The organism is Micromonospora sp. NRRL B-16802, assembly GCF_001279555.1.
GTDB lineage: Bacteria > Actinomycetota > Actinomycetes > Mycobacteriales > Micromonosporaceae > Micromonospora > Micromonospora profundi.
In genome coordinates this window covers 113344-228135 of sequence record NZ_LGEB01000001.1, presented here as the reverse complement: position 1 = coordinate 228135, position 114792 = coordinate 113344, and the positions used below count along the sequence as shown (strand labels likewise).

Annotated in this window: 105 protein-coding genes and 2 pseudogenes (1 of these 107 only partly in view); 38 read left to right on the top strand and 69 right to left on the bottom strand. The window is 70.9% G+C overall.

Translation table 11 applies throughout. The annotated features are described in order from the left end of the window. From rsmG to ADK66_RS01065, 4 genes are all read left to right on the top strand, one after another. Window positions 1-606 carry the 3' portion of a 16S rRNA (guanine(527)-N(7))-methyltransferase RsmG gene (rsmG, locus tag ADK66_RS01080; RefSeq protein ID WP_053651688.1) on the top strand. 303 nt of this gene lie to the left of the window's left edge, so only the last 606 of its 909 coding nucleotides appear in the window; its start codon lies off the left edge, out of view; its stop codon occupies window positions 604-606. 470 nt (window positions 607-1076) lie between these two features. Then, entirely contained in the window at window positions 1077-2165 is a 1089-nt protein-coding gene (locus ADK66_RS32610) for a ParA family protein (RefSeq protein ID WP_280846146.1), read from the top strand. Window positions 2166-2192: 27 nt separating this feature from the next. Beyond that, window positions 2193-3221, top strand: a complete 1029-nt coding sequence (locus ADK66_RS01070; protein WP_053651683.1) for a ParB/RepB/Spo0J family partition protein — start codon at window positions 2193-2195, stop codon at window positions 3219-3221. A 1577-nt stretch (window positions 3222-4798) separates the two neighbouring features. Continuing rightward, window positions 4799-5797 (top strand): hypothetical protein, encoded by a 999-nt coding sequence (locus ADK66_RS01065; protein ID WP_231639859.1) that lies wholly within the window; start codon window positions 4799-4801, stop codon window positions 5795-5797. A gap of 479 nt (window positions 5798-6276) precedes the next feature. Here the strand turns inward: ADK66_RS01065 and ADK66_RS01060 are convergent, their stop codons facing one another. Continuing rightward, window positions 6277-7278: a D-alanine--D-alanine ligase gene (locus ADK66_RS01060; protein ID WP_053651681.1), complete on the bottom strand. Its 1002-nt coding sequence runs from the start codon at window positions 7276-7278 to the stop codon at window positions 6277-6279. A gap of 7 nt (window positions 7279-7285) precedes the next feature. Continuing rightward, entirely contained in the window at window positions 7286-8599 is a 1314-nt protein-coding gene (locus ADK66_RS01055; RefSeq protein ID WP_053651679.1) for a PLP-dependent aminotransferase family protein, read from the bottom strand. 296 nt (window positions 8600-8895) lie between these two features. Between ADK66_RS01055 and ADK66_RS01050 the strand changes: the two genes are divergently transcribed. Beyond that, the gene (locus tag ADK66_RS01050) at window positions 8896-9564 is read left to right on the top strand and encodes a hypothetical protein (RefSeq protein ID WP_053651677.1); all 669 of its coding nucleotides are present in this window, start codon (window positions 8896-8898) and stop codon (window positions 9562-9564) included. Window positions 9565-9621: 57 nt separating this feature from the next. On the opposite strand, the gene ADK66_RS01045 is transcribed toward ADK66_RS01050, so the two are convergent. The 7 genes from ADK66_RS01045 to murJ all read right to left on the bottom strand — a co-directional run bounded on the left by ADK66_RS01045 (window position 9622) and on the right by murJ (window position 17991). Then, window positions 9622-10782 (bottom strand): N-acetylmuramoyl-L-alanine amidase, encoded by a 1161-nt coding sequence (locus ADK66_RS01045; protein WP_053651675.1) that lies wholly within the window; start codon window positions 10780-10782, stop codon window positions 9622-9624. Window positions 10783-10943: 161 nt separating this feature from the next. After that, complete coding sequence (gene trxA, locus ADK66_RS01040) at window positions 10944-11267, bottom strand: thioredoxin (RefSeq protein ID WP_053651673.1); 324 nt, start codon at window positions 11265-11267, stop codon at window positions 10944-10946. 30 nt (window positions 11268-11297) lie between these two features. Continuing rightward, the gene (gene trxB, locus ADK66_RS01035) at window positions 11298-12248 is read right to left on the bottom strand and encodes a thioredoxin-disulfide reductase (protein WP_053651670.1); all 951 of its coding nucleotides are present in this window, start codon (window positions 12246-12248) and stop codon (window positions 11298-11300) included. A gap of 182 nt (window positions 12249-12430) precedes the next feature. Further along, window positions 12431-13435: a hypothetical protein gene (locus tag ADK66_RS01030; protein WP_053651668.1), complete on the bottom strand. Its 1005-nt coding sequence runs from the start codon at window positions 13433-13435 to the stop codon at window positions 12431-12433. Then, window positions 13432-14139, bottom strand: coding sequence for an RNA polymerase sigma factor SigM (gene sigM / locus ADK66_RS01025; protein WP_053652328.1), 708 nt, complete (start codon window positions 14137-14139; stop codon window positions 13432-13434). Before sigM ends, ADK66_RS01030 begins: the two co-directional genes overlap by 4 nt. Before the next feature lie 43 nt (window positions 14140-14182). Further along, window positions 14183-15787 carry a protein kinase family protein gene (locus tag ADK66_RS01020; protein ID WP_053651666.1) on the bottom strand — a complete coding sequence of 535 codons (1605 nt, stop codon included), beginning with the start codon at window positions 15785-15787 and terminating at the stop codon, window positions 14183-14185. A 446-nt stretch (window positions 15788-16233) separates the two neighbouring features. Further along, window positions 16234-17991 (bottom strand): murein biosynthesis integral membrane protein MurJ, encoded by a 1758-nt coding sequence (gene murJ, locus ADK66_RS01015; protein ID WP_053651664.1) that lies wholly within the window; start codon window positions 17989-17991, stop codon window positions 16234-16236. Between the two features lie 126 nt (window positions 17992-18117). Here murJ and ADK66_RS01010 point away from each other — a divergent pair, with 126 nt between their 5' ends. After that, window positions 18118-19578: a CCA tRNA nucleotidyltransferase gene (locus tag ADK66_RS01010; RefSeq protein ID WP_053651662.1), complete on the top strand. Its 1461-nt coding sequence runs from the start codon at window positions 18118-18120 to the stop codon at window positions 19576-19578. Window positions 19579-19716: 138 nt separating this feature from the next. Here the strand turns inward: ADK66_RS01010 and ADK66_RS01005 are convergent, their stop codons facing one another. Together ADK66_RS01005 and ADK66_RS01000 are read right to left on the bottom strand one after the other, a co-directional pair. Beyond that, on the bottom strand, window positions 19717-21252 hold the full coding sequence (locus tag ADK66_RS01005) for a flotillin family protein (protein ID WP_053651659.1): 1536 nt from the start codon (window positions 21250-21252) through the stop codon (window positions 19717-19719). Window positions 21253-21278: 26 nt separating this feature from the next. Continuing rightward, window positions 21279-21821 carry a hypothetical protein gene (locus ADK66_RS01000; RefSeq protein WP_053651657.1) on the bottom strand — a complete coding sequence of 181 codons (543 nt, stop codon included), beginning with the start codon at window positions 21819-21821 and terminating at the stop codon, window positions 21279-21281. A 141-nt stretch (window positions 21822-21962) separates the two neighbouring features. Between ADK66_RS01000 and ADK66_RS00995 the strand changes: the two genes are divergently transcribed. Beyond that, on the top strand, window positions 21963-22448 hold the full coding sequence (locus ADK66_RS00995) for a methylated-DNA--[protein]-cysteine S-methyltransferase (protein ID WP_053651655.1): 486 nt from the start codon (window positions 21963-21965) through the stop codon (window positions 22446-22448). Window positions 22449-22561: 113 nt separating this feature from the next. Here the strand turns inward: ADK66_RS00995 and ADK66_RS00990 are convergent, their stop codons facing one another. Then, window positions 22562-23641: an inositol-3-phosphate synthase gene (locus ADK66_RS00990; protein ID WP_053651653.1), complete on the bottom strand. Its 1080-nt coding sequence runs from the start codon at window positions 23639-23641 to the stop codon at window positions 22562-22564. Window positions 23642-23664: 23 nt separating this feature from the next. Further along, window positions 23665-24303, bottom strand: a complete 639-nt coding sequence (locus ADK66_RS00985; RefSeq protein ID WP_053651651.1) for a PadR family transcriptional regulator — start codon at window positions 24301-24303, stop codon at window positions 23665-23667. 173 nt (window positions 24304-24476) lie between these two features. On the opposite strand from ADK66_RS00985, the gene ADK66_RS00980 reads away from it, so the two are divergent. From ADK66_RS00980 to ADK66_RS00970, 3 genes are all read left to right on the top strand, one after another. After that, the gene (locus ADK66_RS00980; protein ID WP_053651649.1) at window positions 24477-24920 is read left to right on the top strand and encodes a DUF5318 domain-containing protein; all 444 of its coding nucleotides are present in this window, start codon (window positions 24477-24479) and stop codon (window positions 24918-24920) included. A 197-nt stretch (window positions 24921-25117) separates the two neighbouring features. Then, window positions 25118-27958, top strand: coding sequence for a transglycosylase domain-containing protein (locus ADK66_RS00975; protein WP_053651647.1), 2841 nt, complete (start codon window positions 25118-25120; stop codon window positions 27956-27958). A 128-nt stretch (window positions 27959-28086) separates the two neighbouring features. Then, complete coding sequence (locus ADK66_RS00970; protein WP_053651645.1) at window positions 28087-29595, top strand: glycosyltransferase family 87 protein; 1509 nt, start codon at window positions 28087-28089, stop codon at window positions 29593-29595. A gap of 27 nt (window positions 29596-29622) precedes the next feature. Here ADK66_RS00970 and ADK66_RS00965 read toward each other — a convergent pair whose 3' ends face one another. Together ADK66_RS00965 and ADK66_RS00960 are read right to left on the bottom strand one after the other, a co-directional pair. Next, window positions 29623-32118, bottom strand: coding sequence for a hypothetical protein (locus tag ADK66_RS00965; protein ID WP_053651644.1), 2496 nt, complete (start codon window positions 32116-32118; stop codon window positions 29623-29625). Beyond that, window positions 32115-32906 (bottom strand): deoxyribonuclease IV, encoded by a 792-nt coding sequence (locus tag ADK66_RS00960; protein WP_053651642.1) that lies wholly within the window; start codon window positions 32904-32906, stop codon window positions 32115-32117. The genes ADK66_RS00965 and ADK66_RS00960 overlap by 4 nt, the downstream gene beginning before the upstream one ends. A 624-nt stretch (window positions 32907-33530) precedes the next feature. On the opposite strand from ADK66_RS00960, the gene rpsF reads away from it, so the two are divergent. The 4 genes from rpsF (at window position 33531) to rplI (ending at window position 35177) form a co-directional block, all read left to right on the top strand. Beyond that, a complete protein-coding gene (rpsF, locus tag ADK66_RS00955) occupies window positions 33531-33821 on the top strand; it encodes a 30S ribosomal protein S6 (RefSeq protein ID WP_007073791.1) in 291 nt (96 codons plus the stop codon). An 80-nt stretch (window positions 33822-33901) separates the two neighbouring features. Continuing rightward, window positions 33902-34435 (top strand): single-stranded DNA-binding protein, encoded by a 534-nt coding sequence (locus ADK66_RS00950; protein WP_197281387.1) that lies wholly within the window; start codon window positions 33902-33904, stop codon window positions 34433-34435. Then, on the top strand, window positions 34435-34716 hold the full coding sequence (rpsR, locus tag ADK66_RS00945) for a 30S ribosomal protein S18 (RefSeq protein ID WP_051723758.1): 282 nt from the start codon (window positions 34435-34437) through the stop codon (window positions 34714-34716). Before ADK66_RS00950 ends, rpsR begins: the two co-directional genes overlap by 1 nt. 14 nt (window positions 34717-34730) lie before the next feature. After that, on the top strand, window positions 34731-35177 hold the full coding sequence (gene rplI / locus ADK66_RS00940) for a 50S ribosomal protein L9 (protein ID WP_053651640.1): 447 nt from the start codon (window positions 34731-34733) through the stop codon (window positions 35175-35177). Window positions 35178-35357: 180 nt separating this feature from the next. Here the strand turns inward: rplI and ADK66_RS30405 are convergent, their stop codons facing one another. Beyond that, the gene (locus ADK66_RS30405) at window positions 35358-36923 is read right to left on the bottom strand and encodes a hypothetical protein (RefSeq protein WP_082377105.1); all 1566 of its coding nucleotides are present in this window, start codon (window positions 36921-36923) and stop codon (window positions 35358-35360) included. 398 nt (window positions 36924-37321) lie between these two features. Between ADK66_RS30405 and dnaB the strand changes: the two genes are divergently transcribed. Further along, complete coding sequence (dnaB, locus tag ADK66_RS00930) at window positions 37322-38725, top strand: replicative DNA helicase (protein WP_053651638.1); 1404 nt, start codon at window positions 37322-37324, stop codon at window positions 38723-38725. 12 nt (window positions 38726-38737) lie between these two features. On the opposite strand, the gene ADK66_RS00925 is transcribed toward dnaB, so the two are convergent. The 5 genes from ADK66_RS00925 to ADK66_RS00905 form a co-directional block, all read right to left on the bottom strand. Next, complete coding sequence (locus ADK66_RS00925) at window positions 38738-39415, bottom strand: maleylpyruvate isomerase N-terminal domain-containing protein (protein WP_053651636.1); 678 nt, start codon at window positions 39413-39415, stop codon at window positions 38738-38740. A gap of 102 nt (window positions 39416-39517) precedes the next feature. Continuing rightward, window positions 39518-39892: a zf-TFIIB domain-containing protein gene (locus ADK66_RS00920; protein WP_053651634.1), complete on the bottom strand. Its 375-nt coding sequence runs from the start codon at window positions 39890-39892 to the stop codon at window positions 39518-39520. A 22-nt stretch (window positions 39893-39914) separates the two neighbouring features. Beyond that, window positions 39915-40547 (bottom strand): phosphoribosyltransferase, encoded by a 633-nt coding sequence (locus ADK66_RS00915; protein ID WP_053651631.1) that lies wholly within the window; start codon window positions 40545-40547, stop codon window positions 39915-39917. A 41-nt stretch (window positions 40548-40588) separates the two neighbouring features. Next, window positions 40589-41917: a glycosyltransferase family 87 protein gene (locus tag ADK66_RS00910; RefSeq protein WP_053651629.1), complete on the bottom strand. Its 1329-nt coding sequence runs from the start codon at window positions 41915-41917 to the stop codon at window positions 40589-40591. Between the two features lie 80 nt (window positions 41918-41997). After that, on the bottom strand, window positions 41998-44523 hold the full coding sequence (locus ADK66_RS00905) for a bifunctional diguanylate cyclase/phosphodiesterase (RefSeq protein WP_053651627.1): 2526 nt from the start codon (window positions 44521-44523) through the stop codon (window positions 41998-42000). A 635-nt stretch (window positions 44524-45158) separates the two neighbouring features. Between ADK66_RS00905 and ADK66_RS00900 the strand changes: the two genes are divergently transcribed. The 6 genes from ADK66_RS00900 (at window position 45159) to ADK66_RS00875 (ending at window position 51195) form a co-directional block, all read left to right on the top strand. Next, entirely contained in the window at window positions 45159-46847 is a 1689-nt protein-coding gene (locus ADK66_RS00900; RefSeq protein ID WP_053651625.1) for an AfsR/SARP family transcriptional regulator, read from the top strand. Next, entirely contained in the window at window positions 46763-48232 is a 1470-nt protein-coding gene (locus ADK66_RS00895) for a tetratricopeptide repeat protein (RefSeq protein WP_053651623.1), read from the top strand. The genes ADK66_RS00900 and ADK66_RS00895 overlap by 85 nt, the downstream gene beginning before the upstream one ends. Before the next feature lie 261 nt (window positions 48233-48493). Then, window positions 48494-48985 carry a cyclic pyranopterin monophosphate synthase MoaC gene (gene moaC / locus ADK66_RS00890; RefSeq protein WP_053651621.1) on the top strand — a complete coding sequence of 164 codons (492 nt, stop codon included), beginning with the start codon at window positions 48494-48496 and terminating at the stop codon, window positions 48983-48985. Beyond that, on the top strand, window positions 48982-49452 hold the full coding sequence (locus ADK66_RS00885) for a molybdenum cofactor biosynthesis protein B (RefSeq protein ID WP_053652325.1): 471 nt from the start codon (window positions 48982-48984) through the stop codon (window positions 49450-49452). Before moaC ends, ADK66_RS00885 begins: the two co-directional genes overlap by 4 nt. 61 nt (window positions 49453-49513) lie before the next feature. Further along, complete coding sequence (locus ADK66_RS00880; protein ID WP_053651619.1) at window positions 49514-50770, top strand: molybdopterin molybdotransferase MoeA; 1257 nt, start codon at window positions 49514-49516, stop codon at window positions 50768-50770. Further along, window positions 50767-51195 carry a molybdenum cofactor biosynthesis protein MoaE gene (locus tag ADK66_RS00875; RefSeq protein WP_053652324.1) on the top strand — a complete coding sequence of 143 codons (429 nt, stop codon included), beginning with the start codon at window positions 50767-50769 and terminating at the stop codon, window positions 51193-51195. The genes ADK66_RS00880 and ADK66_RS00875 overlap by 4 nt, the downstream gene beginning before the upstream one ends. A gap of 4 nt (window positions 51196-51199) precedes the next feature. Here the strand turns inward: ADK66_RS00875 and ADK66_RS00870 are convergent, their stop codons facing one another. Together ADK66_RS00870 and ADK66_RS00865 are read right to left on the bottom strand one after the other, a co-directional pair. Next, window positions 51200-52645 carry a glycosyltransferase 87 family protein gene (locus ADK66_RS00870; RefSeq protein WP_053651617.1) on the bottom strand — a complete coding sequence of 482 codons (1446 nt, stop codon included), beginning with the start codon at window positions 52643-52645 and terminating at the stop codon, window positions 51200-51202. A 215-nt stretch (window positions 52646-52860) separates the two neighbouring features. After that, the gene (locus ADK66_RS00865; RefSeq protein WP_053651615.1) at window positions 52861-53409 is read right to left on the bottom strand and encodes a DoxX family protein; all 549 of its coding nucleotides are present in this window, start codon (window positions 53407-53409) and stop codon (window positions 52861-52863) included. A 135-nt stretch (window positions 53410-53544) separates the two neighbouring features. Between ADK66_RS00865 and ADK66_RS00860 the strand changes: the two genes are divergently transcribed. Next, window positions 53545-54093 carry a GNAT family N-acetyltransferase gene (locus ADK66_RS00860; RefSeq protein ID WP_053651613.1) on the top strand — a complete coding sequence of 183 codons (549 nt, stop codon included), beginning with the start codon at window positions 53545-53547 and terminating at the stop codon, window positions 54091-54093. A 22-nt stretch (window positions 54094-54115) separates the two neighbouring features. On the opposite strand, the gene ADK66_RS00855 is transcribed toward ADK66_RS00860, so the two are convergent. The 3 genes and pseudogenes from ADK66_RS00855 to ADK66_RS32085 form a co-directional block, all read right to left on the bottom strand. After that, window positions 54116-55357: an ATP-binding protein gene (locus ADK66_RS00855; protein ID WP_053651611.1), complete on the bottom strand. Its 1242-nt coding sequence runs from the start codon at window positions 55355-55357 to the stop codon at window positions 54116-54118. 152 nt (window positions 55358-55509) lie between these two features. Next, window positions 55510-55932 (bottom strand): hypothetical protein, encoded by a 423-nt coding sequence (locus ADK66_RS32645; protein ID WP_053652323.1) that lies wholly within the window; start codon window positions 55930-55932, stop codon window positions 55510-55512. 424 nt (window positions 55933-56356) lie between these two features. After that, window positions 56357-56821, bottom strand: a pseudogene (locus tag ADK66_RS32085) (flagellar basal body protein FliL); the annotation flags it as partial. Between the two features lie 464 nt (window positions 56822-57285). On the opposite strand from ADK66_RS32085, the gene ADK66_RS00840 reads away from it, so the two are divergent. Together ADK66_RS00840 and ADK66_RS00835 are read left to right on the top strand one after the other, a co-directional pair. Next, window positions 57286-58284 carry an EamA family transporter gene (locus tag ADK66_RS00840; RefSeq protein WP_197281386.1) on the top strand — a complete coding sequence of 333 codons (999 nt, stop codon included), beginning with the start codon at window positions 57286-57288 and terminating at the stop codon, window positions 58282-58284. A 10-nt stretch (window positions 58285-58294) separates the two neighbouring features. Further along, window positions 58295-58924, top strand: coding sequence for a prepilin peptidase (locus tag ADK66_RS00835; RefSeq protein ID WP_053651609.1), 630 nt, complete (start codon window positions 58295-58297; stop codon window positions 58922-58924). Window positions 58925-58991: 67 nt separating this feature from the next. Here ADK66_RS00835 and ADK66_RS00830 read toward each other — a convergent pair whose 3' ends face one another. The 5 genes from ADK66_RS00830 to ADK66_RS00810 all read right to left on the bottom strand — a co-directional run bounded on the left by ADK66_RS00830 (window position 58992) and on the right by ADK66_RS00810 (window position 65691). Continuing rightward, window positions 58992-62189, bottom strand: coding sequence for a UvrD-helicase domain-containing protein (locus ADK66_RS00830; protein WP_053652321.1), 3198 nt, complete (start codon window positions 62187-62189; stop codon window positions 58992-58994). 61 nt (window positions 62190-62250) lie between these two features. Then, a complete protein-coding gene (locus tag ADK66_RS00825) occupies window positions 62251-63495 on the bottom strand; it encodes a metallophosphoesterase (protein ID WP_053651607.1) in 1245 nt (414 codons plus the stop codon). Between the two features lie 13 nt (window positions 63496-63508). Then, the gene (locus tag ADK66_RS00820; RefSeq protein ID WP_053651605.1) at window positions 63509-63763 is read right to left on the bottom strand and encodes a MoaD/ThiS family protein; all 255 of its coding nucleotides are present in this window, start codon (window positions 63761-63763) and stop codon (window positions 63509-63511) included. A gap of 3 nt (window positions 63764-63766) precedes the next feature. Next, window positions 63767-64780: a GTP 3',8-cyclase MoaA gene (gene moaA, locus ADK66_RS00815; RefSeq protein WP_053651603.1), complete on the bottom strand. Its 1014-nt coding sequence runs from the start codon at window positions 64778-64780 to the stop codon at window positions 63767-63769. Next, window positions 64777-65691, bottom strand: a complete 915-nt coding sequence (locus ADK66_RS00810; protein ID WP_053652320.1) for a fructosamine kinase family protein — start codon at window positions 65689-65691, stop codon at window positions 64777-64779. The genes moaA and ADK66_RS00810 overlap by 4 nt, the downstream gene beginning before the upstream one ends. Window positions 65692-65853: 162 nt before the next feature. Between ADK66_RS00810 and ADK66_RS00805 the strand changes: the two genes are divergently transcribed. From ADK66_RS00805 to ADK66_RS00785, 5 genes are all read left to right on the top strand, one after another. Then, window positions 65854-66900, top strand: a complete 1047-nt coding sequence (locus tag ADK66_RS00805) for a DUF4192 domain-containing protein (protein WP_053651601.1) — start codon at window positions 65854-65856, stop codon at window positions 66898-66900. 90 nt (window positions 66901-66990) lie between these two features. Continuing rightward, window positions 66991-67944 (top strand): ABC transporter ATP-binding protein, encoded by a 954-nt coding sequence (locus ADK66_RS00800; RefSeq protein ID WP_231639856.1) that lies wholly within the window; start codon window positions 66991-66993, stop codon window positions 67942-67944. Window positions 67945-67955: 11 nt separating this feature from the next. Further along, entirely contained in the window at window positions 67956-68753 is a 798-nt protein-coding gene (locus ADK66_RS00795) for an ABC transporter permease (protein WP_053651600.1), read from the top strand. Then, on the top strand, window positions 68750-69331 hold the full coding sequence (locus ADK66_RS00790) for a TetR/AcrR family transcriptional regulator (protein ID WP_053651598.1): 582 nt from the start codon (window positions 68750-68752) through the stop codon (window positions 69329-69331). Before ADK66_RS00795 ends, ADK66_RS00790 begins: the two co-directional genes overlap by 4 nt. Window positions 69332-69414: 83 nt before the next feature. Beyond that, the gene (locus ADK66_RS00785; RefSeq protein WP_053652318.1) at window positions 69415-70128 is read left to right on the top strand and encodes a GAP family protein; all 714 of its coding nucleotides are present in this window, start codon (window positions 69415-69417) and stop codon (window positions 70126-70128) included. On the opposite strand, the gene fdhD is transcribed toward ADK66_RS00785, so the two are convergent. Further along, a complete protein-coding gene (fdhD, locus tag ADK66_RS00780) occupies window positions 70118-70972 on the bottom strand; it encodes a formate dehydrogenase accessory sulfurtransferase FdhD (RefSeq protein ID WP_053651596.1) in 855 nt (284 codons plus the stop codon). The two genes, ADK66_RS00785 and fdhD, sit on opposite strands and share 11 nt — an antisense overlap. A gap of 155 nt (window positions 70973-71127) precedes the next feature. Between fdhD and ADK66_RS00775 the strand changes: the two genes are divergently transcribed. From ADK66_RS00775 to ADK66_RS00765, 3 genes are all read left to right on the top strand, one after another. Then, window positions 71128-71790, top strand: a complete 663-nt coding sequence (locus tag ADK66_RS00775; RefSeq protein ID WP_082377099.1) for a molybdenum cofactor guanylyltransferase — start codon at window positions 71128-71130, stop codon at window positions 71788-71790. Then, window positions 71787-72080: a DUF6457 domain-containing protein gene (locus ADK66_RS00770; protein WP_053652316.1), complete on the top strand. Its 294-nt coding sequence runs from the start codon at window positions 71787-71789 to the stop codon at window positions 72078-72080. Before ADK66_RS00775 ends, ADK66_RS00770 begins: the two co-directional genes overlap by 4 nt. An 81-nt stretch (window positions 72081-72161) precedes the next feature. Then, complete coding sequence (locus ADK66_RS00765) at window positions 72162-73268, top strand: hypothetical protein (RefSeq protein WP_053651594.1); 1107 nt, start codon at window positions 72162-72164, stop codon at window positions 73266-73268. Between the two features lie 5 nt (window positions 73269-73273). Here ADK66_RS00765 and ADK66_RS00760 read toward each other — a convergent pair whose 3' ends face one another. Next, complete coding sequence (locus ADK66_RS00760; protein WP_053651592.1) at window positions 73274-74230, bottom strand: zinc-binding dehydrogenase; 957 nt, start codon at window positions 74228-74230, stop codon at window positions 73274-73276. 79 nt (window positions 74231-74309) lie between these two features. Beyond that, window positions 74310-74768 (bottom strand): Lrp/AsnC family transcriptional regulator, encoded by a 459-nt coding sequence (locus ADK66_RS00755; protein WP_053651590.1) that lies wholly within the window; start codon window positions 74766-74768, stop codon window positions 74310-74312. A 59-nt stretch (window positions 74769-74827) separates the two neighbouring features. Between ADK66_RS00755 and ddaH the strand changes: the two genes are divergently transcribed. After that, on the top strand, window positions 74828-75661 hold the full coding sequence (gene ddaH, locus ADK66_RS00750) for a dimethylargininase (RefSeq protein WP_334550341.1): 834 nt from the start codon (window positions 74828-74830) through the stop codon (window positions 75659-75661). A gap of 75 nt (window positions 75662-75736) precedes the next feature. On the opposite strand, the gene ADK66_RS00745 is transcribed toward ddaH, so the two are convergent. Continuing rightward, window positions 75737-76924 (bottom strand): ABC transporter substrate-binding protein, encoded by a 1188-nt coding sequence (locus ADK66_RS00745; RefSeq protein ID WP_053651587.1) that lies wholly within the window; start codon window positions 76922-76924, stop codon window positions 75737-75739. 79 nt (window positions 76925-77003) lie between these two features. Beyond that, window positions 77004-77801 (bottom strand): S9 family peptidase, encoded by a 798-nt coding sequence (locus tag ADK66_RS00740; RefSeq protein WP_053651585.1) that lies wholly within the window; start codon window positions 77799-77801, stop codon window positions 77004-77006. Between the two features lie 92 nt (window positions 77802-77893). On the opposite strand from ADK66_RS00740, the gene ADK66_RS00735 reads away from it, so the two are divergent. After that, window positions 77894-78496, top strand: a complete 603-nt coding sequence (locus tag ADK66_RS00735) for a bacterial proteasome activator family protein (protein WP_053651583.1) — start codon at window positions 77894-77896, stop codon at window positions 78494-78496. 7 nt (window positions 78497-78503) lie between these two features. On the opposite strand, the gene ADK66_RS00730 is transcribed toward ADK66_RS00735, so the two are convergent. From ADK66_RS00730 to ADK66_RS00720, 3 genes are all read right to left on the bottom strand, one after another. Next, entirely contained in the window at window positions 78504-79316 is an 813-nt protein-coding gene (locus ADK66_RS00730; RefSeq protein ID WP_053651581.1) for an HAD family hydrolase, read from the bottom strand. Beyond that, window positions 79316-80137, bottom strand: coding sequence for an HAD family hydrolase (locus tag ADK66_RS00725; protein ID WP_053651580.1), 822 nt, complete (start codon window positions 80135-80137; stop codon window positions 79316-79318). The genes ADK66_RS00730 and ADK66_RS00725 overlap by 1 nt, the downstream gene beginning before the upstream one ends. A gap of 212 nt (window positions 80138-80349) precedes the next feature. Next, window positions 80350-81096: a hypothetical protein gene (locus tag ADK66_RS00720; RefSeq protein WP_053651577.1), complete on the bottom strand. Its 747-nt coding sequence runs from the start codon at window positions 81094-81096 to the stop codon at window positions 80350-80352. Window positions 81097-81268: 172 nt separating this feature from the next. Here ADK66_RS00720 and ADK66_RS00715 point away from each other — a divergent pair, with 172 nt between their 5' ends. The 3 genes from ADK66_RS00715 to ADK66_RS00705 all read left to right on the top strand — a co-directional run bounded on the left by ADK66_RS00715 (window position 81269) and on the right by ADK66_RS00705 (window position 83047). Next, the gene (locus tag ADK66_RS00715; RefSeq protein ID WP_053651575.1) at window positions 81269-81700 is read left to right on the top strand and encodes an OsmC family protein; all 432 of its coding nucleotides are present in this window, start codon (window positions 81269-81271) and stop codon (window positions 81698-81700) included. A 168-nt stretch (window positions 81701-81868) separates the two neighbouring features. Further along, window positions 81869-82216: a metallopeptidase family protein gene (locus ADK66_RS00710; protein WP_197281399.1), complete on the top strand. Its 348-nt coding sequence runs from the start codon at window positions 81869-81871 to the stop codon at window positions 82214-82216. Between the two features lie 108 nt (window positions 82217-82324). Then, window positions 82325-83047 carry an AIM24 family protein gene (locus ADK66_RS00705; protein WP_053651572.1) on the top strand — a complete coding sequence of 241 codons (723 nt, stop codon included), beginning with the start codon at window positions 82325-82327 and terminating at the stop codon, window positions 83045-83047. Window positions 83048-83123: 76 nt separating this feature from the next. Here the strand turns inward: ADK66_RS00705 and pheA are convergent, their stop codons facing one another. The 5 genes from pheA to ADK66_RS00680 form a co-directional block, all read right to left on the bottom strand. Beyond that, entirely contained in the window at window positions 83124-84080 is a 957-nt protein-coding gene (pheA, locus tag ADK66_RS00700; protein ID WP_053652314.1) for a prephenate dehydratase, read from the bottom strand. Between the two features lie 10 nt (window positions 84081-84090). Beyond that, entirely contained in the window at window positions 84091-84675 is a 585-nt protein-coding gene (locus ADK66_RS00695; RefSeq protein WP_312877400.1) for a hypothetical protein, read from the bottom strand. 79 nt (window positions 84676-84754) lie between these two features. Next, window positions 84755-85144 (bottom strand): ACT domain-containing protein, encoded by a 390-nt coding sequence (locus ADK66_RS00690; RefSeq protein WP_053651571.1) that lies wholly within the window; start codon window positions 85142-85144, stop codon window positions 84755-84757. Between the two features lie 74 nt (window positions 85145-85218). Further along, window positions 85219-85677: a hypothetical protein gene (locus ADK66_RS00685; protein ID WP_053651568.1), complete on the bottom strand. Its 459-nt coding sequence runs from the start codon at window positions 85675-85677 to the stop codon at window positions 85219-85221. A gap of 164 nt (window positions 85678-85841) precedes the next feature. Then, window positions 85842-86582, bottom strand: a complete 741-nt coding sequence (locus tag ADK66_RS00680; protein WP_053651566.1) for a hypothetical protein — start codon at window positions 86580-86582, stop codon at window positions 85842-85844. A 163-nt stretch (window positions 86583-86745) separates the two neighbouring features. On the opposite strand from ADK66_RS00680, the gene ADK66_RS00675 reads away from it, so the two are divergent. Beyond that, the gene (locus ADK66_RS00675; RefSeq protein WP_053651564.1) at window positions 86746-87975 is read left to right on the top strand and encodes an arginine deiminase; all 1230 of its coding nucleotides are present in this window, start codon (window positions 86746-86748) and stop codon (window positions 87973-87975) included. 26 nt (window positions 87976-88001) lie between these two features. Here ADK66_RS00675 and ADK66_RS00670 read toward each other — a convergent pair whose 3' ends face one another. The 25 genes and pseudogenes from ADK66_RS00670 to ADK66_RS00550 form a co-directional block, all read right to left on the bottom strand. Further along, complete coding sequence (locus tag ADK66_RS00670) at window positions 88002-88889, bottom strand: DUF5926 family protein (RefSeq protein ID WP_053651563.1); 888 nt, start codon at window positions 88887-88889, stop codon at window positions 88002-88004. A gap of 61 nt (window positions 88890-88950) precedes the next feature. Then, window positions 88951-89367, bottom strand: coding sequence for an ATP-binding protein (locus ADK66_RS00665; RefSeq protein WP_231639875.1), 417 nt, complete (start codon window positions 89365-89367; stop codon window positions 88951-88953). 61 nt (window positions 89368-89428) lie between these two features. Next, window positions 89429-90880, bottom strand: coding sequence for a PAS domain-containing sensor histidine kinase (locus tag ADK66_RS00660; protein WP_053651561.1), 1452 nt, complete (start codon window positions 90878-90880; stop codon window positions 89429-89431). A 52-nt stretch (window positions 90881-90932) separates the two neighbouring features. Beyond that, window positions 90933-91721: a glycerophosphodiester phosphodiesterase family protein gene (locus tag ADK66_RS00655; protein ID WP_053651559.1), complete on the bottom strand. Its 789-nt coding sequence runs from the start codon at window positions 91719-91721 to the stop codon at window positions 90933-90935. Between the two features lie 10 nt (window positions 91722-91731). After that, window positions 91732-92067 carry a rhodanese-like domain-containing protein gene (locus ADK66_RS00650; RefSeq protein ID WP_053652311.1) on the bottom strand — a complete coding sequence of 112 codons (336 nt, stop codon included), beginning with the start codon at window positions 92065-92067 and terminating at the stop codon, window positions 91732-91734. 58 nt (window positions 92068-92125) lie between these two features. Next, a complete protein-coding gene (locus ADK66_RS00645) occupies window positions 92126-93088 on the bottom strand; it encodes an LCP family protein (protein ID WP_082377149.1) in 963 nt (320 codons plus the stop codon). A gap of 168 nt (window positions 93089-93256) precedes the next feature. After that, on the bottom strand, window positions 93257-94510 hold the full coding sequence (locus ADK66_RS00640) for an LCP family protein (RefSeq protein ID WP_053651557.1): 1254 nt from the start codon (window positions 94508-94510) through the stop codon (window positions 93257-93259). Window positions 94511-94762: 252 nt separating this feature from the next. Then, window positions 94763-95986 carry an LCP family protein gene (locus ADK66_RS00635; RefSeq protein WP_053651555.1) on the bottom strand — a complete coding sequence of 408 codons (1224 nt, stop codon included), beginning with the start codon at window positions 95984-95986 and terminating at the stop codon, window positions 94763-94765. 76 nt (window positions 95987-96062) lie between these two features. After that, a complete protein-coding gene (locus ADK66_RS00630; RefSeq protein WP_053651553.1) occupies window positions 96063-97040 on the bottom strand; it encodes an NAD-dependent epimerase/dehydratase family protein in 978 nt (325 codons plus the stop codon). 93 nt (window positions 97041-97133) lie between these two features. Beyond that, entirely contained in the window at window positions 97134-98825 is a 1692-nt protein-coding gene (locus tag ADK66_RS00625; RefSeq protein WP_053651551.1) for a cation acetate symporter, read from the bottom strand. Then, the gene (locus ADK66_RS00620; RefSeq protein ID WP_053651549.1) at window positions 98803-99168 is read right to left on the bottom strand and encodes a DUF485 domain-containing protein; all 366 of its coding nucleotides are present in this window, start codon (window positions 99166-99168) and stop codon (window positions 98803-98805) included. Before ADK66_RS00620 ends, ADK66_RS00625 begins: the two co-directional genes overlap by 23 nt. 272 nt (window positions 99169-99440) lie before the next feature. Further along, window positions 99441-99992, bottom strand: a pseudogene (locus ADK66_RS00615) (flavin reductase family protein); the annotation flags it as partial. Between the two features lie 154 nt (window positions 99993-100146). Next, window positions 100147-100638 (bottom strand): SRPBCC family protein, encoded by a 492-nt coding sequence (locus tag ADK66_RS00610; RefSeq protein ID WP_053652309.1) that lies wholly within the window; start codon window positions 100636-100638, stop codon window positions 100147-100149. Window positions 100639-100855: 217 nt separating this feature from the next. Further along, on the bottom strand, window positions 100856-102559 hold the full coding sequence (locus ADK66_RS00605) for a hypothetical protein (protein ID WP_053651545.1): 1704 nt from the start codon (window positions 102557-102559) through the stop codon (window positions 100856-100858). Beyond that, window positions 102544-103308, bottom strand: a complete 765-nt coding sequence (locus ADK66_RS00600) for an ABC transporter ATP-binding protein (protein WP_053651543.1) — start codon at window positions 103306-103308, stop codon at window positions 102544-102546. The genes ADK66_RS00605 and ADK66_RS00600 overlap by 16 nt, the downstream gene beginning before the upstream one ends. An 89-nt stretch (window positions 103309-103397) precedes the next feature. Continuing rightward, entirely contained in the window at window positions 103398-105038 is a 1641-nt protein-coding gene (locus tag ADK66_RS00595) for a cation acetate symporter (protein ID WP_053651541.1), read from the bottom strand. Further along, window positions 105039-105452, bottom strand: a complete 414-nt coding sequence (locus ADK66_RS00590; protein ID WP_231639855.1) for a hypothetical protein — start codon at window positions 105450-105452, stop codon at window positions 105039-105041. Window positions 105453-105497: 45 nt separating this feature from the next. Beyond that, the gene (locus tag ADK66_RS00585) at window positions 105498-107465 is read right to left on the bottom strand and encodes a DUF4173 domain-containing protein (protein WP_053651540.1); all 1968 of its coding nucleotides are present in this window, start codon (window positions 107463-107465) and stop codon (window positions 105498-105500) included. Further along, entirely contained in the window at window positions 107462-108541 is a 1080-nt protein-coding gene (locus tag ADK66_RS00580; protein ID WP_197281397.1) for a cell wall metabolism sensor histidine kinase WalK, read from the bottom strand. The genes ADK66_RS00585 and ADK66_RS00580 overlap by 4 nt, the downstream gene beginning before the upstream one ends. After that, window positions 108541-109218 (bottom strand): response regulator transcription factor, encoded by a 678-nt coding sequence (locus ADK66_RS00575; protein ID WP_053651538.1) that lies wholly within the window; start codon window positions 109216-109218, stop codon window positions 108541-108543. Before ADK66_RS00575 ends, ADK66_RS00580 begins: the two co-directional genes overlap by 1 nt. Window positions 109219-109339: 121 nt before the next feature. Further along, window positions 109340-110002, bottom strand: a complete 663-nt coding sequence (locus ADK66_RS00570) for a DUF5701 family protein (RefSeq protein ID WP_053651536.1) — start codon at window positions 110000-110002, stop codon at window positions 109340-109342. A gap of 67 nt (window positions 110003-110069) precedes the next feature. Continuing rightward, window positions 110070-110828: a LytTR family DNA-binding domain-containing protein gene (locus ADK66_RS00565; protein ID WP_053651534.1), complete on the bottom strand. Its 759-nt coding sequence runs from the start codon at window positions 110826-110828 to the stop codon at window positions 110070-110072. Continuing rightward, a complete protein-coding gene (locus ADK66_RS00560; RefSeq protein ID WP_053651532.1) occupies window positions 110825-112051 on the bottom strand; it encodes a sensor histidine kinase in 1227 nt (408 codons plus the stop codon). The genes ADK66_RS00565 and ADK66_RS00560 overlap by 4 nt, the downstream gene beginning before the upstream one ends. 38 nt (window positions 112052-112089) lie before the next feature. Beyond that, a complete protein-coding gene (locus tag ADK66_RS00555) occupies window positions 112090-113661 on the bottom strand; it encodes a sugar transferase (protein ID WP_053652306.1) in 1572 nt (523 codons plus the stop codon). Between the two features lie 265 nt (window positions 113662-113926). Next, complete coding sequence (locus tag ADK66_RS00550; protein WP_053651531.1) at window positions 113927-114787, bottom strand: Fpg/Nei family DNA glycosylase; 861 nt, start codon at window positions 114785-114787, stop codon at window positions 113927-113929. Window positions 114788-114792: the final 5 nt, after the last annotated feature.

Below are 114792 nucleotides of genomic sequence, written 5' to 3'. Positions count from 1 at the left end.
CTGATCGGCCCTCGGGAGGCACCTCGGATCTGGGACCGCCACCTGCTCAACTGTGCGGCGGTCGCGGAACTGATCCCGGCCAACGCGACGGTGCTCGACGTCGGCTCCGGCGCGGGCCTGCCCGGGATGGTCCTGGCCATCGCACGCCCCGACCTGACCGTCACCTTGATCGAACCGCTCGCCCGACGGACGTCGTTCCTGATCGAGGCCGTCGAACAACTCGGCCTGACCAGGTCGGTGCGGGTGTTCCGGGGACGGGCCGACGAGGCCGCCAGCGGATCGGCCGATCGGTACCCGATCAGCGGAGACGTGGTGACCGCCCGCGCTGTCGCACCTCTGGACCGGCTGGCGACCTGGTGCCTCCCCCTGGCGGTACGCGGTGGACGGCTGCTCGCACTCAAGGGATCGTCCGCCGCGGCGGAGGTCGAGGAGCACGCCGGCGTCGTGGCGCGGCTCGGTGGCGGCGAGGCGGCAGTGCGCCTGTGCGGGGTCGAGGTGATCGACCCGCCGGCCACAGTCGTGGAGATCGTCCGTGAACGCGTTGTCGGCCAACCTCGTCCGGCCGCCAGCAAGCGCGCCCGTGCAGGACGCGCACGCCGCCGCTGATCGTTGCGCCATCGGGCGTCCGGTCAGTGGGTTGCCTCGTTGTACCCGTACGGATGGAACGAGGGAATGAGAACCCGACGTGGACCGGCCGCGCCCGTCCGCCGTAGGCTGACCGCGCGTCGATAGTGTGGAGCGGCCGACGGACGTCGCGGACTCCGACCGCTCCCAAGGGGCCGTACGCCCCGGGGTGCGAGCGCGGGTGCGGGCCAAGTTGACCGAGGCGCGGACCGACCATCCGAAGCGGGCAGGGATGACAGGTGCATGACGACGGCAGGTACGACGATCCACGCGTGACCGGGTCAACCAGCGACCCTGTTTCACGTGAAACCGACTACCCGAGCTGGTCGCCCGGTGCGCCCGGGGCGTCCCCTCCTGCGGAGGGCGGAGATCCGCCGGTGTCGCGGGACGAACCGGCGGGCCAGCCGGCCCCGGTCGAGCCTCCGACGGCTGGTCGTCGGACACCGGAGGGGTTGACCCGACCGGTCAACGCACCCGAGGTGCGGCCGACGTCAGGTCGGCGGAACACGGCTGCGGCGGTGCGCTTCGAGCCTGCGGTGCCGCATCAGCCCACCGCTGCGGCACCCCGGGATGCCGTGGTCGTCCCCGAGGTGCCGACCGAGTCGCCGACGGCGGCCACGTCCGATCCCACGTACGTTTCACGTGAAACCCCGACGCGCGAAGAGGATGACCCACCCTTGGCTATGGAGGCGATGCGCGCCGTGCAGATCCTGAATCCCAGTGGCGAGGTGACAATGCCTCGGCCGGACCGGACCCGGGTCATGTGCGTCGCCAACCAGAAGGGCGGCGTGGGCAAGACCACGACCACTGTCAACCTGGCGGTGGCTCTCGCCCTGCACGGCAACCGGGTGCTCGTGGTCGACCTCGACCCGCAGGGCAATGCCTCGACGGGCCTCAACGTTCCGCACCACACCGGCGTTCCCGACGTCTACGACTGCCTCATCAACAGCGTGCCGCTGTCCGAGGTGGCGCAGGCGGTCGAGGGGATCCCGAACCTCTGGTGCGTACCGGCCACCATCGACCTCGCCGGCGCGGAGATCGAGCTGGTGTCGGTGGTGGCGCGGGAGTCGCGCCTCGACCGGGCCATCACCGCCTACCCGGGCCAGTTCGACTACGTCTTCATCGACTGCCCGCCCTCGCTCGGACTGCTCACTGTCAACGCCCTGGTCGCCGCGCAGGAGGTGTTGATCCCGATCCAGTGCGAGTACTACGCCCTGGAGGGGCTCAACCAGCTGATCAACAACATCAACCTGGTACGCCAACACCTCAACCCGAAGCTCGACGTCTCCACCATCCTGCTGACCATGTACGACCGGCGTACCCGGCTGGCGGACGCGGTGGAGCAGGACGTGCGGAACCACTTCGGCGACAAGGTTCTCCAGGCCGTCATTCCCCGCAACGTCCGGGTCTCCGAGGCGCCCAGCTACGGCCAGTCGGTGATGACCTACGATCCCGGTTCGCGGGGCGCGACAAGTTACTTCGAGGCAGCCCAGGAGATCGCCGAGCGGGGCGTCAAGGAGCCGGTGGGCCGGAATGCGTAGTGCGGACAAGTTGCTGGGAGGCTTGGCATGAAGAACCGTCCTCGGGGCGGTCTGGGACGGGGCCTTGGGGCGCTCATCCCGACCGGGCCGGTGCCAGGTGCCGCTGGCACCGTGACGGCCGAGCCGGAGAACGGGCATGTGGACGTCGACGTGGACGACGGTGCGGCGACCTCGGCCGTACCGGCTGCGCCTGTCAGCGTGCCGGCCCACCAGCCGGAGTCCACTCTCAGTCCGGTGCCGGGCGCCCGGTTCGCCGAAATCCCGGTCGACGCGATCCTGCCGAACCCGAAGCAGCCCCGCCAGGTCTTCGACGAGGAGGCGCTTGAGGAGCTGAAGACCTCGATCCAGGAGGTCGGCTTCCTTCAGCCCATCGTCGTCCGGCAGCTCGACGACGAGAAGTACGAGCTGGTGATGGGTGAGCGGCGTTGGCGTGCCGCCCAGGCGGTCGGGCGGGACAGCATCCCGGCCATCGTCCGGGACACCCGCGACGACGCCATGCTCCGCGACGCGCTGCTGGAGAACATCCACCGGGCCAACCTGAACCCGCTCGAAGAGGCCGCCGCCTACCAGCAGCTGCTTGAGGAGTTCGGGGCCACCCACGAGGAGCTGGCTCGCCGGATCGGCCGCAGCCGCCCACAGATCTCAAACACCATCCGCCTGTTGAACCTGCCGGCGCAGGTGCAGCGCCGGGTGGCGGCGGGTATCCTCTCCGCCGGCCACGCCCGCGCACTCCTGAGCCTCGACGACCCGGAGGCCCAGGAGCAGTTGGCGCTGCGAATCGTGGCCGAAGGACTGTCGGTGCGAGCCACCGAAGAGGTCGTCGCGCTGGCGCTGAACGACGGGCCCGCGAAGACGCAGGCGGCGAAGCGCCGAGCGAAGCCGCACGCACCCGCCCTGTCGGACCTGGCCGACCGGTTGTCCGACCGCTTCGACACCCGGGTGAAGGTCGACATCGGCCGGAGCAAGGGCAAGATCACGATCGAGTTCGCCACGGTGGACGACCTGGAGCGGATCGTCGGGATCATCGGAGTGCAGCAGGAAGGTTCCGGCGACTGATCGCGCTTCCCCTGCGGCCGCGCTTCCCCCGGGTAGCGCGGCCGTCCTGCGTCTGGGCCCGTTTCACGTGAAACAGACGCGTGGCCCTGCGCGTCGGTTGGGGGCGTAGCATCGCTCGGCTGCTCGGCTGCTCGGCTGCTCGGCTGCTCGGCTGCTCGGCTGCTCGGCCCCTTCCGCGTCACCTTGGTCGCTGTGGTTGCCGCCTCGGCTGCGCCGTCCTAGCTTTGGGCACCGCCCCGACTCAGCGCGCTCTGCCATGGCGTCCAGCGTCGTGTCGCTCTTCCCGGGCCGCCCCGGCTCTGCGTGCCCGGCCCCCGCCCCGCCGCCCAGCCCCGGCTTTGCGTGCCCGGCCCCGCCCGCCACCCGCGCCGCCCGGCCCCGCCCGCCACCCGCCTCGCCCCGCGCGCCCGCGCTGCCTCACCGGGTCGCCCTGCGCGTTGCGTCACCGGAGGGCGCGCCCCGGGACAGCCCTGGGCCGCCTCACGCCGCCTCGCGCGTCCTGGCGGTCCTGCCGCAAGGACGCGCGAGGCGGAACGGGGGCGCCCGCCCGCATGAAGCTCAGAACGGAGTTGACCTCTGCGGCTCTAAGGGCGCTCAGCGACACGTGCCGTACCCGAGGTGCTCGGAGAGGGCGGGGAGCCGGCAGCGGCCCGCTGAGAGGGCGCGCGAGGCGTCCGCTCGCCGTCTCAGGATCTACGTATGGCCGGAGGGGCCATAGCGCGGGCGTTTCACGTGAAACGGCGCCACCTCGACCGATGATCGACTCGCGTTCACGGAAATCGAGGTGTCTCATCGCCGGTGACACCCCGATTTCATGGAACCCGAGTCGATCAAGCGCGATGCCCGCCGACTACCCCGACTACCCCGACTACCCCGACCACCGCCGGCCCACGTCGGCGGTCTGCCTGACGAAGGGCACGCCATACCGCTGAGAGCCGTCGTCGAGAGCTTCGGCCGCACAGACGGGCATGGGCCCGCGCCAGCCCACAGCCCCAGTGGAAGCCACGCACCTCCGAGAGCCACGCACCTGCGAGAGCCACGCACCTGCGAGAGCCACGCACCTGCGAGAGCCACGCACCTGCGAGAGCCACGCACCTAGCCGATCCCCGGCCAGAAGCCACCGCCGCGATAGAGGCCACCGTTGCCGGAAGGCCCTCCGCCGCCGCCGCAAGGAGCCCTCAAACCTGTGGACGGCGCCACGGCCGGTCCGCCGCTTTAACGGCAGAGCCGAACCTGACTCGGCGCCCCTCAAGCGACCTGGCGTGACCGTCGTCCGCGACTCCATCGAAACGTCGTCTGAGCCGGCTCACCGCAGCCCGACCGCAACGACCGAGCGGTGGAAAAGTTATCCACACCCTTTGTCCACAGGCACCCCCCGTTTCACGTGAAACACCGCGTGGACGCGGGTGTCGGCCTGTGGATGACGGCCTGTGTTCGCCGTCTCGGCAGCCTGTGGATATCGCTTTGGCGGGGTGTTGGCGTCGGGTCGGCCGATCGACGCGAGGCACTGATCTGGACGGCCCGGACCGATCAAACAAGTAGGGACATGGGTGCCAGACTCGGTTAGGGTCAGCTTCGTGCACGACACCCCTCCCTCAGTCCCGGACTTCACCCAGTGGCCTTCGTTCCCCTTCGAAGGTGATCTCCGTGTGAAGCAGCTCGACGAACCGGTCCCGGTCGAACCGCCACGCAAGGGCGAGGGCCTCCGGGAATGCACCGCCTGCAACGCTCCCGACGACGCGTACATCTGGGTGGGAGAGCGGTGGCGGGTACGCGCCATGGATCGCCCCACCGGTCTGCCCATGGTGCTCATCCTGGAGTCGCGGACCCACCTCGATCTGGGCGATCTACCGAATCTGCTCGCCGCCGAACTCGGGGTGATGACAGTTCGCCTGGAACGTGCAATCCGGTCGCTGGACGGGGTGGCGCGGGTGCACGTCAACCGTTGGGGCGACGGCTCCGCTCACCTGCACATGTGGTTCTTGGCCCGCCCGTACGGCCGGCTGCAGTTGCGGGGAACCTTCCTGTCGCTGTGGGACTCGATCCTGCCGCCGATCTCCGAGGATCAGTGGCGGGAAAATCTGGCGCTCGTCGCCGCCTGGCTCGCTGAGTTCGGCGGTCGGCCGCTGGCGGAGCCGCCCCGAATCCAGTGGCAGGCACCATCGAGCCTGCTGGCCCAGTCCGAAGCCGCGCACGCCGCTGCGGCCCAAGAGGAGGCCGTCTCGGTGATCGAGGCGGCAGAGGAGATCCCGGAGCCGGCAAACGAGGAAAGCCCCGCCGCCGACCTCGCGGACGGCGATGGGGACGACGGGGTGCCCTCCGTCACCGATCCGGCCGCGACCGACATCGACCCGCCATCCGCGCCCACTGTCGCCGCCGGCCACCTAGCCCGGGAGCAAGCAACCGGGTCAGCCGAGCGAGCGGTCAGCCCGGCCGGCTCAGCCGAGCGAGCAGCCGGCCCAGCCGTGCACGCGCTCCGCCCGACCGAGCGAGCAGTCGGCCCAGCGGCCGAACAGAACGCCGAGCAAGACCCCGAGGCAGCACCCGGCCCCGGAGCCACGCCCCCGACCGCTTGAGTCACGCCCGCGACTGCACAAGCCACGCCCGCAGCCGCACGGGGCCACGCCCGCAGCCGCACGGGGCCACGCCCGCAGCCGCACGGGCCGCGCCTGCGGCTGCGCCAGACGCGATGGACGCCGCCGCCCCAACCAGCACACCCCACTCGGCGTGCAATCCGCCCACTGATCGTCGGCCTGCCGAGCCACGCCCACGACTGCATGAACCACGCCCACGACCGCGCCAGACGCGACGGACGATGTCGCCGCACCGACGAGCACACCCGAGCCGACCGACCATCCGCCCACTGCCGACCTGTCAGCCGGGCGGCGGCACCACACCCGTCCACCTCACGCGCAGATCGGCAGCTCGTCGTCCGCGGCCACCCGCTCCGGTCCGGGTGGCCGGGGTACGTAGCCGCACTCCTTGGCGACAATCGCCTCCACGAAGCTCAGCGCTGCCCACCCCGGCCCGGGTCCGCCACGTGCCGTGTAACGGGTCAGGATGCGCGCTGGGCAGCGGTGCGGCTGACAAGCGAGCCGAGGAGCCGACCGAAGTCCAGACCGGCGGCCTGGACGGCGAGCGGCAGCAGTGACGTCTCGGTCATGCCGGGCGAGACGTTGACCTCCAGCACGTGTGGCTGACCGGCGGCGTCCACGATCACGTCGACCCGGGACAGGTCCCGGAGGCCGAGCGCGGTGTGCGCGGCGAGGGCCACGTCGGCCACTGCGGCGGCCACCTCCGGCTCCAGCCGGGCCGGGGCGTGCCAGGTGGTCCGGCCGGCGGTGTAACGAGCGGCGTAGTCGTAGACACCGTTACGCGGCACGATCTCGACCGGCGGCAGCGCCTGCGGCCCGTCACCCAGATCGACAACGGAGACCGCCACGTCCTTGCCGGCCACGTACCGCTCGACGAGCGCCGTCGAGTGGTACGCGAAGCAACCGACCATCGCGGCCGGGAGTGACGCGGCGTCCCGGACCACAGCGGCGCCCAGACCCGACCCGCCCTGCGCCGGCTTGACCATCAGGGGCAGACCCAACCGGTCGACGATGCGGTCCAGGACGGCGACCGCACCCAGTTCGGAGAAGCGGTCGTGTGGCAGTGCCACCCAGTCCGGGGTGGGGATGCCCGCTTCGCGGAGCACTGCTTTGGCGGACGGCTTGTCCCAGGCGAGCCGCGAGGCGCGGGCGTCGCAGCCGACGTACGGGATGCCGCACAGGTCGAGGACTCCCCGCAGGGAGCCGTCTTCGCCACTCGCCCCGTGCAGAGCGATCACGACGGCGTCCGGTGGGTCGGCGGCGAGGGCGGGCAGGAGCGCCACGTCGGCGTCCCGCAGCTCTGCCTCGACCCCGACGGCACGCAGGGCGTCGATCACCCGGCGACCGGAGCGCAGCGAAACGTCACGTTCGTAGGAGAGGCCGCCGGCGAGTACGAGCACCCGCAGGTCGGCCGCGACAGCGGAGTTGGTCACGGCGAGGCGCTCGACAGCGGTCGTACCCATTGCGGCATCATGCCAAGTCGGGCCCCGGCACGTCGGAGCCGGGCCGGCCACGACGGCCTCCGGTGCCGCTGACCGCGCCGAAGACGCGACGCGTCGCGATCTCCTGCTCCATGACGCCGGCGAGCCGGCGGACGCCCTCACGGATGCGCTCCGGCGGCGGGAAGCTGAAGTTGAGCCGCATGGCGTCGGTGCCCGTCCCGTCGGCGTAGAAGCCGGTGCCGGGCACGTAGGCGACCCGCGCGGCGATAGCGCGCGGCATCATGGCCTTCGAGTCGAGCCCGTCGGGCAGGCTGGTCCAGACGAAGAGGCCGCCGGCCGGCGTCGTCCAGCTCGTGCCCTCGGGCATCAGGTCGGCCAGCGCGTCCAGCAGGGCGTCCCGGCGCTCCCGGTAGACCTCGCGGTAGACCTTCAGCTGCTCCCGCCACGGCATCGTGCTCAGGTAGGTGGCGACGGCGGCCTGGGCGTAGCCGCTGGGGCAGAGGATCTGCGCCTCACTGGCGATGACCAGCTTGTCGCGGACCGCGTGGGGCGCCAGGATCCAGCCGACCCGCAGCCCGGGGGCGAAGGTCTTGGAGAACGTGCTGAGGTAGAAGACGCCGTCGCGGCGGCGGGCACGCAGAGGCGCGGGCGCCTCACCCTCGAAACCCAGTTGGCCGTACGGGTCGTCCTCGACGACGAGCAGGCCGGCCCGTTCGCAGATGTCGAGGACGCGTTCCCGGCGCTCCTCGCTGAGCGTCACGCCAGTCGGGTTCTGGTAGGTGGGGATGGTGTAGAGGAACTTCACACGCCTGCCGGCGCGGGCCAGGTCGGCGATGGCTGTCTCCAGGGCCTCGGGGATCAGCCCGTCGGCGTCCATCGGCACGTGCGCCACCTGCGCCTGCGCGGCCTGAAAGACCCCGAGCGCGCCAACGTACGTGGGACCTTCGGCGAGCACCACGTCACCGGGGTCGAGGAAGAGTCGGGCCACCAGGTCGAGAGCCTGCTGCCCGCCCACAGTGACGACCACGTCCTCGGGTGAGGCGCCACACGCGGCGTCGATCCCGGAGAGGGACATCACTTCGCAGATCCGCTCGCGCAGTTCGAGGGTGCCCTGGCCGATGCCGTACTGGAGGGTGGTCACACCATGCTCGGAGCCCAGCCGGCCCAGCATCTCGCCCACGGCGTCGAGTGGCAGCGCGGCGATGTAGGGAGCGCCACCGGCGAGTGAGACGACCTCCGGCCGACTGGCCACCGCGAAGAGTGCTCGGATCTCCGAGGCGGTCATGCCGCGTACACGCCGGGCGTACCGGTCGGTGTAGTCGTCGAGCGTCGTGCCGGTCATGACCTCACCTCGATCGCTGCTCGGTGGCTCCCGCCCCGGGTACCCCGCCCACTCGTGACCATGAGGGCTGGAGGCACCGATTGTCGATCGTAGCCCGCCTGAGCCTGCATGTCGGCCTGCAGTGACGGACCGACCACATCCCGGACGCCCGCCGCCGTCCCCCCGGGGCGGTGGGTATCTGCGCGTCCCCTCCCGTACGGTCGATCAGCGGCGTACGATCGCTCGTCGGGGGCAGGAAGGCGGCGCTGTCGTTCCGTGCCGGTCTCACCACCGAGCCTATTGTGGGGATGCGCCATATGTCGCGACGTCTGGTCAGCCTGACCCTCGACACGCTGGAAGATCTTCCTCGTCCCTGCCGGCAGTGCGTCTACTGGGAGCTGGATCCGGTCTCCGCCGACCGGGCCTGCGCCGCCGGTGACCCCGGTCTGGAGAAGGAGGCGTGGGTCTCCCAGACGTTGCTGGAGTGGGGTTCCTGCGGCAAGCTCGCGTACGTCGACGGCATGCCGGCGGGTTTCGTGATGTACGCGCCGCCCGCCTACGTGCCCCGCTCGATGGCCTTTCCGACCTCTCCGGTCTCGGCCGACGCGGCGCTGCTGATGACCGCCAACGTGGTCGCCTCGTTCTCCGGCGGCGGGTTGGGCCGGATGCTGGTGCAGGGTGTCGCGCGGGATCTGACCAAGCGGGGGATCAAGGCGATCGAGGCGTTCGGCGATGCCAAGTTCGGTGACGCGGACGACCCGGCCGGTGGCTGCGTCGCGCCGGCCGATTTTTTCCTGTCGGTCGGTTTCAAGACCGTACGTCCGCATCCCCGCTTCCCCCGCCTGCGGCTTGAGCTGCGCACCGCGCTGAGCTGGAAGTCCGACGTCGAGTACGCGCTGGAGAAGCTCCTCGGCTCGATGAGCCCGGAAACCCTGCTGCGTCCGGTTCGACCGGCACCGGCCACCCGGTCCACCAGCAGCAACTGACGGTCGGGCGGCGGCCGTTCGCCACGGGCGGGGTCAGTCGACCCACGGGCGGGAGGGTCAGTCGACGACGGTGCCGGCGGTGACCACCGCCCGCAGTTCGCTGACGTCGATCGAGCCGGTCGGTACGTCCCGTTCGATCGGGAAGTACATGCGCTGCACCGCGGCCACGATCGCCTCGACCACCCGGTCCCGGAAACGGGGGTCGATGAGCCGGGCTCGGTCGGTTGGCGAGGTGAGGTAGCCGACCTCCACCCGTACCGCCGGCATGCGCGTGAGCCGCAGCAGGTCCCACGTCTTGGCGTGGGTGCGGCAGTCCCGCAGCCCGGTCCGGGCGACGATCTCCCGCTGCACCAGCCCGGCCAGCCGCTCGCCTGTCGACGAGGTGACCCCGTTGTCGGTGCCGTAGTGGTAGGTCGCCACCCCTTCCGCCTCCGGGTTGGCGTGCCCGTCCAGGTGCAGCGACACGAACACATCGGCGCCGAGCGAGTTGGCGAGCATCGCCCGCTCGGTGTCCGGCAGGCACTTGTCCGGCGCGGGACCTCGGGTGAGCTGCACCCGTACACCGGAGGCGGCGAGCCGTCCCTCCAGCCGGCTCGCCAGGTCGTGGACCAGATCCGCCTCCGTCCAGCGCAGCGGGCCGTCCGGCACCACCATGCCTGGGTCGGTGCCTCCGTGCCCGGGGTCGATGACCACCGTCTTGCCGACGAGCGCCGGCCCGGACTGGCGGATCGCGTCGGACTCGCGGAGCCACTGCGGGCGCCCACCGACGACCTTGCGGCCGATCCGGCGCAGGGCGTCCATCGTGTGCGGGCCGCAGGAGCCGTCGGGGGTGAGCCCGACCTCCCGCTGGAACTGCGCCACGGCGCGGGAGGTCCGGATGCCGTAGATGGCGTCGGCGCGGCCGACGTCGTACCCCATCTCCAGTAGTCGTTCCTGGAGCGAGCGGACGTCCTCGCCGGTGAGCGGGTCGGGCACCGCGTGGTAGAGGGTGCGGGCGCCGAGCCGCCACCGTGCGGCCTCCAGGGCGCCCCAGGTCTCCGTGCCGACGCGGCCGTCCACGCTGAGCCCACGGGACTGCTGGAACGCCCGCACCGCGCGTTCGGCGTCGACGTCGAACTCGTCGGTCTGCGGACCGGCGGCGAGCAGGTCGAGACCATGCAGGATGGTACGGATCTCCGTGACCGCTGGTCCCCGGTCACCGGGTCGGATCGGACGCACGCTCGACCCCCTCTGCAGGAAGCTGGCTGGCCGGGCGGCCCAGGCTTGAGGTTATGCGTTCCGGGGCGGCCAGGTGGCTAGGGCCGGAAAAACGCGGGCCGCGAAGACAGCGAACCCCGTACCCAACGATCGGGTACGGGGTTCGGTGGCTTTTCTGCTGGTCAGAGGGCCGACTCGATGAGCCGAACCAACTCGCCCTTCGGCTTGGCGCCAGCGATCGACTGGACGGGCTGACCGTTCTTGAAGACGGTGAGCGTCGGCACCGACATGACCCGGTAGGCGCGTGCCGTCTCCGGGTTCTCGTCGATGTTGAGCTTGACGATGCTGACCCGGTCGCCCATCTCGCCGGCGATTTCCTCGAGCAGCGGCGACACCTTGCGGCACGGACCGCACCACTCGGCCCAGAAGTCCACCAGAACCGGCTTGTCTGCCTGCAACACGTCAGCGACGAAGCTCTTGTCGGTGACCGCCTTGGTATTTCCCACTATGCCCTCCTCCGGGATGTATTTCCTGTTTCAGCTGAGCGTCGCGATGAACCGCTCGGCGTCAAGCGCGGCGGCACAGCCGGTGCCGGCCGCGGTGATCGCCTGACGGTAGGTGTGGTCGACCAGGTCGCCTGCGGCGAAGACGCCGGGCACGCTCGTCCGGGTGCTTGGCGCCTGGACCTTCACGTACCCCTCGTCGTCCATCTCGACCTGGCCCCGGAAGAGCTCACTGCGGGGGTCGTGGCCGATGGCCACGAAGACGCCGGTGACGTCCAGCACCTTGGACTCGCCGGTGTGCACGTTGCGGACCCGTACGCCGGTGACCTTGCCGTCGGCGCCCAGGATCTCCTCGACGGTGCTGTTCCACTCGACCTTGATCTTCTCGTTGCCCAGCGCCCGGTCCGCCATGATCTTGCTGGCCCGGAACGAGTCTCGCCGGTGGATGATCGTGACCGAGTCGGCGAAGCGGGTGAGGAAGCTTGCCTCCTCCATCGCCGAGTCACCACCGCCGACGACAACGATGTGCTGGTTGCGGAAGAAGAACCCGTCACAGGTGGCACACGAGGAGACGCCGTGGCCCAGGTATTCCTGCTCGCCCGGCACGCCCAGCGGACGCCAGGCCGAGCCGGTGGAGAGGATTACCGCGCGGGCCTGGTAGGCGGTCTCGCCGACCCAGACGGTGCTCACCGCGCCGGCGCCGGCGTCGCCGGTGTCCACCAGCTCGACGCGCGTCACGTCGTCGGTGAGGAACTCGGCGCCGAAGCGCTCGGCCTGCTTACGCATGTTGTCCATCAGCTCGGGGCCGAGGATGCCGTCGGCGAACCCGGGGAAGTTCTCCACCTCGGTGGTGGTCATCAGCGCGCCGCCGGACTGCACGCCCTCGATGATCAGCGGCTTCAGGTTGGCGCGGGCCGCGTAGACCGCCGCCGTGTAACCGGCCGGGCCGGAGCCGATGATGATCAGGTTGCGGACCTCGTCCACTGCCGTCTCCCGAGTTGTGTGTGTTCGGCGTCGGCGCGCGCACCGATGCTGATCCAAGTGCCGGCGGGTGGTGCGTGCCGGCAACTGACTTCCAGAACGTCATCGTACGAAGTGGGGATTCCCGAGCCGGGCATCCGGTGGGTCAGGTCACGTGGACGGTTATCGCACCGATGACCGCGGATTCACCCTACCCGCGCTGAATACCTGCCGTCCGAGCCGGACCCGGGGACGCCGCACTCCGGGCCGCTCACCCAGGCCCAGCGGGCACCGGCCGCGTCGGTGAACCGGATGACCAGTGCCTGCTCGCCCTGGAACCTGGCGTAGTCGAGCACGTCGACCACCAGCGGCGCGGACCCGTGCTCGGCCGCCACGTCCGCCAGGCAGGCCGTCAGCGCGGCCTCGTCGGTGAGCCGGGTCAACTGGTCCGTGCCGTCCGGAGCGGGCCGGCGGCCCCCCTCGGCGTCCACACCGGGCTGCTCGCCGGGACCTCCGCTGGGCTCCTTGAACGGACGGGCGGTCACGGCGCTGCCCGTGGACTGCCCGAGGGTCTGCGGGGTGTAGTCGGTGCCGCTGCGCAGCGGCGGCCCGGTGGTGCGCGCCGCCCCGGCCCCCGCCGCTGCTTCGGGCGCGCTGGCCGGGCGGTCCATGGCGCTGGTGTCGGCGGTGTCAGCGCCGTTCCCCGTCAGTTGGGTGAGCCCCAGTCCGACCGCGACGACGGCGACTGCCGCGACGGCCACCGGAGCGGCACCTCGGACCCACCGTCGCTGCCGTCGCTGTCGACGCCCCGGACCGGTGGGAGTGCTTCGCCCCGGCTCGGCCGGCGCGGAGCCGGCGGGCCGGCGACCGCCCTGCGCAGGCAGAAGCACCGGCGTCGCGGAGCCGGCAGCGGGCTCCGGCGTGCTCGTGGAGTGCTCGCTGTCGTCCGGCAGGGGACCTGCCGCCGCCAGCGCCTCGGTGAGTCGGTCGGCGACGGCTGGCGGCATCTCCGGGGCTGGCTCGGCCCACCGCGCCAGGTCCGCGTGGACCTGTGTGATCGCGGGCGCCAGCAGCGCGTACGCCTGCGCCCAGGCCGGGTCGGCGGCCACCAGGCGGGCGACCTCCGCCTCCTGCGGAGTGCCGTCCAACGCCCCGCCGAGGTAGTCGGCGAGCAGGTCGTTGTCGACCTCCCTGAACCCCTCGGTCGTCACGAGTCCTCCTGGTTGGCGTCCCGCCGGTACCGGCCCGACCCCGATCCGACGCCCTCGGACGGGCGTGGGTTCCCCGCCGTGACGCCGGGCACGTCCGTGTTCAGGTCGGCCGAAGTCCGGGGGACCGTCGACGCCGCCGGTCGGAGATGCCCGAGCAGCACCGCCAGGCGCGCCCGACCGCGAGCGCACCGGCTCTTCACAGTCCCCTCCGCGACACCGAGGATGCGGGCGACCTCCGCCACGGGGTAGCCCTGCACGTCGACGAGCACCAGAGCGGCCCGCTGCTCGACGGGCAGCGCGGCGAGCGCCTCACGGACGACAAGCGCGGTGTCGTGGTCGTGTGCCGGTGCGGCCGGTTCGACGCCGCCGATGCCCGACCCGTCCACGGACCTGATGCCGTCGGGCAGAGGCACTGTGAGGTGCGCCTGTCTGCGGCGGATCCGATCCAGGCACGCGTTCACGACGATCCGGTGCAGCCAGGTCGTGACGGCGGAGTCGCCACGGAAACGCGCGGCGGCACGGTGGGCCGACAGCAGTGCGTCCTGAAGGGCGTCTGCGGCCTCCTCGCGGTCACCGATCGTCCGCAGAGCCACCGCCCAGAGCCGGTCGCGGTGCCTGTGGAAGAGTTCGGCGAAGGCGTCCCGGTCGCCGGCGACATGGGCGCGCAGCAGCTCAAGGTCCGTCGCCGCGTCGCGCCCGTCCATCACCACCGCCGGCGGAGGCGCTGCCGGGCTCGTGCCGCCCGGCTCACGAACCCTGGACCGTAATCTCCTGCACCCCGAGTCGGAAACCGTCCTCGTCGCCGCTGGGCGGCAACTCGGTGAACCAGAGCAGCAGGTAGCGGTACTTCTCGTCGGCGTTGAAGCCGTTGAACGTCATCGTGGTGCCGTCGTGCTCCTTCAACACACCGATCTCGGTCTTGTAGTTCGCCACCATCTGCTTGTCACCGTTGGAGCTGGAGGGGTAGCCGGCGGTGCCGGCGAGCAGTTGCGCGGTGGCACCACGACCGGAGAGCACGGCCTGCACCGACTTCACAGTGTGCGGCGAGCCCAGATCCAGCCAGACACCCATGCCGGTCTTCAGGTTGCCGTACGTGGCGTTCGGGTAGCGGTCGGTCTCCCAACCCTTGTCGTTGTCGCCGTCGATGATCTTGTCAGCGCCGCCGAGCTCGTCCCGCTTGGTGCTGTCCGGGTCGACGATCCGGATGCCCTGCACCTTCAGGTTGCGGACCGTGGCGGCGGCCGGGGTGGCGTCACCTGCCGGAGCGCTGGCGGAGGGCGTGGCACCGGCGGTGTTCTGCGGATCCTCGTCCTTGTCGCCGAGCGCACTGATGCCGATGAGCAGACCCACCAGGGCGACAGCCAGCAGGCCAGCGATGCCGATGGCGACCTTGCGCCCACCCGCCGCGGCCAGCGGGGACGGCTCCTCCCCGGTGTCGGCGGCGAACCGCAACGGCCCGCTGGTGTCGAGGTAGTGCTCGTCCTCGGGTACGTCCAGGCGGGCCAGCTCGGCGGCGAGCACATCGGACGACGGCGGGGCGATCTCGGCGTCGAGCAGATCCATTGTCAGGTCGTCCAGGTACGCGGGCACTCCGGCCCGGACCTGGCGGGGGGCCGCGATCGTGCCGGCGGCGTCCCGGACGGCGTCGGAGATGGCGGCCCGGCCATGGCCTGCGGTAGCGCCGCGCAGCGGTGCCTCGGAGTGCGGCCAGTGACCGGTCAGCGCGAAGTAGAGGACGCCGCCGACCGCCCGGATGTCGCTCTCCTGGCTGTCGTCGCCGTCGGTGCGCGCGTCTGCCAGGACCACACGTCCCTCGTCGCTGATCATGACGGTGCCGGGGTGCACGTTTCCGTGGACCATCCCGGTGGCGTGCACGGCGGCGAGCGCGCTGGCGACGGCGTTGCCGATGGCTGTGGCGCGGGCCGGGTCCAGAGGGCCCTCGGCGGCGAGGTCACGCAGCGATTGCCCGTCGACCCACTCCCGGACCACGTACGCCCGGTCGGCCTCGTCGATGGCGTCGTACACGCCGACAAGGTTGGGGTGGATGACCCGGCTGGCCGCGACGGCGGCCTGGAGCATCTCGGTGGCGGAGTCACCACCCGGGTAGCGGAGCACCACCGCGACGGGACGGCGCAGGATGACGTCGACCCCGCGCCAGACCAGCCGACCCGCGCTGTCGTTGTTGATGTGCTCGACCAGTTCGTACCGCTCGGCGAGGATCTCACCGGCCGTGGGAGCACCGAAGGTCATGACCGGCGGAGCGCTCTCGTCCGCCTCCTGACCTTCGCCGACCTGGGTCACCCGTCCTCCCTCGGTGATCGTGTCGATCGATGGACCCGCACTGCTGGGCATGTGGCTTCCCGCTCTGCCGTCGAAGGAACCGGCCGACCGGTGTCGACGCCCAGCGTCGGCGCCGCCGCACCCGTCGAGAGCGACCTTACCCGGGTTGCCCGTCTCTCCGACATGTCATCTTCCCGCCGTACCCAGCGGGGTGCCGGGAGTCGGAGAAGTAGTCCGGTTACGACCGTTGTCAGCCACGTTGCTGGCACATGTACTAACCCAATCTACGGCTTCACCGCAAGCGATCGACGGTGGGGCCAGGCCCGGTCGGCGCGTCCCGCAGGGGATCGGGTTCCCCCCGATCGGGCGGCCACGCTCATCCGTACGGTTGGTTATCCACAGGCCGATCTGGTTGCTGGCCGGCGAATCGCGGAGTTATCCACAGGTGCATCCCCAGGCTGGTGATCCGCAGTCACCGTCGGTATGTCTACCAACTTGTTGTGATCGCCGGCTGACCATCAGCGACCGAGGCGGCGGCGGACCATGCCCACCACCTCGGTGATCTCCCCGATCCGCAGCACCATTGCCAGCCCGAGGTACGTCCCGCCGATCACCGCACCGCCGACCACGAGCTGGACGATCGCCTCCAGGCGCGTCGGCGTGTCATCACCGGGCAGCAGCTTGACCACCAGCAGACCGACAAGTGCCGAACCGAGTGCCGCGACCGCGACCCGGCCGCCGGTCCGCATGATCTCGCCGAGACCGATCCGACCGACGCGCGGCCGGAGCAGCCACGCGGAGCCGATAGCGGCAGCCAGATAGGAGATCGCGTTACCGATCATCATGCCGGCCCCGGCGAAGCTCGCCGAGAAGGCCACGAAGAGCACGATCTGCACCCCGATCCGGAGCGCCACGACCGGAATGTTGATCAGAGCCGGGGTCCGGGTGTCGGGCAGCGCGTAGAACGCGAAGGTGAAGAGCTGGCTCACAGCGAACGGGACCAGCGCCAACGCCGCGGCGAGCAGCACGATCGAGGTGGCGGTGGCGTTGTCCTCGTTGAACGCGCCGAACCGGAACAGGGTGAACGCGATCGGCGTGGCCAGAACGGCGTAGCAGACCGCGATCGGAGCGAGCACCGCGGTGACCGTGCGGGTGCCCCGGGAGAGGTCGGCGGCGAGGTCGGCGTACCTGCCGTCGGCGGCGGCCGCGCTCATCCGGGGCATCAGCGCGGTGATGATCGAGACGGCGATGATGCCGTGGGCGGTCATCAGCAGGAGGAAGACGTTGTTGTAGATCAGCGGACCGGCCGCGTTCTCCTTGCCGGCCCGGTTCAGCAGGTTGAACAGCACGATCAGGCCGACCTGGCTCACCGCGACGTAGCAGATCATCCACGCACCGAGCCGGCCCAGCTCGCGCAGCCCGAGCGCGCGGAAGTCGAAGCGCAGCTTCCAGCGGAAGCCGACCTTGCGCAGCGCCGGCAGCAGGCCCGCCGCCTGGATGGCGACGCCGAGCAGGGTGCCGCCGCCGATCAGCAGCACCCGCCCGGTGGTCATGTCCCCCGGCCGGACGATCTCCGCACCGAACACGGCGATGTAGAGGCCGGCGGTGCCGATCACCACCAGGTTGTTGAGGATCGGCGCCCACATCGGGGCGGCGAAGTGCCCCCGGGTATTGAGCACCGCGCTGATCAGCGCGCTCAGCCCCGAGAAGAAGATCATCGGCAGCATGAGGCGGGCCAGCGCTGTGACCAGCTGCGAATAGTCGCCTGTCGACTCGCCACTGCCGTAGAGCCAGGTCAGCGGCGAAGCCAACGCGACAGCGAGCACGGCGGCCACGCCGAGGGCGAGCACCGCGAGGGTCAACAGCCTCTGCGCGTACGCCTGGCCGCCGTCGGCGTCGGACTTGCGGCGGCGGACCAGCACCGGAATCAGCACGCTCGTGAGCACGCCGCCGAGCAGGAACTCGTAGACCATCCCGGGCAGGATCTGCGCGGTCGTGTACGCGTCGCCGACCAGCGCGCCACCGAGCGCCGCCGCGATGACGAGGTTGCGCAGGAAGCCCGTACCCCGGCTGACCAGGCTGCCGACGGCCATCACCGCGCTGTTTGTCGCGGCGCTCGCCTCGGCCACCTGCTCCTGCGGCGGCGCCGTCGACTCCATGGCCGGCTGGTTCAGCGGCTCGGCGGAGATGAAGGTGGCGCCGTCTTGCGGGCGCCCACCGGCTCCGGGCCCGCCGTCGCGCGCGGCGTTCGCGCTGCGGTAGAGCCCGCCGCTCATCTCCAGCCTCCCAGGGGTACGTCGAGCCGGGCACCGACCCGCACGCCACAGACCTTAGTCAACCCCCGCCCATTACCCGCGCCCGGCGGATCGGATCGCACGCCGGCCCGATAGTCTGGCGATCCCATGTCCGAAGCCTCCGCTCCTCACACCGCTGACCGCCGCGAACTCACCGCCGCGCAGCGCAACGCCGTCGCCGAACTGCTGCGGGTCTCCCCGGTGGCCGACGAGTTGGGCCGCCGGTTCGTCCGCGCCGGTCATGAGCTGCACCTGGTGGGCGGTTCGGTGCGGGACGCCCTGCTCGGGCGGCTGGGCGACGACCTGGACTTCTGCACCGACGCGCACCCCGACGAGACGTTGGGGATCATCAAGGGCTGGGCCGAGTCGATCTGGGAGACCGGCCGGGAGTTCGGCACCATCGGTGCCCAACGCGGCGGCCTCCGGCTGGAGATCACCACCTTCCGCGCCGAGTCGTACGACCAGGTCAGCCGCAACCCGGTGGTGGTCTACGGCACGAGCCTCGACGAGGATCTGCGGCGGCGGGACTTCACGATCAACGCGATGGCTGTCAGCCTGCCGGAGCACCGGTTCACCGACCCGCACGGTGGGCTGGGCGATCTCGCGGCCAAGGTGATCCGTACTCCCAGCACCCCGCGCGAGTCGTTCGGCGACGATCCGCTGCGGATGCTGCGGGCAGCCCGGTTCGCCGCCCAGCTGGGCTTCGCCGTGCACCCGGACGTGTACGTGGCGATGACCGAGATGGCCGCCGACCTGGACCGGATCACCGCCGAGCGGATCCGTGACGAGTTCACCAAGCTGCTCTGCGGCGCCGACCCGATCGCCGGCCTGCGGCTGCTTGTCGACACCGGGCTCGCCGAGCGGTTCCTGCCGGAGCTGACCGGTCTGAAGCTGGAGATCGACGAGCACGCCCAACACAAGGACGTCTACGAGCACACGCTGACGGTCGTCGAGAACGCGGTCTCGTTCGAGGAGGAGGGCTGCGACTTCATCCTGCGGATGGCCGCCCTCATGCACGACGTGGGCAAGCCGGCGACCAAGGCGGTCGGGTCCGACGGCCGGGTCAGCTTCCACCATCACGAGGTGGTGGGCGCCCGGCTGACAAAGGCCCGGATGAAGGCGATGCGCTACCCCAAGGAGATCACCGCGAAGGTGACCGCGCTTGTCGCGCTGCACCTGCGCTTCTACGGGTACGGGCGCGGCGAGTGGACCGACTCGGCGGTGCGCCGCTACGTAGCCGACGCCGGTGACCTGCTGCCCCGGCTGCACAAGCTGACCCGCTCGGACTGCACCACCCGCAACCGCCGCAAGGCTGCCCAGCTCGCCGCCGACTACGACGCGCTGGAGGACCGGATCGGCCGGATCGCTGCCGAGGAGGACCTGGCCCGGGTCCGCCCCGACCTCGACGGCAACGCGATCATGGAGTTGCTCGGCGTACCGCCGGGGCCGGTGGTCGGTCGGGCCTGGAAGCACCTCAAGGAACAGCGCCTGGAACACGGCCCGCTGGACCGCGACGCCGCCGAGGCGGAGTTGCTGCGCTGGGCCCGCGCCGAAGGCCTGATCGACTAGCCGGCTCTCTCCGCCCTACCGCGCGGCAAGATCTTGGAGGGAAAGCGCCCCACCGGGGGTAGTTTTCTTCCAAGATCTCTCAGGTACACAGGCGGGCGCCACCCCCGAACCGGGAGCGGCGCCCGTCGGCGTACGTCGTCAGCGGGTCTCGACGGCCGTCCCGTCCACGGCCGTGGTGCCCTTGCCGGCCGAGGCGCCGTTGCCGGCGGCGGCGGACGCCGAGCCGAGCCGGGCCAGCAGGCCGGGCAGGTCGATGCCGGTCAGGTCGCTGCCGAGCTGGAGCCCCTGTGCCACGTTGCCGGCCACCGACTTCGTCAGCGAGGACGCGCCGTCAGTGGAGATGACCGTCATCTTGTCGATAGCACCGATCGGGGCGCTGGCCGCCTCGACCACCTGCGGCAGCACCTTGACAAGCAGGTCCAGCACCGCCGCCTCGCCGTACGCCGCGAACGCCTCGGCCTTGCGGGCCATCGCGTCGGCCTCGGCCTGGCCCCGGGCCAGGATCGCCGCGGCCTCGGCCGTGCCCTCCCGCTCGACCGCCTCGGCGATCGCGGACCGCCGCCGCTGCTCGGCCTCACCTTCCTTGGCGCCCTCGATCGCGTTGGCCTCGGCCAGCGCGGCCCGTCGGGCCCGCTCGCCCTCACCGGTGAGGCGGGCCTGCTCGGCGGAGGCCTGCGCGGCGGCGATGACCGCCTGCCGCTGCGCGTCCGCGCTCAGCACCGCCGCAGCGCGGGAAGCCTCGGCCTCCTGCTCCACCTTGTACCGGGCGGCGTCGGCCGGCTTGCGCACCTCGGTGTCCAGTTGGCGCTGCTTGAGTTCGGCGTTGCGCTCGGCGACCTTCTGCTGCTCGGACAGGATCGCCTGGTCCCGTTCCGCCTGGGCCAGCGGTCCGGCCGCGGCCGACTTCGCCTTCGCCGCGTCGATCTCCGCCTGGATGCCTGCCTGCTTCAGAGCCAGGTTCCGGTTCGCCTCGGCGATGGCCTCCTCGGCGAGCAGCCGCTCCTGCTCGGCCTGCTGCCGGGCCCGGGCCTCGGCGATCGCCGCGTCCTTGAGCACCCGGGCCGCCTCGGGCCGACCCAGGTCCTGGAGGTACGAGCCCTCGGCGAGGATGTCCTGAAGCTGGAAGGTGTCCAGCACCAGACCCTGGTTGGTCATCGAGTGCTCGGCTTCCTCGGCCACCGCGTTGGCGAACGCCGCCCGGTCCCGGATGACCTCCTCGACGGTGAGCCGGCCGACGATCGACCGCAGCGCGCCGGCCAGCACCTCCCGGGTGAAGTTGTCGATCTCGTCCTGCTGGTGCAGGAACCGCTGCGCCGCCGCCCGGATCGCGTCCTCGGTCCCGCCGACCTTGACGATCGCCACGCCGTTCAGGTCGGCGCGGATGCCCTGCTTGCTCACCGCGCCCCGGATGCCGACGTCGATCCGCCGGCTGGACAGGTCGAGCGACTGGAGCTTCTGCACCACCGGCAGCACGAACACCGAGGCACCCAGCACGACCTTCTGCCCGGAGTTGTCGGTGGACCGGCCACCGTCGGCGGTCTGGGTGGTGCGGCCCTTACGGCCAGTGACGATGAACGCTTCGTTCGGCCCGGCCACCTTGATCCGGGAGAGGACGAAGAACACCAGGACGAGCACGAGAAGAACGGCGCCGCCTACGGCGATCAGCAAGGGCATGAAGGGATCCTGTCTTCGAGGAGGAGTCAGTAGGTCTCGACGTGCACGCTGGTCTCGCTGAGCGCCTGCACGACGAAGACCTGGGCGCCGATCGGGATCGGCTGGTCGGCGCGGGCGTTGAGCTTGACCGGCTGGCCGGCGACGCGTACGCGGACCTCGCCGTACCCGTCGACCGGCACCGGGGTCACCACCAGGCCGAGCGCGCCGACCAGGTCGTTGCGGGTGGGGGTGGGGTCGGTGCGCATGTTGCGCGCCGCTCGACTCAGCCGGGACGCCAACCACGCGGTGGGCACGGCGGCGACCAGACCGGCGGCCGCCGCGCCAGCGATCATTCCTGGTGTACGCGCACCGAGCAGTTCGTTGGCGATGGCCCCGCCGAACCCGAACGCGCCCGCGAAGCCCGCCACCGCCTCGGTCGAGGCCGGTCCATCCACGTGGGCGTGCCCGAAATGCAACAGTTCGGTGCCGAGCAGGGCGAGCACCAGCACCCCGACACCTGCCGCGCCGATGAGGAGAAAGATGAGCGTCCCGGTGGCCACGACCTGCACAGTATCGACGTCCCGCAACATTTCGATGATCCAGTGGACGCGAAGTTGATCTGGCCACGCGAGCCACTGCCGCTGCGGCGATCCGGGCGGCGCAGGAGTGGCGTTCGGCCCGACGCTGGTAGCCGGGCCAACGGGGAAGTCCGCGACAGGGACAATGGGTGGATGCGCTGGACCGTGCTCGATTCACCGATCGGCGAGTTCTCCGTGGCCACTGACGGCACGAGCGTGTGCGGCACGCACTTCGGTCGTGTCGACGCTGCGGCCGACGAGCCCGCCGACGCGGTGTCCCGGCAGGCTGTCGCCGAGTTGCGGGCGTACTTCGCCGGTGAACTGACAGCATTCACCGTTCCGGTGTCGATTCCGCGCGGCTCGGAGTTCGAGCGGGCGGTGTGGCGGGAGATGACCCGCATTCCGTACGGCGAGACGTCGACGTACGGCGAGGTGGCGAGCGTGGTGGGCGATCCCGGTGCGGCACGGGCGGTGGGGGTGGCCTGTAACCGCAACCCGGTCCCGGTGATCGTGCCGTGTCACCGGATCGTCGGCGCCGGCGGCAAGCTGGTCGGGTTCGGTGGAGGTCTGCCCCGCAAGGTCAAGCTGCTGGAGTTGGAGGCCGGGGTCGCGCTGCGACACACCTGGGCCGTTGGTTGACGCTCACCGAGCAGGTGCTGAGGCTTTCGCCGTACCTGGAGATGTCGAGCTGAACGCGACGAGGGCCGGGTCCATGCGGACCCGGCCCTCGACCGTGCTGGTGTTTCAGCGGGTCAGCGCTCGACCTCGCCGGCGATGAACTCCTCGACGGCCTGGTGGGCGTCGTGGTCGGCGTACTGCACCGGCGGGGACTTCATGAAGTACGACGAGGCCGACAGGATCGGGCCGCCGATCTTCCGGTCCAGGCCGATCTTCGCGGCGCGGACGGCGTCGATGATGACACCGGCCGAGTTCGGGGAGTCCCACACCTCGAGCTTGAGCTCGGCGTTCAGCGGGGTGTCACCGAAGGAGCGACCCTCCAGGCGGATGTACGCCCACTTGCGGTCGTCCAGCCACGGCACGTGGTCCGACGGGCCGATGTGCACGTCGCTCTTGCTCATCTCGTGCGGGATCTGCGAGGTGACCGACTGGGTCTTCGAGATCTTCTTCGAGACCAGCCGCTTGCGCTCCAGCATGTTCATGAAGTCCATGTTGCCGCCGAAGTTGAGCTGGTACGTGCGCAGCAGCTCGACACCGCGGTCCTCGAAGAGCTTCGCGAGCGCGCGGTGCACGATGGTGGCGCCGACCTGGCTCTTGATGTCGTCACCGACGATCGGGAGGCCGGCGTCGGTGAACTTCTGCGCCCACTCCGGGTCCGAGGCGATGAAGACGGGCAGGGCGTTGACGAACGCGCAACCGGCGTCGATCGCCGCCTGGGCGTAGAACTTGGCGGCCTGCTCGGAGCCGACCGGCAGGTAGCAGACGACGACGTCGACCTGCGCGTCACGCAACGCCTGAGTCACGTCGACGGCGGTGGCGTCGGACTCCTCGACGATCTCGCGGTAGTACTGGCCCAGACCGTCGAAGGTCGGACCGCGCTGCACGGACACGCCGGTGGGCGGCACGTCGCAGAGCTTGATGGTGTTGTTCTCGCTGGCGACGATCGCCTCCGCGAGGTCCATGCCCACCTTCTTGGCGTCGACGTCGAACGCCGCGACAAACTCAACGTCAGAGACGTGGTAGTCGCCGAAGGTGACGTGCATGAGACCCGGGACGCGGTCGTTCGGGTCGGCGTTGCGGTAGTACTCGACGCCCTGAACCAGGGACGAGGCGCAGTTACCCACACCGACGATGGCGACGCGGACGGAGCCCATAGCGTCTGCCTCCTTCTTCTCTGTCACGGCCGCTCTTTCCTGGTATCTCCAGGCGGAGGCGGGCTGTTGTCTTCTCGTCGGCCACCGGCCGTCCCCGCTTGCGGGACCGTCGGGGCTCGGCCGGAGCGCTCGTTGGCGATGAGCTCCTCCAGCCAGCGGACCTCACGCTCACAGGCGTCAAGGCCGTGGCGCTGCAGTTCCAAGGTGTAAGCGTCGAGGCGCTCGGCCGCCCGGCCCAGCACGTCGCGAAGCCCTTCGCGACGTTCCTCGATCTTGCGGCGGCGACCCTCCAGAATGCGGAGTCGGGTCGCCTGGTCGGTCCGGGCGAAGAACGCGAAGTGCACCCCGAAGCCCGTGTCGTCGTACGTCTCGGGCCCCGCCTGTGCGATCAGCTGGGCGAAGCGTTCCTTGCCCTCCGCGGTGATTTTGTAGACCACCCGACCTCGTCGGCTGGTCAGCGCGGGAACCTCCTCGGCGGTGACGGGTGTCTCAGCGGCTTCGGTGATCCACCCCGCCGCCTGGAGCCTGCGTAGCGTGGGATAGAGCGAGCCGTAGCTGATCGCCGCGCGGATCGCCCCGAGCTTGGCGGTCAACTCCTTGCGCAGCTCATAGCCGTGCATCGGAGACTCCTGAAGCAGGCCGAGGATGGCGAGGTCGAGCATGGGCCACCCTCTCTTACCCCTGGCGCCGAGCGGTAACCGCCGCGATGTATCGGACCGATACATCGCACGTTAGCGGGTCATCGAAGCCAGGGCAAACCCTCGTTCCGGGATCCTGCCGTCACGGATCGTGACGATGGTCGCCTGGTCCGGCCGGACCGCGTACCCTTCTCCGCATGCGTACGCAGCGCCAGGTCGTCGACTACTCGCTTCAGAAGCGAGCAGTGCTGCGTGAGCTTCTGGCCGGCCGGGTCGGCACGTACGACGTGTGCGACGCCTCGCCGTACCTGAAGAACGCTGCCCGGTTCCACGGGGAGCCGACCGACCTGCGCTGCCCGATCTGTCGCAGCGAGAATCTGACCCTGGTCCACTACATTTACGGTGACGAACTCAAGCAGTCCGCCGGGCAGGCCCGGACGCTCACCGAGCTGCCCGTGTTGGCGATGACACTGCGTGAGTTCCAGGTCTTCGTGGTGGAGGTGTGCCTCGGCTGTGACTGGAACCACCTCGTCGAGCAGTACCTGCTCGGCCGGGGCGGTCTCAGCGGCGACGGCGCTGACGAGCAGGACGTGGCCAGCGCCGAGGGCGCAGGTCGACGGAGGCGAGAGGCGCAACGGTGATCTCAGGTGGTTGGACCGGCCCCGGGGCCGTGGACGTGACCCGGGACGGCCAACCGCTCGTTGGTCCGATTGGCCCTATTGATACAGCAATGGACCCAGCGAACCGGCACCCCCGTGCCGGTGCCCCGGGTGAAGCAACTCACGGCAACCCGGTGGCGGCGCAGCAGCGCCCCACCGCGACCGGCAGGGTGTGAGGAATGAACTCGTACGGCGATCCCAGTTCTGCGCGCGGGCGGGCCGAGTACCCCGGCCCGGACGGTGACCCCGGACCGGGCGCGGACGACTCGTACCGTCGACCCGGCGGTGACTCCCGCGCGGGCGGCTGGTCCGCCCCGGAGCCAGCGGCACCCCCCGGCAGGGCCTCGGTGACACCGCGGGCCGCCGGTGGTCGTGCCTCGGTGGGCGGCTCGGCCTCCGTGCCGCCGCGCGGCGTCGCCGCCGGATCCGCCTCGATGGGTCCGGCCACGCCGGGCCGCAGCGGCCGGGCCTCCGTGCCGGTGTCCCCGGCCCCTGGTGTGGCCGCCGGTCGTGCCGGCGCCGGCCGGGCCTCGGTGCCGGTGTCCCCGGGCGCGCCTTCGGGCCGTGCCGTCGTCGGCGCCGCCTCCGTCGGCGCGGCTTCGGCAGGCCGGGCCAGGGTCGGTACGGCGTCGGTAGGTGGCCGCGCCGCGGTCGCCCGGGCGAGTGTCTCCCCGGTCTCCGGTGGCCCGGGTGGGCCAGCTGGCCCCGGCGGACCGAACGGCCCGGGTCGCGGTGGTCGTGGCGGTCGCGGTTCGGGCGACCCGAGCGGGGCAGCCCGCGCCAAGAAGCGCAAGCGGATGAACCTACTGATCGCCGGGTTCGCCGTCTTCATCATGCTCGCGGGCATCGGCGTGGTCGGCTTCACCTACTACTCGACGAACGTGGTCATGCCCAACGAGATGCCGTTGCCGCTGTCCACCACCGTCTACGCCAAGGACGGCAAGACCCAGCTGGCCAAGCTGGGCAGCGAGAACCGCACCTTCGTCACCATCGACCAGATCCCGGAGCACGTGCAGCACGCGGTCGCCGCAGCCGAGGACCGGAACTTCTACCGGCACTCCGGCGTCGACTACAAGGGCATCGTCCGGGCTGCGTGGAACAACGTCTCCAACGGTGACAAGCAGGGTGCCTCGACGATCACCCAGCAGTACGCCCGCAACGCGTTCGAGAACCTCAAGGACGACACGTACGGCCGGAAGGTGAAGGAGGCAATCCTCGCCTCCAAGCTCAACGACGCGTACAGCAAGCCCGAGATCATGCAGCACTACCTGAACGTGATCTATTTCGGGCGAGGTGCGTACGGCATCGAGGCTGCGGCGCAGACCTACTTCGGCAAGTCGGCCATCAAGCTCACCCCCGCTGAGGGCGCGGTCCTGGCCGCCTTGATCAAGCAACCGGTGGCCACTACCACCCACAAGGGCTACGACCCGGCGGTCAACCCGACGGACGCCAAGACCCGGTGGGACTACGTGATCGGTGGCATGAAGAAGGAGGGCTGGCTGGACCCCGCCACCCAGCTCGAATACCCGAAGGCGCTGCCGCCGAAGAAGGACGGCGTCGGCTTCGGCGTCAAGAGCCCTCGGGGCAACGTCATCAACTACGTCCGCCAGGAGATGGACCAGATGGGTCTCTGCTCCGACAGCGGCGCGGAGGGCAAAGCCAGCTGCGTGGACGCCCTGCGGGACGGCGGCTACCGGATCACCACCACCATCGACCCGAAGTTGCAGTCGGCCGCCGAGAACGTCGCCATGCAGTCGAAGAAGGGCTCCGAGCTCAACGACCAGCCCAAGAACCTCATGGCGGCTGTTGTCTCGATCGACCCGAAGAAGGGCCGCGTGCTCGCCTACTACGGTGGCGACAGCGGCGCGGACTTCGACTACGCCGGCAAGAACACCGACAAGAACGGTGATCTGACCGGCGGTCACCAGCCGGGTTCTTCGATGAAGGTCTACACACTGGCTGCCGCCATCGAGGCCGGCATCTCGGTCAAGTCGCACTGGGACCCCACGCCGTACAAGCCCGAGGGCTCCGCGGTTGCGATCGGCAACGCCGGCCGTACCAACCTCAAGTGCGGCAAGTGGTGCACGCTCGAAGAGTCGACGGTCCAGTCGTACAACGTGCCCTTCTACTGGGTCACCGACAAGATCGGTGCCGGGAAGGTCGTCGACATGGCCCGGAAGGCCGGCGTGACCACCATGTGGGGCGTCGACCCGCCGCAGGCCTTCGACCTGTCGAAGAAGGGGCCGAACCCGTTCGACAACTACACGGGTTTCGGCAAGTACCCGATCACGGTGTTCGACCACGCCAACGCCATGGCCACGTTCGCCAACGACGGCAAGTACATCAAGGCGCACTTCATCATCAAGGTGGAGCAGCAGGACAAGGACACCGGCAAGTGGAAGGTGGTCGGCAGCGAGCGCATCAAGCCGGAGCAGCGGATCGACAAGAAGATCACCGATGAGGTCACCGGTGTCCTGAAGCAGATCCCCGGCCCGAACGGGCTCTCGCTCGAGGGCGGCCGCGCGGCCGCCGCCAAGACCGGCACCTGGGAGTACGACCGGAAGGACAACGCCCACGCGTGGACGGTCGGCTACACCCCGCAGATCGCCACAGCGGTCTGGGTAGGCAGCCGTGACCCGAGGAAGCCCCAGATCCGCCTCACCGGCGGCAAGCCCATCGGCGGTTCGACACTGCCTGGTCCGATCTGGGAGAAGTACATGAACACCGCGCTCAAGGGGCAGGACGAGGTCTCCCTGCCCAGCGTCACTGGCGAGGGCGACGTTGACGCAGGCAACGGCAAGGAGCCGGTGGCTCCGCCGCCGACCCCCGGTCTGCCTGGCGGACCGGGTGGACCCGGCGGGCCTGGCGGCGGGCAGCCCTGTGACCCGTTGACCAACCCGTTCTGCCCGCGTACCGACGGCAACGCCGGCGGCGACACTCCCGGTGGGCCCGGTCGGCCCGGCAATGGCGGCAACGGCGGCGGCCTGTTACCCAGCCTGCCACCTTCCACCCGGGACTGACCCACCCCGCACGCGACGCCGCCGCCGGCCGGACGACATGTCCGACCGGCGGCGGCGTTTGGCGTACCCGGACATCTCCCGCATTGGGGCAGGACGCGCACCCCCGTCGTACGGCAGGATGCCTTTTCATGAGCACCCAGTCGACGCCCGGCATCGACGACGCCGGAACCACCGACCACCCGTCCCGGTCCGATGGGTTCGTCCGCGGCCTCTCCGGCGCCATCGGCGGGCCGCTCGGCGACCACGCGACGGCACTGGACCAGCCGGCCGGCTCCGAGCGTCGGTTCTGGACCGCCGCCCGGATCGTGCTGGCGCTGGTCTGCCTCACGCTGGCGCTGCACTGGGTGCAGAAGTCGCCCTGCCAGGACGGCGCCTGGCAGAACAACGTCCAGTACAACCGGTTCTGCTACACCGATGTGCTCGCCCTCTACTACGCCGAAGGGCTCAACGAGGGCAAGGTGCCCTACCGCGACCATCCCGTCGAGTACCCGGTGCTGACCGGCTACTTCATGGGTGCCCTCGGACTGCCGGTGCATGCGATCGGCGACGGCGACCCGACCATCAACCAGGCCCAGTGGTTCTACAACCTCAACGCCCTCGTGCTTGGCGCGCTCGCGGTCGCCACCGTGGCGGTGATCCTCGCGCTGCGTCGCAGACGACCGTGGGACGCCGCGCTGTTCGCGATCGCCCCGGCGCTGCTGCTCACCGCCACCGTCAACTGGGACCTGCTCGCCATCGGGCTGGCCGCGTTCGGGCTGCTGGCCTGGGCACGGCGACAACCGGCGGTGGGCGGCGTGCTGCTCGGCCTCGCCGGCGCGGCCAAACTCTGGCCGCTGTTCCTGCTGGGCCCGATCCTCATCCTGGCGCTGCGGGCCAATCGGCTCCGCGCCGCGCTCACTGCCATCGGTACAGCGGTCGTAGCTGTGGTGCTTGTGAACCTGCAACCCGCACGGGCGTACCCGGAGAACTGGGGCCGCTTCTTCGAACTGAACACCACCCGGCCGATCGACTGGGGCACGCTCTGGTACATCGGGCGCTACCTCGACGGCAAGATCGGCACCGATCCCGGCCGGCTCGGTCCGTTCGAATGGCTGAACGCCAACATCCCAACCCTCAACATCGTTTCGTACGCCCTGTTCGGGCTGGCCTGCCTCGGCGTGGCGGTGCTGGCGCTACGGGCACCACGCCGGCCCCGGCTCGCCCAGCTCGCGTTCCTTGTGGTCGCCGCGTTCCTCATCTTCAGCAAGGTCTGGTCCCAGCAGTTCGTGCTCTGGATGCTGCCGCTGATAGTGCTGGCCCGGCCGAAGTGGGGCGCCTTCCTGGCCTGGCAAATCGCCGAGGTCTGCTACTTCGTCGCCTTCTACGGTGAGCTGCTCGGCGCGGCGACCAGCCGCCCGGTCTTCCCCGAAGGGGTGTTCGTGCTGGCCGCGTCGCTGCGGCTGGGCACCGTGGTGGTGCTCTGCGTGCTGGTCATCCGGGAGATCCTGCACCCCGAGCAGGACGCGGTACGGGCCACCTATGACGACGACCCGGACGGCGGCGTGCTCGACGGCGCGCCGGACGCACCCTGGCTGGACCGCTGGCGCCGCCGGGAGGGCAATCCCGCGCCGGAGCCCGAGCCGGCAGTCACCACCTGAGCCGGGCCCCGGGCGTCGAGAGAGGGTTCAGAGCCGGTACACCACAGCGTCACCGACGTCCTGCCGGCTGATGCCGAGCGATTCGACAGGCGCGTCGATGGTGATCTCCCATGGCGTACCGACGACCTGGCTGCGGAGCAGCACCACAGTGCGCACGCCCAACGTCCGCAGGTAGTCGACGCTTGTCTGGTCCGGGAACGACTGGCTCACCCGGCGGACGTCGTCGAGCTGGCGCGGGGTGAAGCCGCTGCCGCCGTTGACCACATCGGGGAACCCCCTCGTCGACCAGAGCATCACGTGCTGGTCCTGGTTCTGGCTGCTGGGCAGCACCAGCAACGGGCCCTCCGCTGCGCGCATCGCTGTCGGTTGGGTCGGCACCACCTGGTGCGGCGTGGCGTTCAGGCCCTCGGCGATGACAAGCAGCAGCGGCAGCAGGGTGGCCAGCCGCAACCACGGCCCGGGCCAGGACGGGATCCGCTGCGCGGCCAGCTCACGGACACGATCGGTGAGAGCGGTGACCGCGCCCGCCGCGAGCAACGCGAGCAGCAACGTCGTCCAGAGCATCAACCGCCCCGGTGTACGCAGGGCGTTCCAGCCCGGCGCGTGCTCGAACAGCAGCCCATAGGTGAAACTGCCGCCGAAGAAGCGGGTGCCCATCGCGAAGGCCATCGTCACCAGCACCCCGGCGAGCAGCAGCAGCCGGTGCCGCAGCCGCCACACCGAGAAGAGCAGCCCGCCGGCGGCCAGCGCGTACAGCACGAACCCCGGCAACAGCGTCATCTCCGGGTGCCACGGCAGAGCGCCGCGGGCGCCCTCGTGCAAGCCACCCCAGATCCGCGACTCGGCGGGCGCCGTCACGAACCCGGACACCGGCGGCGAATACATGCGGATGTCGTCGATAGACCGTTCGGCGTACGGGTGCAGCTCGGTCACCTTGAAGTACGGGTACGCCATCAGCAGACCGACACCGGCGAAGAACGCGCCACCGACCAGGTCGGCGACGAACAGCCGGCGACCGAACGGCAGCGCCCGACCCGTCCGGAGCCGCCGCACGACGAACAGGACCGCGGTGACCACGACCCCGCCGGCCAGGATGTACGCGAACGGCAGGCCGATACCGAAGCCGAGGCTGATCTGCCAGGCAGCCACCAGCCACCCGGCGTAGACCCAGCCGTCGTGCCGCCGCTCGGGCCGGTAGCCGTACCGCAGCGACCAGCCGTGCCCGCGCGCCAGCATGGCAAGGGCCAGGGGAATGCCGCCATTGGACAGCACGTGCAGGTGCCCGGCCTGGGCCAGCAGCCACGGCGCGTACGTGTAGGCGACCCCGGCCACGGCCGAGCCGATGCGACCCGCGCCCAACTGCCGGGCCAGCGCGTACGCCCCGAGCGTGGCGAGCGCGTGCGCCAGCACGAACATGATGTTGTAGCGCAGCACCGCGTCCTCGGGCCCGCTGCCGAGCATCCCCGCCGGTGCGTAACCGAGCAGCGTGTCGGAGAACGCGAAGCTCCACAGCTCGGGGAAGAAGGTGTTGGACTGCCACAGCCGCGCCGGTTCGGTCAGCAGGATGTGCCCGGACCAGGCCATCTGCCAGGCCTGGAGGCTCGGGTCCCAGTAGTCCTGCGGGAGCGTGTAGCGCGGGTAACGCATCGTCGGCCAGGTCATCAGCACGGCCAGCGCCACGGCGGCCAGGCTCGCCAGGGTCCACTCGTGGACCACGAACCGGCCGACCGCCCGGCCGGCCCGGGTCAACCGGCTGGGCGCCGGCTCCGGCGCGGAGGCGAACGCGTTCCACCGCTCGGCCTCCACGGGCTTCGTCTTGCCGTCGGCCGCGTCCTTCTCGCCGACATCGGCGACCGTTTCGCCCGCAGCCTTCTCGTCGGCGCTCTTCTCGGTGGCATCGGTCTTGGTCTTGGTCCGGGTCGCGGCGCTGTCGCCCGCGTCCGTTCCGCTTTCGACCTTGGTGGTGTCGGCGTTGGCCGTGTCGGCGTTGGCTGTGTCGGTCTTGGTCGTGCCGGTCTTGGCCTTGTCCGCGTCCGTCACGCTTCCGGCGACGACCGTGCCGGCCGCGGCCTTGCCTGCGTCCGTTCCGCTACCGGCCTTGGCCGTGCCGACATCGGCCTTGCCTGCGGCGTCGGCGGTCCCGGCTTTCCGCCTCCAGGCTTTCCACCACCCGGCCTTTCGGCTACCGGTCGAGGTCGCTTTCTCGGCGGCGTCCTTGTCCGTGCTTCCTCCGGCCGCGCCATTCGTGGCGCCGTTGCTCGCCGCGCTGATGTTCGCGGTGTCGTCCGTGCTCGTGCTCGTGTTGTCTCCCGCCGAGCCGTCCGTGCCGGTGGCGCCGGTGGTCGCCTCTGCGGCGCTGGCTTTGACGCTGCCAGTGCTTGCCTTGGCGGCGCTGGTACTCGTTTCGGCGGTGCCGGACTGGGCGTTGGCCTTGGCGGTGCCGGGCGGGTTGGTCGGTCGGAGCGGGGCGTCCCCGCCGACGGAGGGCCGGACGTTGCCCGTCCCGTGCTGTCCGGTCGTCATGCTCCCGGGTGCTCCGTCCCGAGCTGCTGACGGAGGAACTCGATGTCCGCTGCCTGGCCGGCCACGCCGCCCGGGGTTTCGACGATCACCGGCGCACCGGCGGCCCGGATCACCGCCACGACCAACTCCGGGTCGATCGTCCCGCCGTCCAGGTTGTCGTGCCTGTCCTGGCCGGAGTTGAACCCGCCCTTGGAGTTGTTGGCGTGCACCAGATCGATCCGCCCGGTGATCGCCTTGACCCGGTCGACCAGCCCGAGCAGTTCCTCACCACCGGCGTACGCATGGCAGGTGTCCAGGCAGAAGCCGACCTCGTGGTCGCCGATGGCGTCCCAGAGTCGGGCCAGCGCGTCCAGCCGGCGCGCGCACGCGTTGTCGCCGCCCGCGGTGTTCTCGATCAGAACCGGCACGCCGAATCCGCCGGAGTCGGCCGCGTACGCGAAGGTCTTGCGCCAGTTGTCGAAGCCGACCGCCAGGTCGTCTCCGGCGTTGACGTGCCCACCGTGGACGATCAGGCCCTTGGCGCCGATCGTGGCGGCGGCGGTCGCGTGCCCGAGCAGCAGCTTGCGGCTGGGGATCCGGATGCGGTTGTTGAGGGTGGCCACGTTGATGACGTACGGCGCGTGCACGTAGAGGTCGACCTCGGCGGCGCGCAGCTGCTCGGCGTCCTCCCGCGGCTTGGGGGCTTTCCACCCCTGCGGGTCGGCGAGGAAGAACTGCACGGTGTCGGCGGATCGGGCAGATGCCTCCGCCAGCGGGTCGGTCGAGTCGACGTGGGCTCCGATACGCATGGGAGCGAGCCTACGTCGCCCCTCCGACGGGTGCGGTAACGACCGGTGCGGTGTCGTCACCGGCCGGACCGACGATCGTTGATGAATTGAACCGGCGACAAGCGTCCGACACCGCTGGTGGCGTGAGCGCCCCGGACGGCAACGGCGGTCGTCGGCTCGACAGCGAGGGCACCCCGTCTCGCGGCCCGGCGGGACGGGGGCGCACCCCTCCGACGCACAAGACGTCCACCGATGAAGATTCTCGGAAAATTGCGCCTTTTCCCCCAACAAGGGACGAGGGCCGTTGTATCGTCAGGTAACAACACGATAAAGCTCCGCGGGGCGTCTTCGATCCAACCTCATCGGTGTGGTCGTTCCTCCCCAGGTCCCACCCAAGGAATGCGGACGGGACGCCCCGCGGCCTCGTTGACGGGGGCTCGTCACCGACCAGTGCTGGTCGGACGGCGGCCCCCGTCAACGCGTGCCGACGGCTGCCCCGCCCGCCCCGGGCATGATCGTCCGGACCGGCTATCCTGGTCAGGTTGTCCGCGTCCGGCCGGGACCCCCCGGCGCGTGCGGCAACGACGCACGACCTCCTGCCACGGAAGGACCGTGGCCGCTTAGCCCACAGGAGGTGAGAACGTCTTGCGTCATTACGAGATCATGGTGATCCTCGATCCCAGCCTCGAGGAACGCACCGTTGCCCCGTCTCTCGACACGTACCTGAACGTGATCCGGACCGCGGGTGGCTCGGTTGAGAAGACGGACGTGTGGGGCCGCAGGCGCCTCGCGTACGAGATCAACAAAAAGGCAGAGGGCATCTACGCCGTCGTCGACCTGCAGGCCACGCCTGCCGCTGTCGCCGAGCTGGACCGTCAGCTGCGACTCAACGAGTCCGTGCTGCGCACCAAGGTCATCCGACCGGAAATGCGCTAAGCCTTCAAACCCCGGTTCGTCCGGATCAGCCTCCGCGACTCTGTCGGAGGGCTCTGAGAGCCTGTACGACGAGACGCTGAGTGCGCGAGGAGATGGTCATGGCAGGAGACACCACCATCACGGTCATCGGCAATCTGACCGATGACCCCGAGTTGCGGTTCACCCCCTCCGGGGCCGCGGTCGCCAAGTTCCGAGTCGCTTCGACGCCCCGCTTCATGGACAAGGCGTCGGGCGAGTGGAAGGACGGCGAGCCGCTGTTCCTCGCTTGCACCGTCTGGCGGCAGGCCGCCGAGCACGTCGCCGAGTCGCTGCAGCGCGGCGCCCGGGTGATCGTGTCGGGTCGGCTGCGTCAGCGGTCCTACGAGACCCGCGAGGGTGAGAAGCGCACTGTCATCGAGCTTGAGGTCGACGAGATCGGCCCGTCGCTGCGCTACGCCACGGCAAAGGTGCAGAAGATGTCCCGCTCCGGCGGCGGTGGCGGCGGCTTCGGTGGCGGTGGTGGTGGCAACCAGGGCGGCGGCGGAGGCAACTTCGACGACCCCTGGGCTTCGGCCGCTCCTTCTCCCGCGCGTGCCGGTTCGGGCGCCAATTTTGACGAGGAGCCACCGTTCTAATGGCGCCTAGCGCTCGCGATCGCAAACCAGGAGCACGTGCAACGGCCAAGGCTGCGGCACTGCGCAAGCCGAAGAAGAAGGTGAACCCGCTCGACAAGGACGGGATCGCCTACATCGATTACAAGGACACCGCGCTGCTGCGCAAGTTCATCTCCGACCGCGGCAAGATCCGCGCTCGTCGGGTGACCGGCGTGACCTCGCAGCAGCAGCGTCAGATCGCCCGTGCGGTCAAGAACGCCCGTGAGATGGCGCTCCTGCCGTACACGGCCACCACCCGCTGAGAGGAGGCACCGATATGAAGATCATCCTGACTCAGGAAGTGTCCGGCCTCGGTGCCCCGGGCGACATCGTCGAGGTCAAGGACGGCTTCGGCCGTAACTACCTGCTGCCGCAGGGCTTCGCGATCGCCTGGACCAAGGGCGCGGAAAAGCAGGTCACGGTCATCAAGCGGGCCCGTTCGGCCCGCGAGATCCGCGACCTCGACCACGCGAACGAGGTCAAGGGTCAGCTCGAGGGTCTCAAGGTCAACCTGAAGGCCCGCGCCGGCGACGGCGGGCGGCTCTTCGGCTCGGTCACCTCGGCCGAGATCGTCGACGCCGTCAAGGGCGCCGGCGGTCCGGTCCTCGACCGGCGTCGGCTGGAGGTTCCCGGTCACATCAAGTCGACCGGCACCTACCCGGTGAAGATCAAGCTGCACCCCGATGTGACCGCGTCGTTCAACCTGAACGTCGTTCAGGGCTGACGGCCAGCAACACCACCACGAGGGCCCGCACCGAGCGATCGGTGCGGGCCCTCGTGTGTGTTCATGCGGTGCTGCGACGCGGCACGGCGGTGACGCGGTCCAGCGGTGCAGCACAGTGCTGCGACGCGCGACGTGACGGTGCCGCGATGCGGTGGTGAGGCGCGGCCGTGGGCGGTGCCGTCAGCCGATCGGCTGACCGGTCACCGCACTGATCATCACGGTGGAGAGGCCACCGCCGACAACCGCGGCGGCGAGCGCGATTGTGGCCGACCGCCACGTCGTGCCGACCCGCCGCAGCAGCGCCGCCACCACCAGACTGCTCAGCAACGCCAGCCCGAAGCGCGGCGAGGCGGCGAGCAGCGACTCCAACGCCCGCGACCGGGCCGAGTCACACCCGCCCCCGCTGATGTCCGTGACACAGCCCGCCGGCGCCTGGGCGTCCAACGTCAACAACCAGACGAAGATCAATACCGCAGGCACCAGGTAACAGGCCGCGGTGTAGAGCAGCGGTCGGAAGGACCCACCGGGATCCGGGTCGAGCAGGTCGTCCTCCAGGCGCCGCGCCCAGCCGCCCGTCGCCACCGACTCAGCCCGTCGACGTACCGACGCCGTACCGACCGGCGACTGGCTCGCCCGGCGTCGCGGCACACCCTGAGGGGGTACGGGCGCGCTGCGCGGTCGCGGAGCGGTGTAACCCACGACCGGTGAGCGGGGCGCCGACGTCGACGTGTCCATCCAGCGTGGGTCGTCCCCGGACAACCGTGTGCCGGACCAGAACCCACTGTCACGACTCGGCCATCCCTCTGCCGAGGAGCGGTCGGAGCGAGGCGCCAGCGTCCGGTCCCACTGGTCGTCCTCGACCGCCGACCGCTCCCACTGGCCGGTCTGGTCCGACCGCTCCCAGCCACCGATGCTCTCCGCCTGCGACCACTGCTCGCTCAGGTCCGTGCCGTCAGCACCAGTCGGCGGCCACGCGTGCACGCCCGAGGCGTCCCACGGGTCCACCGCGGGGGCGTACGTCGGGTCGGGCTCCACCGCCCGCTCCGAGCCGCGTTCCCATGGATCGACCGCCGGCCGCGTCCACGAATCCTCCGCTGCCCGCCTGCTGCGCCGGGTGGGCCGGCTCACCTCCGGGCGGGACGTCGGCTCCGACGGGGCGTCATCCAGGTCGCCACCGGACCAGATCACCTGGGGGCGGCCGGCGGGCGCACGCCGGGGGCGACGGTCCGGAACCGCGCCGGAAACCGGGTCTTCCTCCGCCGAGTTGGCACGCCGTCGGCCCGCGTACCCCTGCTCCTGTGGACGGTCGAGCGTCCACTCCCGGGTGTGGTCCGAGTCGGGAGCCGCACCGATCGCGGGCTGCTCCCGCCAGGTGGTTTCGCCGGCCCACCGTCGGGTGGCGGTCGGCTCAGGGCTTCGCCAGCCGGCACCGGAACCCGGCTGCTCGGGGCGTTGCCAGCCTGCCCCCGAGCCCGGCCGCTCGACCTCGGCGTCGTCGTCGGGGGCGGCATGCCGGCCACCGCCGTCGGCGTGTCGAACACCCGATTCCAGCGCCCACCGGGGCAGGTACGCGTCGACCGGCTCGTCCTGCCCCCGCTCCAGGGCGCGACGCCGACTGGAGGTGCGATAGCGCGCATCCTCGTCGTACGGGTCGACCGGGGAGAGGGGCATGGGATCACCCCACGAGGCGGTCGGCTGGCGCTCGCGCGGGCTGCCCTCCCCGCGCTCCCAGTCCCGGTAACTCACGGCCGGAGTGTGACCCTTCTGAACCGAAAGCGTAATCCGCTGTCCAGGTGTAGCCGTTCGCTGGAGATAGTACGGGACGATCGTGGCGAATACCCGACCGAAATATTCCCCTCCACAGGCTGGGGACTACGTATCAGCAGCTCAGGGGGTTGCAGCCAGGAATTCCCCAACGGTTATCCACAGGCTGTGCACACGCTGCGCACATGCTCGTCCACCGGCGTCCACAGGTTGTCCCGAGGCTTGTCCACCGGCCTTGTTGAGTCGCTGACCTCGGGGTCCGTATGGTTGGCCCTCGACCGCCGGCGCGATGGCCCCCGATCGACCGGCCCGGTCGGAGGAGAAATGTCGTACCCCGGCGATAGAGCTGGGACCGGATCCGACGCAGTGGAGGGGGACCCGTGTCGGTCACCGACGACATGCGGGCGGAGTCGCGCTCCGGCGGCGGCCAGCCGCCCGCGCAGCGGGACGGCCAGTTCGACAAGACCCCACCCCAGGATGTCGCCGCCGAGCAGTGCGTGCTCGGCGGCATGCTGCTGTCCAAGGACGCGATCGCCGACGTCGTCGAGATCCTCAAGACCAACGACTTCTACCGGCCGGTCCACGCCACGATCTTCGACACCATCCTCGACATCTACGGTCGGGGCGAGCCGGCCGACCCGATCACCGTGGCCGCCGCCCTTACCGACTCGGGCGACCTGGCCCGCATCGGCGGGGCTCCCTACCTGCACACCCTCATCGCCAGCGTGCCCACCGCCGCGAATGCCTCCTACTACGCGCGGATCGTCAGTGAGCGGGCGGTGCTGCGCCGGCTGGTCGAGGCCGGCACCAAGATCGTGCAGCTGGGCTACGGCACCGCGAACGGCGGCAGTCGAGACGTCGACGACATCGTGGACCTCGCCCAGCAGGCCGTCTACGACGTCACCGAACGGCGGGTCAGCGAGGACTTCGCGATCCTGGCCGACATGTTGCAGCCGACCCTGGACGAGATCGAGGCGGTGGGCGCGCAGGGCGGGATGATGACCGGCGTGCCGACCGGCTTCACGGACCTGGACCGGCTGCTCAACGGCCTCCACGCAGGGCAGCTGATCATCGTGGCGGGCCGGCCTGGTTTGGGCAAATCAACCGCAAGTATGGACTTTGCCCGAAATGCTGCTATTCGTGCCAACCAGGCGGCCGCCATCTTCTCGCTCGAAATGAGCAAGGTCGAGATCGTCATGCGGCTGCTCTCGGCCGAGGCGCGGGTGCCGTTGCACGTGCTGCGCAGCGGGCAGCTCTCCGACGACGACTGGACCAAGCTGGCCCGGTGCATGGGCGAGATCAGCGAAGCTCCGCTCTTCGTCGACGACACCCCGAGCATGAACCTCATGGAGATCCGGGCCAAGGCCCGCCGGCTCAAGCAGCGACACGACCTGAAGATGATCGTGGTCGACTATCTCCAGCTGATGACCTCACCGAAGCGCACCGAGAGTCGTCAGCAGGAGGTCGCCGACCTCTCCCGTGGCCTCAAGCTCCTAGCCAAGGAGGTCGAGTGCCCGGTCATCGCTGTCAGTCAGCTCAACCGTGGACCCGAACAGCGCACCGACAAGCGGCCCCAATTGTCAGATTTGCGGGAATCTGGCTCGATCGAGCAGGATGCCGACGTTGTCATACTTCTGCACCGCGACGATTACTACGACAAGGAGTCGCCGCGCGCGGGCGAGGCGGATTTCATTGTTGCCAAGCATCGGAATGGCCCGACCGACACGGTGACAGTGGCGGCGCAGTTGCACCTGTCCCGGTTCGTGGACATGGCAATCGGATGACAGGTCCGACTGTCAACCGAGCAGCGGAAACCAACCTGCCGACTCGCCCAGCTCCAGCCGGTCCCGGTCGGTGAGCGGAAGCCGCCCGGTCGCCTTCAGCAGGAAATCGTGATCGTCCCAGGCGGTCGGGCGGACCGTGTCGTCGCTGAGCAGGCCGTCCATGGTGGCCACGGCGACGCGTACGGCCAGTGGACCGGGCGGCGGGGCGTCGGGCAGGTCGGGTGTCAGGTCGAGGTGGTGGACGACTGCCTCGGTGGTGAGGGTGGCGAGGAAATCCGGCACGCGCAGCACGTGGCCCTGGGTGCTCACGTACCCCTCGGGGTCTGCTGACGCGCCGGCGCGGACGGCCGCCGGTGCGGTCTCGGCCCAGAGCCTGACGATTCCGGTAGGACGGTCGAACGCGGCAGCTGATCGTCGGACCCACCAGGCGTGCTGGGCCGCGTCAGCACCGTCGGCGGGAAAGTCACGCCAGTAGCTCACGTCGTCGCTGTCGGCGGGGCCGGAGGCGGGGCTGGCCAGTGTGACCAGGGCCCGCTGGGCGTCACCGAGGACGTGCAGCAGCAGGTCCGCGACGAGCCAACCCCGGCAGCGGGTGGGCCGTTGCAGGCCCGCGTCGTCCAGGCCGTCGACCACGGCGGTGATGCCGTCGTACGCCTGGGCCAGCGCCTCGGCCTGCGGAATCGCGGTCATGCGATGCAGCCTCGCACGTGCCGCACCACCCGCCAACCATCGACGGGGTCAGGTGCCCGGGCCGACGCGTGGATCGGCCCGGGCAGGAGGTGTCGGTCGGGCTCAGCCGAACATCTCGTCGAGGAAGCCCTTGCGCTTCTTGCGCTTGTAGTGCCCGTGGTAGCCGTGGTGCTGCTGACCGTAGACCGGCGCCTGCGGGTAGCCGGGCGGGGGCGGCGGCGGAGGCACGGAGCCGTACCCGGGCTGGTGCTGCGCTGGGGCGTGCGGCGGTGGGTAGCCGCCGGGCTGCTGGGCGGGAGGCGGCGGCGGTGGGCCACCGGCCTGCTGGCGGCTCCAGTTGGCCTCCGCCTCGAACAGCTTCTCCAACTCGCCGCGGTCGAGGAAGATGCCCCGGCACTCCCCGCACTGGTCGATGACGACACCGCTGCGCTCGTACTGACGCATTTCTCCGCGACACTTGGGACAGGTGAGGCTCATCGCCACACGGTACCCGGTGCAGCTATGCGGTTGCTGTGAGCGCCTCGGTGACCTCGTCGTCGGAAACCTCGTGGAAGTCGTCGTAGTAGACGCTCACCGCTCCGAACTCCGGCGGGCGCTGGGCGCAGATGACCTGGTCGGCTTCGGCGGCCAGCAACTCGTACGCCTCCTGCGCGCCGACCGGAACGGCGACCACTACCCGGCGGGCGCCGAGCCGGCGGACGACCTCGACGGCGGCCCGCGCGGTCGCGCCGGTGGCCAGCCCGTCGTCGACGATCACGGCGGTCCGGTCGGTGAGGTCCAACGGTGGGCGGTTGCCCCGGTAGAGCCGTTCCCGACGTTCCAACTCGGCCAGTTCGCGGTGGTTGACCTCGGCGATGTCGTCGCTGCTGAGCCGGCTCGCCACCACGTCGTTGAGCACCTGCACGCCACCCGGGCCGACCGCGCCGAAGGCGACCTCCCGTGCCCAGGGCATGCCGAGCTTGCGAACGACGAGTACGTCAAGGGGCGCGCCGAGCCGCTCGGCGACGACCCGGGCCACCGGCACGCCGCCCCGGACCAAGCCGAGGACGACGACGTCCGGGTCGCCGACGAGTGCGGTAAGGCGGTCGGCGAGCACCCGGCCCGCGTCGTCGCGGTCGCGGTACGTGGTCATGCCTTCAGGTCTACGCCCTGCGGCGTCGTTCCGCCCGCCAGTTACACCGATGTGGCCCGACCGGAAACGCGCTCAGGTGCCGGTGCGGTCGGTTCGGTGGTTGCCGGGCGGTGCAGTGCGGGTGCCCAGGTGAGCAGGGCCAGCGGGTACAGGAGGTAGCCGAACCGGGTGGACGGCATCAGGACGATCGCGGCGAGCAACCCGTACCCGCAGATCAGCGCGGTGGCGACGGCAGTGCGGGGCGGGCGGCGGACGAGCCGGACGGCGATTGCCACACCGGCCACGACGAGCAGTGCGGAGGCGACAAACCTGCCAGCGGGCAGTGCGGAGGCGATCAGGTAGCCGGGGAACGGGGACTGGGCAGGGCTGGTGACCAGGCCGTGGCCGAGGGGGAAGCGCAGCACGTTCTCGATGAGCGCGTCGCGGTCTACCAGCAGGGCCGGGAGCAGGGCGGCGACGGGCAGTCCGACAGCGCCTGCGGCGACCCGGCCGCCGGCACGCCGGGTCAGGCCCCAGATGATCAGGACGAGGGCGATCGGCCAGGCGAACAGCTTCAGTGCGCCGGCAAGGCCGACAGCGATTCCGGCCCGGCCGGGCCGGTCGGCGGCGGCGAACGCGAGGGCAAGGAGGCAGAGTGCGAGTACGGGGAGGTCGTCGCCGCCGGTGGCGAGGGTGAGTGCGCAGATCGGCAGGACGGTGGCGGCCTGTACGCCCCGCAGCAGCGCGGCGCCCCGCGGGTGATCTCCGGCGGTGGGCGTCGGGGTGCGCAGGGCGTTCACGGCCAGGGCGAGTGCCAGCGCGGTGCCGACCGCGAACCACACCCGGGAGTCGGTCCAGGGGCTGTCCAGCAGCGCCCGGGGCAGGCCGAAGATCGCCATGCCCGGCTGGTACGGGGTGTAGCCGAGGAGTTGCTCGCCCGGCGGCAGGGCGGCGATCGCGTCGCGCCCCAGGTACGGGGTGCCGTGGTCGAGCAGCCGGATGCCTGCCTGTTCCACGACCAGCACCTCTTCCTGCGCCCGGTCGGTGCGTCCGGTGGCCCGCTCGAAGCTCTGCCAGATGACGGGCAGCAGTGCGGTGCTGGCCCAGGTGAGTCCGGTGACCGCCCAGCGGGCCGGCAGGCCGACCAGCCGGGATGTCGGGATGCGTCGACGCAGGAGGAGTTGGGCGACCACCGCAAGGGCCGCGACCAGGTATCCCACGGCGGCGACCGCACCCCAGGCCCGATGCGGCAGCAGGGTCGAGGTGACCGCTGTGATCGCTGCGAAGAGGGCCGAAGCGGCGTACAGGCCGAGGTCGAGGGCGAGCCCGCCAGCGGCGTTGTCGAGCGTTCGCCAGCGACGGTGGCGGGCGGTCGGGGCTTCGGCGATCACGGGCGTCAGTCTGGCAGACCTCGCTGCTCACCCGGTTGTCCGCGTCGCCGCGGGATCGTCCGGCGGGTGGTGCGCGACCGTCAGGCCGGCAGGTGGGGAAGCTGGTCAGGGCGGGATCGGCCGCCCGGACGGCGGGACTGCGTCAGCCGGATCACCGCGCCGGTGTCGTGCAGCGGCGGTGCCAGAGCGCCGGGCCGGCCACCCGAACCCCGCTGCAAGGTGGCGAGCAGCGTGCCGGCGGGCATCGGCCGGGCGAACAGATGGCCCTGGCCGGCGACGCAACCGAGCTCCCAGAGGGCGCGTCGCTGCGGCTCGCTCTCCACACCTTCGGCGACCACGTCCAGGTTGAGGCTCCGGCCCAGGTCGACGGTGGAGCGGATGACGGCAGCTGCCTCCGCCGAACTTTCCATCGTCGTCACGAAACTGCGGTCGATCTTCAACTCGTGCACCGGGATGCGGGAGAGCAGGGAGAGCGAGGAGTAGCCGGTGCCGAAGTCGTCAAGCGCAAGCCGGACGCCCTCGTCGCGTAGCCGGCTCAACACCCGGTCCACCACGTCGAGCTGACTGAGCGTCAACGTCTCGGTCAACTCCAGCACCAGCCGGTCCGGTGGCAGGTCGTGGGTGCGCAGGCGGGCCAGCACCGAGCCCGGGAAGCGCGCGTCCAGCAGGCTGCGCGGAGACACGTTCACCGCGACCGGTATGTCGAAGCCGGCGTCACGCCAGTTGGTCGCGGCGATCAGCGCCTGGTCGAGGATCGCCTCGGCGAAGGCCGGCAGCAGGCCGGAGCGCTCCACCGCCTCCAGGAAACGCAGCGGATCGATCAGCCCGTGCGTGGGGTGGTGCCAGCGGGCCAACGCCTCCGCGCTCGTCACCTCGCCGGTGCCCAGGTCGACGATGGGTTGGAAGTTGACGATGAACTCGTGGTCCGCGACGGCCCGTGGCAGTTCGCCGCCGAGGGTGAGACGGCCCAGGTCGGCGGTGTCCCGGGTCGGGGCGTACGTGGAGATGCGCTGCCCGGCCCGCTTGGCCTGGTACATCGCCACGTCTGCGCGGCGCAGCAACTCGGCCATGCCGCCGCTGGCCGGGGCGACGGATATCCCGCCGCTGGCCTCGACGCTGATCCGCATGCCGTCCAGCCCGAACGGCTCGTGCAACGCCGCGAGCAGCGTTTCCGCCCGGTGCGCGGCGATCGCGGGGGCCGGCAGCCCACGCAGGAGTACGGCGAACTCGTCGCCGCCGAGACGCGCCACCAGGTCACTGCCCTGGGCGGCGTTGCGCAGCCGGTCCGCGACCTGCACCAGCACCTGGTCCCCGGCGGCGTGACCGAGCGTGTCGTTGACCTCCTTGAAGTGGTTGAGGTCGATCAACACCAGCGCGGTCACGCCGTCGGCGTGCCGGGTGCTCAACTGTTCGGTGCCTTGATCGAGCAGGTGCCGACGGTTGGCCAGGCCGGTCAGCGCGTCGTGCGCGGCCGCGTACGCGTGTTCGTCGGCCACCCGGGCCAGTTCGGCGTACGCCTGGGCGTTTCGGACGGCTGTGCAGAGGGCGGACGCGAAGGTACGCAGCGTGTACCGCTCCCGCTCGGAGAGCTGCACCGGGCCCCGGAAACGCAGCCGCAGCATGCCGACGTCCACGGAACGGTCATGACCTTCCAGCGGCGCGGGGACGACGGTGCCGTCCACTTCGGTGGGCGTACCGGTCGCGGCGTCGAAGGTGATGCCGCCGGTGCCGCCCCGGACGGTACGAGCGCCCTCGCGCAGCTCGATCTCGACCTCGTCGGCGGAGAACAACTCGGCCGCCTGGGTAACTGCGGTGGTGAGGACCTTGTCGAGGTCGACGACGTTGAGGGCGTCGGTGGTGCGGGCGAGGCGCTGCCACGCCTGCTGCTCGGTGCGGCCCCGGATGCGCGCGGAGTAGGCCAGGTGCAAGCTCAGGACCAGAGGTGGGACGGCAAGCAGTAGACGAGGGTCTATGCGCAGGACGAGCAGCGTACAGGCCGCGACAATGAAACGCACGGCGAAGCCGCCGAGCCGGAGGTCGAGATTGCTCCGAAACTGCTTCGCGACCTTGGTCCCGGAAGCCAGCGCGATGACCGGGATGGCGAGCAGATCGTCCAGTAGAGCGGCGACCATGTAGGCGAGGGCCAACGGCACGATGAGGGACGCGGTGCCCGCGGGGGGCCAGGTCCACGTCGTCATTGCCAGTGCCGTGCCGGCACCCCAGGCCACGATCACGTTCTTTCCGATGCCGAAGGCCAGCTTCATCGGCGCGAGGCGAATCGAAGCGAGAGCAATCCCGACCGCAGTGCAGAGCACCACGACCGAAGTCGGAGCAATGGCTGCGCCGACGATGATCGCCGTATCGTTCCAACTGATCGACTGGGTCGTCGACCGGATCCGCACCCGGGCCTTGACCAGGGTGCCCAGCGCGATCACGAGGGTGATCATGACGAGCTTCGCCGCGTCGTTCACCGTCGCAGGCTTTGCTGAACTCAGTGCGGCTGGTAGCGATGTGACGACGATGGTTCCGGCCACAACGACGATGAGACCGACGAGCAGCAACAGCCGCCGATCGGTCTCGATCTCTCGTCGCTGAGGAAGGGTCACGCCCGCTCCCGAAGGACTGCTTCCACCGTGTTCGCAGCCTACCCCTCGGGCCTCAGAAGTCCCGGGCCGAGTTTTCAGTTCCAGTCGGTGCCACGCATCGGGATGCCCCTCTCTTCAGCCGTGCCGTTGGATGACCTACCCCCAGGGGGTCTTCCTACGAAAGGCAGCTTAAGAGGAGTAAGGGCAGCTTAGAAGTAATAAATGTCGGTATGCGCAACATTAGCCAAGCTGAGGCTCATTTATCACGTTCTGTCCATCGCCGCTAAACGGAGTGCGGTCGGTCTGTCGGTGCTGGATCCGGGGCCGGGCGACAACAGCGGACGCTATCCGTTCAAGTTATGGACGTGTTATTCCCCTGAGTCTGGGGGAGTTACGGCAGATCCCTCATCCGAAGTTTGGCTGAGCGTAAGGGCGGGTTGGGCAAAGTTGGCACAGTCGGGGCGTCCTGCTGGGACAGGCGATGCAACTTGCTGCTGACATGCTGCCGTAATGGGTAGGCAATCGGCGTCTCCTCGGTAGATCCTGAGGTCGACGACCCGTGGCTCCGCGCGCGAGTGGCGAGGCGTCCAAGGCGCAAGTCGTCAACTTCGTTGCGTGATTGACTGAATACCGGCGATGGCTGGAGCGGGGACGGGGTGGAGATTCAGGTTCTGGGCGGCCTTTCGGTGCAAGTCCCTACCCGCACGTTGCGCCTTGGTACGCCGAAACAGCAAGCGATCTTCGCGATGCTCGCAGTTCAGCCGGGCCAGCTGGTGACAGTGTCCGAGCTCGTCGATGAGTTATGGAACGATTGCCCACCGCGATCAGCGGTCGCGAATGTTCTCAGCTATGCCGCGAATCTGCGCCGGGCTTTCGAGGCCTGCCCGTCGGGCCGAGGGATCATCGTGCGGCAGCGGAACGGCTATCGGCTCGACGTACCGCCGGAGCTGATAGACATCTTTTGCTTCGAGGCGGAGCGAAGCGCTGGTCGGGAAGCCCTGACCGCCGGCCACCTGGACGAGGCTCGGGTGCTGCTAGGTAGCGCCGTGACGCGGTGGCAGGGCCCGATGCTGGCAGGCATCCCGCTCGGGCCGGTCCTGACCGCCCGAACAGTGGCTGCCGAGGAAGAGCGCCTGTTGGCCACGGAACTCCTGGCGGATGTCCAACTCCGCTCCGGCCGGGATGACCTGGCGATTCCGCTGTTGCGGGAGGTGGTGGCCCGCCATCCGCTCCGCGAACCGGCCTACGCCCTCCTGATGCGGGCGCTGCATGAGAGCGGCGATCATGCTGGAGCGCTCGTCGCGTACGACGAGATCCGGACACGGCTGAGCGCGGAGCTGGGGGTGGTCCCAGGGGCCGATATCGAAGAACTGCACCGCAGGATCGCCACCCCAGTCCCGACGCCGGTCGTGGTCGCCCAACCAGAACGCTCCGAGTCGATAGTGCGCGACGGGGAGAGTGCAGCGGTATCTGAACAGACGCGCCAGCTCAAGCCGGTGGATCATCTGCCCCGGGCGGTCGCCGACTTCGTCGGGCGGGAAGACGTGCTGGCGCGGTTGCTGGCGGAGACGCGGCGCGTCGAGGAACGAGTGCCCGCCGTGCACATCATCGACGGGATGGCTGGCAGCGGGAAGACGACCCTCGCCGTCCACCTGGCCCGTCGGTTGTCCGCCCGGTATCCGGATGCCGTGCTGTTCATCGACCTGTGCGGGCATGGCGAGAAGAATCAGGTGGAGCCAGCGAGCGCCCTGGTCACCCTGCTTCGTCAACTTGAGGTGCCGGCCGAGCAGGTTCCGGTCGAGTTCGAGGCCAAGGTGGAGTTGTGGCGACGAGAACTGGCTCGCCGGAGGTCTGTGATCGTCCTCGACAACGCCGCGAGCAGCGAGCAGATCCTGCCACTCCTGCCGACCGAGCCGACCGCCGTTGTGCTTGTGACGTCACGGCGGCGACTCTCCCACCCGGACGTCGCCCCTTCGCAGACGCTGCCGGTCATGAACCCCGAAGAGAGCGTCGACCTCCTTGCGCTGACTGTTGGCCGGGCTCGGGTCAGCGCCGAGCCGGAGGCGGCTGCCGAGGTGGTCCGGCGATGCGGTCACCTTCCCCTGGCGATCCGACTCGCCGGCGCGAGGCTGGCCCACCGGCGCGCAACTGGCGGTTGGCGGATCTCGCCGAGCAGATGGCCGCTGGCGGGCCTGCGCTGCACCATCTGGCGCAGGAGGAGAGCGCTGTCGCCAAAGCCTTCGCCGCCTCGTACGAACCTTTGCCGGAGGCGACCAGGCGAGTCTTCCGGTTCTTCGGTCTGTACCCCGGTAAGCGGCTCAGCCCGTCGGCCGTCGCCGCCCTGACCGGCCTGACGGTGACGGAAGCCCGCGCGGCGCTCGACGAGCTCGTCGATCGGAACCTGGCGGAGGACCTGGACTCCGCGCGGTACGGGCTGCACGACCTCATGCGCCAGTACTCCATCGAGCTGTGCGTTCGCACCGACTCCCCGAGCGACCGGAGCCTCGGGCTTGGCCGGCTGTTCGACTTCATGCTGGAGGCGGCCCTCAGGGTCGCCGATCTACTGGAGCCCGGTGTCGTCAGATCCCAGGTCATCCACCTCTGGTCCGGCCGTTCTGAACTGTTCGAGGCGCTCGGAGAGCCGCACGCTGAATGGTTGGAGTCCGAGCGGGCGGAGCTGCTGACGATGGTGTTGGCAGCACATGAGGCAGGCTTCTATCGGCACTCCTGGCAACTGGCCCGCGCCCTCTGGCGGTTCTGCTACATCCGCGGATATTTCGAAGACATCATCCTGACCCACCGTGATGCGCTGGAGGCGGCGGAGGCGGCGGGAGACACCGATGCGATGGCGTTGATGAACAACTACCTGGCCTCCGCCTATGTCCGAACCGGTGACAACCGCAAGGCGCTGGACCACCTCACCCGTTCCGTCGCCCTCTCCCGCGACTCCCGGGACGTGTTGAGGACGGCGCGCTACCGCGCCAACCTTGCCGCTGTCTACTGGTGGAGCGGCCAGCTCAACGAGTCTGTGACGCTGGGCTTCGAGTGCATGCGTGACAAGGCCTATGGCGAAGTAGGCGGGCCGATATTGCTGCCGAACCTTGGGTTGGCGCTCTCGGCGTTGGGACGCCATAAGGAGGCGTTGCGGCTACACCGTCTCCACCTGGCGTGGGCGCGAACGCACTCCGACGATTTCCATGTGCTCAACGCTCTCAGCCACATCGGCGGCGTGCGAGCCCGCATGGGCGATCTTCCCCAGGCGATCCGGATCCTCCTAGCCTCGTTGGCCCTGCGTGAGCGAACCGGCCATCGGTATGCCGAGGCTGAGGTGCGCAACGACCTCGGAATCGCCTATCGCGGTCTTGGCCGACTGGTCGAGGCCCAGCAGGAACACGAGGTCGCCCGGAAGCTGTCGATCGCCTCAGGGGAACGGCACGTCGAGGCGGCGGCGTTGAACGACCTCGGGCGCACCCTGCGGGCGCAGGGGCGGGAGGTCGAGGCGGCCGAGATGCACGAGGCGGCCCTGCGGTTGGCGACCCGGATCGCGCATCCGTACGAGCAGGGCCGGGCTCTGGCCGGGCTGGCCGAACATTTCGCCGGCATCGACCCGGCCGAGGCCCGGCGGCACTGGGAGCGCGCGCTGGCGATCTTCCGGCGGATGGGTGTACCGGAGCGCTTCGACGCCGAGCGCCGCCTTGCCGAGACGGAAACCACCGAAGTAGAGCACTGACCTGCGCGGACAGCGCTTATCGATTTCTTATCGCCGGACCCGCTAGCTTTGCGCCGTGACGACGCACGGGGGAGGTTCTGCCTCTGGGCAGAACCAGGTCGTCGACACGACACCTGCTGCCAGGTTTCCCCAGTGACCTCGGTGGCGGGTTGGTGGGAAGGGGCGGCGGTCCCGCGAGCGCGCTGATGCACCCGGCGACGTGACCGGGCTGCCGCTCCTTCCGAGCACCTTCACGTCGTACCTCACCGATAGGCTCACGCCGTGACCGAACCCGCGCAGCTCAGCCACGTCGATCGCGCCGGCGCGGCCCGCATGGTCGACGTCTCCGCCAAACCGGTGACCGGCCGGTTGGCCGTCGCGGCGGGCCGCCTGCGGACGACGCCCGAGGTCATCGACCTGCTGCACCGTGACGGGTTGCCCAAGGGCGACGCGCTGGCGGTCGGGCGGCTGGCCGGGATCATGGGCGCCAAGCGCACTCCGGAGCTGATCCCGCTCTGCCATCCGATCGCCCTGCACGGTGTCACCGTCGACCTGCGGCTGACCGCCGACACGGTGGAGATCACCGCCACCGCCCGTACGGCGGACCGGACGGGCGTCGAGATGGAGGCGCTCACCGCGGTGGCCGTCGCTGGTCTCGCCCTTGTCGACATGGTCAAGGCTGTCGATCCGGCGGCCTCGGTGGAGGCGGTCCGGGTGCTGCGCAAGGAGGGCGGCAAGACCGGCGAGTGGGTCCGACCGGAGGACCGGCCGTGATCCGGGCGCGGGTGATCGTCGCATCCAACCGGGCGGCGGCCGGCGTGTACGCCGACACCAGTGGCCCGCTGCTCGTCGCCGGCCTGCGCGAGTTGGGCTGTCAGGTCGACGACCCGTTGGTGGTGCCCGACGGTGAGCCGGTCGGCAGGGCTCTGGAGGATGCTCTCGACGACGGCGTCGACGTGGTGCTGACCAGCGGCGGCACCGGCGTCACCCCGTCGGATCGCACGCCGGACGTGACCCGCGGCCTGCTGGATTACGAGATCCCCGGCATCGCCGAGGCCATCCGCGCGCACAGCCGTGACCGCGTCCCCACCTCGGTGTTGTCCCGTGGGCTGGCGGGGGTGGCGGGCCGGATGCTGGTGGTCAACCTGCCGGGCTCGACAGGTGGCGCCCGCGACGGGCTGGCCGTGCTCGGGCCGATCCTCGGGCACACAGTCGACCAACTTCGCGGCGGCGACCATTGACCGGGCGGGCGGGGTGCGGGCACCGAGGGTGTGGTGCCGTCCGCCCCGCTAGGCTCGACCGGTGAGCACGGAAACCGCACCAACCGCGGACCGGGTCGTCGCGCCCCCGCCGGCCGGGTGGGAGGAGGCGCGGTCCCGGGTGTACGCGGTCGGTCTGTCCGCAGCGCTCCCCGCCGTCGCCCGGCCACTTGTCGACACCGACGGTCTGACCCTGGCCGAGCCGTTGACCACCCGCACCGACCTGCCGGCCTTTCCCACCTCCAGCGTGGACGGCTGGGCCGTGCGGGGCGATGGGCCGTGGCGCGTCGTCGGCAGGGTGCTGGCCGGCAACACTCCCGCCCCGCTCGCTGACGACGGCACGACAGTCGAGATCGCGACCGGGGCCATGGTGCCCGAGGGCGCCACGGCCGTGCTGCGCGTCGAGGAGTCCACGGTCACGGATGGCCTGGTCAGCGGCACTCCCCGGCAGACACCGGAGTGGCGGCAGCCGGGCGAGGAGGCGTACGCCGATGAGGAACTTCTGCCGGTCGGCACGCCTGTCGACCCGGCGGTGATCGGCCTGGCCGCCTCCTGCGGACACGACACGCTGCGGGTCCGGCGGGCGCCGCGGGCCGCGCTGCTGGTCTTCGGCGACGAGTTGCTCACCGCGGGCCCGCCCTCGGCGGGTCGGGTGCGCGACGCCCTGGGGCCGGCGGTCCCGGCCTGGCTGCGACGGTACGGCTGCCAGGTCCGCCCATCCGACGTGGTGGGGCCCGTGGCCGACACGTTGCCCGCGCACGTGGCGGCGTTGCGATCGGCGCTGGCAAACGCCGACCTGGTCTGCACGACCGGCGGCACGATGCACGGCCCGGTCGACCACCTGCACCCGGCCCTGGAGGCGCTGGGCGCCGACTACGTGGTCAACACCGTGGCGGTCCGGCCGGGATTCCCGATGCTGCTGGCCCGGCTCGCCGGCCACGACGGTCGGGTCCGGTTCGTCGCCGGTCTGCCCGGCAACCCCCAGTCGGCGATCGTCGCGTTGGTGTCGCTCGTCGCCCCGCTGCTCGCCGGGCTCCAGGGCCGCTCGATGCCGGTGTTGCCGCAGGCCACATTGGCCGAGGCGGTGCCCGGCCGGGGCAATCACACACATCTTGCGCTGGTCCGGTTGGACCGGGCCGCCGGCACCGCCCATCCGGTGCGGCACGTCGGTTCGGCGATGCTGCGTGGGCTCGCCGGCGCCGACGGGTTCGCTGTCATCCGGCCCGACACCAGCGGCGAGCCGGGCGACCGGGTGCCGATCGTGCCGCTGCCGCTACTGCCTGGGGAGTGGGCGTCATGACCACGCCGGTGATCACGTTCGGTGAGGTCACCGACCAGCCGCTCGACCTCGCCGCGCACGAGGTTGCGGTCGCCGACCGGCGGGCCGGGGCGGTCGTCTCCTTCCAGGGCGTGGTCCGCGATCACGACCACGGACGCCCGGTGGTGAGCCTGGAATACGAGGGGCACCCGAGCGCCGCCCAGGTGTTGCGCGACGTGGCCGCCGAGATCGCCGCCGACCCCGACGTGTACGCGGTGGCGGTCTCGCACCGGGTCGGCCCGCTGGCGATCGGTGACGTGGCGTTGGTCGCCGCGGTGAGCACCGCGCACCGCGCGGCCGCCTTCGCGGCCTGCGCCCGGCTCGTCGACGAGGCCAAGGCCCGGTTGCCGATCTGGAAGCGTCAGGTCTTCGCCGACGGCACCGAGGAATGGGTCAACTGCCCCTGACGGTTCAGCGGCGACCGTTGACGAGCGCGGCGCGGTTGAGGCGTTCCCCGTAGAACGCCGGCTCGGCGCCCGGCCGCCACGGCAGCGCGGCGACAAGCACGATCAGCGCGAGAGCCAACGAGTTCTCCATGAGCGCACCGAACAGGCCGTCCTGGTAGTGCGACTCCTCCGGCAGTTGGTGCTCGTACGGCCAGATCGGGGAGACCAGGAAGAGCAGGTACAGCCCGACCGCGGCGACGCCGTGCCGCAGCCCGGTCAGGGTGGGGTACCAGATCGGTGGGCGGAGGCTGTTGAGACCGGTCAGCCCGCCGAACGCCGGACCCTGGCTGCTGCGCTGCGCCACGCTCCGACTCGCCTCCCGGCGACGGACCGCCGCGTCGGCCAGCACGATGATCGCCGGGATCACCCAGACCAGGTGGTGCGTCCAGGAGATCGGGCTGATCACATTCGCGGTGAGGCCGACCAGAGTGAACGCGGTCAACTCGTCACCGTCGGCGCGGGAACTGGCCGCCCGTGACAGGCCGAGCGCCAGGATCAGCACCGAGAAGGCGAACCAGAGCAGCCCCGGAGTCTCGATCGAGTCGTACAACCGGGCCAGCAGGCCGGCGAGCGACTGGTTGGGCGTCATGTCGGCCGCGCCGACCCGTTCGGTCTGCCACAACACGCTGCCGAAGTACGCCCGCGACTCGTCGCCGACGATGCCGAAGCTCGCCACTGTGACGCCGATGGTGGTGCCGATCGCGGTGGCCGCCACCCGCCACTGACGGGTGATCAGCAGGTAGGCGATGAACAGCGCCGGAGTGAGCTTGACGGCGGTGGCCAGGCCGATGCCGGCACCGGCCCAGGCGCCGCTGTAGATGAAGCGCAGCAGGGGGCCGTCGGTCGTGTCGTAGTGGGTGCCCCGGCGTGAGCGCCACCGAAGCCCGATCAGGTCGGCCATGATCAGGGCGAACAGCAGGATGTTGACCTGGCCGTAGCCGAGGGTTTCCCGGCCCGGCTCGATGGCGACCGCGAGTGGCACCGCCACCGCCACTGTGAACCAGAGGGGCCAGCCCAGCCGGTCCACTATGGGTCGGAGCAGCCCGGCCAGGATCAGCGCCAACGCGGCGATGCTGGCGAGCGCGTTGACCATGCCGGCGCCGGCGATCGGAAGCTGCGCCATCGGCAGCATGACGAGCCCGGCGAACGGTGGGTAGGTGAAGCCGAGCGTGGTGCCGGGCGCGATGAACTCGTAGAGCTCGTGACCGCTCGCCCACCACACCACCGCGCCGTGGTAGATCTTCATGTCGAAGAAGTTGTACGGTCGCCCGAACTCGCCGATGGCAAGCCATGCGGCATAGGCGACGGCGGCCACGATGGCACCCCGTACGACGTTCCTGCGATCGATCCCACGCATCACGCGTTGAACTGGGGCGAGGCGGTCCGCCCGTCTACCGACAATCGTCGGCATGGCGTGGCCACCCCCGTACCAAGGTCGTCCTACCCGTCCAGGTCCTGCACGGAGCCTAGAACGGCGCCTCACGTCAGTGCCTCCCGCGTTATGCGACCGTGTCCGATCCCACACATGTTTTTGACATTTCCACCGCGTTAACGCCAAGCGGGTGGTTCAGGTAATTCGCGGCCTTAGCGGGGGTGGGAGGCAGCGGAGAGGGAGATCGACGCAGGTCAGCCGGGCAGGCGTCGGGCGGTCGCGGCGGACCGGACGGCGATCCGGGCCTCCCGCTTGGCCGTACGGACGGCACGCTGCACGGAACGTCGAGAGTGACCGATGCGGTGGCCGGTGCGCCACCGTAGACCCGGCTTGCCCTCGGTGTCGGCCGCGGCGAGCAGTAGACCGCCGAGGAGACCGAGGTTCTTCAGGAAGTGAACCTTGTTCGTGTCACGCAAGGCTGGTTCGTCGTCCTGGTTCCAGAAAGGATGCCCGGCGACGGTCGTCGGCACGAGTGTGCCGGCGAGGACCAGCGCGGCGGGCCGGGTGAGTCGTCCGGTGGCGAGCATCAGCCCGGCGCCGAGCTGCACCGCCGCGTTGATGCGGATCAGTTGCTCGGTCTCGGTGGGGAAGTTGGGGTGCACCTTCTTCAGCAGCGGCGTCGCCCGCTCGGTCACCGGCGCGGCCTTCTGGGCGAGCCGTTCCGGGGCACGGAGGTTGCGGTATCCGCTGACGACGAAGATGCCGCTCAACATGGCACGGGAGAGGGAGCGTACGGGCGTCATGGATCAGTCATACCCCGTCGCGGCGTTCGTTACCCTGCCAACCGCCGGATCCGGATCGGTGGACGTGCACGCCGCGCCACGCCGATTCGAGCGACAGTCGCTGATGGACCGGCCTCGACGGGTAACGTCGCGCGGGTGACGACGCTGCGCCTCCGACCCGAGGGTCCGGCCGACACCGGGTCGGTGCGTCGGGTGCTGGCAGGCGCGTTCGCCCGACCGGACGTGTCGACACCGCCGGAGGTCGTCCTGGTCGACGAGCTGCGGGGCACCGAGGCGTGGCTGCCGGAGCTCGCCATGGTCGTCGAGCACGGCGGTGAGGTCGTCGGGTACGCGCTGCTGACCCGCGTACGGGTGCGCCCCGACCGGGGCGGCGACGCTCCCGCCCTGGCACTGGGGCCGGTGGGCGTCGCACCCCACCGCCAGCGGGTGGGGCATGGCACGGCGGTGGTGCAGGCCGCGCTGGACGCGGCCACCGAGTTGGGTGAGCAGACGGTAGTGGTGCTCGGCGCCCCGGCCTTCTACCGGCGGTTCGGCTTCGGGCCGGCCGTCGACCTGGGCCTGACAAGCCCGTGGTCCGGGCTCGGCGAACCGTGGCAGGCGTTGGTCCTGCCGCCGTCGACAAGCGGCGAGGCACCGCCGCCGCGAGGTGAGGTGCTCTTTCCCGCGCCCTGGTCCAAGGTCTGACGCCGCAGACGACCGTGCGCTGTCAGGCCGGCTGGGTACGCAGGTACCGGCCGAAGTGCGGGACGGTGAAGGCCACCGTGCCGCGCTCCCCGGAGTAGATGAGCCCCTTCTTGATCAGCGCGTCCCGGGCCGGTGAGAGGCTGGCCGGCTTGCGGCCGAGCGCTCGGGCGATCTCCGCTGTGGGCACTGCGGCGTCCATGTCGTCGCGCGTGACACCACTGGACTCGCCGTCCACGAGGGACAGCGTGGCCATCGCCCGCATGTACTCGCGTTCGGCCGGGGTGGCCCGCTCGAACCGGGAGCCGAAGAAGCCGACTGCCAGTTCGGCCTCCGCTTCCGGGGCGGCGACCCGCACGTCGGCGGCGGTGATCGGGGAGCGCGGCGCGTGATCCCAGGTCGCCTTCCCGTACGCCTGCACGAAGTAGGGGTATCCGCCGGACTTCTCGTAGAGCAGATCGAGCGCCTTCTGCTCGTACTCCACTTCCTCACGTTCGGCCGGCGCGCAGAGCGCCTGGTCGGCGGCGATCCGGTCGAGGCGGTCGATGCGCTGGTAGCGGAAGAGCCGCTCGGAGTACGACTTCGCGGCGCTGAGTACGGCCGGCAGGTGCGGAAGGCCGGCGCCAACGACGATCAGTGGCGCGCCGATCTGGGACAGCTCATGGCAGGCGGCGCAGAGCGCCGACACGTCCTCCGGCCCGAGGTCCTGCATTTCGTCGATGAAGATGGCGATGCCGGTGCCCACGTCGCTGGCCACGGCGGCGGCGTCGCTGAGTAGCTCGACCAGGTCGATCTCGATGTCGCCCGAGTCGGCGCGGCCGCTGGCGGCGGGAACGTCGATTCCGGGCTGCCACCGGTCGCGCAGCTTCGGGGACGCCCCAGCGCGCCCAGCCGGTGCGGACCGCTGGGCGAACGCCTTGAGGACGCCGAGGAAGGCGTCGATCCGGTCGGGCGCGCGGTGCCGGGGCGCGAGTTCGCGGACCGCCATGTGCAGCGCGGCGGCGACGGGGCGGCGCAGTGACTGGTCCGGACGTGCCTCGATCTTGCCGCTGCCCCAGAGGTGGTTGATCGCCTGCGACCGCAGGGTGTTGAGCAGGACGGTCTTGCCGACTCCGCGAAGCCCCGTGAGCATCAGGCTGCGCTCGGGGCGGCCCCGGGCGATGCGCTCCAGCACGATGTCGAAGACGTCGAGCTCCCGCCCCCGTCCGGCTAGTTCGGGCGGGCGCTGACCTGCGCCCGGGGCGTAGGGGTTGCGGACCGGATCCACGCATCGCAGAGTATCGGCCCATCTAGCTGCCAGGCTAGAAATGGATAGACGGAGCTACCGGCGTGTCGGCTGTCGCCAGCAAGTCGGGGCCGTCGACAAGAAACTAGGGCTGTCTAGCGTCCACGCTAGACAGCCCTAGTTTTGTCAATCGCCTAGCGCTTCTTCAGGCAGAGCACGTAGTCGAACAGGTCGACAGTGTTGTCGTGCACGTAGTTCGCAGTGGCCTGCGGCGCCAGCGTCTTGCACCGGTCCCCGTCAGTCGTCGCCGGAATCCGCAGCAGCACCTGGTAGGTGCCCGGCCCACACGGCACCTTGCGCAGATCCGCGTCGGCCTCGGTGCCGTCGTTGACCACGCAGTCACCCCTGGCGAACTCCTCCCTGTCCGGCGACGGCTCGGCTGGCGACGGCTCGGCCGGGCTCGGAGCGTCGCTGGGCAGCGCAGGCGGAACGACAGAAACGCTCGCCGACGGCATTGGCCTGGCCTCCTCACCTTCGTCGGTGACCTTCCAGACCGCCCAGCCGGCCAGACCCAGACAGGGGCAGAGCACGAGCAGCACCGCAAGCGCCACGATCAGAGCGACCTTCCGGCCGGTCCTGTTCGTCGGCGGGGCCGGCGGCATCCCGTACCCACCAGGCGCCGACGGCCCCCACGGCGCGTCTCCCGGGCCCGGCCCGGCGGGCGGGAACGGACCCGCCTGGCCCGGAGGAGGACCGGCCGGTGGGAACTGGCCCGGAGGCGGGAAGTGCCCCGGCGTCGGGCCGGCGGGCGGGAACGGGCCGGGCGGCGGCTGGCCGGCACCGGAACTCGGCGTCGGAGGACCCGCGTCCGAGGTGGGCGCAGGGCCCCACGCGGCGGGCGGCGGCTCCGCACCGGGCGGGGGATCCCACCTGGGTACGGTCGGTGGCTCGCCGCCGGACGGCGGGCCCCACTGCTGTCGGGTCGGGTCCTCGTCGGGCGGTGGGCCGTAGGTCGTCATGTCATCCCCCGGAATGGTGGGTTCAGCGCTGCTTGAGGCAGAGGACGAAGTCGAGGGTGTCCAACTCGCTGTCGAAGAAGTACCAGTTGGTGTAGCCCTCGACCTTGGCGCACTTGGCCTCGGCGTCGCGCTCACCGCTTGTCGCGCCATCGATGCGGCGCAGCACCTCGTACGACTTCGGCGCGCAGTCGCTGATCAGCAGCTTCGGTTTGCCGCCCGCCGGACCCTCGTTGCGTACGCACTGGCCGACCTTGGCGAATCGCGGGTCGGCGGACGACTCCGGTGCCGCGGCGCTCGGCGTTGGATCGGTCGGCGCGGGCACGTCCGCGTCGGGCTCCCCGGCGGCGGCCGAAGCGGTCGGGGTGGCAACAGTGGCCGGGTCGTCCGATCCGCGCAGGAACCAGTAGGCGCCACCGCCCGCCACGAGCAGCAGCACGACGCCCAGAACCGCGATCAGCGGCCCCCGGCCACGCCTACCGGGTGCGGGCGAGGGAACTCCGCCGTACGGATCACCGGCGGGCTGGTACGGCTCCCCGCCGTACGCCGGGCTCGCCTCGGCGGGCCGGTACGCGCCGCCGTAGGGCGTGCCCGACTCGTAGGGCGCCGGGTTGCCGCCTCCGTACGCCGTCCCGCCGTCCTCGCCGCCGTAGGGAGACCGGGGACCGCCGCCGTAGGGCACCCCTGGACCGCCGCCGTAGGGGCCGTCGCCGTACGAACTGTCGCCGTAGGACCTCGGCGGTCCCTGCGGCACTGGTGGGTAGGACTCGGCCGCAGGTGGGTAGGGCTGCCGAGCCCGCTGTTCGGGCGTGTCGTCGGGTCGCTGCCCACGCCACGGGCCCCCGACGCCGCCACCCGGTGGTCCGTAGTTCGTCATTCCGCCCTCCAGGCTGGTGAGAGGCCGGCCACCAATGGACGACGCCGACTTCGAAGTCACCGTAGCGTGGTCCACCGATGACCTCATCCCCACCGAGTGCCGCACCAGGCCGCCGCGCCGACGCCGCACCGGCAATGATCTGGACCGCGTTGATCGTGGTCTACCTGCTCTGGGGCTCGACCTACCTGGCCATCCGGGTCACCGTGGAGACGCTTCCTCCGCTGCTCTCGGCCGCCGGGCGATTTGCCGCCGCCGCTCTGGTGCTGGCGGTGGTGCTGCGGCTGCGCCGAGGGCCCGGGGCCCTGCGGGTGGACCGGCGGCAACTCGGCTCCGCCGCGCTTATCGGAGTCCTCCTGCTCACCGGCGGCAACGGCCTGGTGGTGCTAGCCGAATCCGGGCCGCCCGGGGTGGCGGTGCCCTCCGGGATCGCCGCGCTGCTTGTGGCGACAGTGCCACTGCTCGTCGTGCTGCTGCGATCCGCGACCGGGGACCGGCCACCGCTCTGGACGTTCGCCGGGGTCACGGTGGGCTTCGCAGGTCTGGTCCTGCTGGTGCTGCCCAGCGGCGGCGGGGGCGCGGTGCCTCTGGTCGGGGCGCTGACAGTGGTGGCTGCGGCCACCGCCTGGTCGATCGGGTCGTTCCTGTCGGGACGGATCCGGATGCCCACCGACCCGTTCGTGGCCACCGTGTACGAGATGGTGGCCGGCGCGTTGGCACTGGCCGTCGTCGCTGCCCTCCGGGGCGAGCTGCGCGACTTCCATCCGGCGTCGGTAAGCACCCGCTCGTGGGCGGCACTCGTCTACCTCATGGTGGCCGGCTCGCTGGTGGCCTTCACGGCGTACGTGTGGCTGCTGCACAACGCACCCATCTCGCTCGTCTCGACGTACGCCTATGTGAACCCGGCGGTCGCGGTGGCGCTGGGTGCGCTGCTGGTGGCCGAGCCGATCACCACGCAGGTGCTGCTCGGCGGCGCCGTCCTCGTCGCCGGGGTGGCTCTGGTGGTGAGCACCGAACGGCCCCGGCGCAAGAGCGCGGTTACACGATCGGGGGCCGCGCCAGCGGGCGACCGGCAGTAGCTTCCGGTCCATGTCTGCCGCCACGCTGGTGCCTGTCGCGTTGCTGGGCGCACTGGTCGGTGTCGTCGTACCCCTGGTTGCCCGGCGCTTTACGACAGTGCCGTCCCCTCGGCGCGTCTCGGGCTGGCTCAGTCCGCCGCTCGCGGCGGCCGTGTTCGTCGGGCTCGCCGCAGCGGTCGGTGACGACCCGGCACTGCCGGTCTTCCTCGCGGTGGCGGCGGTGGGGCTGGTGCTGGCCCTTGTCGACCTGGCCTGCCTGCGGCTGCCCGACGCACTGGTCCTCACCGCCGGCGCGTTGGCCCTCGGTGGCCTGACCAGCGCGGCGTTGCTGACCGACACCTCCGGGCGGCTGGTCGGTGCGTTGGCAGGCGCGGCGGTCGCCGGCGCGGCGCACGTGCTGCTGGCGGTGCTGCCCGGCTCCCGGCTGGGCTTCGGGGACGTGAAGCTCGCGGGCGTTCTCGGCCTACCGCTCGGCTGGCTCGGCCGGGACGCCCTGCTGGCCGGGCTGTTCCTGCCACACCTGCTGCACGGTGCCGTGGTGCTCGGCCTGCTCGCCGCGCGGCGGGTCCGCCGGGGCACGCTACTGCCATTCGGCCCGGCCCTGCTCGCGGGCGCCTGGCTCGCCACGGTGGTGCGCTGACGCTGCCGCTCCGGCGGCCCACCGCCCGACCCCTGGCCGAGCGGCCCGCGCCGCCCGCACCGGACCGTCAGATCAGGCGGAGCTGGCGGTCCTTCGGGCGGCGCGGCTCGGTCTCGCCGAACCGCTCGAACAGGCCCGGGTCGATGGCACCGAGGAACGGTGACGGCGAGCAGTCGCGCTCCACACCGTGCCGGGTGCGGCGGGCGGCATGGCTGACGTACAGGCGGTCCTGGGCGCGGGTCAGGCCGACGAAGAAGAGCCGACGTTCCTCGGCGACCGCGTCCTCGTCGGATGTCGAGCCGGGCCAGCGCAGCGGCAGTAGCCCATCCTCGGCACCGACCAGGAACACCACAGGGAACTCCAGACCCTTGGCGGCGTGCAGGGTCAGCAGCGTGACCGCCTCGGCGCGCGGGTCGAGGGCGTCCACCTCGGCGCCGGTGGCCAACTGCGACAGGAACATCTCCAGGTCGTCGCCGCAACGTCGGGCAAGTGGGGTCAGCAGGTCCACGGCCGAGCGGACGTCCTCGGGGCGTACCGTGCTGGCGGCGCCGTCGAGGGTGGGCACCGCGAACCGTTCCGCGACGACCTGGCCGGCCAGGCGCACCCGGGCGGCCAGCGAACCGGCCAACCCGTCGGCGTGCCGCAACTCGCGGGCGATGGCTGCCACCCCGGGTCGGTCCCGCAGCCGGTCGTGCGAGCGCTTCTGCACCGGGATGTTGGCCCGGGCCAGTGCGTCCACGATCGGGGCGGCTTGCGCGTCGGTGCGGTACAGCACGGCGATGTCGGAGAACGACAGGGTGGTGGCCCGGCCGTCGATCCGGCCCGAGTCCAGCGAGCGGTGGGACAGCCCGCCGACCAGTTCGTCGACGGTACGGACCACGAAGTCGGCCTCCTCGGCGACCGACGCCGCCGGGTAGCGGCCGACGAGCGGCGCCTCCGGGTCGAGCCGGGCCGGGTCCAGTCGCCGGCCACGCACCAGCGAAGACGGCGCGATGGCCTGCACGGCGGCGGCCAGGATCGGTGCCGACGAGCGGTAGTTGCGGTTGAGCCGGACCAGCCGGGCATCCGTGAAGTCCTGCGAGAAGCGCAGGAAGTAGCCGACGTCGGCACCCCGGAACGAGTAGATGGCCTGGTCCGGGTCGCCGATCGCGCAGAGGTTGCCGTCGGCGGGGCTGAGTAGCCGAAGCAGCTCGTACTGCACCGCGTCGACGTCCTGGTACTCGTCGACGAAGATCCACCGCCAGCGGTCCCGGTACCGCTCGACAAGCTTCCGGTCGGCCCGCAGCAACTCCACCGGCAGGCTCACCAGCTCGTCCAGGTCGACCAGATCCTGCTTGCGCAGCAGCGCCACATAGCTGGTGAGGTCGTCGCCGGCCTCCGACCGGGCCGCCGCGCGCTCGCCGTCGTCGGCGATCCGGAAGTCGGCCGGCAGGCCCGCAGCCTCGGCGTTCTCCCGCAGGATCGTCAGCCCCAGCGCGTGGAACGTACCCACCGTGACGTCCTCGGCGACCGGGCCGAGCAGGCTGTCGAGACGGTGCCGCAGCTCCTCGGCCGCCCGCCTGGTGAAGGTGATGGCCAGGCAGTGCTCGGGAAAGACGTTCAGCTCCGCACAGAGGTACGCGATCCGGTGGGTGAGCGTCCGGGTCTTCCCGGTGCCCGGACCGGCCACGATGAGCAGCGGGCCGCCGGGCGCGGACGCCGCAACCCGCTGCATCGCGTCCAGCCGGTCCAGCAGACCGGTGCCGACCTCCTCCATCCCCGCGAGCATCGGTTCGAACGGCTCGTGCGGCGACGGCGGCGACGCGATCGGCGGAGCAGGAGGCGGCGCCGGAGCCTTCCGCTTCGGCTCCGCCTTCGCCGCCGCCGGGCGCTTGGCCGTGGAGCGGGCCGCCGGCTCGGTGGGCCGCCGCTGCGCCGGCACAGGTACGTCGAACAGCGTCTCCTGTGCCGTACCGGCACCGGCTCCCAGCTCCGCCGGATCGAAGAGGGTGATGACGCCGTACTCGCCGTCGTAGCCGGGCACCCGGCGTACGTCGCCGCGCCGCAGTCGACCGATGCCCTCCGCGAGCAACTCGCCCCCGGCCTGGGCGATGTCCGGCAACGGTGTCGTGGTGAGGATCTCCAGCTCGGGGCCGAGCACGGCGAGCAACTCGTTGAGCCGCCCCTCCACCTTCTTCGAACGCGCGCCCACCTTGTTGATCTCACCGAGGATCTCGGCGAGCGGCACCAGGTGGGTGACGTCGCGGGCGTGTGCCGGTCGGTGCCCGTCCGGGCGGTCGGCCAACTCCTCGATGCGGCTGAGGACGCCCACTGTGAGCGGCTTGCCGCACTCGGGGCAGCGCCCGTCGGCAGCCCGGGTGCGCTCCGGGGACCAGTTCACCCCGCACAGCCGGTGCCCGTCCGCGTGGTACTTGCCCTCCTCGGGGAAGAACTCGATGGTGCCGGCGAGACCGTCGCCGGTCCGCAGCGCCTCCCGGATGGCGAAGTAGTCCCGTTCGGCCGCCAGCACAGTGGCCTCGCGGCCCAGCGCCGGTGGGGAGTGTGCGTCGGAGTTGGAGACCAGTTGATAGCCGTCCAGACTGCCGACTCGCCAGTTCATCGCCGGGTCGGAGGAGAGCCCGGTCTCCACGGCGAAGATGTGCTCGGCCAGGTCGGCGTAGCAGTCGGCGATCGCGTCGAAGCCGGACTTCGAGCCCAGCGCCGAGAACCACGGCGTCCAGATGTGCGCCGGGACGAGGTAGCCATCCGGGCTCGCCTCCAGGGTGATCTCCAGCAGGTCCCGGGAGTCCAGACCGAGGATCGGCCGGCCGTCCGAGCCGAGGTTGCCGATCCGCCCCAGCGCTGTGTTGAACCGGGCCACCGCATCCAGGTCCGGCAGATAGATCAGGTGGTGCACCTTGCGGGTGCGGTCGTCCCGCTTGTAGATGGTGGAGATCTCCACGCTCAGCATGAACCGCACCGCGTCCGCGTCGGTCGTGCCGGCGAGGCGCGGCGGCAGCCGACGGGCGATGTCGCGTTCCGCCTCCGGGTCCAGGCGGTAGAGCCCCGGCTCGGCCGGGCGCAGCGTCTCCCGCAGGTGGTCGTACCAGGCGGGATGGGTGAAATCACCGGTGCCGAGCAGGGCGATGCCCTTGCGCCGGGCCCACCACGCCAGGTTCGGCAGCGTGAGATCGCGGCTGCACGCGCGCGAATATTTCGAGTGGATGTGCAGGTCCGCGACGAAAGGCGGGAAGCCACCGGGGGGTACGGCGCTGAACGGGGGCACGCCGCATCCTGTCACGTGCGCCATGCCCACCGCCTACCGCCACGCGCGGACGTGACGTCCGCTATGACGAGCGCAACTCCACGAGGGTGATCTGCGGTTCGGCGCCGACCCTCACCGGCGGACCCCAGAAACCGGCGCCGTTCGTCACGTAGACCTTGGTGCCGTCGACCTCACCGAGGCCACTGACCACCGGCTGTTCCAGGCGGACGGCGAGGTTGAACGGCACCATCTGCCCGCCGTGGGTGTGCCCGGAGAGTTGCAGGTCGACGCCGTACCGGGCCGCTTCCTTCGCCGCCACGGGCTGATGCGCGAGCAGCACCACCGGGCGGCTCGGATCGCGATCACCGAGGGCGGCGGCGAAGTCCGGGCCAGCGGCGAGGCCGGTGCCCGTGCCGGACAGGTCGTTCACACCGGCCAGGTCGAGCACGCCACCCCGGGCCTGGATCTCCTGCCGCTTGTTCTGCAGCACCCGCAGGCCGAGCCGGTCCACCTCCTGGACCCACTCCTCCACCCCCGAGTAGTACTCGTGGTTGCCGGTGACGAAGAAGCTGCCGTATCTCGAACGCAGGTCACGCAGTGGCGCGGCGGCCGAGCCCAACTCGGCGACGGAACCGTCGACCAGGTCACCGACGACGGCCACCAGATCGGCGTCGAGACGGTTGATCGCGGCGACGATCCGCTCGGTGTGCGCACGACCACGCAGCGGGCCGATGTGGATGTCGGAGACGGTGGCGATGCGGAGGCCGTCCATGCTGCGCGGGAGCTTCGCGAGCGGGATCTGCACCCTGTCGAGTTGTGGTGGGCCGAGGGCCGTGCGGATGCCGTACCCCGTGATGCCGGTGGCGGTGAGGCCGGCGAAGATGGCCGCCCCGCGGGCCAGCAGCAGCCGGCGGGCCGGGTCGTGGTCCGGTGTCCGCACGGCGGCGGCGGCCGGAGGCTCGGTGGGCCCGGCGGCGCCGACGAGCACCGGCTCGGGTGCCGCGGTGGTCGGCTCGGCGGCGGTCACGCGGCGGCGGAGCACCAGCCGGGCCACGAGCATCGGCACTTCCAGCACGACGAGGACGACGAGCAGGTAGAACATCAGCGCGAGCCAGAGGTAGCCCGGCCAGGCGAGCCAGTAGAGACCGGCCTGCGTGCCGGCCATGGTGGCCGGCACGAGCAGCGCCAGCACCAGGGCGGCGATCCCGCCGACCCGTCGCCGGCGGCCCGGCGCTGTGGTGTCGCGGATCAGCCGCTTCCACAGGTAGAGGTGGATGAGGCCGGTGACCAAAGCCAGCACGGTCACGAACCCGAGTACCGCCAACATCCGTGCGCCTCCCTCAGCCGCCCGCGAACGGGGGCAGGACATCGATCGTGGCCCCGCCGGGCAGGGGTGCCTGCCGATCATGACAGGTGACGCCGTCCACGAGGAAACTGGCGACCCGCAGCACGCCGCCAAGTCGATCACCGTGCCGCTGGGCCAGGTCGGCGGCGAGGTCGTCGAGCGACCGGCCGGCGGGCGCCGTCTCCTCGGAGCGCCCGGCCGCGGCACGCGCGCCCGCGAAGTAGCGGACGGTCAGCTGGTCCTGGGTCATGCCTCAGCCTCCGATCGCGGACATCGGCCGGGTCGGCTGGAGGAAGGTCGGGTCGTCGATGCCGTGCCCGGCGCGCTTGCCCCACATCGCGGTGCGCCACCGCTGGGCCAACTCGTCGTCGGTCGCGCCACCGCGCAGGGCCGCCCGCAGGTCGGATTCCTCCGTGGCGAACAGGCAGGCGCGGACCTGGCCGTCGGCGGTCAGCCGGGTGCGGTCACAGTCGCCGCAGAAGGGGCGGGTGACGCTGGCGATCACGCCGACCCGGGCCGGGCCACCGTCGACCAACCAGGTCTCCGCCGGGGCCGCGCCGCGCTCGGCCGGGTCGGGGCTCAGATCGAACCGGGTACGCAGGGAGGCCAGGATCTCCTCGGCGGTCACCATCGTGGTGCGGTCCCAGCCGTGCTGCGCGTCGAGCGGCATCTGCTCGATGATCCGCAGCTGGTAGCCGTGGTCAACGGCGAAGCGGAGCAGCGCCGGTGCCTCGTCCTCGTTGACGCCACGCATCAACACAGAATTGATCTTCACCGGGTTGAGCCCGGCGGCAGCCGCTCCGGCGAGGCCGGCGAGCACCGCGTCCAGGCGGGGACGGCGGGTCAGCTGTGTGAACCGGGCCGTGTCCAGGGTGTCCAGCGAGACGTTCACCCGATCCAGACCGGCATTGGCCAGCGCGGGGGCCAGCCGGTCCAGGCCGATGCCGTTCGTGGTGAGCGAGATGCGAGGGCGGGGCATGAGCGCGGCGACCGAGGCCACGATGCCGACCAGCCCGGGCCGGATCAGTGGCTCACCGCCGGTGAACCGCACCTCTGTCACGCCGAGCCGCTCGACGGCCACCCGGACCAGCCGGACGATCTCGTCGTCGGTCAGCAGTTGCGGACCCGCGAGCCAGGGCAGCCCTTCGGCCGGCATGCAGTAGGTGCACCGCAGGTTGCACTTGTCGGTGAGGGACACGCGAAGATCCCGCGCGACGCGGCCGTACCGGTCGACGAGGACGCCGTCGGTCGGCGGGGCGACGCTCACCTGTCGACCGTAGCGCGCTCGAGCCCGCTCAGAGCGGCACCGGCGGTCTGGACGACCGCATCCCGGTAGCTGGCACCGAAGAGCGCTGTGTGCACGAGCAGCAGATGCAGCTGATGCAGAGGCACCCGGGCACGCCATCCGTCCGGCAGCGGCCAGGTCTCCCGGTAGGCCGCCAGGACCCGATCCAGGTGGGGGATGCCGCCGAAGAGCGCCAACTGGGCGAGATCTGTCTCCCGGTGCCCGCCGTGCGCCGCCGGGTCGACAAGCCAGACCCGCCCGTCGGCACCCCACAGCACGTTGCCCGGCCACAGGTCACCGTGGATGCGGGCGGGCGGCTCGTCCCCGCCGAACTCGCCGATCCTGCCGATGACCTGCTCGACCACCGCCGCGTCGGCACCCTCCAACGCGCCACCGTCGACCGATCGACGCAGGTAGGGAACGAGTCGACGCTCGGCGAACCACGTCGACCACTGCCTGTCGTCGACGGTGTTGTCCTGCGGGAGCGCCCCGATGAAGCCGGGCCAGGTCGCGCCGAAGGCCGGCGGACCGGCCCGGTGCAGGCCGGCCAGCTCCCGACCGAACCGCTCGGCCGCCGTGGGCGTCGGCTCGCCGGGCTCCAGCCAGTCGAGCGCCAACAGGTCGGGCAGCGCCACGATCACCTCGGGTACGCCCACAGCGTCGGCCTCCCGCAGCCAGCGCAGCCCGGCGGCCTCGCTGGCGAAGAAGCCCTCCGGCGCCGGCTGGTCGGCCCGCTCCGGCCAGGACTTGGTGAAGATCGAGTGGCCGTCGTCGAGGGTGAGCCGAGCTGCGGCGCAGATGTCCCCACCGGCGACCGGCGTCTCCCGGATCCGCTGATGGGTCAGGAACGTCGGCAGGTGTGCCGGGTGCGCGCGCAGGTACGCCAGGTCCATCAGCGCACGGTAGCCGCTGCCCGTGACACCCGGGTGCACGCGACCACATCGAGGCATGCGTGATCGGCGATTACCAGGCCGAATACGCTGCGTAGCTGTGGATAAGCCGCGTGTCATCCACAGGGGCGGCGCAGCCGGAGGGCCGCCCCGCAGGCTGCCGACATGACCTCGACCGAACGCCCGCAGCTCGCCGTCCGCTCACCTGCCGACCTGCTCGCCGCCGTGCCGTACCTGCTCGGCTTCCATCCCGCCGACAGTGTGGTCGCTGTGGCGCTGCTCGGCCGGCAGATCATCTTCGCCGCCCGCGCCGACCTGCCCGACCCGTCCACCGATCCGGTCGACCAGGCCCGGCACCTCGCCGGAGTGATCCACCGGCAGGGCGCGGAGGCCGCCACCGTCGTAGGTTACGGGCCGCCCGACCGGGTCACCCCGAGCGTGGACGCCGTCCGCATCGCCCTGACCGGAGCCGGCCTGGACGTGCTCGACGCGCTGCGGGTGACCGACGGTCGATGGTGGTCCTACCTCTGCACCGAGGCCGACTGCTGCCCACCCGAGGGTCGGCCCTACGACCCGGCGGCCAATCCCGTCACCGCGTCGGCCGTCTTCGCCGGCCAGGTTGCGTTGCCTGACCGGGCCGCCCTCGTGGCGCAGGTCGCGCCGGTGCAGGGCCCCGCCCGGGACGCGCTGCGCGCCGCCACCGTCCGGGCCGATCGGCGGCTGGCCGACCTGATCGAGCACGCCTCCGCCAGTGACCTGCTCGGCAGTCGGGCTGTGCGTTCCGCAGGCGCGGCTGCGATCCGGGAGGCGCAGCGCCGCCAGCGTTGCGACGAGTTGCTCGACGACGACGAGGTCGCCTGGCTGTGCCTGCTGCTGACTCACCTGCCGGTCCGCGACCACGCCTGGGAACGCACCGACGGCCGTGACCGGGACATCGCCCTCTGGACCGACGTGCTGCGCCGGGCCGAGCCGGAGTTCACAGCCGCGCCCGGTGCGTTGCTGGCGTTCGCCGCCTGGCGAGCTGGGCAGGGTGCGCTGGCGGCGGTGGCGCTGGAGCGCACGCTCGGCCTGCACCCGGACTATTCGCTCGCCCTCCTCCTGGACGACCTGCTGCGGCGGGGCGTGCCCCCGTCCGAGCTGGACGGCTGGCCCTCGGTCGGAATGCCGGGCGTGGTCCGCCCCCGCAGGAGGCGCCGGCGTGGCCGCAGCTGATCGGCTCCGATGCGTGGCCACCAGGGGCGCGGTGTCTGCTGCGTCACTCCGGCCCGGCCAGCCTACCTACCGATAGGTAGGCTGGGTTTCGTGACCGCCACCTCTACGATCTCCGTCAGCGACCTGACGAAGTCCTACGGCACCCGGAACGCACTGGATCGGCTCTCGCTGACGGTCGAACGTGGCAGTCGTACTGTGGTCCTCGGGCACAACGGGGCGGGAAAATCCACCCTCCTGGAGATCATCGCCACGCTGCGCACCCCGACGTCCGGCACCGTCACCGTCGAAGGCCACGACACCGTCACGCACGCCCGCGAAGCCCGTCGACTCATCGGGCTGACGCCGCAGGCCAACGCACTGGACCCACTCGCCACCCCGACCGAGGTTCTCACCTTCCAGGGCGTTGCCCTCGGGCTCGACCGCAGGGTCGCCGCACGCCGTACCCGGAACCTTCTCGAACTCTTCGGCCTCCAGGACCAGCACAGGACACAGATCTCGAAGCTGTCCGGCGGAACGCGTCGGAAGGTCGACCTTGCCGTGGCCCTGGTCTCCGAACCGCCGATCGTGATCCTCGACGAGCCGACCACTGGCCTCGATCCCCTCAGCCGCCTGGAGTTCTGGAACGAGCTGAGGCGACTCAACCAGAACGACCGGACCCTCCTGATCTCCACCCAGGATCTCCACGAGGCCGATGTCCTCGCCACCGACGTCGTGGTCCTCCGCGACGGGGCGGTCACCGCACAGGGCTCCCCGGAGTCGTTGAAACGGTGGGTCGGGGAACGCACCCTGACCCTCGGGCTGACCGACGAACTCACCACGCAGACGTTCCTGACCTCCTCGCGTGCGCCGTTCCGCGCCGAGACCGACGAACCCCGAACGGTGCGGCTCGCGCTCTCCAGCGACCCGGAGGCGCTGAAGACCGCACTCGACGACATCGGCCAATTCGCCCGTGGAATCGAAGAGTTCCGCCTGACCGAACCCTCGCTCGACGACGTCTTCGTCGCCCTCGCCGCCCGCGGACGCGGGCCCGAGCACCTCCGCTAAGGACGCCACACGTGAGTCTTCTCGACGTCTCTCTCGTTCCCACGCGCAGGACCGCGCTTCCGATCGCTGTCGCCGCGACCAGGCGCTCCACACGCGTCGTCCTGCGTTCTCCGGCCCTCCTGGTCGCCCCCATCGCACAGTCGCTGTTCTTCCTGCTCATCTACTCCGGGCAGCTCAGCACCGTGGGCAGCGGCTATCTCGCGGGAGGCAGCTTCATCTCGTTCCTGCTGCCGCTGATCCTGCTCACCGGAGTGGCAACCGCCGCCGGCACCGCGGGAACGCTCGTCCTGCGGGATGTCAGCAGTGGTTATCTCGATCGACTCCGGTTGGCGCATGGCACCGCAACACCGTTCCTCATGGGCGCCGTCATCGCGGCTCTCGTCGCCGTCATCATCGGAATGTTCACCACGATCGTCGGGGCGGTGCTCATCGGCTACCGGCCGCAGAGCTGGGCGGGAGCGGCGGCCGTGATCGTCCTGATGCTCGTGCTCGGCCTGGGCATCGCCCTGCTAAGCGTCGCCGTCGCGATCCGGTCGGGCTCGGCGACGAGCACCAACCTTGTCACTCTCGCGGTGTTCGGGCTGTCGTTCTTCACAGGGGTGTTCGCTCCGGTGGACGAACTCGCCGGTTGGATGCGCGTGATCGCGACCGTCAACCCGCTCACCCACGTCGTCGACACCGCCCGCCAGCTCGAAAGCGGTGCCACACTCTCGGCCGCGCCAATCGCTCTCGCCGCACTCAGCGCGCTTGTCGTCGCTGGAGTCGCCGCCTGCGTCCTGGCCGTCAACCACGCTCGGAGGAACCGATGACCGCCACAGCAGACACCCGGTCGCAGATCCTGGACGCCTTCGGCGAGCAGTTGGCAGCCGTGGGCTATCAGGGCGTGTCCCTGGTCGGAGTTGCGCGGACGGTGGGCATCCAGAAGCCGTCCATCTACCACCACTTTCCCGGTGGCAAGGAGGAGCTCTACGCGGCCGTCGCGCTGAGGTTCGTCGAGGATCTCCGTACCCGCCTCGCGGCGGCGCTGGCAACCGAAGGGACGCTTGAGGAGAAGCTGCGGGCGCTCGCAGTGGTGTCGGCGGAGCACTCCCCCCGGGCCATCTCCTTCGAGCAGCGTGTCTACGACGCGCTCGACCTCGTCTCCGAGGAGACACGCACCGACGTGTCGCAGCGGTACGTCGACGGCGTTCTCAACCCGGTCGCCGAGCTCTTTCGCGGAGCAGTCGAGGCCGGAGACGTCGCAGGTGATCCCTGGTTCCTCATGAACGCGTTCCTCCACCTCGTACGCGCGACCGACCTCACGAAGGAACCCGACGGCAGCGCTCAGCTCGTCGCGCTCTTCCTCGACGGTGCTCGGGCACCGGGAGCTGTCCGTCGAAGGATGTAGCCGACGTTCGTTCCATGGGTCGAGTTGTCCGGCGGTGCGTCGCCGCAGAATGATCAGGTGCCTCTCCGAAGCGAATGCCCCACGTGAGCGTCGCACTGCTGCTGACGCTCGCCGGTCTGGCCCTGGTCGACAGCACCAGCATCGGCACCCTCTTCATCCCCGTCTGGTTGCTGCTCGCGCCCGGAACGGTCAACGCCCGGCGGATTCTCGTCTACCTGGGCACGATCACCCTGTTCTACTTCGCGGTCGGGCTGTTGCTCGCAGTGGGCGGCAGCCGACTGGCCGACGTCCTCGGCGGGGCGCTCGACAACCGGCCGGTGCTCTGGGCACAGCTCGTCCTCGGGGTGGGGCTGTTCGCGCTCAGCTTCCGCTACGACGGCAAGCGACGCCCGCGCGGTGGCGGTGTGCTGCGGTGGCGGGACCGTGCGACGGCCGGTGACTCCTCGACGCGCTGGCTGGTGGGGTTGGCGCTGCTCGCCGCGCTGGCGGAGGTGGCGACGATGCTGCCGTACCTCGGAGCGATAGGTCTGCTGACCACCTCCGGGGTCGGCGCGGCGCAGATGGTGGGATTGCTCGCCGGATACTGCCTGGTCATGGTGCTGCCGGCGGTCCTGCTGCTCGCGGCAAGGCTGGCGTGGCCGAGGCTCGTCGAGCCGGTGCTGGTCCGGCTCAACGCGTGGATCGTGCGGCACTCCGGCGGCATGCTCGGCTGGATCCTCGGCATCGCCGGTTTCCTGCTGGCCCGCGACGCCGTGATCCGGCTGGGGCTGCTCGACGAGCTGGTGATCAGACTGTGACCCGCTCGGGGCGGGCGTAGACGTTCATCGTGTTTCCGCGCAGGAAACCGACAAGCGTCATCCCCGCCTCCTCGGCCAGCTCGGCGGCGAGGGTGCTCGGGGCGGAGACGGCGGCCAGCAGCGGCAGGCCCGCCATCCACGCCTTCTGGGTCAGTTCGAAGCTGGCCCGGCCGGAGACAAGCAGGAGGTGCCCGGCCAGCGGCAGCCGGCGTTCCCGCACCGCCCAGCCGATCACCTTGTCCACCGCGTTGTGCCTGCCCACGTCCTCCCGGAGCACCACCAGGTCACCCGCAGGGGTGAAGAGCCCGGCCGCGTGCAGCCCGCCGGTCCGGTCGAAGCCCCGCTGGGCAGCGCGCAGACGGTCGGGCAACTCGGCGAGGACGGCTGCCGCAACGGTGAGCGGGTCCGCCTCGACCGGGAACAGTGACCGGGTACGGACCGCGTCGATGCTGGCCTTGCCGCAGACCCCGCAGGAACTGGTCGTGTAGAAGTTCCGGGACGGGTCGGTGGTCGGTTCCGGCACGCCGGGGGCGAGCACCACGTCCACCACGTTGTACGTGTTCGGCGTCTCCGCGCCTGCGCAGAGCTGGGCGGTAAGCACGTCGTCGGTCGACCGGATCAGCCCTTCGGTCAACAGGAACCCGATGGCCAGGTCCAGGTCGTCGCCGGGCGTGCGCATCGTGACGGCGAGGGGTTTGCGCCGCCCGGGGCCGGCAGCGCCCACCCGGATCTCCAGCGGTTCCTCCACCGCCAGGTTGTCCGGCCGGCGCACGGAACGGCGGCCGTCGGCCGCCGCGCCCAGGTCGATCCGGAGTACGCCCCGTCGGTCAGTTGCCCGTCCCATCCCGCCATCCTGCACCCCGCGCCGGTACGCCCGCACGAGTGCCGGGCATCGGGCACCCGCAGTGACCGGCCGCCAGGGCTCCGACACGACGGCCCCCGGGATCGGGCCACCCGGCAGGCACCGCCGTTCGGCGTCGATCCGGCTACCGTGACCGGGTGGGGACGTACGCCGCTGTGGTGCTCGCCGGTGGGGCTGCCCGCCGGATGGGCGGGGTGGACAAGACCGCGCTCCCGGTCGGTGGCCGGTCGATGCGCGACCGGGTGCTGGCGGCTGTCGCCGATGCCGCGCCGCTGGTGCTCGTCGGCCCGGCCGATGTGGTTCCGGCCGGAGTGCGGGTCACCAGGGAGGATCCGCCCGGCGGGGGGCCGGTCGCCGCGACGGCGGCAGGGCTGGCGTTGCTCGATCCCGGCACGGCAGTGGTCGCGCTGCTCGCCGCGGACCTGCCGTTGCTCACGAGGGCCGCGCTCGGCGCGTTGTTGGACCACCTCGACGGCAACGGAACCGCTCCGCCTGGCGAGGGCACTCCGCCGGACCGCATGAGCGCAGCCGGCGGCGAGCAACGGCCGGACGGGGTGTGCTTCGTCGACATGTCCGGCCGGCGGCAGTCGCTGTGCGGGGTGTGGCGGGTCGCCGCGTTGCGGGCCGCGCTGGCGCGGCTGACTGTCGAGCGGGACGGCGACCTGGCCGGTGCGTCCGTCCGGGCTCTGCTGGCCGGCCTTGTCGTGCGGGAGGTGCCATGGTCCGTCGACGGCCCGCCGCCCTGGTTCGACTGCGACACTGACGATGACGTCCGCCGGGCGAAGGAGTGGGTGCGATGACGGTGCTCGACGACTGGGTCACGGCGGCGTGCGCCGAGGTGGATCTGGACCCTACCCAGGTGCCGGTTCCGGCGGTTCTGGATCTTGCCCGCGACGTCGCCCACCAGGTGCTTCGACCGGGCGCGCCCGTCACCGCGTACCTGCTGGGGTTGGCGGTTGGTCGGGGCGCCGACCCGGCGGACGCCGCGGCCCGGCTCAGTGCGCTAGCGGCCAACTGGCCGGTCGCGCTGGGCGGCGACCCGGCCGACCCCATCGATCCCACCGCCCCGGCCGATCCCACAGTCTCCTGACCGCCGTTGTCCGATGCCGGTCCGGGTGGATTCGGCCTCCGGAGGGCGTGGGTAGGGTGTTCGGAACGGACGGAGGCGATCATGACGGCTGACCACCCCTCGGCGCCGGACGGTGAGCTGCCCAGCGGTACGACCGAGCACGGGGAGTCGATTCTGCTCGACGAACCCAGCACCACCGACCTGCGGGCCAAGGTGACCGAGGCGTGGCAGGAGTTCGCCCGGATGCTCGCCCTGCGGCTGCGGGAACTCCCCGTCGGCGCGCACCTGGAGTTGACTCTGGACCCCACGGCCTCCGGCACGGGTGACGCCGTCTACTCGATCAGCGTCGATGTGGCTGGCGGTGGCGGGCTCTCGGCTCGGGCGGTCGGCAACGCGGCACTGCCGCAGGGCTACCGGTTGGACCGCGCCGCCGTGGCCGACATGGTGGCGCTGGGCTGGTCGCCACCCGGGGTGGTGCCCGGGTCCGGCGGCTCGTTCGGGCTGGACGGCACGACGGCGGAGGCGGCCCGGATCGCCCCGCTGCTGTCCCGGACGCTGCGCGACGTCTACGGCGCTCCGCACCCGGCCTTCCTCGTCTACTTGGTGCACGACGCCGAGGGCGAGCCGTTGACAGTGGGGCCGCTGGGCACCGCGCGCAGCGAGTTCGGCCCGGACGCGGACGTCGAGGGCGACCTGGAAGAGGCGTTGGCCGAGGCGGCCGCCGCGCAGGTGGAGCGGGACGACGTGCTCGACCTGGCCGAGCGCGTACGCACAGTGGTGTCCACGATGCTGAAGTCCGAGCCCGACCGGTTGCAGATCGACTCGGACGGCGACATCAACATCCGTGCCGGTTCGGCGATGGTCTTCGTGCGGGTGCGCGACAACCCGCCGCTGGTGGACGTCTTCTCCCCGGTGCTCACCGAGGTCGAGCCCACCGAGCGGCTCTACGTGAAGCTGTCCGAGCTGACCAACCGGATGCCGATCGGTCGTCTCTACTGCGCCGATGACACGGTCTGGGCGTCCATCCCGGTGTTCGGCCGCAACTTCCAGGCCACCCACCTGATGCTGGCGGTGCAGGTGATGACAGGTCTCGCCGACGAGTTGGACGACCGGTTGCACGGCGAGTTCGGCGGCAAGCGGTTCTTCAGCGAGGGCGACAAGCCGGTGCGACGCGAGGACTCCGAGCACCGCACCGGCATGTACCTCTGAGCGGGTCAGGCCACGTCCAGCAGGGTCTTGCCGACTGTCGCGCGCGCCTCGATGGCGGCGTGCGCGTCAGCGGCGCGTTCCAGGGGAAAGCGCTGGCCGATGAGCGGCCGCAGCTGGCCGGCCGCCGCGCCCGCCAGCGCCTGATCGGTGTACGCCCGCATCCGTGCGGGCGGCGCGTCGTATCGGACCAGCGTGATCTGCCAGGCTGCGGCGTCCTCCACCGACACCGGCGACCACTCGCCGCTGGCCAACCCGAAACTGACCATCCGGCCACCCGGGTCCAGCAGCTCGAACGCCGTCCGGGCGGTCGGCCCGCCGACGCCGTCGAACACCACGTCGACTCCACCCACGGAGTGCCGGACCTGGTCGGCCCAGCCTGGCAGGCGGTAGTCAACCGCCAGGTCGGCACCGAGGCCGGGCAACAGGTCGACCTTGCGTGCGCCACCGGCCACACCGATCACCTGTGCGCCGGCGCTGGCCGCGAGCTGCACGAGCAGGCTGCCAACACCGCCCGCCGCCGCCTCCACAAGCACCCGGTCGCCGGGGCGGACGCCGGCAGCCTCGACCAGCAGGGTGGCGGTCCGTCCGTCGGCCAGCAGGGCAACCGCGTCGTCCAGCGCCAGCCCGGCCGGCACCTCGAAGGGCGCTGCCGCGTCCACCACCGCCCGTTCCGCGTACCCGCCGGAGCCGCCGGTGGCGCTGACGACCCGGCGCCCGGTCAGCGCCGGGTCGACGTCCGGCCCGACTGCGGCGATCACCCCGCCGACGCCGTTGCCGGGGATGAGCGGTGGGGTGACCTGGAACGGCCCGGGTCGACCGGAGCGTAGCTGCGTCTCGATGAAGGTGATGTTCGCGTGCGCGACGTCGATCAGCACCTGACCGGGGCCGGGCGTCGGGTCGGGTGCCGGGCCGGGCACCAGCACGTCGGGGCCGCCGAACTCACGTAACCAGATTGCCCGCATGAGATCCCCTCGATCGTTCCGCGCGTCGCCGCCCACTCGAAGGGGCAGTCCAGCACTTCAACGCGGGTTGAGGTCAATGTCAGCGGGTGGACGGGCCAACGCCGGGGGACTCGGCGAGTCGGGACAGCACGATGGTGCTGCGGGTGGACGTCACGAACGACTCGGCGCGGAGCCGTTCCAGAGCCGCCTCCAGGTGGGCGATGTCGGCGGCGCGCAGGTGCACGAGCGCGTCCGCCTCGCCGGAGACGGTGTAGGCGCCGACCACCTCCGGGTGTCGGCGTGCGGCGACGCCGATCTGCGCGGGGGTGGTCCGGCCGGCGCAGAACAGCTCGACGAAAGCCTCGGTGGTCCAGCCGACGGCAGCCGGGTCCACGACGGCGGTGAACCCTCTGATCACGCCGGTCGCGCGCAGCCGGTCCACCCGACGCTTGACCGCTGGGGCGGAGAGTGACACCCGGGTGCCGATGTCGGCGTACGACGCACGAGCGTCGGCAACGAGCAACGCAATGATCCGCTGGTCTACGGCGTCTATCTGCAACGTTCCGCCTCTGGGAAGCAATGGTTGTGGCTGTTACCAAAGTTCTACGGTACCTACTCTTGGTGACTGTGGACCAGCAGCGATTCCCGCGAAAGCGGACATATCTCATGTGCTCGCCGGAGCATTTCGCGGTCGAGTACGCGATCAATCCGTGGATGGACGTGACCGCCCCTGTCGACCGGGACCTGGCCGTCAAGCAGTGGGACCGGCTGCGCGAGACGCTCATCGGCCTCGGTCACGAGGTGCACGTGCTGACGGCCGAACCGGGCCTGCCCGACATGGTGTACGCCGCCAACGGCGCCTTCATGGTGGACGGCAGCGTCTACGGCGCGCGGTTCAAGCACGAGCAGCGGGCCGCCGAGGCCGCCGCCCACCACGCCTTCTACGAGTCGCAGGGCTGCCGGTTCATCGCGCCGAGCGAGACCAACGAGGGCGAGGGTGACTTCGCGTACGTGCCGGAGGCGCATGGCGGGCTCATCCTGGCCGGGCACGGCTTCCGGACCGAGATCGCGGCGCACGCGGAGGCGCAGGAGGCGCTGGGCCGCCCTGTGGTGTCGCTGCGGTTGATCGACCCTCGCTTTTATCACCTGGACGTGGCGCTCGCCGCCATCGACGACTCGAACGTCGTGTACTTCCCCGGCGCGTTCTCGGCGGCCAGCCAGCGGGTCCTCACCCAGCTCTTCCCGGACGCGGTGGTCGCTGACGGCGAGGATGCGCTGGCCTTCGGGCTGAACCTGGTGAGCGACGGCGCGAATGTCGTCCTCAACAGCGAAGCCACCCGGCTGGCCGGCAAGCTCAAGGCCGCCGGCTACACACCGGTCCCGGTCGAGTTGGCCGAGTTGAAGAAGGGCGGCGGCAGCGTGAAGTGCTGCATCGCCGAACTGCGGCACTGACCGTTCACCGCCGCGTACGGCAGGGGCCGGCCTCCCGTGCGGGAGGCCGGCCCCTGATCGTGCTCCGACGGGCGTTCAGCCCAGGGTGGCCAGCTCGTTGATCAGCACGTTCGAGGTGGCTTGACCGTCGCGCTGCACCTCCCGCAGGTACCACTTCTGCTGGGGGGTGCGTGGCTGGTTGAACTGCCAGATCCCGCGCGGGCTGTCGATCTGACCGATACGACCCAGGGCCAGGTTGACCTGCTGAGGTGACGGTGACCCGCCGTTCAGCTGGATGGCCTGGTCGAGCACCTGCGCCGCGTCGTACGACGCCATGGCGTAGGTGGTGGGCGTGAGCTGGTGCTTCTTCCGGTAGGCCGAGGCGAAGACCCGGTTCGACGTGTTGTTGAGGTCGGCCGAGTAGTTCAGGGCGGTCTGGATGCCCAGGGCGTCCTGGCCTAGGCTCTCCAGCACGTTGCCCTCGGTGAGGAAGCCTGGCGCGTAGACGGGCCCGGAGAACTGGTCGCGCAGTTGCTTGATGAACTCCACGGCGGCCGAGCCCGAGAAGAAGCAGAAGACCGCCGTCGGCTTCTTGGCCAACGCCTTCTCGATGTCCGCCACGTAGGTGGTCTTGTTGGGGCTGGTGGTGGGGTTGGTGTTTGTCACCGGGTCGGCGATGCGCCCGTCGGTGGCGCCGAACTCCTGCCGGAAGCCGCGCACCACGTCGGGGCTGCCCACGTTCTCCGGGACGATGATCGCCAACCGGCCGTTCGCCGGCAGTTGGTCGCGCAGGTAGCGGCCCAGGGCCCGGCCGGCCTCGTCAAGCACGTACGACGTGCGCCAGATGTAGACGACGCTCTGGAGGCTGCTCGGCGAGGCGTTCGAGCCGATGAGCGGGACGCGGGCCTCCTCCACTGTGTCGCGGATGCCGACCATCACCGACGAGCTGACCACCCCGGTGAGCGCCAGCACGTTCTGCTTGAGAAGTTGGTCGACGGCGGCCTTGCCGCTTTTGGCGGTCTCACCTTCGTCGGCGATCAGCAACTCCACCGGGTGCCCGCCCAGACGTTGGTCGTGCAGGTCGAGGAAGAGCTGGAAGCCGTTGGTGATGTCGTCGCCGATGGACTTGACGCCGCCGGACTTGGGTACGATCAGACCGATCTTGATCGGGCTTCGGTTGGTGGTCGGCTGGCTGTCGGTGTCGGAGCCGCACCCGGCGGCGAATCCGGTGGTACCGAGCGCGGCCAACAGTTGGAGCGCCCGCCTGCGATTCATCTGCGACACCGAGTTCCTTCCAAGGAGCGTTTCAGGGCAGAACACGCCCCTCCGGCGTTCTACCTGCTCAACGACGCTGCGTCAATGGTTAATGATCATCGTGCAGTGAGCGCAATGCATCGAGGACCCGGGACCAAGCCGCAGACTCCGGGTCGATCAGCCCGAAATGCTCGCATCCGGGCAGCTCAATAAGGGAAATATCGGACCCTGCGGCACGTGCCGCTGTGACAAAGTCCCGGCTCATCGCCACCGGAACCTGAAGATCCACAGACCCATGTATCACTACTGTGCGTGTTCGCGTGGGCACCAGCAATCGCGGGTCAGTCGCCGCGTACCGGTCCGGAACCTCCGCCGGACCGCCGCCCAGCAGCGCGGTCACCGCACCCGAATCCAGATCCCACCGATACGCCTCGACCAGGTCGGCCACCGGGGCCAGCGCGAGCACCGCGCGCACCGTCGACGGCGCGGTCGCTGCCGCGTACAGCGCCAGGTGACCACCGGCGGAATGACCGACCACGATCGGGGCGCCAGCGTCCACCCGGCCGGGCAGCGCCTCGGCGGCCAACTCCGGCAGCGCCGCGATCCCGGTCAGCGCGTCGGACAGCGTCCCCGGCCAACCGCCGCCCGGCTGACCGGTGCGCCGGTACTCCAGTTGGGCGACCGGATATCCGTCGGCGGCGAGCGCGGCGGCGAGCGGACCGGTGTGCCCCCTGTCGTACTCGGCCCGCCAGAAGCCGCCGTGCACCACGACGACCAGCGGCCGGGCCGGGCCATCCCCAGCCGGAAAGCGCAGGTCGGCCACCTGGTCCGGGTGATCGCCGTAGGCCACCGTCCGGTCCGGCGCGGGCGCGGGCCGGGTCAGCACGTCGCGTGGGTCGGCAGGCATGGCGCGACGGTAGCGCGTCATGCCCGGGTGGCGTGGCCCCGGGAGTTGGTCCCGGGCGGCATGGCTCGCGCGGGCTGGGTAAAGATGGACCCATGACCGAAGCGCACTCCGCTGGACAGAACGATGAGCCCGGCTCCGACGACTCCGGCCACTCCGGCACTGTGGTGGTGGTCGGCGCGGACGGGCGGCCGATCGGCACGGTGCAGACCGAGGAGGGGCAGGGTGAGGACCCGACCCGCCTGGTCGAACAGCCGGCCAAGGTGATGCGGATCGGCAGCATGATCAAGCAGTTGCTGGAGGAGGTCAAGGCGGCTCCCCTTGACGACGCCAGCAGGCACCGCATGCGCGAGATCCACGAGCGCTCGATCGTCGAGCTCAAGGAGGGCCTTGCCCCCGAGCTGCGCGACGAGCTGGAGCGGATCTCGCTGCCCTTCACGGAGGACAAGGCACCGAGCGAGGGCGAGCTGCGGATCGCGCACGCCCAGCTCGTCGGCTGGCTGGAGGGCCTGTTCCACGGCATCCAGGCGGCCCTTGTCGCCCAGCAGATGGCCGCTCGGGTGCAGCTGGAGCAGATGCGCGGCGGCCGGCAGGCGCTGCCCAGCGGCCCTGGCGGAGCCGGCGGGATGGTGCCCGGGATGCCAGGCATCGGTCAGCCGGCCGGCGGCGAGGGGCACAGCACCGGCCAGTACCTCTGATCGGCGCTCAGCCCACCCCGAAGATCTTCTCCAGGTACGCCGCCACGCCGTCCTCGGAGTTCGCCGACGTCACCTCGTCGGCGACCGCCAGGACGGCGCGGTGCGCGTTTGCCACCGCCACGCCGCGCCCGGCCCAGGTCAACATGGGTACGTCGTTGGGCATGTCACCGAAGGCAACGACGTCCGCCGCGGCAATGCCGAGCCGGTCGCAGTACCAGTCGAGCCCTGCCGCCTTTGTCACTCCGGCCGCGGAGATCTCCACCAGCCCGGACGACGACGAGTGCGTCGCCTCGGCGAGCCCCGCCACCGCCGTGGCGATCAGCGCGGCGAACGCGTCCGGGTCCTGCTCGCCGGCCCGGGCAAGCAGCTTCACCGCCGGCAGGGAGAGCAGCTCTTCCGGCGTCGCGATCGGCCGGATGACGTCGACGTCGGCATCCCAGCGCAGCGGGTAGTGCGTCTCGTGACGCATCTCCCGGCTGTCCAGGATCTCCACGGCGAAGCTGATGCCGGGCACCTCGGCGCGTAGCCGTTCGGCCACCTCGGCGAGGTGCTGCGGAGCGAGCGGGTCGGCCCGCAGCACCTCGTCGCGTACCGGGTCGTAGACCACGGCGCCGTTTGCGCACACCGCCGGCAGCGGCTCGGCCAGCTGCTCGTACACCATTTTGAGCCAGCGGACCGGACGGCCGGTGACCAGAACGACCGGCGTGCCCTGCGCGACGAGCCGGGCGAGCACGCCGGCGGTGCGGGCGCTGACCGTGTGGTCGTCGCGGATCAGCGTGCCGTCAATGTCGGTGGCGACGAGTCGAGGGGTCTCTCCCATCACCGGGACAGTAGTCGGTCCAGGTAGACGGCCACCCCGTCGTCGTCGTTGCGCAGGGTCACCTCGTCGGCTATGGCGCGCACCGTCGGGTGCGCGTTGGCAACGGCCACCCGGGACCAGCCGGCCCACTCGAACATCGGCAGGTCGTTGGGCATGTCACCGAAGACCAGCACGTCACCCGGGTCGACACCGAGGGTCTGTGCGACAGCCGTCAGCCCGGACGCCTTGTCCACGCCGGGCGGGCAGATCTCGATGAAGCCGAGCCCGGCCTGGGTGAGCGTGGCGATGTGCGGCGGGATGACCTGGCGGGCCACCGCCAGCAGCTCATCCACGTGGTGGTCGGCGGTGCGCGCGAACGCCTTGATCACGTCACCGGAGAGGCACTCCGCACGGCTGCGCGCCTCGAACCGGTCCTGGTAGGGCCAGCTCGCGTGGTAGTCACCCCACAGCGGGGCGTCGTGCTCATCGGACGCCTCGACCATGACGGTCAGCGGGCCGGCCGCCGCCTCCAGGTCGGCGAGCAACTGGGCGAGCACCTCGCCGGCCAGCCGCTCGTCGCGGAGCACCACCGGGCCGGTCGGGTCGCTCTGGTCGACGACCCGACCGCCACCGGCCATCACCAGGAAGTCGGCGGCCCGGATGTCGTTGCGGGTCAGTTCGGTCAATCGGGGGCCGCGTCCGGTGGCGGCCACTACCGGAATCCCGGCGGCCCGCACCCTGTCCAGCACCCCATGGGTGTACGCGGAGACGGTCTCGTCGCTGCGTACCAGCGTTCCGTCGAGGTCGGTGGCGATCAACTTGGGCAGTCCCGGGCGGGTCATGGTTCCTCCTTCGCCCGCCGCCGTCGCAGCCTGCCGTGCGGTCCCGGATCGAACCCGGCGTGACGGCGGGCAGCAACCGTACCTCGCGTGAGCGGTCGCAACCACGGCTTCCAGGCGAATCGGTAACCAACGGGCGGCCTACCGTCGGTGTCGCCGAAACGGCAGGTCAGGCGGGTGCGCTCACTGACCCGTCGGGGCCAGGGGCGCGCAACTCAGGCCGGAGGTTGGGGATGCGTGAACGGTGCCGCCGACGTGACGGTCAGGTCGGCCGGCGCGGGCAGGCCGTCCTCCGGGGTCGAGGTCCGGTCCCGGCGGCGGCGCCAACCGCGCTCCGGTGCCCCGTCGTCGGGGTGGTCGTCGGCAGTCGGCCCCGCCTGCACCTGCTCGGGAGCGCTCGGGGCCAGCCGCAGGGCCGCCCCGAGCAGCACGCAGGCGACGAACGCCATCACCAGACCGCGGCCGTACTCGACCCGGAAACCGTCCTGCGGTGCGTAGAAGTAGGTCCGCTGACCGCTGTCGTTCAGCGTCGCCGTCGCGGCGATCAGCAGCGCCAGCAGGGCTCCGGCGAGGGCGAGCCCCATCAGCCGGGCATTCTGCCGGACTGCCGTGGTGCCCCGCAGCGCCAACGCGACGGTGCAGACCAGGCCGAGAAGACCCACCAGGTAGCCGACCCCGAAACCGCCAATGTCGGACACACCGGCCGGAACGTCGATGGTGCTGGTCCCGACCGGCCCGCTGTTGGGCAGGGTCATCACCAGCCACTCGCCGATCAGCGAAGCGACCCCGGCGACCGCGCCGAGCCCGGCGAGCAACAGGGGCAGCCGGGGATCGCGGGTGAAGCCGGTGAGCGACAAGCCGAAGCGTCGACGCTCGTTGGGCTCGTCGTCGCCACCCCACTCGATCACGCTCGGTCCGTCGGACGGGTCGCCCTGGCGGGGGATCGGCAGCTCATCGGACATCGGCCATCCTTCCGCCGGTCACGGGCCTGCGTCGAATCATGGCACAGAGCGAGTGGCTGGTCGCGTTGGCGAAGTCGCCCACGCCGAACCGCGATCAGGTGACAGGGATCGCAGGGCGGGCGTCGGTGCCGGTCGGTCGCTCGGAGGTCACCTTTCCGCTAGCGTTCTCCTCATGCCAATCCGTACCGCTTCCGCACAATGGCAGGGCAATCTCACCGAGGGTTCCGGCACGGTCCGCACCGGTAAGGGCGGCCTGTCCGGCAACTACTCCTTCAAGTCACGCTTCGAGGAGGGCGAGGGCACCAACCCCGAGGAGTTGATCGCCGCGGCGCACGCTGGCTGCTTCTCGATGGCGTTCTCGAAGGGCCTCGCCGACGCCGGCTCGACGCCCACCTCCGTCGAGACCACCGCCAAGGTCCACCTGGACAAGACCGACGCCGGGATGACCGTGACCCGGATCGACCTGGAGACCGTCGGCCAGGTGCCCGGGATCGACGAGGCGGAGTTCCAGAAGCTCGCCGAGGCCGCCAAGGCGAACTGCCCGATCTCCCGCCTGCTCTCGCCGGGTGCCGAGATCACCCTCACCGCTCGCCTGGCCTCCTGAGGCGACGGACCCCTACCCCGTACGTTCACGGAGGGAGCCTCCGCCCGACCGGGCGGCCGCTCCCTCCGCGAGCGCGCGGGCATCGCGCCTTCTCCGCCGGCCCTCGATCAGGTCCTGCGGCGTGACCGGGCCGATCGGCCGGACGTCGGGCACAATGGTGGCGTGCCGGTGGAGATGACCCGCGAGCGTTTCGAAGAGTTGGTCGGTGACGCCCTCGACGAGGTGCCCGGGGAACTGCTCGGCCTCATGAACAACGTCGTGATCCTGGTCGAGGACGACCCGCCGCCCACCGAGCCCGACCTGCTCGGCCTCTACGAAGGGCACGCGCTCACCGACCGGGGCTGGGACTACGCCGGCGTGCTGCCGGACCGGATCTTCATCTACCGCCGCCCGATCCTGCGGATCTGCGACAGCGACGAGGACGTCGTCGACGAGGTGGCCGTCACGGTGGTCCACGAGATCGCCCACCACTTCGGCATCGACGACGCACGACTGCACGCGCTGGGCTGGGGCTGACCCCGCGCCACCTCCCGGCAGCGGCACGCCGCTCGGCTGATGGTCCGTGCTTGCTGGAGTCGCCTACCGTCGGTGCAGCAACCGCGACCTTTTCAGGAGGCACCTTTCATGCGCAGCGAGCTGTTCTCCGCCGAGAACCTCGAGAAGGAGTCCGCGCAGCCCGGCATGCGGCTGCAGAACTCCAAGATGTTGAAGATCGAGCTCAACGGTGAGGCGATGGCCCGGGTCGGGTCCATGGTCGCCTACCAGGGAAACGTGCAGTTCCAGGCGTTGGGCTCGGGCGGGCTCGGCAAGTTCCTCAAGCAGAAGCTCACCGGCGAGGGCGTACCGCTGATGAAGGTCACCGGCCAGGGTGACGTCTTCCTTGCCGAGTTGGCCAAGGACGTGCACATCATCGACCTGGAGCCGGGCGACGCGCTCTCCATCAACGGCTCCAGCGTGCTCGCCTTCGACTCGACCCTCCAGTACGACATCAGGATGGTCGGCGGCGCCGGCATGACCTCCTCGTCGGGCCTGTTCAACTGCGTCTTCAGCGGCTACGGCCGGATCGCCATCACCACCAAGGGCACCCCTGTGGTGCTCAACGTGGACGCCCCGACGTACGTCGACCCGCAGGCCGCGGTCTGCTGGTCGGCTAACCTCCAGACCGGCTACCACCGCGCCGAGCAGCTCGGTCTCGGCACACTGCTGGGCCGGCGCACCGGTGAGGCGTACACGATGAGCTTCGCCGGGCACGGCTTCGTGGTGGTGCAGCCGTCCGAGGAACCGCCGGTCAGGGGCAGCGGCGAGCAGCAGCAGGAGGGCGGCCTGCTCGGCGGCCTGCTGAGCTGACCCGTTCGGTTGGCTGGGCGGGCGCGTCAGTCGTGCGGGGTCGCCCAGCCCGGCCCACCAACCGGCCCAGCCGGGGTCAGGTCAGCTCGCCGGTGCGCAGTCGGGCCAGCCAGGCCGCCGCGTCGGCGTAGTCGACGTCGGAGAGACCGGCCGGCGCCGGTACGGGTCGTTCGCCGGCTGTCTCGGCCCAGCGGTGCCGGGGATAGGAGCCCAGGAAGCGGACGTCGGCGCAGACCCGGTGCAGCCCCTGCAACGCCTCGCCCAGCCGTACGTCGGCCACGTGCCCTGTGCAGTCCAGGAAGAAGACGTACCGGCCCAGGGCCTCGCCGGTCGGCCGGGACTCGATGCGGGTCATGTTGACCCCACGGACGGCCAACTCCATCAGCACGATCAGCAGCGCACCGACCCGGTCGTGGGCGATGTAGACCGCGAGCGAGGTGAGGTCGTCACCGGTCGGCGGCGGGGGTGGGCCGGGGCGGGAGGCCAGCACGAACCGGGTCACCGCGTCGGGGTGGTCGGCGATCTTGTCGGCGAGCAGCGCGAGCCGGTGCCGGGTCGCCCCGATCGGCGCGCAGATCGCCGCGTCGAACTCACCCGAGCCGGCGCCTGCGGCGGCCGCGCCGTTGGAGAGCACGTCGACCACCACCGCGTCGGGCAGGTGGTCGCGTAGCCAGCCGCGACACTGGGTGGACGCCTGCGGGTGTGCCGCGATCGTGCGGATCGACGAAAGCGACGTCCCAGGCCGGGCGGCGAGCACGAACTCCACAGGCAGGATCACCTCGCGTGTGATCACCAGCGGGTCGCCCTCGATCATCTCGTCGAAGGTGATGCCGACCGCCCCGCCAATCGAATTCTCCAGCGGCACCAGCGCGGCATCGGCGTCCCCCGCCCGGACGCTGTCCAGCGCTTCCCCGACACTGCGGGCGGGCGTACGGCTGCCGTGTTCGGCGGCGGGAATCGTGCGCAGGGCCTGTTCGGCGAAGGTGCCCTCCGGGCCGAGGTAGACGAAGCGCGTGGGCGGTGTTCCGGGCATGCCGACCAGCCTACGCACCCGATCCGGGCGGTGTGCCGGCGTCGCAGGCGAGGGTGCGGATCCCGACCGGCCCGGTGGCCCGGACCTCGGCGGTGCACACGTCGGTGCCGGCGGTGACCAGCTCGGGGGCGGTGGGTCGGCCCCGGGTGACGACCTGGAGCTCCTCGTGCCCGGTCACGGTGACCACGGTGTACTGCCAGTCGGCGGCGCAGAGCGGCCCGCTGCGGACCTTTACCTGCACGTTGTTCGGGAGGACTCCGGTCCGGCCGCGCAGCAGCCGGAGAACCTGGTGACCGGTGGGCCCGTTCCGGCAGGCGATGGCGACCAGGCCGGCATCGGGCGTGGCCGACGGGGTGCCGACCGGAGGAGCAGTGGGCACGGCGGTGGGCGATGCCGTCGGGCTGCCGGTAGGCCCTGGCGCGGTGGGCGTGCCGGTGACCGTGGGCACGCTGGATGGCTGCCGCAGTTCAGGTGGGGCTCCGCAGCCGGTCAGCGCCACGATCGTGAAGAGCGCCAGCAGGATCCGGGTCGTGGGCAGCGTACGGACCGTCGCCTGCGGTGGGGGAGACGGGCGGCGCAACGGGGTGAACGGCACAGGCCGATCCTCGGGGAAGGTCGTGGCGGCCGGGGGGTGGCCGAGCCCATCGTAGGGCGAGCGGCCGGCCTGGTGAAGCTCAGCCGAGTACGCGGTGCCCGGCGCGCTCCAGGGCCGCCGTGCCTTCGGCCAGGCGGACGATCGGCACCAGCAGGTAGTCGGTGTCAAAGGTGGAGAAGGTGACCACGTTGACCCGGGCGTCGGTGAGCGGCGCGACGAGAGCCGCAAGCGTTCCCGTGGCGGCCACGCCGTCCGGGCCGGCGACCTTGAGGCAGCGCCAGGAGGTCTCCATCACGGCCTGTGCCGGGGCTCGGGTGGTCGGGCAGATCACCGATATCCCGTCGGTGGTCCAGCTCACAGTTACCACCTCGGCGGGGTCCAGTTCGCTCGACAGCGCGTACGGCAGGGCGGCGCCGGGGGCCAACCGGCACACGGCGTACTCCCCCGGCAGCAGAGCGATATCGAGCATGAAGGCACCTTACGGTGTCGGTGTGGGCCGCCGCCGGCATCGCCGCGTGCGGTGAACGCCACATCCGCCGCAGGTCAGACCTCGGAGAAGAAGGTGAGGGAGCCTGCCACTGTGCCGTCGGCGTGCACCGGGGTGGAGATCGCATCGACGGTCGCGTCGGAGCTGCCCGCCGCCGCGCCCTGCACCCGCAGCAGACCTCGGGCGAGGCGGCCGGAGGAGAGTGCCAGCAGAGGCGGGATCTTGTCGATCTCGGCCTCGGTCAGCTCGCCCCGGTTGGCGGTGAAGTCCAGCAGGCGTAGCCCGCCGTCGAGCAGTGGCCGCCCGATCAGGCCGGCCGGCTCGCCCAGGCAGAGCAGCTCGCAGCCGGCCGTGGAGATGGCGACCACCCGGGTGTCGGCGTCGATCAGCAGGCACGGCTCGTCGGCCCGGCAGACCGTCGAGGACCACTGGCCGAAGTTGTCGGACTCCGGCTCTGTGGAGGCTCGCGCCGCCGGCACGAACACTTCCGAGAGCGAAAGTTCGACGTGGGCCACCGAGCCTCCTATGTACACCGACGGACTGTCCACGCTAGCCGGTCTCCGACGGGACCACCGAGCGCACCGGGTCACCGGACCGCACGGTCGGAACCGGGCGGTCGGTGACGGCGCGGGAACCGGTGGGGGGTGGGAACCGGGGCCGCGTGGCGTCGTCGGTGACGTTACCGGTGGTGGGCCGGCTTGTCAGCGGCCGTTCGGCCCTCGTCGTACCACCGGTAGTCGGCCGCTGGACGGTACGTGCCCTTCAGCCAGGTGCTCGGATGCTGCGCCACCCGGGACAGCTTCTCGGCAGTGGCGGGGCTGATCCGGCTGCCACCTGCCACGAGGAGCCGGTCGAGCTCCCGGTGGGTCGCCATCAGACAGTCCTTCGGCAGGCCGTAGACGCTGATCACGCCGGAGCCCACGAAGGTCAGCACCGGCGACACCGGAATCGTCAGCCCCACAGCGTCGCTGAGGGCCTTGCTGGCCCGCTTGGCGTCCCGACGGGCCTCGGCCACGTACGGCGGCCGCTTGCCGTTGATCTGCACCACGTCACCGGCGACGAGCACCCGGGCGCGACCGTGGTCGGCGATTGTCACCGCGAACAGGCCGCTCGGCCCGATGGCGAGGAACCCGGCGCGGTCGTCCCGAGCGCGGTCGAGCAGGGCGTCCGCCACATCCGTGCGGGGCCACTCGATGACGTGCCAGGCCGGCCCGAGATGGTCGAGCTGACCGAGTGCCCGTGCTCCGGCCGCCTCCAGCCGACGGGCGCCCCGCTCGGCACGCCGGCGGCGCGCCCATTCGAGAGGTGTCGGACGGATCGGCTCGAGAACCCCCGGCGACTCGACGCGGGGGTGGGGCACCGCGGCGGGCGGCAGTGCCCGGCCAGTCGGTACGGCTCGTCGTGCGGGAAAGACAGTCATCGCGACCTCCGGCAAAAGGTCCCTCGAAGTTATGTCCTCACTACCCTACGTTGCCACTCCCGGTGTTCGGCAAGCCGGAACGCCGGAGTGACTGTGGATGAATGCCATATTCATCCACAGTTCTTTTGTCGGATGCCGCTAAACCCTGCCCTACGCTGCGGGGGTGACCCACTACGTCGACAGCGAAGTCGGCCGGCTCGGCACCGTGCTCCTGCACCGGCCCGGCCCGGAACTGGCCCGGCTCACCCCCCGCAACAACGACTCCCTCCTGTTCGACGCGATCCCCTGGGTGGGCCGCGCCCAGGAGGAGCACGACGCGTTCGCCGCCGCGCTGCGCGAGCGCGGTGTCGAGGTGCTCTACCTGGCAACCCTGCTGGCCGAGACGCTCGCCGTCGCCGACGCCCGGGCCGAACTCACCGAGCACGTGCTGCGCTCCCCCCGGCTCGGCGACACCCTGCGCGCCCGGGTCGCCGACCACCTCGCCTACCTGGACCCGGTCGCGCTGGCCGACGTGCTCACCGCCGGGCTCGCCCACGAGGAACTGCGGATCAGCCCGGAGCGGCCGGGCGGGTTGGTCTACACCTTGATGGACCGTCACGATTTTGTGATCGATCCGCTGCCGAACCTGCTGTTCACCCGGGACTCGTCGCTGTGGATCGGCGACCGGGTCGGTGTCACCAGCCTGGCCATGCCGGCCCGCCGCAGGGAAACCACACTCACCGACGCCATCTACCGCCACCATCCACGCTTCGCCGGCACCGAGTTCGTCTACCGCCCCCACCTGGAGCACCTGGAGGGCGGGGACGTGCTGCTGCTCGCCCCCGGCGTGCTGGCGGTCGGGGTGGGCGAGCGCACCACACCGGCCGGCGCGGAACGTCTGGGCCGGCAGGTCTTCGCCGCCGGGCTGGCCCACACCATCCTCGTGGTGCCGATCGCCCAGGAACGCGCCACCATGCACCTGGACACCGTCTGCACGATGGTCGACGCCGACGCCGTGCTCATGTATCCCAACATCGCCAGCACCCTCTCGGCGTACACCGTGATCGCCGGCGCCGACGGCGAGGACCCGCGGGTCGACGGCCCCGCGCCCTTCCTGCGGGCCGCCGCCGACGCGATGGACCTCGACCAGCTCCGGGTCATCGACACCGGGCTGGACCCGGTCACCGCGGAACGCGAGCAGTGGGACGACGGCAACAACACACTCGCCCTGGCGCCCCGGCTCTGCGTCGGCTACGAACGCAACACCGCGACAAACGCGCAGTTGGAGCGGGCCGGCATCGAGGTCATCCCGATCGCCGGCTCCGAGCTCGGCTCCGGCCGGGGCGGCCCCCGCTGCATGTCCTGCCCGATAGTCCGCGACTCGCTGAAGGAAGGGCCCCCTACTAACGCCTGATGCATAACAAGGGGCCCCTCCTAACGTCAGCGCAGGGTGAGCTGGCGGCCGAGCAGCCCCTGACGGGCCCGGCGGCCGGCGGCGTCCAGCGGATCGGTGGCGGCGAGCGCCTCCGCGTACCGCTTGCTGAACTGCGCCACCGGGTCCTCCCAGTCGGTCGCCGGCGCCTGCTCCGGCAGGTCCCAGACCGGCACCAGCCGGCCGTGCGCGCGGAACATGCCAGCGAACTTGGTCTGCTCGCCGAGCGTCAGCGTGCCGGCCGCGCCGAGGCGGGCCAGCGCGTCCAGGGCGGCGTCCTCGTCGTCCGGCAGCACCCAGCGCACGTGTGCCTTCTCCGGGACCTGGCACCAGTACGCGGCCCTCGCCGCCGCCATCCGCACGGTCGGGTAGATGGCGGCGTTGGCCCGCTCCAGCGACGCCTGGACGGTCGGGTCGTCCGCCGCGCCGGGATCGAGCCAGAACTCGAACCCGTCGTGCATGGTGATCTCCAGCGGGCCGTCCACCAGGATGTCCTGGAGTCGGGGGCCGGGGCCGGGCAGCGGCGGCACGGCCACCTGGCCGCCCGGCTCGGCCCGCAACGCGCAGAGCAGCGCGTCGGCCAGGTCGCGGGAGACGTCGCCGGACTGCTGGTGCCGTTGCAGGCCGATGAGCACCCGGCCGTCCGGCTTGCTCACAGCGGGTGCGGCCATCGGCAGCACCGTGGCAAGCGTGACAGGCCGGTCGCCGAACTCCTCGACGACAGCGGGCGCCAGCCGCAGCGGCGCGGACGCGGCGGGCACCAGCTCACGCAGCGCGATCCATTCAGGCTCGTCGGCCAGCCCTTCGAACGGTCGCGGCACGAAAACGTCCCGCACCTTGTCCTTCCGGGGGGCGGTGTCGACGGCGGCACGCTGGCTCTTTCGACGCTTACTCACGGCGTCACAGCCTAGAGGGCCGGTCGGCCCGTCGTGGGCCGGACCCGCCCCGGACCGCCGTTCAGCCCGCAGCCACCAGGTCCGAACGGCTCGTCGTCGTCGGCTCGAACTCCGCCCACACACGCTGACCCATGCCATCGCGCTCCACACCCCAGCGCGTGGCCAGACCGGCCACGATGTGCAGGCCCCGCCCGTCGGCGGCGTCCAGGCTGGCCGTCCGGATCCGTGGCCTGGTGCTCGCGCCGCCGTCGGTCACCCCCAACTGGACGCGCGGACCCTCGGCCGAGGGCCGCAACCGCCAGGCCACCCGGACCACGCCGCCGGGAAGCGGCCGGGCATGCCGCACCGAGTTGCCCACCAGCTCGGCGAGGACCGCGATCAGGTCCGCGAGAAGCCTCGGGGGTACGACGTCAGCCAGATCGTCGGCCAGCCGGTGCCGGGCCAGCCGTGCTCCAGCGGGATGGTGGGGAACCACCACGCACCACGCCCGATCCCTCACTGCCGCTGCCACCGTCGCCTCCACGTCGCGCCGCCGCCGGTCAACCGCGCGGCAGTCGCACCTCTGCGACCGTACCGCCGTCGGTCCTTGGACGTAGGGATACCCATCCATTCTGTTGTTCAACGATCCGGCGGACGAGATAGAGACCGAGCCCCGCCCCCGGGTAGCCGCGCCGGTCGCCGGACTCGCCCTGCCAGAACCTGTCGAACGCCCGCTCCACGTGCTCGGGACGGATGCCGATTCCTCGATCGCTGACCCGGAACCCGACGAGCTGGCCGTCGACTCCGGCGGTGATCTCGATGGGGGAGCCCGGCGGCGAGTACTTGCCGGCGTTCGTCGCCAGCTCCGTCAGCACAGTGGTCAGGCTGGGCCGGTGGCCGAGCGCCTTGGGCAGGTCGGCGGGGAGGCGCAGCACCAGCCGCCGACGCAGCTCCACAGGCAGGTCGACGACGGCGGCACGCAGAGCCTCACCGAGGTCGAACGGGCTGGGCGGGTCGTCGCCGGGGCCGGTCTCCGCGGCCGAGGAGAGCAGCCGGTCGACCAGCCGGGCCAGCTCGTTGGCGCGCTGCCCGATCACCCGGGCGGCCTGCCGACGGTCGGCGTCGTTGAGCGAGTCCCAGTGGTCGGTGAGGGTGTCCGCGTATCCCTTGATCACGGTGACCGGGGTTCGCAGCTCGTGGCTTGTCACAGCGACGAACAGCTCCCGGTCGTGGTCGCGGCGCTGTTGGTCGGTGATGTCGCGGAAGGTGACCACCCGCAGCGCACCCGGGCCGGGCAGCTCGCCGGAGGTGATTCGCAGCCAGCGTCCGTCCGGGAGCCGGTGGTCGCGGACCTGGCCGGAAGGCGGCAGCGGCAACGGCAGCGGTCGGTTCAACGCCTGTTCGGCGGTCTGACCGGTGACCTGCGCGGCGGCCGGGTTCCAGAGTCGGACGGTCGCCTCCCGGTCGACAACCGCCAGACCGTCGGCGAGCGCCGCCACCACCGGTCCGTCACCGTGCACCGGCAGCCCGCTCGCGTCGCCGTACATGTGCGCGATGCACGATGCGAGGTAGGAGACCACTGCCTGCTCGTCGCCCGGCTCGCCGTCGCCCGGGTAGAGGGCGTGCAGGCTGCCGACGGTGTGCCCGCCGATCTCGGCCCGGGACACCACCATCCGGCGTAGCCCGCTGCCGGCCAGCTCACCGGCGAGCTTGCCGTTCAGGTCCGCCACGCGGACCTGGCGCACCCGTGGCCCGGAGAGCAGGCAGACGGTGTCCGGGTCGTCGGCTGCCAGTGGACGGCCCAATGCCCAGTCCGCAGCGCCGGTCGCCGCGATCACCCGGCCACCGGTCGGACCGAACTCGACGAACGCCATACCTCTCGCCCCGAGCGCCGGCTGGGCAGCCCGGAGCAGCTGGGTGAGGACCGGCAACCCCGCGTCCCCAGAATTGATCATCTCGATCACGACAGCGTGGCCGGCGATGAGAGCGGGAAAGTCGATACGCTCCGGCATGTGCCGAGTCTGCCCCGGAGATCCGGCTTTCGGCACCCCCGGTCGACGCCGATCAGCGATCCCGTCGGGCGAGGGCGTGCGCCGGCCTGTCGGTGATGATCCCGTCCACCTCGGCAGCCAGCACCAACTCCAGATCGGCCGGCTCGTTGACCGTCCAGACGTACACCTGGTTGCCGGCGGCCCGCAGCGCGGGCAGCAACTGCGGTCGGGCCCGGACCAGACCGATGCCCGGCCCCGCGATGCGGGCCCCGAACGGCAGCCGACCCGCAGGCCACCAGCGTGGCAGCACCTCGAGCAACAGCACTGTGGGCAGCGTCGGGGCCAACTCCCGGACCCGCCGGACCGCCAGCGGGGAGAACGACATCACGGTGACCTGGACCAGGTCGTCGGGTGCCGGATCGGCCAGCCCGTAGCGCCGCAGCAGGGCGACCAGCCGCCGTTCCACGTTCGAGCCGTAGCGGGACGGATGCTTGGTCTCCACAAGCAACCGGACGGGCCGCCCGGCGGCCAGCACGGCGTCGAGCAGCCGGGCCAGGGTGAGCAGCCGGGTGTGCGACTCGTCCGGCGGCAGGTCACCGCTCGGGGCGCCGCCCGGATGCCAGGAACCGAAGTCGAGCGCCTCCAACTCGGCGAGCGTACGTGCGCTGACCAGACCGCGGCCGTTGCTGGTGCGGTCCAGACGTCGATCGTGCACGCAGACCAGGTGCCCGTCGCGGGTCAACCGGACGTCGCACTCCAGCCCGTCGGCGCCCTCGTCGAGTGCGCGCAGATAGGCGGCGAGAGTGTGCTCCGGAAGGTCGTACGAGGCGCCGCGGTGCGCGAAGACCAGAGGCCCGCCCATGCCGACCGCCTCAGATGACCTGGCCGGGCTGTCCGTTTCCGTCGACCACCGGCCGGCCGACGGCTGCCCACTGGCGCATCCCGCCGTCGGCGTTGCGCACCCGGTCCCAGCCGTTGTTCACCAGGTAGGCGACGACCTGGGCGGAGCGCCCGCCGGAGCGGCAGACGACCGCCACATCCCGGTCGGTTGGCACCTCGGCCAACCGGGCCGGCAGTTCCATCATCGGCAGGTGATGGGCGTTGGGGGCGTGGCCCGCCGCCCATTCGTCGTCCTCCCGCACGTCGAGCAGGTAGGTGTCGTCGGCGATCTCGGTCACGGGCACGGTGGGAACCTGGGGTCCGAACACAGGGACCAACATTAGATCCTCGCCAGCCGGTTCGGTGTCGGCCCCGCCGTCGACACCATCACAACCGGGTCACCCAGCGCGGGTTGGCCTGCGCCCAGGCCGGCAGTCGGGTGCTCCGGACGGCTTCGAACAGCCCGTTCCCGCCGTTGTCGAGCACCACGTACGAGACCTCGTCGATGGTCTGCGGAAACGACGGGACCTGGACACCACGCATCCCGTCGGGCGGCAGCGCACGCAGTGCGAGGAGCAGATCCTCCAGGGGTACGCCGTTGGTGTCGACAGTCAGCGAGCCGCCGACGGCCCGCAGCACCTGATCCAGTTTCATCGGGTCGGTACGCAGGTCCGCCTGGCCGGCGCTGTCCAGCATCGCCCGGAGCAACTGCTGCTGGTGGCGCTGCCGGTCGTAGTCACCACCGGGCAGGTCGTAGCGCTGCCGCACGTAGTCCAGCGCCTGCGCCCCGTCCATCCTCTGGCAGCCGGTGGGGAAGACCCGGTTGGTGTGGATCGAGCGGACCTCGGTGTCCACGCACATCCGTACGCCGCCGAGCAGGTCGATGACCTTCCGGAAGCCGGAGAAGTCGACGAGCGCCGCACCGTCGAACCGGAGGCCGGTGAGCCGGCTCAGGGTGGCCGAGAGCAGTTGGGTGCCGGCCTGCCCACCGCCGCCACGCTCGTACGCCGCATTGATCTTGTCTTGGCCGCCGCCGAACCCGTTCGTCGGCGGGATGGCGACAAGCAGGTCACGTGGGATGGAGACCAGGTACGCCTCGCGCCTGCCGGCGGGTACGTGCACGATGAGGATGGTGTCCGACCGCTGGTCGGGTTCGCTGCTGCCGGCGCGCCTGTCGGTGCCGACGAGCAGGTAGTTGAGCGGCCCGTCCAGGTCGGTGCGTCCGCTGCGCGCGTCGTCGTCGAGCAGTTGCTCCCTGGTCACCGAGCTGTCGTACCGGTGCGAGAGTGTCTTGATACCGACCACGGCGAGCCCGGCCAGCAGGACGAGGGCCAGCCCGACGCCGAGCATGATCCGTGAGCCACGGGCACGACGTGACCGGGCGGCGCCGACCTGGCCCACCGCGTTGCGTCCGGACCTGGACGTGTCCGCCTCCCCGCAGCCGTTACGTGAAACGTGCTCACGTCAGGCTACGGTCGGTGACGGAACGGTCGCGGGCTTTCCCCCACATCGGCACGCTCACTTGCGGGTGGAGATCACCTGGGGGTTGGCGAAGACGAACTCGGCAAGCTTGTCCTGCTTGATCGCACGGAACATGGCCATCGTCTCTTCGCTAAGCGCCTCGGCGCCGGTGCCGGTGCTGTTGAAGGTGCCGTTGTTGGTCTTGAGCATCGTCAGCTCGTTGGCGGTGACACCGCGCATGGTGTAGATGAAGTTCTCGATCGACGTGCCGCCGGTGTCCAGCACGAACGCCTTGCCGGCCGCCTTGATCAGCTGCTGCATCTTCGCCGGGTTGGTGAGCATGCCGCCGTCGGTGGCCTTCTTGGCCATCGCCTTGATCAGCTGCTGCTGGTTCTGCTGCCGGTCGTAGTCGCCGTTGCGGAGGGTCTTGCGCTGCCGGGAGTAGTCCAGGGCCGCCCAGCCCTCCATCTCCTGGCAACCCTTCTTGTGCACCACCGGGGTCCTCGGCTTGCCTGTCTTCTTGGCGTCCGCGTTCCACATCGGCTTGCCGTCGACGTACGACATGTGCAGCGACTCGACCTCTTGGCTGACGCAGATCCGTACGGTGCCGAGCGTGTCGATGACGTTCTTGAAGCCGCCGAAGTTGATGATCGCCGCGCCGTCGAAGCTGATCCCGGTGAGCCGTTTGATCGTCTGCGCCATCAGTTGGGCGCCGCCCTCCCAGCCACCGCCGTTGGCGGCGCCGGCCTGGAACGCGCTATTGATCTTGCCAGTGCCGCCGCCGTAGCCGCTCTTCGAAAAGGCGGGGATCTGCGCCTGGGTGTCCCGGGGGATGGAGATCAGGTACGCCTGGTCGTGCGAGGCCGGGATGTGCAGGATGATGATGCTGTCCGAGCGGACGTCGTCGGCTGCCCAGCGCTCCCGTGCGTCCACGCCGAGCAGCAGCATGTCGATCGGGCCGTCCAGGCTGGCCCCGCCCTCGGCGTCGGACTTGCTGGCTTCACCGAGCAGGTTGCGTTGCGCGATGTCTCCGGTGGCCTGGCCGATCAGCACCTTGCCGCCGACGATGCCCACCCCGCTGCTGAGCATCAGCACCGCACCGAAGATCACAGTCAGGCGTGCCCAGAGCGGATCCTTGCGTCGGGGCCGCTTCTTGGCTGGCCCTTTTCCACCCGACCGGCCGTCGCCACCACCACCTGGCGGGCGATCACCCGGCCCACCACCCGATCGGCCCGGCTGCACTGGTATGGATGCGGCAATTCGGCCGCTCGGCGCGGCTGAGGTAGGGCGTCGGCTGGCCTGAACCGGCATTCGTGCTCCAGTTCGTGATCAGGATGGGGCGGCGACCACTGTACGTGCATCAAATCGACTTGGCGAGTTCATCCGGATTCAATTCGGATGTCAGGTGCAGCTTACCGGCGATCGGCCTATCTCGATGACCCGTCGAGCTGGTTGCGGTATGACGCTGGCCTCATCCGAAGGAAATGACCCTCGGTGATCGAGTTGTTTGCCGAAGGTGAGCGACGGTTTCGTTGATGATTCCCAGGCGTTAATACGGTGTGTTCAGCCGCCGTCGTTGCTCTTCGGCGGATTGGCTTTGACCCAGTCCGCCATGGTGCCCGCTGACATGGCCCGGTACATCGCCAGCGCCTTCTCCCGGTCGGAGACCACCACCGACTCGCCGTTAATCGTCTCGCTGCCCGAGTTGGGGCTGGTCAGGAATGTGAGGTTCTGCCCACGCAGGTTACGGAACTGCACCGCCATGTCTGTCAACGAGAAGTCCTGGTCGACCGTGACGGCAGCGGTCACCGACTTGAGGAAGTCGTTGAGCTTCTTCGGGTTCGCAAGCGTGCCGGTGCTCGCCGCCTTGTCCATCAATGCCCGAAGGAATTCCTGCTGGTGCCGCATCCGTGCGAAGTCGCCGTCCGGGAACTGTTTGCGCTGCCGGATCCAGTCCAGCGCCTCCGCGCCGTCCATGTGGTTGGTGCCCTTGGTGAACGTCCGGTACGGCTTGTGGATCGAGGTGATCGTCCGCTCCACCTTCAGGTCGACGCCACCGAGGGCGTCGGTGACCTCCTTGAACCCGCCGAAGTCGATGGCCATCACGTGGTCGATCCGGACGTCGGTGAAGCACTCCACGGTGCGGACCGCCAGAGGTAGACCGCCGAACGCGAACGCTGCGTTGATCTTCCCGCGCTGGCCGGAGCCGCAGTCCGCGCCGGCGCTTCCCGGGATCGGCACGTAGAGGTCACGCGGAATGGAGACCAGGTAGGCCTCCTGGTGGTCGGCCGGAATGTGCATCACGATGATCGTGTCGGCCCGCCACTGGCTCTTGGTGTCGACCGGCGCGTCCGGATCCCGGGAGTCGCTGCCGACCAGCAGGATGTTCAGCGCGCCGTCCACAGCCTTGGCAGGCCGGCCGCCGGTGATCTCCGCAAACGGGTCGGTGCGGGCCAGGTCGTTGTTGAGGTTGCGCGCGTACAGCCAGGCACCGAGGCCGCCGAGCAGCGCCAGGACCAGCACCGCGACCCCGGCTACCAGGCCGATGCGTCCCCAGCGTGGCCGTGGGCCACGTCGCCCCGAGCCGCCACCACCACCCGGGCCTCCCGGCCCTCGCGGTCCGGCAGGGCCGCCCGGCTGACGCTGCTCATCGTCGTGCGACGGGTACCAGCGGGCCTCCGTCGGGCGGGCGCGCCCGGAGGCGCCCCGGTCGGAGCCGGGCACCGAGGCGCGGCCGGCGCTGCGGTGCAGGTACGGCTGAGGAACGCCGGCAGAGGTCGCTGACATGTAACTCAGGGTACGTAGTGGGAGCCACTCCCGCCGCCAGGCGACACTCGGCGATGGGCGGTCCGTCGTGCGCCGGTTACCCTAGCCGTGCTCGGAAATACTCGATCGTGCGTCGTAGGCCGTCTTCGGGCGCGACGGTCGGCTCGTATCCGAGCAGCTCCCGGGCGAGGCCAAGATCGGGACGCCGCATCTCCGGGTCATCGGCGCTGCGAGTGACGTAGGTCACCTCTGATGTGCTGCCGGAGAGCGACACGATCAACTCAGCGAGTTGCCGCATCGTGAGTTCGTGTTCGGTGCCGCAGTTGACCGGGCCGGTCTCGGTCGAGTCGAGCAGCAGCAGGATGCCCCGCACCAGATCCTCGACGAAGCAGATCGAGCGGGTCTGGTTGCCGGTGCCGTGCACGGTGATCGGCTCGCCGCGCAGCGCCTGCGAGATGAAGGTGGGGATGGCCCGCCCGTCGTCCGGGCGCATCCGCGGGCCGTACGTGTTGAAGATCCGGACGATCGCCGCGTCGAGCCCCCGGTAGCGGTGGTACGCCATTGTGGCCGCCTCGGAGAAGCGCTTCGCCTCGTCGTAGACGCTGCGTACGCCGATGGGGTTGACGTTGCCCCAGTAGGTCTCGCGCTGCGGGTGCTCCTTCGGGTCCCCGTACGCCTCGGAGGTGGAGGCCATCAGGAACCGGGCGCCGTCGGCGACCGCGCGGTCCAGCAGGTGCAGGGTGCCCACCGAGCCGACCCGGAGAATCTCCACGGGCAGTTGGGCGAAGTCGGTGGGGCTGGCCGGCGAGGCCATGTGCAGGATCGCGTCGAAGCGCTCGGCCAGGGCCGGGTGGTGGGCCGGCAGGCCCTCGGAGATGTCCGCCTCGACCAGTGTGAAGGTCGGCCGGTCCAGCAGGTGGGCGACGTTCTCCTTCGAGCCGGTCACGAAGTTGTCAAGCGCCACCACCGTGCAGCCCCTGGCGATCAGCGAGTCGACCAGGTGTGAGGGGACGAAACCGGCGCCGCCGGTGACGAGAACGCGGTGACCGGAACCGAAGCGCTCAGCAACCTTCATGCCGGTCAGCCTACCGATCCCGATATGTAAGGAAGGGACCCCTGTTAACGCCTAGCGTTAACAGGGGTCCCTTCCTTACAAGATGTGCCGCGGTCAGTGGGCGCCTGCGCCGGTGAGGGCGCGGACCTCCAACTCCGCGTACTTGTCCTCGTCGTGCTCCTTGGAGATGACGGTGCCGATCCACCCGCACAGGAAACCGAACGGGATCGAGAGGATGCCCGGGTTGGACAGCGGGAACCACTGCCAGTCGTGGTCCGGGAACATCGACGTCGCAGCCCCGGAGACCACCGGCGAGAAGAACACCAGCAGTACGGCCGAGAGCAGGCCGCCGTAGATCGCCCACACCGCGCCGGAGGTGTTGAACCGCCGCCAGAACAGGCTGTAGAGGATCGCCGGCAGGTTGCCCGACGCGGCGACCGCGAAGGCCAGCGCCACCAGGAACGCCACGTTGAGGTTCTGCGCGTAGATCGACAACAGGATGGAGATCGCGCCGATCACCAGGGCGGAGATCCGGGCGACCCGCACCTCCTGCCGCTCCGACGCCTCGCCCTTCTTCATGACGTTCGCGTAGAAGTCGTGCGCCAGGCTGGAGGAGGAGGCCAGTGTCAACCCGGCGACCACCGCCAGGATGGTGGCGAAGGCGACCGCCGCGATGATCGCCAGCAGGGCCGCCCCTCCTAGGTCGCCGCCGAAGAAGTCGATACCGAGCGCCTCGGCCAACTGCGGCGCGGCGGTGTTGCCGGCCTTGTCCTGCGCGGTGATCGCCTCGCTGCCCACCAGCGCCGCCGCACCGAAGCCGAGGGCCAGGGTGAGCAGGTAGAAGGTGCCGATGATGCCGATCGCCCAGAGCACGCTCTTACGGGCCGCCCTCGCGGTCGGCACGGTGTAGAAGCGGATCAGGATGTGCGGCAGACCGGCGGTGCCGAGCACCAGGGCGATGCCGAGGGACAGCAGGTCGACCTTGTTGTAGAAGGTCTGTGTCGCGTTGCCGGCCACCTCGACGCCGTAGCGCAGCCCTGGTTCGAGGAACGCGCTGCCCTTGCCGGACGAGGCGGCGGCGTCGCCGAGCAGCGACGACAGGTTGAACTTGTACTTCGCCAGCACCAGCAGGGTCATCAGCAGCGCGCCGCCCATGAGCAGGAACGCCTTGACGATCTGCACGTAGGTGGTGCCCTTCATGCCGCCCACGGTGACATAGATGATCATCAGGGCGCCGACCATGATGATGGTGGCGACCTTGGCGGTGGCGGCGTCCATGCCGAGGAACGTCGTGCCCGGCCGGATGCCCAGCAGCAGCGCGACAAGTGCGCCCGCTCCCACCATCTGCGCCAGCAGGTAGAAGATCGACACCGTGATCGTGGAGACCGCGGCCGCCGTACGCACCGGACGCTGACGCATCCGGAAGGCGAGCACGTCCGCCATCGTGTACCGGCCGGAGTTGCGCAGCAGTTCGGCGACGAGCAGCAGGGCCACCAGCCAGGCGACCAGGAAGCCGATCGAGTAGAGGAAGCCGTCGTAGCCGTACAGCGCGATGATGCCGGCGATTCCGAGGAACGAGGCGGCCGACATGTAGTCGCCGCCGATCGCCATGCCGTTCTGGAAGCCGGAGAACGACCGGCCACCTGCGTAGAAGTCGGTAGCCGTCTTGGTCTGCCGGCTGGCCCAGATCGTGATGGCCAGCGTGACCGCCACGAAGACCAGGAAGAGCGTGATCGTCAGGTTGCGGGCGGTGTGGTTTGTCGCCTCGGCAGCCAGGAACGTCTCAACCGCGTGGACCGTCTTCATGGGTCACCTCCCCGATCTCGGCGCGGATGCGGTCGGCGATGGGGTCGATCTTCCGGTCGGCGTACCGCGAGTACAGCCAGGCGATCAGGAACGTGGAGACGAACTGGAGCAGGCCGAAGACCAGTGCGACGTTGATGTTGCTGCCGAACAGCTTCGTGCCCATGAAGTCCCGGGCGTACGCGGAGAGGATGACGTAGAGCGCGTACCACAGGAAGAACGCGACGGTCATCGGGAAGACGAAGCCGCGCAACGCGCGCCGCAGCCCGGCGAACTCGTCCGACCGTTGTACGGCCAGATACTTGTCCGGCTGGGAAGCGGTCGGCGCGGGTGTGTCCGTGGACATCTGTGGATCACCACCTTCACAGGCGTCGGAGGAGTTTCGCGCACGGTAAAGAGCGCGCTCCCGGACGGGGAAGGGTGAGATCGACAGTGGTCGTCGAGTGCGCCGAGCGGTTGCCTGGCTGCGCCGAGTGACTCAGGTCACTCCGGTGACCGGTCGGTCCGGACCTCCACGGTTGATCATGAGGTTGGCGGCGACAAATCGGACGCCGGCCGCCGCCAACCTCATGATCAACGCGAGAAGCGGCGGGCGGCTGGCGGTGGGCGGGTGGCGGATCAGATGGACAGCTCGCGGTAGTGGCCGCGGTAGTGCAGGAGCGGAGGGGCGTCGTCAGTGACGTCGACGGACTCGATTGTGGCCTCGACAAGCAGGCCCCAGCCGTACTCCCGGGCGCTGTCGAGCCGGCAACCCGCCCACCCGCCGGCGTCCGCGGGCACCGGGCCGTACGGCGTCTCGGTCCAGGCGTCGAGGGCGAACAGCCCGCCGGGCGACGGGAACAGGCCGGCGAAGCGGTCCGCGAGCTGCCTGTGGCGCGGGCCTAGCGGGGCGACCGCGAACCGCCCAGCGTCCTCGACCGCCGCCCAGAGGTCCGACTCCGGGTCGATCAGGCCCAGCAGCCGGTCCGGCTCACCCTCGGCGACCACTGTCGACGACACGGTCAGCCCGGCCGGGCCGGGTGCGGTCCAGAGCGTCACCGGTGCGGCCAGCCGACCCCGCAGCCTGCGTACCGGCGAGCGTTGCGCGGACGGCGTCGCGAACGGATCGGTGGAATGGATTTCAGCGCCCGGCTCTGGATTCACGTGAAACATTGTGCCGCCTCGACACCGCTGACCGGCCCCCGACGACGATGGCGGGCCAGCCCTACAGTGCCCTCCGCCATCGAGCACCTGTCGCAGTTCGGGTGGGAACTGGTGAACGTGACATCAACGATCAATCAGCATCGGCTGGACGCCTTCATGCGCCTGCGCTGACAGGGAGCGCTCAGTCGTCACCGAGGGACCGGCGGGCGGCGGTCAGCACCTCCGGGTCGGCGCAACCGGCCGCGTACCCGGCGATGCGGCGGCGGATGTCGCGACCGAGCAGCCAGACGCCGATCCGATCGGCCACCGGGCGCAGGAACGCCGGCCGGCAGCGGAAGTTGTACCGCCAGGTGGCCACCGTCGTGCCGGGCTGCGGGCCGGGCTCGAAGCGCCAACCGCCTCCGAACCGCTCGAAGAACCACGGCCCCCGGACCATCTTCATGCCGACGTTCGTCGGCGGTGCGAAGGAGACGTACTCGCTGACCATCGCCAGACCGTGCCGGGACCGGGTGAAGGTGCGCACCCCCTTGCCGGGCCGGGTCGCCCCGTCGACGAAGTGCTGCTCGCGGACGAACGGGTCCCACCGATAGCGCACGGGCGCGGTGGTCTGGGAGACTGCGAAGGCCAGCTCGGGCGGGACCGGCACGGTGACCACCGCTTCGACGACGGGCATCAGACCATTGTGCCCGGCGGGGCGAGGCGCCCGGAGGTCCCCGTCGGCCCACACGCTGGCGAGCACCGGCGTGGCCACCAACGCGGCAGCGATCACGCGGTCGCCACCACCCGGCGGCCACGTGGAACAGCACGACCGCCCGGCGGTGGGTCTCCGGCAGCGTGGAGAGAGCGCGGGCCAGGGCGATGCGGTCGGTTGCGGCGCTACCGCCCGATTCTCAGCGGCGGGGAGTCACAGTGGCGAGCAGTTCCGGCATCCGGCGGTCCAGCACGTCGCCGGCCAGGTAAGCGCCCAGCAGGGCGGCGCCCAACCCGTACGCCGCGCCGAGCGGGAGGGCCAGCCACAGCCAGGCGTCACCGAGCAGCGCGGCGGCAACCACCATCGGCACAGCCCCCACCGCCGTGACGATCATGGCCACGAAGGTGAGCAGACCCTTCGTCAGGCCGGCACCGCTGTTCATCGCGAACGGGTTGCTCGTCTCCGGCAGCGAGTACGCCGCCAGCACCGAGACGAAACTGTTCACCGCCAGCCCGACGCCGTAGGTGGCGGCCAGGCTGCCGGCGGTCAACCCGATCCAGCCCGGTCGACCGAGCACCACCGCCAGCACCACGCCGACGAACGCCAGCAGGGGCAGGACGTACAGCGAGAAGGCCGTCATCCGGGCGCGCAACTCGACTCGGCCGGGCACACCGGCCACCACGTTCGCGGCGTACGCGCTGCCGTCGAAGCCGAACTGGTTGGCCAGCGTGACCGAGGCCAGCACCCCCACGAAGATCATGGAGACGGTCACCAGCACCGGCGAACTGTCGCCGGCACCCATAGTGAAGCCCTCCCCTCCATCGACCGCGAAGCTCGCGCCACCAAGGTTGATCATCACCGGGACGAAGAGGCCGACCACGGCGATCGTGATCAGGTTGGCGCGGCGGCGGGCATCCCGCCACCAGTAACGGGCCTCCCGGGCGACCAGGGCGCCGAACCGGTCCCGACGGAACGAGCCGGCGACCCGGGGAAACAGTTGCGTGACCGCGCCGCCGGTGACTCCGCGCTGAGCGGGGGCCTTACCGGAGCTCGCGGCACCGACCATCGCCGACTCCAACGACCGAGACCACCAGACCAGCAGGGCACCGATGGCCGCCGCCGTGATCAGCAACTTGACCGGGGCCGCCCACGCCCGCCCCTGTGCCACGTCGATGCCTGCGGTCCACGGTGCGCCGAGCGGTGTCCAGCCGAGCACTGTCGCCGCGCCGGTCAGCCGGGTCCAGTCCGTTTCCCGCAGCGCGGCGAGGCCGAATATCTGCAACGGGCCGAGCAGCGCCGCCGTCACCGCCAGCAGCACGGCCGCGAGGTCCCGCACCCGGCGGGACCGCAGCATTGTCGCGAAGGCGCTGGTGACCGCCCGGCTGGCGGCCACACAGAGCAACAACCCACCGAGTACGCCGACCACGGCCACCAGACCGGCGGACCATCCCCCTAACGCCCACGAGGTCAGCACCAGCCCCGACGACGCGATCAACACCGCCAGCACCGGAACGCTCACCAGCGCGGCGGCGAAGAGGCCGGTGACAAGCGTGCGACGGGGCAGCGGCAACAACGCGAACCGGGCCGGGTCGAGCGTTTCGTCGACCCCGAAGAAGACAAGCGGCAGCAGCAGCCAACCCAGCACCAGCAGTCCGCCGCCGGCCGCCGCGACCAACACCGCGTACTTGCCGTTGTCCGTCATGCCCGGCGCGGCGAACAGGAAGAAACCGCTGGCGGCGAACCAGAGCCCGAACAGCGCGCCGCCGATGAACAGGGCGACCCGCCAGCCCTGGCCCCGGAAGTTGTTGCCCATCACCCGCAGCTTGAGCCGCACGAAGTGCCGTGCGGAGACCGCCCGCACCGGACCGGCGGTTGCGGCGTCGACGCTCACCGGGACAGCCACGACAACTCGTCACCGGTCGCGGTGCGCCCGCCGACCACCTCGACGAAGACCTGCTCCAGCGAGCGGTCGCCGCGTACGTCCGCGAGCGTTCCGACCCGCTTGATGACGCCCTGGGCGAGGATCGCCACGTGCGAGCACAGCCGCTCGACGACCTCCATCACGTGACTGGAGAAGACCACAGTGCCGCCGCCGGCCGCGTACCGGGTGAGGATGTCCCGGATCAACGCGGCCGAGACCGGGTCGACGGCCTCGAACGGCTCGTCAAGCACCAGCACCCGGGGGCCGTGCAGCAACGCGCAGGCCAGGCCGATCTTCTTCTTCATGCCGGCCGAGTAGTCCACCACGAGCGTCCGGCCGGCGTCACCGAGCGCCAGCACGTCCAGCAGCTCCGCCGCACGCTTGTCGACCACCGCCGGGTCCATCCCCCGCAGCAGCCCGTTGTACGCCAGCAGCTCCGCACCGGTCAGCCGGTCGAACAGTCGCACCCCGTCGGGCATGACGCCGAGCAGCCGCTTGGCGGTGACCGGGTCGCGCCACACGTCGTGACCGAGCACCCACGCCGAGCCCGCGTCCGGTCGCAGCAGGCCTACCGCCATCGACAGGGTGGTGGTCTTGCCGGCGCCGTTCGGGCCGAGCAGGCCATAGAAGGAGCCGGCGGGGACGTCCAGGTCGACGCCGGCCACCGCGACCGTGCCGTCGAACTGCTTGGCCAGGCCACGCAGCGCGAGGGCGGGGTGCTCAACAGTCATGGGCCGACGTTATCGGGCGACCACCACTTCTGCCGTCCGGCGGCAGGCGGACGCGTGGTCATCCCCGTGGCGGACCAGGATGGCCCGTGTCACAGCCGGAGGGCTTCGGGGGTGTGCAGGCGGAGCATCGTGGCGGCGACGTCGACAGGTGTTCGCCGCCGGGTCGCCATCGACACCGCGATCATCACGGTGAAGGCCAACGGCACCGTCCAGGCGGCCGGCTGGGCGATGAGCACGGCGGGCCAACCGGACAGCGGCGGGCCGAGCACTGTGACCAGCACCGCGCTGATCGCCGCGCCCCCGCCGACCAGCACCCCGGCGGCGGCACCCAGGTCGGTGAGCCCTCGCCACCAGATGCCCAGCACCAGCAGTGGGCAGAAGCTGGACGCCGCGACCGCGAAGGCCAACCCGACCACCTGCGACACGTCCAGCCCGGACAGGCGCAGCGCCAGCACCGCCGGCACAGCGCCGGCGATCACGGTGGCCAGCCGGAAGCCGCGTACCGAGCCCTGACCGAGCACGTCCGTCGAGATCACCCCGGCGACGCTTGTCAGCAGCCCGGACGAGGTGGAGAGGAAGGCTGCGAACGCGCCCGCCGCGACAAGTGCGGCGAGCAGCCGCCCGGTGAGTCCGTCGCCGAGGGCGGCGCCGGGCAGCAGCACCACGACCGCGTCGGTCTGCCCACTGACAAGCAGTTGCGGGGTGTAGATCCGGCCCAGCACCCCGTACAGGGTGGGCAGCAGGTAGAAGACGCCGACAAGGGCCAGCACCACGAGCGTCGTCCGGCGGGCCGCCGCACCGTCGGGGTTGGTGTAGAAGCGCACCAGGACGTGCGGCAGACCCATGGTGCCCAGGAACGTGGCGAGGATCAGCGAGTACGTGGCGAACAGTCCTCGGTCGTCGTCACCGGCGGCGCTCGGCAGCAGCCAGTCCGCCGCTCCGGTGGCCACCCCGGACACCTGCGGTACCGGGTCACCGGCGGCGAAGGACAGCTCGTCGCCGGGGCGTACCTCCCGGATGTCGCCACCTGGCAGGGTGAGGGTCGCGCGGTGCTCGACCACGACGGTGGTCGCGGTCCGGAACGTCGGCCCGTCGGGCGGCGTCACCGCCGGGCGGCCATCGGCCTGCCACTGCAACGCCAGGAAGATCACCGGTACGGCGAGAGCTGTCAACTTGAGCCAGTACTGGAAGGCCTGCACGAAGGTGATGGCCCGCATCCCGCCGAGCGCCACGTTGGCGGTGACCACGGCGGCGACAAGCAGTGCACCGACCGGGTACGGGGCGCCGGCGAGCGTGGCCAGGGTGAGGCCCGCCCCCTGTAGCTGCGGCACCAGGTAGAGCCAACCGATGAAGATCACGAAGGCGGTGGCCAGGATGCGCAGTCGCCGTGACCCGAGCCGCAGCTCGCAGAAGTCCGGCAGTGTGAACGCGCCGGAGCGGCGCAGCGGCGCGGCAACGAAGAGCAGCAGAGCCAGGTAGCCGGCGGCGAAACCGACCGGGTACCAGAGGACGTCCACGCCGTACTTGAGGACCAGGCCGGCGACGCCGAGGAAGCTCGCCGCCGACAGGTACTCCCCGCCGATCGCCGCGGCGTTCCAGGTCGGGCTGATCACCCGGGAGGCGACCAGAAAGTCGGAGGTGGTCCGGCCCAGCCGCAGCCCGTAGAAACCGATCCCGACCGTGGCCAGGGTGACCGCGACGATGGCCGGGACCACGTAGTCGTTGCCCACTCAGCGCTCCGGCCGCTGCACCAGGTCGGTGAAGTCCTGCTCGTTGCGCTCGGCAAGCCGTACGTAGGCCCAGCCCACCGCGATCAGGAACGGGAACGAGGCCACGCCGAGCAGCAGCCAGGGCAGGTTGACGCCCCCGACTGTGGTCCGGCCGAGCGACGGCGCGATGGCGAACAGCCAGGGCAGCCCGCCCAGCCCGATGGCGACCACAAGCGAGAGCCGCAGTGCCAGCGCGAGCTGCGCCCGGACCAGGCCACGGACCAGCGCCTCACCGACCTGGGTCTGCTGGGCCAGCTCGGCGCGGGTCCGCTCGGCGTGGCTGCCCCGCCGGGTGATCTCGGCAAGCACGATCCGGGCGCGCTGGGGCGGCGGTGTCGCACCGCCCGACCCCACGTCGGGGAGTTGCTTGGCCACCCCGGCAGTCTTGCCCGCCCGGCGCGAATGTCAAGCGCTCCCCGCCTACCAGCGATGCATCCCGACACAGTCCGCGGGGCTGCCGCTGGCAAGGATCGGGTCGAGCACGCGCCGGGCCCGTTCCCGTCCGAGGTTCGTCGCCCAGAAGCCGTCCCGGGGCAGCTCGGCGGCGATCCCCCACAGGGCGCACGTCCGCATCGGCTCGGGCAGCCGGTCCAGAGCCGGTACGGCGTCGGCGGAGAGCCCGGACAGGTAGCTGACGTCCAGGCGTCCGGTCTCCAGGTACCTGTCGACGTTCCGCTCGGCGATCAGCCGATCGGGGTTGACGAGCGCCAACCCGAGCAGCGCCAGCACCGCAGTGCCGATCACCAGCCGGGGCAGCCAGTCCGCCCGTAGTCGAGCCACGGCCACTGCCACCAGGACGAAGAGCAGTCCGAGCCACAGCTCGACGGTCGCCACGAACAACCTCAGGCGTGTGGCGCCGTACGCGTCGGCGTACACCTGCATCCGATAGAGCGCCGAGGCGACGACGACCAGGCTGAGCACTGTCAGCGCGCCGAGGAGCACCCGGACCACCAGCCGGTCGGTACGGGTCGCCTTCGGTGCCCGGCGGGCGGCGACCGCGATCACCAGCAGGGTGAGCGCGGTGACGGCGAGCAGTTGCCAGAAACCGCCTCGGGCGTACTCGGCGTAGGTGAGCCCTGCCGTGCGCAGCACGTGCTCCGCGCCGCCGAAGAACACAGTCAACTGCACAAGCACGAACACCGTGAACAGGGCGTCGAGCAGCACCAGCGGCAGGATCCACTCCAGCCGGTGCGCCGGTCGACCCGGCGTCGCCCGCACGCCGGCCAGGTCGGGCGGGCGGTTGACCAGGTACGCGCCAGCGAGCAGGCCCATGCCGATCAGCCCCAGCCGGAACAGCCAGTTGAACACGCTGGCGGGCGAGATGGCCGGCAGGAGGCCGCTCACCAGGTCGGCGAAGACGGCGTCCGCGGATGAGAAGAGCAGACCGAACAGTGTCAGGAGACCTGCCGAGATCGCGAGGCTGGTGATGATCCGGCCCACCCCGGGGCCGACCGGGCCGGTGCGGCGCAATCCGCGTATCGCCCAGGGCATCGCCCGTACCGCGGCGGCCGGCGGCAGCGTCGCGGCCACAAGCATCCCCAGAGGGGTACGCCCGCCGGTGACCGCGAGCGTCGCTGTCACCGCGGCGGCGAGCAGGCAGAGCACGAACAGCCAGCCAGCGGCCCGGACCGTGCCCACGGCGACAAGCGCGACGGTCGCGGCCGCCCAGGCGGCCTGCGCCGCCCGCCCCGGTGCCCCCGTGGCATCGGGACGGGCGGTCGCTACCGCCGGAGTGGCTGTCGCTGCCGTGGACGGGCTCGGTGTGGTCGCAGCGGGCCGTGCGGTGGTCGGGGCGGCCGGCGGCGTGGCTGCCGTCGGTGGCGGGGTGGTCGGGGCGGCCGTCGTTGTGGGCTCCGGTTCGGACCGTGCGGCGGTCGACGCCTGTGGTGACGTCGCGGCGGTCGTGGCCGGCTTCGGGTCGGGCGGCGGCGCGACCGTGGGACCGACGGCGGTGGGGGCGGACGTGGCGGCGGGCGGCGGCGTTTGCCGGGTGTCGGGTGCGTCCCCGGGCGAGGTCTGTCCGGTGCTGCCAGACAGCGGCGACGTGCCCGGCCGGACGGCACCGGCGACGGCGAGCGCGGCTGTGGCCGCCAGCGCGGCCACCAGCCAGCCGAGGCCGGGACGGACCACCGTCAGCGTCGAGGCGCCGAGCGCTGCCGCCACCGCCAGCACGGTCAGGAGCAGCGGGTGCGGGGCGCGGGACGGCCCCGGCCAGTGCTTGTCGATGAACGAAGGCTGCCCTGGTGGGACGGGTGGGGTGAGCATGGGCCGGGACTGGCCAGCTGTCGGCGGGCTTGCCGGAGCGGGGCCGAACCATGGCTGGCCCGGCGCGGGCGGCGGTCCGACCGGACCGGGCGCCGGAGCGGACGTACTGCCAGGGCTGGTCATGCGGCCTCTTCTCGATGTGATCCGTTGCTCGGGATGGTGACCTGGATGTGGCACCCGGGTGCGGAGCCCTTCGCGGTTCCGGCGGGGTCGAGGACGCGGATCTGGCCGCCGTGAAGCTCGACGACCCACCGGGCGATGGCCAGGCCCAGCCCGGTCCCACCGCCGGCCGCCCGGTCGCCGCGGGTGAACCGCTCGAACACCCGGGAACGTTCGGCCGACGGGATGCCCTGCCCCTCGTCGCTCACCTCGAAGTGGAGTTGCCCGGCGTGTTCGTCGGCGCTCACCCGTACGGTGCCGCCGGGCGGGCTGTGCCGCGCCGCGTTGTCCAGCAGGTTCGCGAACACCTGGTGCAGCCGCCACGGGTCGGCGTGCACTGTCAGCGGCGCCGCCAGCTCGCTGAGCCGGAACTGCACGTCCAGCCCCGCGCCTGCCGCGCTGGCGGTGGCGTGCTCCACAGCCTCGTCGAGGAAGTCCCCCACGTCGATGCGGACCCGGCGCAACGGCACCACCCCTGCGTCGAGGCGGGACAGGTCGAGCAGGTCGGCGACGAGGTGGCCCAGACGCTGGGTCTGGGACAGCGCCGCGCGCAGCGCCGCCGGCTCGGGCTCGGCCACCCCGTCCACCATGTTCTCCAGCACGCCCTGCAACGCGGTGATCGGCGTACGCAGCTCGTGCGAGACGTTCGCGATCAGCTCGCGTCGGCGCTGGTCCGCGGCGTGCAGATCCTCGGCCATCTTGTTGAACGCCTGGGCCAGCTCACCGACCTCGTCACGGGACGTGGCGCGTACCCGTCGGGTGTAGTCGCCGCGGGCCATCGCCCCGGCGGCGGCGGTCATCTCGCGCAGCGGTGAGGTCATCCCGTGGGCGAGCACCTGGGAGGTGACGAGCGCGATGCAGATGACCGTGATCGACGTGCCCGGCGGGAGCCAGCCGATGCCGTACCAGAAGTAGCCGATGGCCACAGCCCAGGAGGCGACCAGCAGGACACCGAGCTTCATCTTGATCGAACGGACCGGATCCAGCGGGCGGGGGAGCACCCGATCGAGCCAGTCATGCACCCGATCCAGCCAGCTGATCACGCGGGCACCTCCAGGGCGTACCCGACGCCGTGGACGGTCCGGATCAGGTCGGCGCCGAGCTTGCGGCGCAACGCCTTGACGTGGCTGTCCACGGTGCGGGTGCCGCTGCCGTCTGCCCATCCCCAGACCTCGGCGAGCAGCCGTTCCCGGGGAAGGACGGTGCGCGGCCGGCCCGCGAGGTGGACCAGGAGGTCGAACTCGGTAGGCGTGAGGTGAACGTCCGCGCCGGACCGGCGTACCCGCCGCTCGGCTTCGTTGATCTCGATGTCGCCGAGGCGGATGGCCGGTGGGGCGGGGGCGGCGGCCCGTTCCACCCGGCGCAGCAGCACGTGTACCCGGGCGGCCAGCTCGCGCATCGAGAACGGCTTGGTGAGGTAGTCGTCAGCGCCGACCGCGAGCCCGACCAACAGGTCGGTCTCGTCGTCGCGGGCGGTGAGCATCAGCACCGGCACCGGCCGGACGGCCTGGATCCGCCTGCACACCTCCAGGCCGTCGAAGCCGGGCAGCATCACGTCGAGTACGACGAGGTCGGGCTGCCCGGTCCGGAACCGCTCGACAGCGCTCGGGCCGTCCGTGGCGATCTCCACCAGGAAGCCCTCGGCGCGGAGGCGGGCGGCGACCGACTCGGCGATGGTGCGTTCGTCCTCGACCACCAGGACGCGGCGTTCCTTCATGGGCTCTGACTGTAGGGAGCCGCCGTGGAGATCAGTGGGTCGCGTTGTGAATAACCTGTGGAGAACGGCTCACCCCTGTGGATAACTCCAGGGGTGAGCCGATCGGCCGAACAACCGCAGGTCAGTCCAGGCCGACGCGCTCCGGACGGGCCGAGGCGGAGCCGAGCCAGGTGTGCGGGTTGCCGTACCAGCACCAGCCCAGCTTCGGGGCGCCCTGACTGATCCACAGCGCCGGCACCCGCTTGTCGCCGCAGCGGGAGCCGACGAGCGAGAAGCACTTGTTGCTGGCCAGCGCCGCCGGGTACAGCGTGATGAAGGCGAGCCCCTCGTCGATTGTGAGCGGCAGCCGACCCTGTGCGGTCATCCCGTCCAGCGCCACGGCCGGCGCGAGGTTGCGGAACTCCTCGCCCCGGTCGACGTCGAAGAGCAGGTACGCCGGCCCGGCCGGCACCTCCAACTCCTTGATCGGGTTGAAGCGCGGCAGGTCGTCCTCCGCGTAGTGGTGGTCGACGAAGCCGGGCTTGCGCTTGCCGACAAGTGTGGTGAGTTCGAGGCGGGCCTCCACAGCGATCAGGTCCCGGGTGATGACAAGCAGGAACGGCACCCGGGCGTCGGTGGGCGCCGGCAGGCCCTGGGCACCCTTGACGGCCTGGGCCCGCAGCGGGGCGACCAGGTCGCGGAAGGCGCTCTCCGGCAGCTCGGCCAGGGCGGGGTAGCCCATTTCCACGAGCCGGTCGAGTTGGCGGTCGAATTCGGTTTCGACGTCGAACAGAGTCTCGGTCACGGCACAGCCTCCCGGAAGTCGTACGGCCTAGCGTACAACGTACGGGAAGGTTGGTGTCATTCCCGAATCAGCGACTCCAGTCCTGCTTGGCAGCCCTGACCAGCTTGTCCTTCAACTCCCGGGTGTGCCGCCGGCTCACCGGCAGCTCGGTGGAGTCGACAACCACCACGTAACCGGAGTTGACAAGGCGCAGCTCGGCGATCAACTTCAACTGCACGAGGTACGACCGGTGGACGCGCACGAAGCCCGCATCGGCCCACCGCTCCGCGAGCGTTGCCAGTGAGACCCGCACCAGGTGAGACCCCTCCGCTGTGTGCAGCCGGGCGTAGTCCCCCTGCGCCTCCACCCAACGCACCGCCGAGCGCGGCAGCATGCGGGTGGTCCCGGCCAGCTCGATGGGGATCGTCGGATCCTCCTCGGCGCGGGCCAGCGCCGCCGGATGCGACGGCACCACCCGTGAGCCGATCACCCGGCGCAGGGACTCGGCCAGCCGCTCGGCGCGTACCGGCTTGCGGACGTAGTCGGTGGCACCCAGGTCGAACGCGTCCACAGCGCCGTCGTCGTACGCGGTGACGAACACGATCGCCGGTGGCCGGGCGAACCGGCGCAGCACCCGGGCCAACTCCATGCCGTCCAGGCCGGGCATCCGGATGTCCAGGAAGACCACGTCCACGTCGCCGTCGCGGAGCAACCGCAGTGCCTCGGTGGCGTCCCCGGCGGTGTGCAGCCGGGCCACCCGAGGGTCGGCCCGCAGGTGGTACGCCAACTCGTCGAGCGCGGGCGGCTCGTCGTCCACTGCCAGGACCCGCAGGAAGCCAGTGGTCACGAGCCGGCCCGTACACCGGGGCGGAACTTCGGCACCCGCATGCTCACCTTCGTGCCCGACCCCAGACCCGTCTCGACGACCAGGCCGAAGCGGTCCCCGAAGACCGACCGCAGCCGCTCGTCGACGTTGGAGAGGCCGACGTGCTGGCCCGTGTCGTCGCCCGGGTCTGCGGTGGCGCGGGCCAGTTCGGCGATGCCGGCGGTCAGCGCGGTCGGATCCATTCCCACCCCGTCGTCCTCCACGGTTATGTGGCACTCGGCGCCCGCGTCCCGGGCCTCGATGCTCACCATGCCCGTGCCCGGCTTGCGGGACAACCCGTGCCGCACCGCGTTCTCCACCAACGGTTGCAGACAGAGGAACGGCAGCGTCACAGGCAGCACCTCCGGAGCGATCTGCAACCGCACCTGCAACCGGTCACCGAACCGCGCCCGCTCGATCGTCAGATACCTGTCGATCGACCGCAGTTCCTCGGCGAGGGTGGTGAACTCCCCGTGCGCCCGGAACGAGTACCTGGTGAACTCCGCGAACTCCAGGATCAGCTCCCGCGCCCGCTCGGGGTCGGTGCGGACGAACGAGCCGATAGCGGTAAGCGCGTTGTAGATGAAGTGCGGGCTGATCTGCGCCCGCAGGGCACGGATCTCGGCGCGTGCCAGCCGCTCCCGCGACGAGTCCAGCTCGGCCAGCGCGAGCTGGTTACCGGCCCAGTGCGCGGTCTCCAGGGTGGCCTGCACCAAGCCGGGTGCCGGTGGGCTGTCCGCGATCGCCAACAGAGCCCCGACCACCCGGCTGTCCGGCCCGTGCAGCGGCGCCACCACCGCCCCCCGGACCGGGCAGTCGACCCGGTCGCACCGCAGGTCGGCCTCCCCGAGCACTGTCGAACGCCCGGTGGCCACCGCCCGCTGGGCCGCCGCGAGCAGTTGCTCGCCGTGGTGCGTGCCACGCCCGTCGAGGGCGAGCACCTGCTCGGCGTCGGTGAGAGCCAGCCCGGCCGCCCCCACCAGGGCCCGCAGATGGCGTACGGCCTTCGCCGCGCCAGCCGCGCTCAGCCCAGCCCGCAGCGGCTCGGCCGCCAACCCGGCGGTGTGCAGCACCTCGTAGGTTGCCCGCTGGGTGGCGGTGGCGATGCCGCGTCGGGCACGCAGCCGCAACACCGCCAGCAGGGCAGCGGTTAGCGCTGTCACCAGTGAGACGACGCCGACGACGGCGGAGAGGTTGCCACCCACGCAGCGATCCTGGCCTCTCCGGCCCGCCAGGCCAAGCCCTAGTACGCGCCCTTGCGGGCGAGCACCACCCCGACGGTGCGCCAGAGGATGCTCAGGTCGTACGCCAGCGACCAGTTGTCGACGTAGTAGAGGTCGAGCCGGACAGCCTCGTCCCAGGACAGGTCGGAGCGGCCGGAGACCTGCCACAGGCCGGTCATGCCGGGGCGGACCAGCAGCCGGCGTCGTACGTCGCCGAGGAAGTCGCCGTCGTCGGCGGGCAACGGGCGGGGCCCGACAAGCGACATCTCGCCCCAGAGCACGTTGATCAACTGCGGCAGTTCGTCGAGCGAGGACGCCCGCAGGAAGCGACCCACCGGGAAGACCCGGGGATCCTCCTTCATCTTGAACAGCATGCCGTCGGTCTCGTTCTGGTCGGTCAGGCTGGCCAGGCGGTCCTCGGCGTCGACGTACATGGTCCGGAACTTCCACACCCGGAACGTGCGCCCCTCGTGCCCCACGCGGGGCTGGCGGAAGAAGACCGGCCCGGGGTCGGAGATCCGGATCGCCACGGCGATGGCGACGAAGAGCGGGATCAGCAGCAGCAGGCCGAGGCCGGCGGCCACCCGGTCCATGAGGTTCTTGGCAAGCAGCGCCGGCCCGGAGAGGGTCGGCTCCTCGACGTACAGCAGCGGCAGACCCTCGATCGGCCGGATGTGCACGCGAGGGCCGGCGATGTCGGTCAACTGCGGAGCGACCACCAGGTCGACGCCGGAGCCCTCCAACTGCCAGGCCAGCCGGCGCAGCTCGCCCGGCTCGGCGCTGGCCGACCCGCAGACGGCGATGGTGTCCCCGCCGACCTCCCGGACCAGTGCCAGGACGTCGCGTCCGGCGTGCACAGGCACCGGCGTGGGCATCCCGCGCGCAGCCGCGTACCCGTCGGTGATGTGGATGGCGACGGGCACCAGCCCGGCGGCCGGGCTGCGGGTGACAGCCGCGTACACCTCCAGGCACTCCGGCAGGGTGCCCACCAGCACCATCCGGTGGGCGGCCTGACCGGCCCGCCGACGGATGTAGTGCAGCGCCCAGCGGGCCACGAAACGGCCCCACAGGATCAGCAGAAGCGCCCCGAGCAGCGCCGTGCCGACCGTCCACCGCGACAGCGCGGTCTTGGTGGCGAAGGCGAGGAAGGAGACGCTTGCCGCGACAGTGACGGCGGCCCGGATGACCCGCTTGAACTCGTCCGGCCCGAGCCCCAGATAGCGCCGGTCATAGGCCCGGTTGCTCCAGAGGATGACCACCCAGCCCAGCGGCAGCAGCAGGTAGGAGACGGTGTGGAACCAGGTCGGATCCTGGTGGGTGCCGGAGAAACCGGAGGCGGCCTGGTCGAACAGTTGGATCGCGATCCAACTGGCGAACGCCGCCGAGCCGAAGTCGAGCAGCAGCAGGATCGCGATGTAGGGGCGGTGCCAACGGGAGACACGACGGCGCGCCCTGGTCCACGCCGACCGAGGGACGCCGTTGTGTGACGGCGGCGTCGGCGGCTGGATCTCGAAGCTGTCGACGTGCCGCACGAGTCTGCTCCGGCCTTCGTTGGTTACCGGGCGCTGGAGGCTTGTCGTCACCTCACCCATGTCCTCCCGCATGACACGTGCCGCTCACTCGCCGTGAGGGCCCGGGTCGCCCACCGTCCCAGTCTCCCACGCGGACTCCGACCGGTCGCCGCCCCGAAAGAGATTGGCGACCGATGGTGACGATGGGATCTGGCCGGCTCCGCACCATTTCAGAAGCCGGGGACCGGGCCACTATACCGATGGATACGCGTGTGGCGAGAACGGTGGACCGGAGCTTTCAGCCCAGTCGGGTCGATTCCGCTCTGTAGTCGCCGCGTTGAGCTACTCACCGTACGAGTCGGGACAACCGTCGGTCAGCGAGCGGTTTGCCGCCGGTCTGACACGTCGGGCAGTACTGCAGGCTCGAATCGGCGAACGACACCTCCCGAACCGTGTCCCCGCACACCGGGCAGGGCAGCCCGTTGCGGGCGTGCACCTTCAGGCCGGCGCGCTTCTCACCCTTCAGCTCCGCCGCGCGCTGCCCGACGGAACGCTCGACCGCGTCGCCCAGCACCTGCCGCGTCGCCGCGTGCAGGGCGGCGAGCTGGGCGTCCGTGAGCCGGTCGGTGATCGCGAACGGAGACAGCTTCGCGGCGTGCAGGATCTCATCGGAGTACGCGTTTCCCACCCCGGAGAGCACCGACTGGTCGGTCAGCACCCCTTTGACCTGCCCGCGCCGGCTGCGCAGCCGCTCGGTGAACGTGGGCAGGTCGGCGGCAAGCGCATCCGGGCCGAGCTTGGCCACGCCGGGCACCGCCGCAGGGTCGGTGACCAGGTACGCGGCCAGCTTCTTCTGGGTGCCGGCCTCGGTCAGGTCGAAGCCGGAGCCGTCGTCGAGGCGGACCCGTACCGCGATCGGACCCTTGCCGGGGCGCAGCGGCGTCGTGGACGGGAACGCCTCCCGGTAGTGCAGCCAGCCGGCCCGTGCCAGGTGGACCACGAGATGCAGATCACCCTCGATGAGTACGTCGAGGAACTTGCCGTGCCGGCGGGCGTCGACGACAGCCCGGCCGGCGACCGCGGACGGTGCCGGGTCGTACGTCTTCAGGGCGCTTATCGCGGCGATCTCCAGCCGGTCGACACGCCGCCCCACCGCGCGCTGTCGCAGGTAACCCGCGAGCGCCTCAACCTCCGGTAGTTCGGGCACGACAC

Excerpts from the sequence above, each read along its gene's own strand:
- ADK66_RS00705 (WP_053651572.1), top strand. The coding sequence starts at position 82,325 with ATGCGCAGCGAGCTGTTCTCCGCCGAGAACCTCGAGAAGGAGTCCGCG.
- ADK66_RS00720 (WP_053651577.1), bottom strand. The coding sequence starts at position 81,096 with ATGTCCGATGAGCTGCCGATCCCCCGCCAGGGCGACCCGTCCGACGGA.
- ADK66_RS00555 (WP_053652306.1), bottom strand. The coding sequence starts at position 113,661 with ATGGGTGAGGTGACGACAAGCCTCCAGCGCCCGGTAACCAACGAAGGC.
- ADK66_RS00635 (WP_053651555.1), bottom strand. The coding sequence starts at position 95,986 with ATGTCAGCGACCTCTGCCGGCGTTCCTCAGCCGTACCTGCACCGCAGC.
- ADK66_RS01010 (WP_053651662.1), top strand. The coding sequence starts at position 18,118 with ATGTCCGAAGCCTCCGCTCCTCACACCGCTGACCGCCGCGAACTCACC.
- rpsR (WP_051723758.1), top strand. The coding sequence starts at position 34,435 with ATGGCGCCTAGCGCTCGCGATCGCAAACCAGGAGCACGTGCAACGGCC.
- ADK66_RS00915 (WP_053651631.1), bottom strand. The coding sequence starts at position 40,547 with ATGACCACGTACCGCGACCGCGACGACGCGGGCCGGGTGCTCGCCGAC.
- ADK66_RS00990 (WP_053651653.1), bottom strand. The coding sequence starts at position 23,641 with ATGGGCTCCGTCCGCGTCGCCATCGTCGGTGTGGGTAACTGCGCCTCG.
- ADK66_RS00730 (WP_053651581.1), bottom strand. The coding sequence starts at position 79,316 with ATGGGAGAGACCCCTCGACTCGTCGCCACCGACATTGACGGCACGCTG.
- ADK66_RS00980 (WP_053651649.1), top strand. The coding sequence starts at position 24,477 with ATGCGTACGCAGCGCCAGGTCGTCGACTACTCGCTTCAGAAGCGAGCA.
- ADK66_RS00840 (WP_197281386.1), top strand. The coding sequence starts at position 57,286 with ATGACCTCATCCCCACCGAGTGCCGCACCAGGCCGCCGCGCCGACGCC.
- ADK66_RS00820 (WP_053651605.1), bottom strand. The coding sequence starts at position 63,763 with ATGACCCAGGACCAGCTGACCGTCCGCTACTTCGCGGGCGCGCGTGCC.
- ADK66_RS00875 (WP_053652324.1), top strand. The coding sequence starts at position 50,767 with ATGACCACGCCGGTGATCACGTTCGGTGAGGTCACCGACCAGCCGCTC.
- ADK66_RS00610 (WP_053652309.1), bottom strand. The coding sequence starts at position 100,638 with ATGCCCGTCGTCGAAGCGGTGGTCACCGTGCCGGTCCCGCCCGAGCTG.
- sigM (WP_053652328.1), bottom strand. The coding sequence starts at position 14,139 with ATGGACGGGCGCGACGCGGCGACGGACCTTGAGCTGCTGCGCGCCCAT.
- ADK66_RS00585 (WP_053651540.1), bottom strand. The coding sequence starts at position 107,465 with ATGACCAGCCCTGGCAGTACGTCCGCTCCGGCGCCCGGTCCGGTCGGA.
- ADK66_RS01000 (WP_053651657.1), bottom strand. The coding sequence starts at position 21,821 with ATGTTGCGGGACGTCGATACTGTGCAGGTCGTGGCCACCGGGACGCTC.
- murJ (WP_053651664.1), bottom strand. The coding sequence starts at position 17,991 with ATGAGCGGCGGGCTCTACCGCAGCGCGAACGCCGCGCGCGACGGCGGG.
- ADK66_RS00770 (WP_053652316.1), top strand. The coding sequence starts at position 71,787 with ATGACGGTGCTCGACGACTGGGTCACGGCGGCGTGCGCCGAGGTGGAT.
- ADK66_RS00645 (WP_082377149.1), bottom strand. The coding sequence starts at position 93,088 with ATGCTCGGCGTCGGGCTGGCCCTCGTCCTGCTGGCCGGGCTCGCCGTG.
- ADK66_RS00960 (WP_053651642.1), bottom strand. The coding sequence starts at position 32,906 with ATGCGTATCGGAGCCCACGTCGACTCGACCGACCCGCTGGCGGAGGCA.
- ADK66_RS00640 (WP_053651557.1), bottom strand. The coding sequence starts at position 94,510 with ATGCCGGTTCAGGCCAGCCGACGCCCTACCTCAGCCGCGCCGAGCGGC.
- ADK66_RS00655 (WP_053651559.1), bottom strand. The coding sequence starts at position 91,721 with ATGGGCGGGCCTCTGGTCTTCGCGCACCGCGGCGCCTCGTACGACCTT.
- ADK66_RS00975 (WP_053651647.1), top strand. The coding sequence starts at position 25,118 with ATGAACTCGTACGGCGATCCCAGTTCTGCGCGCGGGCGGGCCGAGTAC.
- ADK66_RS00810 (WP_053652320.1), bottom strand. The coding sequence starts at position 65,691 with ATGGACCTGGCGTACCTGCGCGCGCACCCGGCACACCTGCCGACGTTC.
- ADK66_RS01060 (WP_053651681.1), bottom strand. The coding sequence starts at position 7,278 with ATGGGTACGACCGCTGTCGAGCGCCTCGCCGTGACCAACTCCGCTGTC.
- ADK66_RS00790 (WP_053651598.1), top strand. The coding sequence starts at position 68,750 with ATGACCGCCACAGCAGACACCCGGTCGCAGATCCTGGACGCCTTCGGC.
- ADK66_RS00600 (WP_053651543.1), bottom strand. The coding sequence starts at position 103,308 with ATGACTGTTGAGCACCCCGCCCTCGCGCTGCGTGGCCTGGCCAAGCAG.
- rplI (WP_053651640.1), top strand. The coding sequence starts at position 34,731 with ATGAAGATCATCCTGACTCAGGAAGTGTCCGGCCTCGGTGCCCCGGGC.
- ADK66_RS00825 (WP_053651607.1), bottom strand. The coding sequence starts at position 63,495 with ATGTTGGCGGTACTCGGGTTCGTGACCGTGCTGGCTTTGGTCACCGGC.
- ADK66_RS00925 (WP_053651636.1), bottom strand. The coding sequence starts at position 39,415 with ATGACCGCGATTCCGCAGGCCGAGGCGCTGGCCCAGGCGTACGACGGC.
- ADK66_RS00965 (WP_053651644.1), bottom strand. The coding sequence starts at position 32,118 with ATGACGACCGGACAGCACGGGACGGGCAACGTCCGGCCCTCCGTCGGC.
- ADK66_RS00660 (WP_053651561.1), bottom strand. The coding sequence starts at position 90,880 with ATGCCGGAGCGTATCGACTTTCCCGCTCTCATCGCCGGCCACGCTGTC.
- ADK66_RS00620 (WP_053651549.1), bottom strand. The coding sequence starts at position 99,168 with ATGTCCACGGACACACCCGCGCCGACCGCTTCCCAGCCGGACAAGTAT.
- ADK66_RS01020 (WP_053651666.1), bottom strand. The coding sequence starts at position 15,787 with ATGCCCAGCAGTGCGGGTCCATCGATCGACACGATCACCGAGGGAGGA.
- ADK66_RS00765 (WP_053651594.1), top strand. The coding sequence starts at position 72,162 with ATGACGGCTGACCACCCCTCGGCGCCGGACGGTGAGCTGCCCAGCGGT.
- ADK66_RS00625 (WP_053651551.1), bottom strand. The coding sequence starts at position 98,825 with ATGAAGACGGTCCACGCGGTTGAGACGTTCCTGGCTGCCGAGGCGACA.
- ADK66_RS00970 (WP_053651645.1), top strand. The coding sequence starts at position 28,087 with ATGAGCACCCAGTCGACGCCCGGCATCGACGACGCCGGAACCACCGAC.
- ADK66_RS00920 (WP_053651634.1), bottom strand. The coding sequence starts at position 39,892 with ATGAGCCTCACCTGTCCCAAGTGTCGCGGAGAAATGCGTCAGTACGAG.
- ADK66_RS00680 (WP_053651566.1), bottom strand. The coding sequence starts at position 86,582 with ATGACTGTCTTTCCCGCACGACGAGCCGTACCGACTGGCCGGGCACTG.
- ADK66_RS00865 (WP_053651615.1), bottom strand. The coding sequence starts at position 53,409 with ATGACGCCCGTACGCTCCCTCTCCCGTGCCATGTTGAGCGGCATCTTC.
- ADK66_RS00995 (WP_053651655.1), top strand. The coding sequence starts at position 21,963 with ATGCGCTGGACCGTGCTCGATTCACCGATCGGCGAGTTCTCCGTGGCC.
- ADK66_RS00740 (WP_053651585.1), bottom strand. The coding sequence starts at position 77,801 with ATGCCTGCCGACCCACGCGACGTGCTGACCCGGCCCGCGCCCGCGCCG.
- ADK66_RS01070 (WP_053651683.1), top strand. The coding sequence starts at position 2,193 with ATGAAGAACCGTCCTCGGGGCGGTCTGGGACGGGGCCTTGGGGCGCTC.
- ADK66_RS00630 (WP_053651553.1), bottom strand. The coding sequence starts at position 97,040 with ATGAAGGTTGCTGAGCGCTTCGGTTCCGGTCACCGCGTTCTCGTCACC.
- ADK66_RS01055 (WP_053651679.1), bottom strand. The coding sequence starts at position 8,599 with ATGACCGGCACGACGCTCGACGACTACACCGACCGGTACGCCCGGCGT.
- ADK66_RS00735 (WP_053651583.1), top strand. The coding sequence starts at position 77,894 with ATGACCGAAGCGCACTCCGCTGGACAGAACGATGAGCCCGGCTCCGAC.
- fdhD (WP_053651596.1), bottom strand. The coding sequence starts at position 70,972 with ATGGGACGGGCAACTGACCGACGGGGCGTACTCCGGATCGACCTGGGC.
- ADK66_RS01050 (WP_053651677.1), top strand. The coding sequence starts at position 8,896 with ATGTCGCGACGTCTGGTCAGCCTGACCCTCGACACGCTGGAAGATCTT.
- pheA (WP_053652314.1), bottom strand. The coding sequence starts at position 84,080 with ATGCCCGGAACACCGCCCACGCGCTTCGTCTACCTCGGCCCGGAGGGC.
- ADK66_RS00725 (WP_053651580.1), bottom strand. The coding sequence starts at position 80,137 with ATGACCCGCCCGGGACTGCCCAAGTTGATCGCCACCGACCTCGACGGA.
- ADK66_RS00870 (WP_053651617.1), bottom strand. The coding sequence starts at position 52,645 with ATGCCGACGATTGTCGGTAGACGGGCGGACCGCCTCGCCCCAGTTCAA.
- ADK66_RS00805 (WP_053651601.1), top strand. The coding sequence starts at position 65,854 with ATGACCTCGACCGAACGCCCGCAGCTCGCCGTCCGCTCACCTGCCGAC.
- ADK66_RS00835 (WP_053651609.1), top strand. The coding sequence starts at position 58,295 with ATGTCTGCCGCCACGCTGGTGCCTGTCGCGTTGCTGGGCGCACTGGTC.
- ADK66_RS00760 (WP_053651592.1), bottom strand. The coding sequence starts at position 74,230 with ATGCGGGCAATCTGGTTACGTGAGTTCGGCGGCCCCGACGTGCTGGTG.
- ADK66_RS01005 (WP_053651659.1), bottom strand. The coding sequence starts at position 21,252 with ATGCCCTTGCTGATCGCCGTAGGCGGCGCCGTTCTTCTCGTGCTCGTC.
- ADK66_RS00575 (WP_053651538.1), bottom strand. The coding sequence starts at position 109,218 with ATGAAGGAACGCCGCGTCCTGGTGGTCGAGGACGAACGCACCATCGCC.
- ADK66_RS00715 (WP_053651575.1), top strand. The coding sequence starts at position 81,269 with ATGCCAATCCGTACCGCTTCCGCACAATGGCAGGGCAATCTCACCGAG.
- ADK66_RS00690 (WP_053651571.1), bottom strand. The coding sequence starts at position 85,144 with ATGCTCGATATCGCTCTGCTGCCGGGGGAGTACGCCGTGTGCCGGTTG.
- ADK66_RS00985 (WP_053651651.1), bottom strand. The coding sequence starts at position 24,303 with ATGCTCGACCTCGCCATCCTCGGCCTGCTTCAGGAGTCTCCGATGCAC.